The organism is Streptomyces sp. NBC_01463, assembly GCA_036227345.1.
In the GTDB taxonomy this organism is placed as follows: Bacteria; Actinomycetota; Actinomycetes; order Streptomycetales; family Streptomycetaceae; genus Streptomyces.
The window spans coordinates 1,839,163-1,954,505 of the sequence record CP109468.1 but is presented as its reverse complement, the minus strand read 5'-3'; the positions used below and the strand labels follow the sequence as shown (position 1 = coordinate 1,954,505).

General features: G+C 72.2%; 95 protein-coding genes and 3 pseudogenes (2 of these 98 only partly in view). 59 read left to right on the top strand and 39 right to left on the bottom strand.

What is annotated here, in order from left to right:
- The 4 genes from OG521_08525 to OG521_08510 form a co-directional block, all read right to left on the bottom strand.
- A protein-coding gene (locus OG521_08525) for a nitrite/sulfite reductase (protein WUW20830.1) crosses the window boundary here: on the bottom strand, window positions 1–1,531 show its 5' portion. The gene continues 167 nt to the left of window position 1, outside the view; 1,531 of the gene's 1,698 nt are visible here — the first part of the coding sequence; it begins with the start codon at window positions 1,529–1,531; its stop codon lies off the left edge, out of view.
- A 368-nt stretch (window positions 1,532–1,899) separates the two neighbouring features.
- On the bottom strand, window positions 1,900–2,508 hold the full coding sequence (locus OG521_08520) for a GNAT family N-acetyltransferase (protein WUW20829.1): 609 nt from the start codon (window positions 2,506–2,508) through the stop codon (window positions 1,900–1,902).
- A 102-nt stretch (window positions 2,509–2,610) separates the two neighbouring features.
- Window positions 2,611–3,867 (bottom strand): GAF domain-containing protein, encoded by a 1,257-nt coding sequence (locus OG521_08515; GenBank protein ID WUW26615.1) that lies wholly within the window; start codon window positions 3,865–3,867, stop codon window positions 2,611–2,613.
- 286 nt (window positions 3,868–4,153) lie between these two features.
- On the bottom strand, window positions 4,154–5,791 hold the full coding sequence (locus OG521_08510; GenBank protein ID WUW20828.1) for an acyl-CoA dehydrogenase family protein: 1,638 nt from the start codon (window positions 5,789–5,791) through the stop codon (window positions 4,154–4,156).
- 74 nt (window positions 5,792–5,865) lie between these two features.
- On the opposite strand from OG521_08510, the gene OG521_08505 reads away from it, so the two are divergent.
- Window positions 5,866–6,969 carry a YihY/virulence factor BrkB family protein gene (locus OG521_08505; GenBank protein ID WUW26614.1) on the top strand — a complete coding sequence of 368 codons (1,104 nt, stop codon included), beginning with the start codon at window positions 5,866–5,868 and terminating at the stop codon, window positions 6,967–6,969.
- Between the two features lie 55 nt (window positions 6,970–7,024).
- A pseudogene (locus OG521_08500) lies at window positions 7,025–7,714 on the top strand (helix-turn-helix domain-containing protein).
- A gap of 20 nt (window positions 7,715–7,734) precedes the next feature.
- Here OG521_08500 and OG521_08495 read toward each other — a convergent pair.
- From OG521_08495 to OG521_08480, 4 genes are all read right to left on the bottom strand, one after another.
- Window positions 7,735–8,127, bottom strand: a complete 393-nt coding sequence (locus OG521_08495) for a VOC family protein (protein ID WUW20827.1) — start codon at window positions 8,125–8,127, stop codon at window positions 7,735–7,737.
- A 66-nt stretch (window positions 8,128–8,193) separates the two neighbouring features.
- Complete coding sequence (locus tag OG521_08490) at window positions 8,194–9,762, bottom strand: 3-hydroxyacyl-CoA dehydrogenase (GenBank protein ID WUW20826.1); 1,569 nt, start codon at window positions 9,760–9,762, stop codon at window positions 8,194–8,196.
- Between the two features lie 91 nt (window positions 9,763–9,853).
- On the bottom strand, window positions 9,854–10,630 hold the full coding sequence (locus OG521_08485; GenBank protein ID WUW20825.1) for a 3-oxoadipate--succinyl-CoA transferase subunit B: 777 nt from the start codon (window positions 10,628–10,630) through the stop codon (window positions 9,854–9,856).
- Between the two features lie 56 nt (window positions 10,631–10,686).
- Window positions 10,687–11,604 carry a CoA transferase subunit A gene (locus OG521_08480; protein WUW26613.1) on the bottom strand — a complete coding sequence of 306 codons (918 nt, stop codon included), beginning with the start codon at window positions 11,602–11,604 and terminating at the stop codon, window positions 10,687–10,689.
- Between the two features lie 192 nt (window positions 11,605–11,796).
- Here OG521_08480 and OG521_08475 point away from each other — a divergent pair, with 192 nt between their 5' ends.
- The 4 genes from OG521_08475 to OG521_08460 all read left to right on the top strand — a co-directional run bounded on the left by OG521_08475 (window position 11,797) and on the right by OG521_08460 (window position 16,151).
- The gene (locus OG521_08475; GenBank protein WUW20824.1) at window positions 11,797–12,699 is read left to right on the top strand and encodes a LysR family transcriptional regulator; all 903 of its coding nucleotides are present in this window, start codon (window positions 11,797–11,799) and stop codon (window positions 12,697–12,699) included.
- Window positions 12,700–12,813: 114 nt separating this feature from the next.
- On the top strand, window positions 12,814–14,040 hold the full coding sequence (locus OG521_08470; protein WUW20823.1) for an acetyl-CoA C-acetyltransferase: 1,227 nt from the start codon (window positions 12,814–12,816) through the stop codon (window positions 14,038–14,040).
- Between the two features lie 271 nt (window positions 14,041–14,311).
- A complete protein-coding gene (locus OG521_08465; protein ID WUW20822.1) occupies window positions 14,312–15,655 on the top strand; it encodes an MFS transporter in 1,344 nt (447 codons plus the stop codon).
- A gap of 37 nt (window positions 15,656–15,692) precedes the next feature.
- The gene (locus OG521_08460) at window positions 15,693–16,151 is read left to right on the top strand and encodes a MaoC family dehydratase (GenBank protein ID WUW20821.1); all 459 of its coding nucleotides are present in this window, start codon (window positions 15,693–15,695) and stop codon (window positions 16,149–16,151) included.
- Here OG521_08460 and OG521_08455 read toward each other — a convergent pair.
- The 5 genes from OG521_08455 to OG521_08435 form a co-directional block, all read right to left on the bottom strand.
- Entirely contained in the window at window positions 16,142–16,906 is a 765-nt protein-coding gene (locus OG521_08455) for a class I SAM-dependent methyltransferase (protein WUW20820.1), read from the bottom strand. The genes OG521_08460 and OG521_08455 overlap by 10 nt on opposite strands.
- A 40-nt stretch (window positions 16,907–16,946) precedes the next feature.
- Entirely contained in the window at window positions 16,947–18,401 is a 1,455-nt protein-coding gene (locus OG521_08450) for a sialate:H+ symport family MFS transporter (GenBank protein WUW20819.1), read from the bottom strand.
- 63 nt (window positions 18,402–18,464) lie between these two features.
- Window positions 18,465–19,145 carry an N-acetylmannosamine-6-phosphate 2-epimerase gene (locus OG521_08445; protein WUW20818.1) on the bottom strand — a complete coding sequence of 227 codons (681 nt, stop codon included), beginning with the start codon at window positions 19,143–19,145 and terminating at the stop codon, window positions 18,465–18,467.
- Complete coding sequence (locus tag OG521_08440; GenBank protein WUW20817.1) at window positions 19,142–20,107, bottom strand: ROK family protein; 966 nt, start codon at window positions 20,105–20,107, stop codon at window positions 19,142–19,144. The genes OG521_08445 and OG521_08440 overlap by 4 nt, the downstream gene beginning before the upstream one ends.
- Window positions 20,104–21,063, bottom strand: a complete 960-nt coding sequence (locus OG521_08435; GenBank protein WUW20816.1) for a dihydrodipicolinate synthase family protein — start codon at window positions 21,061–21,063, stop codon at window positions 20,104–20,106. The genes OG521_08440 and OG521_08435 overlap by 4 nt, the downstream gene beginning before the upstream one ends.
- 152 nt (window positions 21,064–21,215) lie before the next feature.
- On the opposite strand from OG521_08435, the gene OG521_08430 reads away from it, so the two are divergent.
- Window positions 21,216–21,923 carry a FadR family transcriptional regulator gene (locus OG521_08430; GenBank protein WUW20815.1) on the top strand — a complete coding sequence of 236 codons (708 nt, stop codon included), beginning with the start codon at window positions 21,216–21,218 and terminating at the stop codon, window positions 21,921–21,923.
- Window positions 21,924–21,939: 16 nt separating this feature from the next.
- Here the strand turns inward: OG521_08430 and OG521_08425 are convergent, their stop codons facing one another.
- The 5 genes from OG521_08425 to OG521_08405 all read right to left on the bottom strand — a co-directional run bounded on the left by OG521_08425 (window position 21,940) and on the right by OG521_08405 (window position 27,986).
- On the bottom strand, window positions 21,940–23,091 hold the full coding sequence (locus OG521_08425) for an FAD-dependent monooxygenase (GenBank protein WUW26612.1): 1,152 nt from the start codon (window positions 23,089–23,091) through the stop codon (window positions 21,940–21,942).
- Window positions 23,092–23,228: 137 nt separating this feature from the next.
- Window positions 23,229–24,668 (bottom strand): exo-alpha-sialidase, encoded by a 1,440-nt coding sequence (locus tag OG521_08420; GenBank protein WUW20814.1) that lies wholly within the window; start codon window positions 24,666–24,668, stop codon window positions 23,229–23,231.
- A gap of 70 nt (window positions 24,669–24,738) precedes the next feature.
- The gene (locus tag OG521_08415) at window positions 24,739–26,022 is read right to left on the bottom strand and encodes a GDSL-type esterase/lipase family protein (GenBank protein ID WUW20813.1); all 1,284 of its coding nucleotides are present in this window, start codon (window positions 26,020–26,022) and stop codon (window positions 24,739–24,741) included.
- Between the two features lie 30 nt (window positions 26,023–26,052).
- Window positions 26,053–27,054 carry an acetylxylan esterase gene (locus tag OG521_08410; protein WUW20812.1) on the bottom strand — a complete coding sequence of 334 codons (1,002 nt, stop codon included), beginning with the start codon at window positions 27,052–27,054 and terminating at the stop codon, window positions 26,053–26,055.
- A 212-nt stretch (window positions 27,055–27,266) separates the two neighbouring features.
- On the bottom strand, window positions 27,267–27,986 hold the full coding sequence (locus tag OG521_08405; protein WUW20811.1) for a GntR family transcriptional regulator: 720 nt from the start codon (window positions 27,984–27,986) through the stop codon (window positions 27,267–27,269).
- A gap of 169 nt (window positions 27,987–28,155) precedes the next feature.
- On the opposite strand from OG521_08405, the gene OG521_08400 reads away from it, so the two are divergent.
- From OG521_08400 to OG521_08380, 5 genes are all read left to right on the top strand, one after another.
- Window positions 28,156–29,751, top strand: coding sequence for an ABC transporter substrate-binding protein (locus tag OG521_08400; protein ID WUW20810.1), 1,596 nt, complete (start codon window positions 28,156–28,158; stop codon window positions 29,749–29,751).
- A 168-nt stretch (window positions 29,752–29,919) separates the two neighbouring features.
- A complete protein-coding gene (locus OG521_08395) occupies window positions 29,920–30,870 on the top strand; it encodes an ABC transporter permease (GenBank protein ID WUW20809.1) in 951 nt (316 codons plus the stop codon).
- Between the two features lies 1 nt (window position 30,871).
- The gene (locus OG521_08390; protein ID WUW20808.1) at window positions 30,872–32,845 is read left to right on the top strand and encodes a dipeptide/oligopeptide/nickel ABC transporter permease/ATP-binding protein; all 1,974 of its coding nucleotides are present in this window, start codon (window positions 30,872–30,874) and stop codon (window positions 32,843–32,845) included.
- Window positions 32,842–33,849 carry an ABC transporter ATP-binding protein gene (locus OG521_08385; protein WUW20807.1) on the top strand — a complete coding sequence of 336 codons (1,008 nt, stop codon included), beginning with the start codon at window positions 32,842–32,844 and terminating at the stop codon, window positions 33,847–33,849. The genes OG521_08390 and OG521_08385 overlap by 4 nt, the downstream gene beginning before the upstream one ends.
- Complete coding sequence (locus OG521_08380) at window positions 33,846–34,781, top strand: dihydrodipicolinate synthase family protein (GenBank protein ID WUW20806.1); 936 nt, start codon at window positions 33,846–33,848, stop codon at window positions 34,779–34,781. The genes OG521_08385 and OG521_08380 overlap by 4 nt, the downstream gene beginning before the upstream one ends.
- A gap of 514 nt (window positions 34,782–35,295) precedes the next feature.
- Here OG521_08380 and OG521_08375 read toward each other — a convergent pair.
- Window positions 35,296–35,448, bottom strand: a pseudogene (locus tag OG521_08375) (chaplin).
- A 33-nt stretch (window positions 35,449–35,481) separates the two neighbouring features.
- A pseudogene (locus OG521_08370) lies at window positions 35,482–35,688 on the bottom strand (chaplin).
- A gap of 392 nt (window positions 35,689–36,080) precedes the next feature.
- Here OG521_08370 and OG521_08365 point away from each other — a divergent pair.
- The 6 genes from OG521_08365 to OG521_08340 all read left to right on the top strand — a co-directional run bounded on the left by OG521_08365 (window position 36,081) and on the right by OG521_08340 (window position 39,237).
- Window positions 36,081–36,482 carry a rodlin gene (locus OG521_08365; protein ID WUW20805.1) on the top strand — a complete coding sequence of 134 codons (402 nt, stop codon included), beginning with the start codon at window positions 36,081–36,083 and terminating at the stop codon, window positions 36,480–36,482.
- A gap of 298 nt (window positions 36,483–36,780) precedes the next feature.
- Window positions 36,781–36,972, top strand: a complete 192-nt coding sequence (locus OG521_08360; protein WUW26611.1) for a chaplin — start codon at window positions 36,781–36,783, stop codon at window positions 36,970–36,972.
- A gap of 451 nt (window positions 36,973–37,423) precedes the next feature.
- Complete coding sequence (locus OG521_08355) at window positions 37,424–37,714, top strand: hypothetical protein (GenBank protein WUW20804.1); 291 nt, start codon at window positions 37,424–37,426, stop codon at window positions 37,712–37,714.
- A 189-nt stretch (window positions 37,715–37,903) separates the two neighbouring features.
- Entirely contained in the window at window positions 37,904–38,314 is a 411-nt protein-coding gene (locus OG521_08350; GenBank protein ID WUW20803.1) for a rodlin, read from the top strand.
- Window positions 38,315–38,515: 201 nt separating this feature from the next.
- Window positions 38,516–38,707: a hypothetical protein gene (locus tag OG521_08345; protein WUW20802.1), complete on the top strand. Its 192-nt coding sequence runs from the start codon at window positions 38,516–38,518 to the stop codon at window positions 38,705–38,707.
- 116 nt (window positions 38,708–38,823) lie between these two features.
- Window positions 38,824–39,237 (top strand): rodlin, encoded by a 414-nt coding sequence (locus tag OG521_08340; GenBank protein WUW20801.1) that lies wholly within the window; start codon window positions 38,824–38,826, stop codon window positions 39,235–39,237.
- A gap of 142 nt (window positions 39,238–39,379) precedes the next feature.
- On the opposite strand, the gene OG521_08335 is transcribed toward OG521_08340, so the two are convergent.
- Complete coding sequence (locus tag OG521_08335) at window positions 39,380–39,880, bottom strand: DUF5949 family protein (GenBank protein WUW20800.1); 501 nt, start codon at window positions 39,878–39,880, stop codon at window positions 39,380–39,382.
- A 383-nt stretch (window positions 39,881–40,263) separates the two neighbouring features.
- Here OG521_08335 and rsgA point away from each other — a divergent pair, with 383 nt between their 5' ends.
- Both rsgA and OG521_08325 read left to right on the top strand, forming a co-directional pair.
- Window positions 40,264–41,448: a ribosome small subunit-dependent GTPase A gene (rsgA, locus tag OG521_08330; GenBank protein ID WUW20799.1), complete on the top strand. Its 1,185-nt coding sequence runs from the start codon at window positions 40,264–40,266 to the stop codon at window positions 41,446–41,448.
- A gap of 72 nt (window positions 41,449–41,520) precedes the next feature.
- On the top strand, window positions 41,521–42,888 hold the full coding sequence (locus OG521_08325; protein ID WUW26610.1) for a helix-turn-helix domain-containing protein: 1,368 nt from the start codon (window positions 41,521–41,523) through the stop codon (window positions 42,886–42,888).
- 3 nt (window positions 42,889–42,891) lie between these two features.
- On the opposite strand, the gene OG521_08320 is transcribed toward OG521_08325, so the two are convergent.
- The 3 genes from OG521_08320 to OG521_08310 all read right to left on the bottom strand — a co-directional run bounded on the left by OG521_08320 (window position 42,892) and on the right by OG521_08310 (window position 47,008).
- Complete coding sequence (locus tag OG521_08320; GenBank protein WUW20798.1) at window positions 42,892–45,267, bottom strand: Tat pathway signal sequence domain protein; 2,376 nt, start codon at window positions 45,265–45,267, stop codon at window positions 42,892–42,894.
- A gap of 165 nt (window positions 45,268–45,432) precedes the next feature.
- Window positions 45,433–45,915: a DUF456 domain-containing protein gene (locus tag OG521_08315; GenBank protein WUW20797.1), complete on the bottom strand. Its 483-nt coding sequence runs from the start codon at window positions 45,913–45,915 to the stop codon at window positions 45,433–45,435.
- 103 nt (window positions 45,916–46,018) lie between these two features.
- Window positions 46,019–47,008 (bottom strand): helix-turn-helix transcriptional regulator, encoded by a 990-nt coding sequence (locus tag OG521_08310; GenBank protein ID WUW20796.1) that lies wholly within the window; start codon window positions 47,006–47,008, stop codon window positions 46,019–46,021.
- 209 nt (window positions 47,009–47,217) lie between these two features.
- On the opposite strand from OG521_08310, the gene OG521_08305 reads away from it, so the two are divergent.
- The 3 genes from OG521_08305 (at window position 47,218) to OG521_08295 (ending at window position 54,571) form a co-directional block, all read left to right on the top strand.
- Window positions 47,218–50,985, top strand: a complete 3,768-nt coding sequence (locus tag OG521_08305) for a S8 family serine peptidase (GenBank protein ID WUW20795.1) — start codon at window positions 47,218–47,220, stop codon at window positions 50,983–50,985.
- 140 nt (window positions 50,986–51,125) lie between these two features.
- Entirely contained in the window at window positions 51,126–52,715 is a 1,590-nt protein-coding gene (locus OG521_08300; protein WUW20794.1) for a protein phosphatase 2C domain-containing protein, read from the top strand.
- 113 nt (window positions 52,716–52,828) lie between these two features.
- Window positions 52,829–54,571, top strand: a complete 1,743-nt coding sequence (locus tag OG521_08295) for a pyruvate dehydrogenase (protein ID WUW20793.1) — start codon at window positions 52,829–52,831, stop codon at window positions 54,569–54,571.
- A gap of 46 nt (window positions 54,572–54,617) precedes the next feature.
- On the opposite strand, the gene OG521_08290 is transcribed toward OG521_08295, so the two are convergent.
- Window positions 54,618–57,731 (bottom strand): glycosyl hydrolase-related protein, encoded by a 3,114-nt coding sequence (locus OG521_08290; protein ID WUW20792.1) that lies wholly within the window; start codon window positions 57,729–57,731, stop codon window positions 54,618–54,620.
- 195 nt (window positions 57,732–57,926) lie between these two features.
- Here OG521_08290 and OG521_08285 point away from each other — a divergent pair, with 195 nt between their 5' ends.
- The 7 genes from OG521_08285 (at window position 57,927) to OG521_08255 (ending at window position 66,476) form a co-directional block, all read left to right on the top strand.
- Window positions 57,927–59,129 carry an FAD-binding oxidoreductase gene (locus OG521_08285; protein ID WUW20791.1) on the top strand — a complete coding sequence of 401 codons (1,203 nt, stop codon included), beginning with the start codon at window positions 57,927–57,929 and terminating at the stop codon, window positions 59,127–59,129.
- A gap of 12 nt (window positions 59,130–59,141) precedes the next feature.
- Entirely contained in the window at window positions 59,142–59,480 is a 339-nt protein-coding gene (locus OG521_08280; protein ID WUW20790.1) for a (2Fe-2S)-binding protein, read from the top strand.
- On the top strand, window positions 59,461–60,990 hold the full coding sequence (locus OG521_08275) for an NAD(P)/FAD-dependent oxidoreductase (protein ID WUW20789.1): 1,530 nt from the start codon (window positions 59,461–59,463) through the stop codon (window positions 60,988–60,990). The genes OG521_08280 and OG521_08275 overlap by 20 nt, the downstream gene beginning before the upstream one ends.
- A 73-nt stretch (window positions 60,991–61,063) precedes the next feature.
- Complete coding sequence (locus OG521_08270) at window positions 61,064–61,975, top strand: dihydrodipicolinate synthase family protein (GenBank protein WUW20788.1); 912 nt, start codon at window positions 61,064–61,066, stop codon at window positions 61,973–61,975.
- 99 nt (window positions 61,976–62,074) lie between these two features.
- Window positions 62,075–63,076 (top strand): proline racemase family protein, encoded by a 1,002-nt coding sequence (locus OG521_08265; GenBank protein WUW20787.1) that lies wholly within the window; start codon window positions 62,075–62,077, stop codon window positions 63,074–63,076.
- A gap of 69 nt (window positions 63,077–63,145) precedes the next feature.
- Window positions 63,146–63,811 (top strand): GntR family transcriptional regulator, encoded by a 666-nt coding sequence (locus OG521_08260; protein WUW20786.1) that lies wholly within the window; start codon window positions 63,146–63,148, stop codon window positions 63,809–63,811.
- A gap of 292 nt (window positions 63,812–64,103) precedes the next feature.
- Entirely contained in the window at window positions 64,104–66,476 is a 2,373-nt protein-coding gene (locus OG521_08255) for a M9 family metallopeptidase (GenBank protein WUW20785.1), read from the top strand.
- A 42-nt stretch (window positions 66,477–66,518) separates the two neighbouring features.
- Here OG521_08255 and OG521_08250 read toward each other — a convergent pair whose 3' ends face one another.
- Both OG521_08250 and OG521_08245 read right to left on the bottom strand, forming a co-directional pair.
- Window positions 66,519–66,908: a barstar family protein gene (locus tag OG521_08250; protein WUW20784.1), complete on the bottom strand. Its 390-nt coding sequence runs from the start codon at window positions 66,906–66,908 to the stop codon at window positions 66,519–66,521.
- Between the two features lie 80 nt (window positions 66,909–66,988).
- On the bottom strand, window positions 66,989–67,381 hold the full coding sequence (locus tag OG521_08245; GenBank protein WUW20783.1) for a ribonuclease: 393 nt from the start codon (window positions 67,379–67,381) through the stop codon (window positions 66,989–66,991).
- A 235-nt stretch (window positions 67,382–67,616) separates the two neighbouring features.
- Here OG521_08245 and OG521_08240 point away from each other — a divergent pair, with 235 nt between their 5' ends.
- On the top strand, window positions 67,617–68,015 hold the full coding sequence (locus OG521_08240) for an ATP-binding protein (protein ID WUW20782.1): 399 nt from the start codon (window positions 67,617–67,619) through the stop codon (window positions 68,013–68,015).
- Window positions 68,016–68,066: 51 nt separating this feature from the next.
- Here the strand turns inward: OG521_08240 and OG521_08235 are convergent, their stop codons facing one another.
- Window positions 68,067–69,149, bottom strand: a complete 1,083-nt coding sequence (locus tag OG521_08235) for a DUF2637 domain-containing protein (GenBank protein WUW20781.1) — start codon at window positions 69,147–69,149, stop codon at window positions 68,067–68,069.
- A 252-nt stretch (window positions 69,150–69,401) separates the two neighbouring features.
- The gene (locus OG521_08230) at window positions 69,402–70,250 is read right to left on the bottom strand and encodes a (2Fe-2S)-binding protein (GenBank protein WUW20780.1); all 849 of its coding nucleotides are present in this window, start codon (window positions 70,248–70,250) and stop codon (window positions 69,402–69,404) included.
- Window positions 70,251–70,396: 146 nt separating this feature from the next.
- Between OG521_08230 and OG521_08225 the strand changes: the two genes are divergently transcribed.
- On the top strand, window positions 70,397–71,158 hold the full coding sequence (locus OG521_08225) for a GntR family transcriptional regulator (protein ID WUW20779.1): 762 nt from the start codon (window positions 70,397–70,399) through the stop codon (window positions 71,156–71,158).
- A 46-nt stretch (window positions 71,159–71,204) separates the two neighbouring features.
- Here the strand turns inward: OG521_08225 and OG521_08220 are convergent, their stop codons facing one another.
- Both OG521_08220 and OG521_08215 read right to left on the bottom strand, forming a co-directional pair.
- Window positions 71,205–71,990 (bottom strand): hypothetical protein, encoded by a 786-nt coding sequence (locus OG521_08220; GenBank protein ID WUW20778.1) that lies wholly within the window; start codon window positions 71,988–71,990, stop codon window positions 71,205–71,207.
- 197 nt (window positions 71,991–72,187) lie between these two features.
- Window positions 72,188–73,912 (bottom strand): PucR family transcriptional regulator ligand-binding domain-containing protein, encoded by a 1,725-nt coding sequence (locus OG521_08215; GenBank protein ID WUW20777.1) that lies wholly within the window; start codon window positions 73,910–73,912, stop codon window positions 72,188–72,190.
- A 260-nt stretch (window positions 73,913–74,172) separates the two neighbouring features.
- On the opposite strand from OG521_08215, the gene OG521_08210 reads away from it, so the two are divergent.
- The 12 genes from OG521_08210 (at window position 74,173) to OG521_08155 (ending at window position 89,626) form a co-directional block, all read left to right on the top strand.
- Entirely contained in the window at window positions 74,173–75,063 is an 891-nt protein-coding gene (locus OG521_08210; protein WUW20776.1) for an FAD binding domain-containing protein, read from the top strand.
- A 2-nt stretch (window positions 75,064–75,065) separates the two neighbouring features.
- Window positions 75,066–75,659: a (2Fe-2S)-binding protein gene (locus tag OG521_08205; protein WUW20775.1), complete on the top strand. Its 594-nt coding sequence runs from the start codon at window positions 75,066–75,068 to the stop codon at window positions 75,657–75,659.
- Window positions 75,660–75,662: 3 nt separating this feature from the next.
- On the top strand, window positions 75,663–78,047 hold the full coding sequence (locus OG521_08200) for a molybdopterin-dependent oxidoreductase (protein WUW20774.1): 2,385 nt from the start codon (window positions 75,663–75,665) through the stop codon (window positions 78,045–78,047).
- A 261-nt stretch (window positions 78,048–78,308) separates the two neighbouring features.
- Entirely contained in the window at window positions 78,309–79,766 is a 1,458-nt protein-coding gene (locus OG521_08195) for an NCS2 family permease (protein ID WUW20773.1), read from the top strand.
- Window positions 79,767–79,804: 38 nt separating this feature from the next.
- Entirely contained in the window at window positions 79,805–80,956 is a 1,152-nt protein-coding gene (locus OG521_08190; GenBank protein WUW20772.1) for an XdhC family protein, read from the top strand.
- A 199-nt stretch (window positions 80,957–81,155) separates the two neighbouring features.
- Window positions 81,156–84,908, top strand: a complete 3,753-nt coding sequence (locus OG521_08185) for a S8 family serine peptidase (GenBank protein WUW20771.1) — start codon at window positions 81,156–81,158, stop codon at window positions 84,906–84,908.
- 252 nt (window positions 84,909–85,160) lie between these two features.
- On the top strand, window positions 85,161–85,463 hold the full coding sequence (locus OG521_08180; protein ID WUW20770.1) for an urease subunit gamma: 303 nt from the start codon (window positions 85,161–85,163) through the stop codon (window positions 85,461–85,463).
- Window positions 85,460–85,789: an urease subunit beta gene (gene ureB, locus OG521_08175; GenBank protein ID WUW20769.1), complete on the top strand. Its 330-nt coding sequence runs from the start codon at window positions 85,460–85,462 to the stop codon at window positions 85,787–85,789. Before OG521_08180 ends, ureB begins: the two co-directional genes overlap by 4 nt.
- Window position 85,790: 1 nt before the next feature.
- Window positions 85,791–87,494 (top strand): urease subunit alpha, encoded by a 1,704-nt coding sequence (locus OG521_08170; GenBank protein WUW20768.1) that lies wholly within the window; start codon window positions 85,791–85,793, stop codon window positions 87,492–87,494.
- On the top strand, window positions 87,494–88,159 hold the full coding sequence (locus OG521_08165) for an urease accessory protein (protein ID WUW20767.1): 666 nt from the start codon (window positions 87,494–87,496) through the stop codon (window positions 88,157–88,159). Before OG521_08170 ends, OG521_08165 begins: the two co-directional genes overlap by 1 nt.
- A 97-nt stretch (window positions 88,160–88,256) precedes the next feature.
- Window positions 88,257–88,913, top strand: a complete 657-nt coding sequence (ureG, locus tag OG521_08160; GenBank protein ID WUW26609.1) for an urease accessory protein UreG — start codon at window positions 88,257–88,259, stop codon at window positions 88,911–88,913.
- Window positions 88,910–89,626: an urease accessory protein UreD gene (locus OG521_08155; protein ID WUW20766.1), complete on the top strand. Its 717-nt coding sequence runs from the start codon at window positions 88,910–88,912 to the stop codon at window positions 89,624–89,626. The genes ureG and OG521_08155 overlap by 4 nt, the downstream gene beginning before the upstream one ends.
- Window positions 89,627–89,651: 25 nt before the next feature.
- Here the strand turns inward: OG521_08155 and OG521_08150 are convergent, their stop codons facing one another.
- Entirely contained in the window at window positions 89,652–90,923 is a 1,272-nt protein-coding gene (locus OG521_08150) for an MFS transporter (GenBank protein ID WUW20765.1), read from the bottom strand.
- 135 nt (window positions 90,924–91,058) lie between these two features.
- Window positions 91,059–92,129 (bottom strand): hypothetical protein, encoded by a 1,071-nt coding sequence (locus tag OG521_08145; protein WUW20764.1) that lies wholly within the window; start codon window positions 92,127–92,129, stop codon window positions 91,059–91,061.
- A gap of 181 nt (window positions 92,130–92,310) precedes the next feature.
- On the opposite strand from OG521_08145, the gene OG521_08140 reads away from it, so the two are divergent.
- Complete coding sequence (locus OG521_08140) at window positions 92,311–92,889, top strand: dihydrofolate reductase family protein (GenBank protein ID WUW20763.1); 579 nt, start codon at window positions 92,311–92,313, stop codon at window positions 92,887–92,889.
- Between the two features lie 49 nt (window positions 92,890–92,938).
- Entirely contained in the window at window positions 92,939–93,343 is a 405-nt protein-coding gene (locus OG521_08135; protein WUW20762.1) for a nuclear transport factor 2 family protein, read from the top strand.
- Between the two features lie 46 nt (window positions 93,344–93,389).
- Here the strand turns inward: OG521_08135 and OG521_08130 are convergent, their stop codons facing one another.
- The 3 genes from OG521_08130 to OG521_08120 form a co-directional block, all read right to left on the bottom strand.
- Window positions 93,390–94,943, bottom strand: coding sequence for an amidase (locus tag OG521_08130; protein WUW20761.1), 1,554 nt, complete (start codon window positions 94,941–94,943; stop codon window positions 93,390–93,392).
- Window positions 94,944–95,163: 220 nt separating this feature from the next.
- Window positions 95,164–95,892, bottom strand: coding sequence for a nitroreductase family protein (locus OG521_08125; protein WUW20760.1), 729 nt, complete (start codon window positions 95,890–95,892; stop codon window positions 95,164–95,166).
- A 47-nt stretch (window positions 95,893–95,939) separates the two neighbouring features.
- Entirely contained in the window at window positions 95,940–96,401 is a 462-nt protein-coding gene (locus OG521_08120) for a nitroreductase family deazaflavin-dependent oxidoreductase (GenBank protein ID WUW20759.1), read from the bottom strand.
- Window positions 96,402–96,627: 226 nt separating this feature from the next.
- Between OG521_08120 and OG521_08115 the strand changes: the two genes are divergently transcribed.
- The 3 genes from OG521_08115 to OG521_08105 are packed head-to-tail and all read left to right on the top strand — an operon-like array spanning window position 96,628 to window position 99,053.
- Window positions 96,628–96,861 carry an acyl carrier protein gene (locus tag OG521_08115; protein WUW20758.1) on the top strand — a complete coding sequence of 78 codons (234 nt, stop codon included), beginning with the start codon at window positions 96,628–96,630 and terminating at the stop codon, window positions 96,859–96,861.
- Window positions 96,858–98,105, top strand: coding sequence for a beta-ketoacyl-[acyl-carrier-protein] synthase family protein (locus tag OG521_08110; protein WUW20757.1), 1,248 nt, complete (start codon window positions 96,858–96,860; stop codon window positions 98,103–98,105). The genes OG521_08115 and OG521_08110 overlap by 4 nt, the downstream gene beginning before the upstream one ends.
- Before the next feature lie 27 nt (window positions 98,106–98,132).
- On the top strand, window positions 98,133–99,053 hold the full coding sequence (locus OG521_08105; GenBank protein ID WUW20756.1) for an alpha/beta hydrolase: 921 nt from the start codon (window positions 98,133–98,135) through the stop codon (window positions 99,051–99,053).
- A gap of 34 nt (window positions 99,054–99,087) precedes the next feature.
- On the opposite strand, the gene OG521_08100 is transcribed toward OG521_08105, so the two are convergent.
- Complete coding sequence (locus OG521_08100; GenBank protein WUW20755.1) at window positions 99,088–101,496, bottom strand: lamin tail domain-containing protein; 2,409 nt, start codon at window positions 101,494–101,496, stop codon at window positions 99,088–99,090.
- Between the two features lie 562 nt (window positions 101,497–102,058).
- Here OG521_08100 and OG521_08095 point away from each other — a divergent pair.
- From OG521_08095 to OG521_08060, 8 genes are all read left to right on the top strand, one after another.
- Window positions 102,059–103,375, top strand: a complete 1,317-nt coding sequence (locus OG521_08095; protein WUW20754.1) for an ROK family protein — start codon at window positions 102,059–102,061, stop codon at window positions 103,373–103,375.
- A gap of 297 nt (window positions 103,376–103,672) precedes the next feature.
- Window positions 103,673–104,194 (top strand): flavin reductase family protein, encoded by a 522-nt coding sequence (locus OG521_08090; GenBank protein ID WUW26608.1) that lies wholly within the window; start codon window positions 103,673–103,675, stop codon window positions 104,192–104,194.
- A 39-nt stretch (window positions 104,195–104,233) separates the two neighbouring features.
- The gene (locus OG521_08085; GenBank protein WUW20753.1) at window positions 104,234–105,301 is read left to right on the top strand and encodes an ABC transporter substrate-binding protein; all 1,068 of its coding nucleotides are present in this window, start codon (window positions 104,234–104,236) and stop codon (window positions 105,299–105,301) included.
- Entirely contained in the window at window positions 105,298–106,200 is a 903-nt protein-coding gene (locus OG521_08080) for an ABC transporter permease (GenBank protein ID WUW20752.1), read from the top strand. Before OG521_08085 ends, OG521_08080 begins: the two co-directional genes overlap by 4 nt.
- Entirely contained in the window at window positions 106,176–106,982 is an 807-nt protein-coding gene (locus tag OG521_08075) for an ABC transporter ATP-binding protein (GenBank protein ID WUW20751.1), read from the top strand. Before OG521_08080 ends, OG521_08075 begins: the two co-directional genes overlap by 25 nt.
- Window positions 106,966–108,351, top strand: coding sequence for an LLM class flavin-dependent oxidoreductase (locus OG521_08070; protein WUW20750.1), 1,386 nt, complete (start codon window positions 106,966–106,968; stop codon window positions 108,349–108,351). The genes OG521_08075 and OG521_08070 overlap by 17 nt, the downstream gene beginning before the upstream one ends.
- Window positions 108,348–112,181 (top strand): ABC transporter ATP-binding protein/permease, encoded by a 3,834-nt coding sequence (locus OG521_08065; GenBank protein ID WUW20749.1) that lies wholly within the window; start codon window positions 108,348–108,350, stop codon window positions 112,179–112,181. The genes OG521_08070 and OG521_08065 overlap by 4 nt, the downstream gene beginning before the upstream one ends.
- A complete protein-coding gene (locus tag OG521_08060; protein ID WUW20748.1) occupies window positions 112,178–113,218 on the top strand; it encodes an aldo/keto reductase in 1,041 nt (346 codons plus the stop codon). Before OG521_08065 ends, OG521_08060 begins: the two co-directional genes overlap by 4 nt.
- A 1-nt stretch (window position 113,219) precedes the next feature.
- Here the strand turns inward: OG521_08060 and OG521_08055 are convergent, their stop codons facing one another.
- Entirely contained in the window at window positions 113,220–113,591 is a 372-nt protein-coding gene (locus OG521_08055; GenBank protein ID WUW20747.1) for a nuclear transport factor 2 family protein, read from the bottom strand.
- A gap of 123 nt (window positions 113,592–113,714) precedes the next feature.
- Complete coding sequence (locus OG521_08050) at window positions 113,715–114,167, bottom strand: DUF5709 domain-containing protein (GenBank protein WUW20746.1); 453 nt, start codon at window positions 114,165–114,167, stop codon at window positions 113,715–113,717.
- A gap of 274 nt (window positions 114,168–114,441) precedes the next feature.
- Here OG521_08050 and OG521_08045 point away from each other — a divergent pair, with 274 nt between their 5' ends.
- Window positions 114,442–114,672, top strand: a complete 231-nt coding sequence (locus tag OG521_08045; GenBank protein ID WUW20745.1) for a DUF6296 family protein — start codon at window positions 114,442–114,444, stop codon at window positions 114,670–114,672.
- A gap of 222 nt (window positions 114,673–114,894) precedes the next feature.
- Window positions 114,895–115,343, top strand: the 5' portion of a protein-coding gene (locus OG521_08040; protein WUW20744.1) for a TerD family protein. It continues 136 nt past the right edge of the window; the window shows 449 of its 585 coding nt (coding positions 1–449); the start codon lies at window positions 114,895–114,897; the stop codon falls past the right edge of the window.

The window sequence follows — 115,343 nt, the reverse complement described above, 5'->3', positions numbered from 1 at the left end:
GCGCGCCGCCCAGGTGCACCTGGTAGCCCTCCACCTGGTTGCCCTCGCCGTCCAGCATGAGCTGGCCCTTGAGGCCGATGTCGGCGGTCTGGATACGGGCACAGGCGTTGGGGCAGCCGTTGATGTTGATGGTGAGCGGCTCGTCGAACTCCGGCATGCGGCGCTCCAGTTCGTCGATGAGCGAGGCGCCGCGCGCCTTGGTCTCGACGATCGCCAGCTTGCAGTACTCGATGCCGGTGCAGGCCATCGTGCCGCGGCGGAACGGGGACGGCTTCACCTGGAAGCCGAGCTCCTCGAGGCCGGCCACCAGGGAGTCGACCTGGTCCGGCTCCACGTCGAGGATCAGCATCTTCTGCTCGACGGTGGTGCGCAGCCGGTCCGATCCGTGCGCGGCTGCCAGATCGGCGATCTTGGTCAGGGTAGGGCCGTCGACCCGGCCGACGCGGGGCGCGAAGCCGACGTAGAGGCGGCCGTCCTGCTGCTCGTGGACGCCCACGTGGTCGCGCCAGCGGCTGCTGGGCTGCTCGGGTGCGGGGCCGTCGAGCAGCGGGCGCTTGAGGTACTCGTCCTCCAGCACCTGGCGGAACTTGGCGGGGCCCCAGTCGGCCATCAGGAACTTCAGCCGGGCACGGGTGCGCAGCCGCCGGTAGCCGTAGTCCCGGAAGATCCCGACCACGCCGGCCCAGACATCGGAGACCTCGTGCAACGGGACCCAGGCGCCGAGGCGTTCGGCGAGCCGCGGGTTGGTCGAGAGGCCGCCGCCGACCCAGAGGTCGAAGCCGGGGCCGTGCTCGGGGTGGACGACGCCGACGAAGGCGATGTCGTTGATCTCGTGGACCACGTCCTGCACGGGCGAGCCGGAGATCGCGGTCTTGAACTTGCGCGGCAGGTTGGAGAACTCCTTGCTGCCGATGTAACGGTCGTGGATCTCGTCGACCGCCGGGGTCCCGTCGATGATCTCGTCGGCGGCGATCCCCGCCACCGGGGAGCCGATGATCACTCGGGGGCAGTCGCCGCAGGCCTCCGTCGTGGACAGGCCGACGGCCTCCAGCTTCTGCCAGATGGCCGGGACGTCCTCGATGCGGATCCAGTGCAGCTGGATGTTCTGGCGGTCGGTGACGTCGGCGGTGCCCCGCGCGTAGTCCCGGGAGACCTCACCGATCGCCCGCAGCTGCGCGGCGGTCAGCCGGCCGCCGTCGATCCGGACCCGCAGCATGAAGTAGCGGTCGTCCAGCTCCTCCGGCTCCAGCACGGCGGTCTTGCCGCCGTCGATGCCGGGCTTGCGCTGGGTGTACAGCCCCCACCAGCGCATGCGTCCGCGAAGGTCGTTGGGGTCGATCGAGTCGAAGCCGCGCTTCGAGTAGATCGTCTCAATGCGCGTCCGCACGTTGAGACTGTCGTCGTCCTTCTTGAACTGCTCATTGCCGTTGAGTGGGGTGTAGTGCCCCAGGGCCCACTGACCTTCGCCACGGTGGCGTCCTGCCTTGCGGCGGGGCGTGGCGGGCGCAGGCTGTTCCGGGGTAGCGGCCATGACAGTACGTCCTTCGGGACTGCAGGAGGGCGGCTCTGAACTGCACACTCGCGTCGAGGCGCGGCGGTGCGCAGGATTTGCAGAGAAAGGGGGATCGCGGCGGTGCTGGAACTCTCAGCTCGCCGGACAGATGGCGCTGGACATGCGGCCGAGGTCGACGTGGCGTCGACTCACCAAGGCAATTCCAGTTCCAGACATGACGGAAGCGTGTCACGCGGATCTCGGGGCAGTCCACCACTATCCATGATGTGGACGAGACTGTCCCGACAGGTGAGACGATGTGGCACCCGTCACGTCGTCGACGGGTGCCGGGTTCCCCGGAAAACCGGACAACCACGTGCATTTCCAGCGCGGGATGTCCCGGATGCCTACGGAAGGAGCGTGCGTCCTGATCCGGGCCACGGACCCGGGGTGGCGACCTCGGACTCCAGCTCCGTGCGGGTGTCGAAGAGCCGGAAGCCGCGGCGCAGATAGTTGTCCATGGCGTGCGGCCCGTCCTTGGAGCAGGTGTGCACCCACACCCGCTTCGTCTCGGGCCGTTCCGGCCACCGCTCCGCCAGGTCCCAGGCGCGGGCCGTCCCGTGGGAGAGGAGATGTCCGCCGATCCGCTGTCCCCGGAAGGCCGGGATGAGGCCGAAGTACATGATCTCGACGACGCCGTCGTCCTGCGGGTCCAGCTCGATGTAGCCGGCCGGCGTCCCGTTCGCGTACGCCACCCAGGTCTCCGCACCCGGCCGGTCCAGCGCCTCCTGCCACTGCGCGTACGTCATCGGCAGCCGGTCCGTCCACTGGATGTCGCCGCCGACGGCCGTGTAGAGGAACCGGCTGAACTCGGGCAGCGGCACCTCCGACCGGACGATCCGTACGTCCCGGTCCGGTACGGCCGAGGGGCGCAGCTCGTCGGGGGAGGTCTGCTCCAGGGACCAGACGGTCACCTCGGCGGCGGTCGGGTCGGCGGGGCGCTCGGGGTTGCTCATGGCTGCCAGAAAACCATGCCCCGCTGCCCCGGCCCAACCCGGGACCGCCGAGCCGACGCCCAGGACCTGCGGGAACACCGCGGGGGAGGCGCTCCACACCGCTCAGGAGGCGTTGCGCGCCGCCACCACCACCGGGGCCTTCGACCGCGGCAGCAGATCGCCCGGGTGCTCGGGCCGGATGACCTCCACCTCGACGCCGTCGCCGAAGCGGTACGGGCGGTGCGCCAGCACCTCGGCGAGATGGCGCCGCAGCCGCGAGATCTCGGCCCGGACCGTCACCGTCCTGGTCGGGTCGCCGAACAGGTCCTCCGCCAGCTCGGACGCCGTGCGCCCCTCGCGGTGCAGGGCCAGCGCGTACAACAGCTCGGCGTGGCGGGGCGAGAGGCGCTGCGTCCACGTGCCCACCGGGCTGACCACGTTCACCGCGAGGCCGCGCGGCAGGCTCAGATCGAGCACCACCCGGCGCGGCGGGCTGTCCAGCGCACCGTCGGCCACCTGCACCAGCCAGCCGCCCGGCAGCGGCTCCACCCGGCACATCCCGAGCGAGGGCAGCCAGATCCGGCCCGGCTGCACGGACTTCGGCAGCGGCAGCCGGTCCACCGGCGGCATCCCGGTGACGGCGGCCAGCCAGCCGTTGCCGTCCACGGCCAGCGCGCGGCCGCCCAGCCTGCACAGCATCGGCGCCGCCACCGAGCGCAGCCGGTCGATGGACTGCAGATGCCGGTTGCGGATCTCGCTCTCCGCCAGCCGGGCCACCGACCCGACCAGGGCGAGCGTCGTCGGATGGAACGTGTTCGCCGGACCGCTGATGTCGACGATCCCCATCAGCCGGCCGTCCCGCGGATCGCGCACCGGGGCCGCCGCGCACGTCCAGCCGTGGAGGCTGCGCACGAAGTGCTCCGCGGAGTGGACCTGCACCGCGGCCCGGGAGGCGAGCGCCGTACCGATCGCGTTGGTGCCGGTGATCTCCTCCGACCAGGCGGCGCCCTCGGAGAGACAGATGTCGTCGGCCCTGCGCAGCACGCCCGTGTTGCCCTGGCGCCACAGCACCCGGCCGTCCACATCGGTGACGACCATGATCTGCTGCGAGGCGTCCGCGATGCTCACCAGACCGTCGCTGAGCAGCGGCATGATCTCGCCCAGCGTGGAACTCCGGCGCCGGTGCTCGATCTCCTCCAGCTCCAGCAGCACGCTCTCGGTGGACTGCTCGGGATCGATGCCGCGGCGCAGCACCCGGTCCCACGAGGCCCCGATCTCGGCCCGCGGCCTGACCGGCATCCGGTCGCCGGCCATCCTCGCCTCCCGGGCCCGGTGGAGGCGGCGCGCGGCCCGCTCGGACCCCTGGTCCGACAGCCGCATCACATCGACAGGACTTGTCTCCACGCCGGATTCCCCCTAGATGCCAGTGCCGGGCCCGTGCCAAGGGTCACCGGACCCATCCTGCCGCCGCCGAAGCCGCGGCACCGCAACTCCACACAATGGTTGCAACCCTCTGCAACTCTGGCGACAGCCCCCCGACCGTACAAGAGTGGCGCTACACCGCACGGCGGGGTTTCGGCCCCGAAGTCCGGTGTGTACAGCATGGGGGGTGGTGCCGTGTCGGCGCAGCACCACCCCCTGTTGCTGTTTCCCCCGCCGCTGCCGGTCAGCGCTCCACGGGCCGGGCCCGTGCCACGACCGATGCCAGGTCCAGGGTGTGCGGCAGCGTCCCGAAGGCCGAACCCCAGTCCCCGCCCAGCCGTGACGCGCAGAACGCGTCGGCCACCTCCGGCGGCGCCCAGCGCACCAGCAGCGAACCCTGGAGCACCAGCGCCATCCGCTCCACGAGCCGGCGGGCCCGTGCCTCGATCCCCTCCAGATCGGCGAGCTCGGTGAGCAGGTCCCTGATCGCCCGGTCGAGCCGGTGGTCGGCGCCGCGCGCCCGGCCCACCTCCTGGAGGAACGCGTTGAGCGCGAGCGGCTCGCGCTGCAGCGCCCGCAGTACGTCGAGCGCCTGGACGTTCCCCGAGCCCTCCCAGATCGAGTTGAGCGGCGCCTCGCGCAGCAGCCGCGGCATGCCCGACTCCTCCACGTAGCCGTTGCCGCCCAGGCATTCGAGCGCCTCGCCCACCAGCGGCGTGCACCGCTTCGTCACCCAGTACTTCGCCGTGGGCACCGCGATGCGCAGGAACGCCGCCTCGTTCTCGGTCCCGGCGTCGTACGCCGCCGCGAGCCGCATCGCCAGCACCGTCGCCGCCTCCGACTCCAGCGCCAGATCGGCCAGCACGTTGCGCATCAGCGGCTTGTCGGCCAGCACCCCGCCGAACGCGCTGCGGTACGTGGCGTGGTGGACCGCCTGGGCCACCGCCTGCCGCATCAGCGCCGCCGAGCCCGTCACACAGTCCAGCCGGGTCGCCGCCACCATGCCGATGACGGTGCGCACCCCGCGCCCCTCCTCACCGATGCGCCGCACCCACGTACCGTCGAACTCGACCTCGGCCGAGGCGTTGGACCGGTTGCCCAGCTTGTCCTTGAGCCGCTGGATCGCGAACACGTTGCGCGTGCCGTCCGGCAGCACCCGGGGCAGCAGGAAGCACGTCAGCCCGCCGGGGGCCTGCGCCAGCACCAGGAACCCGTCGGACATCGGCGCCGAGCAGAACCACTTGTGCCCGGTGAGCAGGTACTCGCCCTCGGCGGCCAGCGGTTCGGCCCGTGTCGTGCCGGCCCGCAGGTCCGATCCGCCCTGCTTCTCCGTCATGCCCATCCCGAGAAGGGCCCCGGCCTTCTCCGCGACCGGCCGCAGCCCCTCCTCGTACGCGTGCGAGGTCAGCAGCGGCTCCCACTCGGCGGCCACGGCCGGATCGGTGCGCAGCGCGGGCACCGCCGCGTGGGTCATCGAGAGCGGGCAGCCGTGGCCCGCCTCGGCCTGCGTCCACACCAGGAAACCGGCGGCCCGGCGCACATGGCCGCCCGGCCGGTCCCAGGCGTCGGTCAGCCCCGCGGTGACCCCGTGGCCGAGCAGCCGGTGCCAGGCCGGATGGAACTCCACCTCGTCGACGCGGTTCCCGTAGCGGTCGTGGCTGCGCAGCTTCGGCGGATTCCCGTCGGCCTGCGCCGCCCACTGGGCGGCCTGGGCGGAACCGGCGGACCGGCCGAGCTCGCCGAGCCCGTCCCGCGCCTCGTCGAGGAGGTCCGCCGGGAGGTGTCTCGCCACGGCTTCGGTGAGCACCGCGTCCGCTGCGAACACGTCGTAGCCGAGGAGCGGAGGGGCCTGGTTGGACACGGTGTGGGTGCTGGCTGCCATGCCGATACGGTAAGGACGTGCAGGCAGCAAATGAAACACCCGAGCGGCCACCGGGCCGGCTCCACCGGGCCCGAGTGCTCTACCGCAACGTGTCCAAGCGGCAGCTGGCCTGGCAGTTGCTGAAGGACACCGTCAACTCGTGCATGGAGTACCGCATTCTGGGACTCGCCGCCGAGGCGGCGTTCTTCACCCTGCTGTCCCTGCCGCCGCTCCTGCTCGGACTGATCGGCCTGCTCGGGTACGTCGACGAGTGGACCAGCACCACCACGGTCGCCTCCATCGAGCGCAACATCCTCAGCGCCGCGCAGACGGTGCTCTCCGAGCGGGGCGTCAACGACTTCGCCAAACCGCTCCTGGCGGACGTGACCACCGGGGCCCGGCCCGACGTCATCTCCATCGGTTTCGCGATCGCCCTCTGGTCCGGCTCGCGCGCGGTGAACGTCTTCATCGACACGATCACCGTGATGTACGGGCTCGACGGCCACCGCGGCATCGTGAAGACCAGGATGCTCGCGTTCCTCCTGTACGTGGTGGCGCTGCTGCTGGGTGCGGTCGTGCTGCCGCTGCTGGTCGTCGGCCCCGACCGGGTGGTGGAGTTCATCCCGTGGGGCACCGAGGTCATAAGCGTTCTGTACTGGCCGCTGGTGATCGTGCTGTCGATCGCCTTCCTGACGACGCTCTACCACGTGTCCGTCCCCGTCCGCTCGCCCTGGATCGAGGACATGCCGGGCGCGCTGATGGCGATCGCGATATGGGTGCTCGGCAGTTTCCTGCTGCGGATCTACCTCACCAGTACGGTCGAGGGGCCCACGATCTACGGATCACTGGCCGCCCCCATCGCGGTGCTGCTGTGGATCGGCATCTCCGCGTTCGCGGTGCTGGTGGGCGCCGCGGTCAACGCCGCCATCGACCGGGTGTGGCCCTCGGTGGCGACGGCCGCGGCGCGTGCGGCCACCGACCGGGTGCGCGCGGTCCAGGCGGCCGAGTTCGTGGCCCGCACCCAGGCGGAGGGCCGGTACGACGGTCCGGACGACGACATGGACGAGGGGGACAGCCCCTACATGCCGTCCGAGTTCCCGGAGCGTTGGTCGCGCTTCCTGCCGCCCGACGACGTGAAGTCCCGGCTCCAGCCGAGCCGCGAGAAGGAGACGGACAGGACGCAGCCGCCCCCCGAGTGAGGACGGCCGCCGGGTGAGGACGGCAGCGCCTTCGGCCGTCGGCGAGACTGGTGTCATGGGCGACAGGTACGAGGAGCGCACCTCACGGATCGACGGTGCGAAGGTCTGGTCCCTGACCGTGGACCCGGGGTCGGTCCACCCGGTGCTGCCCGACGGCTGCATGGATCTGCTCTGGATCGGCGGCAGGCTGCTCGTCGCGGGCCCGGACACCCACGCGGAACCCCCGTCCGGACCGGGCGGCGGCGGTACGTACACGGGCATCCGCTTCGCCCCCGGCACGGCGCCCGCCCTGCTGGGCGTACCGGCGCACGAGCTGCGGGACCGCCGGGTCGCCCTGGCCGATCTGTGGCCGGCTCCGCTGGTCCGGGAGCTCACCGAACGCGTCGCCGGGTCCGCCGACCCTGGCGCGGCGCTGGAGGACATCGCCGCGCGCCGGGCCGCGGACGCGGAACCGCCCGACCAGGCGATGCGGGCCGTCGCCGCCCAGCTGGACAGCGGCCGCTCCGTCGAGCGGACCGCGCACACGGTCGGCCTCGGCGCACGCCAGCTGCACCGCCGCTCGCTGGCCGCCTTCGGCTACGGCCCCAAGACGCTCGCCCGGGTGCTGCGGCTCCAGCGGGCGCTGGCGCTCGTCCGGTCAGGGATGCCGTACGCCGAGGCGGCGCTCGCGGCGGGCTGCGCCGACCAGGCACATCTCGCGCGCGAGATGCGGGACCTGGCGGGCACCACCCTGACCGCGTACTTCGCCGCCCCCTGAGAGCGGCCTCAGCCGGCCGGTGCGAACAGCGAGACCGCGCAGCCGTCCGGGTCGACGACCACGGCGTACCGCTGCCCCCACACCGCGTCCCACGGCTTCAGGTGGCCCCGGTACCCGGCGCCGGTCAGCTCGTCGTAGACGGCGTCGACCTCCGCCGGGCCGTCGCAGAGGAAGGCCAGCCCGAGCCGCTCCCCGCCGTTCGCCGGGGTCCACTCCGGGTCGAAGGAGCGGACGACGGCCTCGGTGTCCCAGAGCAGGCGCTGCCCGCCGGGGAGCGCCACCTCCACATGGGGGGCGGACTCCGCACCCTCGGGGATGTCGAGGCCGAGCCGCCGGTAGAAGGCGAGCGAGGCGGGCAGATCCGCCGTCGTGATCGAGATTGCGTCCATGCGTGGAGTCATGTCACGACCGTAGGCCGGGGGCGGGCCGCCGGTCTTGAACGAATCGGTCGTGTCACCCGGCGCCGCTCACACCGCGCCGTCCCCGTCACCGTCCAGGCAGTCCCCCGGCGACGTGCCCGGGTCCGTCAGGGCCAGGCCGAGGGCGGCACGCTCGGTGACCCAGCGGGTCGGGCGGTGGCGCGGGTCGCCCGTCGTGGCGTGCAGCGCCCGCTGCAGCTCCAGCATCCGGGCCGCACCGATCCGGTCGCCCCAGGCCAGTGGGCCGACCGGATAGCCGAGCCCGGTCGTGACCGCCAGGTCGATGTCGGCCGTGGCCGCCAGTCCGTGTTCCGCGATCGACGCCGAGACCGACACGATCGACGCGAGCAGCCGCTGGGCGACCGAGCCCGCGGTGTCGCGCACCACCGACACCGCGAACGGCTCACCGCCGTCCGCCGCCCTGGCCAGCACGGCGCGGGCGTCCCGCGCCGCCGCCGGCTCCGCGGCCGGGGTCACGGCCAGCACCCCGCGGCGCCCGGCCGCCGGCAACGGGTCCACCCCGAAGGTGCGCCCGGCGGGCAGCCCGTGAGCGGCGACCGCAGAGGCGACCGTGGTGCCCCAGACCGGAACCAGCACCAGAGCCCCGGCCGACGGCCGCGCCCCGGCCTCGACCGTGGCGCCCGCCGCCGTCAGCGCCTCCCGCAGCGCGGCGGCGTCGTCGTTCCCGGCCGGGGTCGCGGCGAGGACGTGCACCGGCCGGTCCGGGTCGCCGGTGACCGGGGCCTCCGGCGCGGGGCCTGCCGCCTCGGGGCCGTACCCGAACCAGCCGCGTCCCGTCTTGCGCCCGTGCAGCCCGGCGGCCACCCGGTTCGGTGTCAGGTAGGAGGGGCGGAGCCGCTCCTCGTGGCGGAAGCCCGTCCAGATCGAGTCGATGACCGCGGCGGTCACATCGAGCCCGGTGAGGTCCATCAGCTCGAACGGGCCCATGCGCAGGCCCAGTACGTCCCGGGCGATCCGGTCGATGTCCGCCGGGTCGCCGACCGTCTCCTCCAGCAGGGCGAGCGCCTCCGTCACCAGTCCGCGCCCGGCGTGGTTGACGAGGAAGCCGGGGGTGTCGGCGACCGTGACCGCGCGGTGCCCGCAGCTCTCCACGAGCGCGGTCAGCAGCGGCGGGATCTCCGGGCGGGTGGCCGCGCCGGGCACCACCTCGACGATCCGCATCAGCGGGACCGGGTTGAAGAAGTGCAGCCCGGCCAGGCGCGTCGGGTCCTTCAGCCCGGCGGCGATCCGGGTCACCGACAGCGAGGAGGTGTTGGTCGCGAAGACGGCGGTGGCGGGCAGCGCGGCCTCCAGCCGGCCGAAGACCTCCGTCTTGGTGCCGAGGTCCTCGCGCACGGCCTCGACGACCAGCTCCACGTCCGGGCCCTCGGCCCACGGGTCGTCCAGCGCGATCAGCCGGTCCCCGGCGGCGGCCGCGTCGCCGGCGGACATCCGGCCCTTCTGCACGGCCCGCTCCAGCATGGAGCGTACGAAGCCGGCCGCCTCCGTCACCGCTTCCGTCCGTACGTCGCCGAGCTCGACGGTGTGTCCGGCGGCGGCCGCCCACTGGGCGATGCCGCGGCCCATGGCTCCGGCTCCGACGATCCTGATACGCATGGCAGTTACGGCCCTTTCGAGGTGGTGGACGGACGGGTCCGGCGGACCCCGCGGACCCGGCGGACCCTGTGGTCCGTACGGATCGTGCGGGTCAGCGGAGGTACACGCGGTCCGGGTCGACATCCTCGCGCAGCAGCCGCAGTTCGTCCTCCGTCGGCGGCGGCACCTCGTCGACCGTGCCGGCGACCCGCAGGTCCCAGCCGGTGGCGGCCCGCACCTGATCGACGGTGACGCCGGGCTGGACGGCGACCAGGCGCAGCTCCTCGCCGACGCCCGCGCGGGCCATGATGCCGAGTTCGGTGATGACCCGGGTGACTCCGGCGCCCAGCGGGCGGATTCCCTCGGCGAGCGCACGGTCGGGGCCCGGGGTGGTGCAGAAGTCGAGCTCGGCGGTGAAGGAGCGCGGGTTGTGCCGGCGCATCACCACGAAGACCTCGCGGGAGTTGGCCATCACCTCGACGCCGCCGCCCGAACCGGGCAGCCGCACCGCCGGACTGTCCCAGTCACCGATGACCGAGGTGTTGAGGTTGCCCCAGCGGTCGATCTGCGCGGCGCCGAGGAAGCCGACGTCGATGTGACCGCCCTGGAGCACACAGCCGAAGAGCATCGGCATCGGGATCACCGCCTCCGCACCCGTGATCAGGACCGCGTCGGCGATGGTCTCGGGCAGCTGCGAGGGATGGGCACCGCAGACCCCGGACTCGTAGACCACCTCGATGTCGGGGGCGACCGTCAGATGGGCCAGTTCGGTGGCGAGCGTCGGCAGCCCGATCCCGGCGAACACGGTCCGGCGTGCGGCGAGTTCGCGCGAGGCGACGACGGAGAGCAGTTCGGACGAGGTGATCGTGCCCGGTGCGGTGAGGGTCATGAACCGTTCCTTCTCGTGTCCCGTGTGCGGATCGGCCGTGCGGAGCGGGGCGGAGCTCACAGCCGCCGCCCGTAGTTCACCGGCTCGCTGAGCGCCTCGCCGACGGCGAGCCCCGCCCAGAACTCCTCGCCGAGCCTGTCGACGTACTCCGCGTGGTCCGCCGTCCCCCGCACCCACTCGTCCAGCCAGTCCTGGAGCCGCTGAGGATCCTTGCTGATGTGCGACCAGGCCCGGTAGAAGGCGTTGTCCCGGTCGTAGTACCCCTGGGCGAAGGACGGATGCGCCCCGCGCGGGCAGCAGACGACCGCGTCGACCGCGTGGGCGGGGACGAGCGTGCGGTTGGGGTCGGAGCGGACCACCTCGTCGTCGACGATCTCCTCCACGACGACGACCGCTTTCTCGGCCGCGTACACCGCCTCGGCCTGGACGCCGGTCAGCCCCCACATCTGGGTGTTGCCGCTGCGGTCGGCACGCTGCGCGTGGATGATCGTCACGTCCGGATTGACGGGCGGTACGACGTAGATCTGCTCCGGTTCGCCGTCCGGGCCCGGATACGGCGAAGTGACCTTGCGCAGGTCGCTGTTGACGGACGGCAGATCGCTTCCGCCGTAGGAGCGCAGCGGGTAGAAGGGCAGCCGCTGCGAACCGGCGAGATAGCGGCAGATCATCCCGTAGTGGCTGTACTCCTCGAAGGCCAGGGGCGCGGGGTCGGCGTTCTCCACCCGGCGGCGGAGCTCCCCGAGCGAACCGGCCGATGAGTTGCCGACGAAGGAGGACACCAGCCGCGTCACACAGCCCGCGGCGATCATCTGGTCCACGACGATGTCCGCGGTCATGCGGACGACCGTGAGGTCGCGGCGGCCCTGGCGGATGATCTCGTGGCCGGCGGCGGTCGGGATGAGATGGGTGAAGCCCTCGAGGCAGACGGTGGCGCCGTCGTGGACGAAGGCGGCGATCGCCGCCTTCATCGACATCGTCTTGTCTTTCCGGTTGTCGTTCCGGTCCGTCGTGGCCACGGTGCTCCTCTGCGTGTGCGTGCGCGTCGCCCCACCGTGCCAGCGGCCATTGATTGCTGTCCAATACCAAATTAAGGTCGGATCGAGACGTCTGATTAATCAATGCTGTGACGGTGCCGTTGAAGTGCCGTTGAGAGAGAGGGGACGGGCGTGGAGCTGCGTCATCTGTCCGCGTTCGTCGCCGTGGCCGAGGAGCTGCACTTCGGCCGGGCCGCCAAGCGGCTGCAGATGGCCCAGCCGCCGCTGAGCCAGCAGATCCGCCAGCTGGAGAAGGAGCTGGGGGTCCAGCTCTTCGAACGCAACACCCGCTCGGTGCGGATGACCAGTGCGGGGGAGTCGTTCCTCCAGCCGGTCAGGACCGTGCTCGACGACCTGGACACCGCCGTGCGCGCCGCGAAGGCGGCCGGCCGCGGTGAGTACGGGCGGGTCAGCATCGGCTTCGCGGGTGCCTCCAGCCACGAGACACTGCCCCTGCTCACCCGGGCGGTGCGCGCCGCCCACCCCGCGATCGAGCTCGTCATGACGGGCCAGACCTACGCGAACGTCGCGCTCGCCCGGGTCGCGGACGGTTCGATGGACCTCGGGTTCGTCCGGCTGCCCGTGACGCAGCCGGGCGTGAGCCACCGGGTGATCGACGAGGAGGAGCTGGTGTGCGCGCTGCCCTCCGACCATCCGCTCGCCACCCGGGAGAGCGTCCCGATCGAGGTGCTGGCGGGGGAGCCGTTCGTCTCCTTTCCCGCGAACACCGGCTCCACCGTGCGGGACGCGATGGTCGGCGCCTGCGAGGCGGCCGGGTTCAATCCGCGGGTGGTGCAGGAGGCGCCCGACTCGTACACCATCCTGGCGCTGGTCGCCGCGGGTGTCGGGGTGACGCTGACCGTCACCTCCGTCCAGCACATCCAGCAGAACGGCCTCGTCTACCGGCCCCTCGTCGGACCGCCGATCAGACGGCAGGCGGCGCTCGCCTGGCGCGCCGACAACCCCTCGGCCGCCCTGCGCGCGGTCCTCGCCGTGGCGGAGGACGCGCTGCCGACGCCCCGTCCGAGGGATTGAGACGCACCACGTCTTGAATCAGGGAGAACTGGATATTGGACCGACTCAGTCGGCGGGTGCGAGGGTCGACCCACACCCTTGTCCCCTTCTGCCCTCTCCCGGAAAGGCCCCGCCGTGCCCGACCAGAACGATGTCGTGATCTGCGAACCGCTGCGCACCCCCATCGGCCGCTTCGGCGGAGCGCTCGCCGGGCAGACGCCGGCCTCCCTCGCCGCCCGCGTCATCGCCGAGATCGTCGCCCGCACGGGAATCGAGCCGGACCGGGTGGACGAGGTGATCCTCGGGCAGGCCTACCCCTCCTCCGACGCCCCCGCCATCGGCCGGGTCGCCGCGCTGGACGCCGGGCTCCCGCAGTCCGTCACCGGTGCCCAGATCGACCGCCGCTGCGGCTCCGGACTCCAGGCCGTCCTCGACGCGGCGATGCAGATCAGGGCCGGGTTCAGCGAGGTCGTGATCGCCGGCGGTGTCGACGTGATGAGCGCCGCCCCCTACTACACGCACGAGGGCCGCTGGGGCATCAAGGGCCCGGGCCTCCAGCTCCACGACTCGCTCGCCCGGGGCCGCGTCACCGCCGGCGGCGTCAACCACCCGGTCCCCGGCGGCATGATCGAGACCGCCGAGAACCTCCGCCGCGAGTACGGCATCAGCCGCGCCGACCAGGACGCCCTGGCCCTGCGCTCGCAGCAGCGCGCCGGCCGGGCGATCGCCGAGGGGCGGTACGAGGCCGAGACCGTCCCCGTCACCGTGCGCACCCGCAAGGGCGAGACGGTGGTCACCGCGGACGAGCACCCCCGTCCCGACACCACCGCCGAACAACTCGCCGCGCTCCGCCCGGTCATGGGCAAGTCCGATCCGGACGCCACGGTCACCGCGGGCAACGCCAGCGGCCAGAACGACGCGGCCGCCGCCTGCCTGGTGACCAGCGCCGCCACCGCCGAGCGCCTCGGTCTCACCCCGCTGGTCCGCCTCGTCTCCTTCGCCCGCGCCGGCGTGCCCGCCGCCACCATGGGCATCGGCCCCGTCCCCGCCACCCGTGCCGCGCTCGCCCGCGCCGGGCTGACGCTCGCCGACCTCGACCTGATCGAGCTCAACGAGGCCTTCGCCGCCCAGGTGCTGGCCTGCACCCGCGAACTGGGTCTCGGCGAGAAGGACCACGAGGAGCGGATCAACGTGAACGGCTCCGGCGTCTCCCTCGGCCACCCGGTCGGCGCCACCGGCGCCCGTATCCTCGCCTCCCTCACCAGGGAACTGCACCGCCGCGAGGCCCGCTACGGCCTGGAGACCATGTGCATCGGCGGCGGTCAGGGCCTCGCCGCCGTCTTCGAGCGCATCGCTCCCTGAGCACGTCCCTCCCATTCGCCCGGAACTCCAGCGGCGCCGCCACAGGGCGGCGCCGCCATGGGCGTATCCGGCCGCATCCTCGCCCATTGAGACGCAGAGCCTCTCACTGCACCAGTAATTCAGTATTGGACCGTTCAAGGTTCCGGCTGGCACCGTAACGCCATCAGCACCGCCGCCGTCCCCCTTCCCCACGCGGCGTGCCGGGCGTCCCGGGCGACGCCCCTCGCAGTTCCTGCCATCCGCCTGATCAACGACGTTCACGGGAGCCACCATGAGTGCGTCCACCGCCACCGCACGAGAGCGCACCAAAGCCGCCAACCGGGCCGGATTCGGAGCCTTCATCGGCTCGACGATCGAGTGGTTCGACTTCTACATCTACGGCACCGCGGCCGCGCTCGTCTTCGACAAGGTGTTCTTCCCGGAACTCGAAGGCCCCGTGGGCACCCTGGTCGCGTTCGCGACGTTCTGGGTCGGCTTCCTCGCCCGCCCCATCGGCGGCATCATCTTCGGTCACTACGGCGACCGCCTCGGCCGCAAGAAGACCCTCGTCATCACGCTGCTGATGATGGGCATCTCCACCACGGCGATCGGTCTGCTGCCGAGCTACGCCTCCATCGGGATCGCCGCCCCGATCCTGCTGGTCGCGATCCGCATGGTGCAGGGCATCGGCCTCGGCGGCGAGTGGGGCGGATCGGTCCTGATCGCCTCCGAGCACGCCCCCAAGGGCAAGTCGGTGCTGTACGGGGCGTTCGCCCAGCAGGGCTCGCCCGTCGGCAACACCCTGTCCACCCTGAGCTTCCTCGCCATCAGCCAGCTGCCCGACGCCGCGTTCGTCTCCTGGGGCTGGCGGCTGCCGTTCCTCTTCTCGGCCGCCCTCGTCATCGTCGGCCTCATCGTCCGGCTCAAGGTCGCCGAGTCCCCGGCCATGGCCGCCCTGATCAGCAAGAAGAAGGTCGTCAAGCTCCCGCTGACCGAGGTCCTGCGCACCCAGCCGATGCTCATCGTCCTCGGCATCGGCGCCTGCACCATCGGCCTGTCGGCCACCTACTTCAAGTCGACGTTCGCCCTGTCCTGGGCCACGTCCGCGCTGAGTTTCGACCGCAGTTCGTTCCTGACGATCATTCTGGTCGCCAACATCACCCAGATCGTCGTCCAGCCCTTCGGCGCCCTCATCGCCACCAGGATGAAGAGCTGGTCCCGCGCGGTCACCGTGATGCTGCTGCCGGAACTGATCCTGATGCCGGCGATGTTCCTGCTGATCCGCACCGAGAACTACGGCCTCGCGATGGTCGGCGTCGCCGTCGCGACCATCCCGCACTGCCTCTACTACGCGGCCCTCGCCGGCATGCTCGCCAGCCGCTTCCCGGCCCACCTGCGCTACACCGGCATCTCGCTGTGCTACCAGCTCTGCGGCACGCTCCTGGGCGGTACGACCCCGATCATCGGCCAGTTCCTGCTGAACCGGACCGGCTCCATCACCGCTGTCATCGCCTACGCGATCTTCCAGGTCGTCCTGACCCTGGGCTGCATGCTGCTCCTGCTCCGCCGGCCCGACCACGACGAGCAGGCGGCCGGACCGGTCGCCGCACCCCGTACCGCCCCCGTCACCGCCTGACACGTTCCCGCACACCACGACAGAAGGGCCGGCCCCCATGCCGCTGACCGTGCACGGCATCCCGGAGATCCTCGCGCTGAACGGGCGCGACCTGGGGCACTCCGACTGGAAGGAGATCACCCAGGAACTCATCGACGCGTACGCCGCCGTCTCCGGGGACCACCAGTGGATCCACACCGACGTGGAGCGCGCCGCCGCCGGCCCGTACGGACGCACCATCGCGCACGGCTACATGGTGCTGAGCTGGGGCATCCCGATGTTCGGTGAGCTGCTCCAGGTGCGCGGCGTGGGCCGGGCCCTCAACTACGGCGTCAACCGGGTCCGCTACCCGGCGCCCGTCCCCGTCGGCAGCCGGGTCCGGCTGCACGCCTCCGTCACCGGAGTCACCGGGGTCGCCCACGGCGGGGTACGGATGGACCGGTCCTTCACCTTCGAGCTGGAGGGGTCGCCGAAGCCCGCCTGCGTGGCCGAGTCGCTGACCCACTTCTACCCGTGACCCGGGGGTCGGCGCCGCATCAGGGCGAACACACCCCAGCCCAGGTACTCGCGCTGGTAGCGCACGTGCCGTGCCGGCCCTTCGGTCAGCTCCGCCCGCAGCTCGCCGGCCAGTTCGTCGCCGGGGTTCGCGTCCAGCCAGCGCCGGATGTTCAGCCACTGCGCGGCGACGTACCGGTCCCAGCCCCGCTGGTCGGCGAGCACCATCTCGACCACGTCCCAGCCCAGCCCCCCGAAGTGTTCGAGCAGTTCGGGCAGGGCGAAGTAGTCGTCCCGCGCGGTCGCGTGACAGGCCTCGACGGTCGTGAGGTCCGGCGGCTCGCGGCGCCAGTACGGCTCACCGACCAGCAGCAGGCCGCCGGGCCGCACGGAGCGCTCCAGCAGCTCGACCGTGCCCGCCACACCGCCGCCGATCCAGGTGGCGCCGACGCACGCGGCGACGTCGACGGGTGCGCCGGCGACATGACCGGACGCGTCGCCGTGCACGAAGCCGACCCGGTCCGCCACCCCCAGCTCCGCCGCCCGCTCCCGGGCGGCCGCGAGGAAGACGGTGCTGATGTCGACGCCGGTCCCGGTCGTGCCGTGATCGCGCGCCCAGGTGCAGAGCAGCTCACCGCTGCCGCAGGCCAGATCGAGGATCCGGGACCCCGGAGCCAGGCGCAGCGCCCGGCCCAGGGTGGCCAGATCCTCCTCGGTGAACGGGTTGTGCACACGGTGGCCGCTCTCGCGGACGGTGAAGTTTCGGGGAAGGTCCACGCCGGGAAGCTAGGCCGCCCGGACCCGCCCGTCCACCGGATTAACGCTCCACGGCGACGCGCTCGCCGGGCGGCGGCGCCGCCAGGTGGTCGAGCTCGCCGTCCGGGTCCGTCAGCCGGTTCAGCCGCGCCGGTACGTCGAAGCCGACCAGCAGCACCACGATCACCGTGCCCGCGAACGTCAGCACGGCGAGCGCCCGGCCCAGGTCCATCCCGGAGGCGAGATGCGCCCCGAGCACCGGGGCGACCGCCCCGCCGAGCGCGCCCACGTTGTACGTGAAGCCGAGCGCCGCACCCCGGCTCGCGGTCGGGAAGTGCCCGCCGATGTAGCGGGGGAGCAGTCCGGAGATGCCGAAGCTCGTCGCCTGGAGGAGGAAGAGCAGGATGCCCAGCAGCATCAGGTTGTTCCGCACGGCGAAGACCGGATAGACGAAGGCGAGCGAGGCCAGCAGCGTCAGCGCGTACGCCTTCTTCGTGCCGATCCGGTCGCCGAGGAACCCGGCGGTCCAGCAGCCCACCATGGTGCCGAAGCCCGCGAAGTACAGGACGTCGGTGACCTGGCCGGTGCTGTAGCCCAGCTCCGTCTTCAGATACGTGGGCAGCAGGGCCTGGATCGGCCACGAGTACAGGAACGCGAAGAACAGCGTCACGATCATCGACAGGTACAGCACCCAGCCGCGCTTCCCGCCCAGCTGCACGGCGAACGCGGCCAGCGTGAGACCGGCGATCACCGAGAGCACCGGCACCATGCCGGCGCCGCCCGGGGTGAAGACCAGGAACAGCGAGACGGTGGCGACCACGACGAGGACCGTGTTGACGGTGGCCCGGGCGGGGGTGAGGAACAGCGGCCGGAACGGATTGGGCCTGGCGCCCTTGTCCGCCACGGACTCCGTCCACTCCTCGGCCTCCGGCAGCGCGCGCCGCATCCACAGCGCGATGGCGATGGGGATGAGGCCCAGGTAGAACATCCAGCGCCAGCCGAGCGAGGGCACCACCCAGTCGTAGACCTGCGCGGCGAGCACCGAGCCGACCGAGAAGCCGGAGATCAGGAAGCCGCTGGCCCGGTTGCGCAGACCGGCGGGCCAGCTCTCCATCACGTACGTGGAACTGGCGCTGTACTCGCCGGCCATGCCCATTCCGATGGCCAGCCGGGCGGCGAACAGGCTGTGGTAGTCCCATGCGAAACCGCAGGCGAACGTACCCGCGGAGTACAGCAGGATGCTCAGCACCATGGAGAGCTTGCGGCCGTACCGGTCGCCGATGGCGCCGAGCACGGCCCCGCCCAGCCAGCGGGTGATGAACGCGCCGGAGATCAGGCTGGCCGCCTGCACCGTGCTGAGCCCGAAGTCGTCACTGATCTCGGTCAGCACGAGGGTGATCAGCACGAAGTCGAAGCCGTCGAGGACATAGCCGATCCAGGCGGCGAAGAACGACTTCCACTGGGTGCGGCTCACCTGGCGGTACCAGGGGAGCGTGGGGGGTGTTGTGGTCTGCACGGTGACTCCAGGATGCGGGACGGCGCTCGTCCTTGAACAGCCGTCCCGCGTGGTGGGGGCAGGTCAGGTCCGGGTGATGCGCGCGACGAACCGGGCGGTCAGGGCCGTGGGGGCGGTGATGGCGGTGCCGACGACGACGCTGTGGGCGCCGCGGGCCAGGGCCTCGGCCGCTTCCTCGGGGGTGTTGATACGGCCTTCGGCGACCACCGGCACGTCGATCGCGGCGGCGAGTTCCGAGACCAGACCGAGATCGGGGCCGGTCTGCTCCGGTGTGCCGGGAACGTAGCCGGACAGCGTCGTGGAGACGAAGTCCGCCCCGAGCCCGGCCGCCGTGACGCCCTCGGCGAGGGTGGAGACGTCGGCCATGACGAGGGCGCCGGCCGCGTGGACCGCCTCGACGAGCTCGGCGAACGTCGAGCCGTCGGGGCGCGGCCGGTCGGTGGCGTCCGCGGCGACGACCGCGGCGCCCGCCGCGGCCACGGCCAGGGCGTGCCGGACGGTCGGCGTGATGTAGACCCCGGTGTCGCCGTCCTTCCACAGCCCGATGACCGGCAGGCCGACGGCGGCGGTGATCGCGGCGACGACCTCGGGCTCGTTGGCCCGGATCGCGGCGCCGCCCCCGGCGACCGCCGAGAGCGCGAGCCGGACCAGCGTGGACGTCTCGCGCATCGGATCACCCGGAGGTGCCTGACAGGACACGATCAGCTTGCCCTGGAGTGCGGTGGCCAGTTCCTGCGCGCTCATCGGAGAGCTCCCGGGTGGTGGAGGGGAAGGGTGGTGGTGAGGGCGGCCGCGCCGAGCACGGCCGCGTCGTGGCCGAGCAGCGGCGGCCGGGGGACGAGCCCGCGCAGCGGACCCATCAGTTCGGCGGCGAAGGCGGCCCGCAGGGCGTCCTCGTACAGCGTGCCGATGCGCGGGACCCCGCCGCCGACGACGACCCGGTCCGGGCCGAGCGCGTTGGCGAGCCCGCCGAGTACGTGCCCGGCGGCGGCCGCGCCCGTGGTGATGGCGGTGACGGCGTGGGAGTCGCCCTGCGCGGCGCGCGCGGCGACGGTCTCCAGCCGGTCCACGGGGGCTCCGGTCAGCCGTTCGTAGTGGGCGGCGATCCCGGGCCCGGACGCGATGACCTCCAGATGGCCGGTGGACCCGCAGGTGCAGGGCAGCCCGGCCGCCTCGGGGCTGGGCACATGGCCCAGGTGCCCGGCGATCCCTGCCGAGCCGTGCAGCATCCGTCCGTCGGCGGCGAGCGCGCCGCCGACTCCGGTGCCGATGGCCGCGAAGAGCAGCGAGCCGTGGCCGCCGGTCGACGCGTTCAGTGCGGCCAGTTCCGGTCCGGCGGTGGCGCGGACGTCGTTGTCGCAGGCCACCGCGTATCCGGTCCGGTCGGCGAGGCCGGCGCCCAGCCGGGTGCCCGCCCAGCCGCTGAGGGAGTCGGTGGCGCTGGTGACCATGCCGCTGCGGGGGTCGATCACCCCGGCCGCCGCGATGCCGAGCAGGGCGGCGGCGCGGTCCGGGTCGACCGCGGCGGCGGCCGCGGCGAGCGCGTCGAGGACCGCCGCCGCGCCCTCCCGGGCCGGTGTGGGACGGCTGTGCCGCGCCAGGACCGTACCGTCCGCCGCGAGCAGGGCGGCGGCGATCTTCGTGCCGCCGAGGTCGAGGCCGACGACGGGCCGCCCGGCCGGCGCCGGCGTTGCCGCGGTGGTCATCGGACCGGCGGCAGACCGGCGTCGCGCAGCCGTCCGGAGACGAGCGCGACGGATTCGGCGGAGAGCTGGATCTGCGGGAACGCGGTGTCGCCGCATTCGATGACGCCGAGCAGCCGGAGCGCCGCCTTGAACGAGCCGAGCGCCGATGAGCTGCGGCCCATGTCCGCCTCCGGGCCGGCGTCGACCATGGCGAACAGCTCGATGAGCCGCTCCTGCTCCTTCGCGGCGAGGGTCCAGTCGCCGGCGCGCGCGGCCTCGTAGAGCCGGACGTAGGCGGCCGGGTCCACGTTGCCGATGCCGGGGACGACACCGTCGGCGCCGGCCAGCAGGGCCGCGTCCACGGTCAGTTCGGAGCCGGTGAGGATGCTGAAGTCCGGGACCGGACCGTGCGCGCGGCCCTCGCGGCCGCCGAGCTCGACGACGAGCCGGCGCAGCCCGCCCTCGTCGCCGCTGCTGTCCTTGAGCCCGGCCAGGGTGCCGTCCTCGGCGAGCTCGCGGACCAGGGCGCCGGAGAGCTTGCTGTGCACGGCGACCGGGATGTCGTACGCGAACAGCGGCAGCTCCACCTCGGCGCGCAGCCGGCGGAAGTGCCCGGCGATCTCCCTGGCGTGGGTGCGGGTGTAGAACGGCGCGGTCGCGACCAGCGCGTCGGCGCCCAGCTCGGCGGCCGACCTGGCGTGCTCGACGACCCGGGCCGTGGTGGTGTCGATGACACCGGCCAGGACGGGGACGCGGCCGTCGGTCGCGTTGACGACGGTCTCCAGGACCGTGGCGCGCTGCTCGTCGGTGAGGTAGGCGACCTCACTGGTGGACCCGAGCGCGAAGAGCCCGTGCACGCCCCCGCCGATGAGGTGCTCGACGAGCCGGACGAGGGACGCGGTGTCGACCTCGCCGCGCGGGTCGAGCGGAGTGCAGACCGGCGGGACGACGCCGTGCAGGGGTGCGGTCAGAGACATGGTGAAGGGCTCCAGCTGATCGGGACACCGATCCGTGGCCTGAGCGGCTACCCGGATCGAGACGTGAGACGTAAGATGTCCTATGTCTGGCTTCACCTTAAACAGATGCTCCTGCGAACGGTCAAGGGGCAACGGCACCTCAGGAGGACGTTGTGGCGCGGCCCACCATGGCTCAGGACATCGAGCGCCGGATCAAGGAACTGATCCTGGAACGACGGCTGGCACCGGGCGACGCCCTGCCCACCGAGACCGAGCTGATGGACCTCTTCGAGTCCGGCCGGGTGTCGGTCCGCGAGGCCCTCAAATCGCTCCAGGCGGTCAACGTCGTCGAGATCCGCCGGGGGTACGGCACCTTCGTCGGCTCGCTTTCGCTGTCACCGTTCGCCGAGGGCCTCGCCTTCCGCGCGGCCGTCCGCCACCGCCAGGGCCTGCCCGGGCTCGCGGAGCTGATGAAGGTGCGGGAGGCGCTGGAGGCGGGGCTCGTCGGTGCCGTCGTGGCCGGCGTCCCGGACGAGGACCTCGACGTGCTGCACGCCCTGGTCGCCACGATGGAGGAGGAGGCCGGGACCGGCCGGGTGGCCCGCGCCACCGACCGGGCCTTCCACCTCGCGCTCTACGCCTCGCTCGACAACCACCTGCTCAGCGAGGTGCTCGACGCGTTCTGGGCCGCCATGGACCGGGTGCGCGAGGACTTCGACGACGGCCACCAGGACCCGGCCGTCACCTGCGCCCAGCACCGCGAGATCGTCGAGGCGGTCGCGGCGGGGGACGGCGAGCGCGCGGTACGGGCGATGCGCACCCACTTCGACGGCATCCGCACCCGGCTGGCCCAGGAGGGCTCCGCCGCGTACGCCCACTGACCCGCGGCCGGGCCCGTCAGCGCCGCGTGCCCCCGTACAGATAACTGGCGGCGCCGTCCAGGGTGGCCCGGCACCAGGACTCCACCTCCGGGGCGTCCATCGCCGCCCAGTCCGGGGTCCGCTCCACCATGGCGTGCCCCAGCCGGCGGCCCAGGGCGACCAGCCGGGTGCCCTCGGCCGACCGTTCGTCGGCGTACCGGCCGAGCGCCTCGTCCGCGGACGACGACGCGCGCAGCACCCGCTCCAGACAGAGCGCGTCCTGCAAGGCCTTCGTCGCGCCGCTCGCGGTGTGCGGACGGGTGATGCTCGCCGCGTCGCCCGCCAGCAGGAACGGCGGCTCCGCGACCCGGGGCACCTGGACGTCGGCGACGTCGTGGCAGGCCAGGGAGGTGTGCTCGCCCCGGCCGACGATGCCGGCCCAGTCCGCCGGGAAGTGCTCATCGGCGATGCGCCGCACGTACTCCTCGCGCGGGCCGGTCCACGACGCCGGGGGCGGCGGAGCGTAGACGGCGTAGGCCAGCAGCCGGGACCCCGGCGCCGCCCCCGGAATCAGGTAGAACACCCCGTGCCCGCCCCGGAACCCCAGCGTGATCCAGGAGGAGCGCACCAGTTCCAGCTGGTGCGGGCTGCCCGCGAACGCGTCGAGCGGGAGGGTGCCGCGCCACACCGCGTATCCCGCCGGAACCGGCAGCGCCCCCGGCGCGACGGCCGCCCTGGTGACCGAGCGCGGGCCGTCCGCCCCGACGACGATGTCGTACCGCTCCTGCGAGTCCGCCGTACGGATCACCGCGCCGCCCTCCGGATGGCGCAGCACCTCGGTGACGGGCCGCCCCCGGTGATAGCGCGCGGCGCCGGCGTTGGCCCGCAGCGTGCGCCACAGCAGACCCCAGTGACAGGGCGTCACCGCGCTCTCCTGCCGCGCCAGTTCCCGCGCCCGGTGCTGCCCGGGCCGGCGGGTGAGCCAGACCCGCGAGGACACCGGGGCCGTCTCCATGCCGGCGTCCAGATAGCCGGCCGCGACCAGTTCCCGGTGCAGGGGCGGCGGGATGACGATGCCGAACCCCCGGTCCTCCAGCGCCGCTTCGCTCCGCTCGTGGACCGTGACCTCGGCCCCGGCCCTGATTCCGGCGATCGCCATGGCGCAGCCGGCGACACTCCCGCCGACCACCCCGATGCGTAAGCCCGCTCCCGCCACGTCCGCCCCCGCCCTCGCCAAGCCCAGTGTGCGTCGCCCCATTGAACGGTCGCGCGACGGCGTACGTCCAACCGCCGGGCGGCGGTTGGACGCAACACCCCTCGAACCGGTTACGGGGTGACGGTCACCGTCGTGCTGCCCGATGCCTGTTTGCCGTCCGCCCGGTAGACGGCGGTGAGCGCGGCGCTCCCCGACGCGCCCGCGGGCACGGTGACCGGGACCCTGACGTTGGCGCCCTCACCGGGCTTCATCGCGGGGATCGCGGTCCGCGTGGCCGTCCAGCCGCTCGGCACGGTGAGATCGACGGTGCCCGCGCTGCGGCGCACGTCCATCCGGTTGACGACCCGGACGGTGACCTCGGCGCTCGTCCCCGCCCTGAGCGTCGCGGGCGGGGTGAGGGTGACGTCGGCGCAGGTGCCGCCGAGCCACTTCAAGTCGAACGAGGAGTACGTGATGTGCGTGTAGTCGGCGCGCTCGTACAGCAGGCCGAGCCGGCCGTCCGGCAGCCGGGTGAGCGTCGAGTAGGCCGCGGCGCCCGCGTCCACGACCTTCCTGATCGGCCAGGTCCTCCCGTTGTCGCAGGACATCTTGACGGTGAGGTTGCGGCGTGACGCGGTGTCCTCGGTGTTGCTGAACAGCAGCCAGGAGGACTGCGGGTTCGAGGCCGGGGCGTCCGGGGCGTAGCGCATGACCGAGGCGTTGTTCGCCGGGTCGGGCAGCTCGGTGTCCTGGACGAACGGGGTGTAGGTGACCCCGCCGTCCGTGGAGTACGCGATCGTCCGGTACGGCGCCGAGCGGTTGTTGAGCATGACCGTGCCGTCGTTCAGCTCCACGGTCTTGTTCTCGTCGCCGCCGGGTCCGACCGGTGTGCCCGTCTTCCAGGTCGCGCCGTGGTCGTCGCTGTAGGCGCTGACCGCGTAGTTCGCCCCGTTGTCGCGGATGGCGTACTGCTGGATCAGCCGGCCCTTGTGCGCCCCGTTGCGCAGCTGGATGCCCTCACCGGACGCCGCGAACATGCCGCCCCAGGCGGGGTTCTTGATCTGCTTCGTGATCCGGCGGTGGGTCCAGGTCAGCCCGTCGTCGTCGGAGTAGCTGTAGTCGGCCTGAAGGACGTTCGGGTCGGACTCGTCGTTGCCGGTGGCCGAGCCGAAGAAGCCCTGGTTCACCCCGGCCGCGTAGAACAGGAAGATCCGGCCGGTCGTCCGGTCGACGAGCAGGCTCGGGTCGCCGTACCCCTGCGGCGCGGAGTCCTTGCGGACCACCTGCTGCGCCTGCCAGGTCGTACCGCCGTCGGTGCTGCGGCGCAGCACGATGCCGATGTTGGAGGGCAGGTCGGCCAGGGTGGGGCGGGCGTCGTAGGCGGCCAGCACGGTGCCCCTGACCGAGGTGGTCAGGGCCGGGATGCGGTAGTGCGGGGAGCCGGCCCCGTCGACCGTCAGGTCCTGGGAGGTGAGCGTGCCGGGGGTGGGTGCCGCCGCCTGTGCGGTGCCGGTGGTGGCGACCACCAGCAGGGCGGCGCCGAGCAGGGCGACAGGGACTGTTCGCTGCATGGACGATCTCTCTTCTCGGAAGGGGGTGGGTGCTTCGCGAAGGGTGGGAGACAGGGGGGAGGGGCCGGGGCTACGGGATGCGCAGGGAGCAGACCCGGCTGCTCGCGTCGAAGATCCGCAGATCCTTGATCATTCTGAGGACGATGCGGTGATGCCCGTGCTGGTCGGGGTGGAGCCCGTCGCTGAGCAGGGTCAGCGGGACCTGGCCGCCGTTTCCGGCCAGCCAGTCGTTGTAGTGGTCGACGAAGACGGCGTTCTCCTGCGCCGCGACCTCGCCCATGACCCGCGCGTACTGCGAGAGGTTGACCCGGCCCGGCCACTTCGCCGGGTCGACCGGATTGGGTGACTGGAGCACCGGCACGGGGGAGCCGGGCAGGGCCCGTACCGAGCGCACGAGGGAGACCAGGTTGGCGCGGTAGACGTCGGGGCCGAGGCCGGACGTCGCGATGTCGTTCGTACCGATCATGAGCGAGACGACGTCCGGCGAGAACGCGGTGACGCGCTCGCCGAACCGCGCGACGAGTTCGGCGCTGGTCGCACCGCTCACCCCGGAATCGACCACGAAATCGCGGTTCTTCGGCTTGCCCAGCTCCCAGCGGACCCGCTCCGTCCAGTGCTCCGGGTAGCTGCGCCAGCCGTTGGTGTGCAGGGCGCCGTGCGTGATGCTGTCGCCGGTGACGACCCAGGTCGCCGGAGTGCCGCTGTTCAGGACCGTGGAGATCCGGCCCAGGTCGGCGAGGTCGGGGCGGGGGCTCTGCGCGACCAGTTCGGCCTCGCTCAGCACCCGGTCCCAGACCGCGGCCCGCTCGATGGTGCCGGTGCAGAACCACTCACCCCCCGGATGGTCGCTGTCGGTGTTGCGCCCCAGGGCGAGGGCGGCCGGCCTGGAGACACTGCCGAAGAAGGCGTGCTGCGCCGTCTCGAAGACCGTGCGCCCGCCGGCGTGCAGCCTGGTCCCCGAGGCGTCGACGGTGACGGCGACGGTGTGCCGCAGCCCGTCGTCGTAGCGTGTCCGGGTCATGACATTGATGAGGACCGCGCCGTTCTCCCGTACGGAGAACTGAAGGGCGCCGCCGCTCAGGTTCAGGGTGATGTTGGAGGAGGGGACGGCGGGGTCCGAGGCGCTGATCAGCGTCATCGCCTCGTTGTGACTGGTGGTGCGGAAGGTGACGACGATGGTTCCCGCGGTGAGCGGGGCGAGTAGGCCGGCCCGGTCCGACAGGTCGACGTACTCGGTGCCGTCCAGGTCCACGGGGGTGTCGTGGTCCAGGACGGGGCCGCTTCCCGGTGCGGCTGCGAAGGCGGGGCCGCCGAGCCGGGTGCTCAGCGCTGCCGCGCCTGCGGCAAGAAGCATGGATCGTCTGCGCACGGAAGGTGCCTCCGGTCAGGAGTGGCCGGCCTGCCCCGACGGCAGGCCTGCGAACAGGGAGTGCACCCAGGCCAGTTGCTCCCGCTGCTGGTACTCGGCGCCGCCCTCGTGCCCGTTGAACGCGTAGACCGTGACGTCCTTGGGCCCGGCGTAGCCGTTGTAGGCGGTGAAGCAGGTGGAGGGCGGGCAGATGTCGTCCATCATCGCGATGGAGAACAGTGCGGGAGCCGTGGCCCGGGTGGCGTGCAGCGCCGCGTCGAAGTACGCCAGCGTGGCGAAAACGGACTCCGTGCGGTCGCGGTGGAGGTTGAGGTACGCGGCGATCTCGGTGAACGGCGGACGGCCCGAGATCTCGGCCCCGCGGCGGAAGTTGCAGAGGAACGGCACATCCGGCATCACGCCGGCCAGCCCGGGGACCAGCCCCGAGACCGCCAGCGCGATCCCGCCGCCCTGGCTGACACCGGTCACCACGATCCGGTCCGGATCGATCTCCGGGTGGCTGCGCGCGGCGTCGACGCACCGCACCGCGTCGGTGAACAGCCGCCGGTAGTAGTACGTTTCGGGGCTCTCGATGCCCCGGGTGAGGAAGCCCGGTACGACTCCGGGCGCGCCGCCGTCCGGATCGGCGGTGTCGCCGCCGGCCGCCGACCAGCCCTGCCCGCGGGTGTCCATCAGCAGGTGCGCGTACCCGGCCGACGCCCAGAGCAGGTTCTCGTGCGCCAGACCCCGGCCGCGGCCGTACCCCAGGAACTCCACGACACAGCCGAGCGGCCGGTCCGCCCCGGCCGGCATCCGCAGCCAGCCGCGCACCGGCTGCCCGCCGAAGCCGGGAACCGTCACGTCGTACGTACGGATCCGGGCGAGCCCGTTCTCCACCGCGGTGAACACGGGCTTGTCCGACGCGCAGGACCGGGCCTCGTCCAGGGTCCGCGACCAGAACACGTCGAAGTCCGCGGGAACGGGCAGCGTCGGCCGGTAGTCGCGGCAGTCCGCGAGCGAGAGGTCCGTCAACGGCATGGAGGTGCCCTCCTGGGGGCGCGGCGGGAAGTGCCGGGTGCGAGGTGACGCACCGGTCAGCGGGATGCACCGGGCATCGAGGTGATGCACCGGTCATCAGACGGATGACGTCAGATGTCCTGTCGGCACACGGACCCTAGGCACCCCTGGCGGGGGCCGTCAAGGGTCCGCCGGGCCGGTTCCGCCGCTCCCGGGCGGCCGGGGCGGGAGGTTCAGCCCCGGGCGCGGGCCTCGGAGATCCGCCGCCTGACCGGGGCGTAGTGCTCGCCGAGCGCCTTGATGAACCCGGCGATGTCGTCGGCCCGGGCGGCGTCCACGATGTTCTGGTGGGCCGCGATCGTCGCCGTCTCGTCGGCGTGCGTGAATCCGTCCAGGTGCGGCGCGACGATCGCGTACACGTCCCAGAACGCCATCGACAGCTGGCCGATGAGGTCGTTGCCGAGCGGGGCGACGAGCAGGGCGTGGAAGGCGCGGTCCGCGTCGACGAAACCGTGGCCCTCCTGGGCCCCGGTCTCGCGCATGGTGGCCACCAGGCCGTCCAGGGCGTCCAGCTGGTCCGGGGTGAGCGTCGAGACGATCCGGTCGGCCATCCCGCGCTCGAAGAGCTCGCGCACGTCGACCAGGTCGGCCATCACCTGGAAGTCGTCGTCGGGGGAGAGCAGTCCGCGGAAGGTGAGGCTCTCCACCAGTGCGGACAGGCTCAGCCGGCCCACGTAGGTGCCGTGTCCGTGACGGACCTCGACGATGTCCAGCGCGTTGAGGATCTTGACGGCCTCGCGGACGCTGGAACGGCTGGCGCCCAGTGCCTCGCACAGGGCGGGCTCGGTGGGCAGCGGGTCACCGGGACGAAGCCGTTCTTCGAGGATGTACCGCTTGATGCCGTCGACGACTTCCTGCCGGAGCAGCTGCCGGCCGGGCCTCGTTCCGGACATATGTGAACTCCCCACCTCTTGACCCCTCTCGATTGTCAAGCTACGTTCCCACGCTATCAAGGCATCAGACATCTGACGTCTGATGCTTCAGGTTCCGCGGTCCCCGTGAATCTGAGCCAAACCCCCCGGCTTTACCCACGACGCCCCACCTCAAGTCCCTGGAGGACCCGTGCCCGAGCTGAGATCAGCCGGTGTCGAGCGCCGCACCTTCCTGCGTTACACCAGTGCCGTCGGTGCAGCGGCCGCCATCACCGCGGGCCTCTCCGCGTGCGGCGGACCGTCCTCGACCACCAACGGCTCGACGGACAAGGGCGGCGACAGCGGTCTCATCGAGGCCGGCCTGTCCTACCCGCTGTCGACCGGCTTCGACCCGATGATCACCTCGGGCGCGACCCCGTACGCCGCCAATATGCACATCTTCGAGGGGCTGGTGGATCTCGATCCGGCAACACTCGTGGCGCGGCCCGCGCTCGCCACCGGGATGCCGGAGAAGATCAACGCCACGACGTACCGTGCCACGCTGCGCAAGGGCGCGACCTTCCACGACGGATCCGCCGTCACCGCCGACGACGTCGTGTTCAGCTTCGAACGCATCCTGGACCCTGAGAACGCCTCCCTGATGGCACAGTTCGTGCCCTTCATCGACACCGTGAAGGCCGTCGACGCCGGCACGGTGGAGTTCAAGCTCAAGTACCCCTTCGCGCTCTTCCCGTCCCGCATCGCCGTGGCCCGGATCGTGCCGAAGAAGATCGTCGAGGCGGACGTCAAGGGATTCGACGCCAGGCCCGTCGGCTCCGGACCGTACAAGTTCGTCTCCGCGACCCGCGAGGACAAGATCGTCTTCGAGAAGTGGGACAAGTACAACGGCGCGCACCCCGCCAAGGCCAAGCAGATGATCTGGCGCCTGATATCCGACCAGTCGGCCCGCGTCAGCGCCATGCAGTCCGGCCGCGTCCAGGCCATCGAGGACGTCCCGTACATCGATGTGAAGGGGCTCTCCGGCACGGCGAAGACCGAGTCCGTGCAGTCCTTCGGCCTGCTCTTCCTGATGTTCAACACCGCCGACAAGCGGTTCGCCGACAAGCGGGTCCGCCAGGCGCTGCACTACGCGCTGGACACCGAGAAGATCATCAAGACCGCCATGGTCGGGAACGCGACGGCCGCCACCGGTTACGTCCCCCCGACGCACCCCGACTACCACAAGGCCGCCACCGTCTACACCCACGACGTGGCCAAGGCGAAGCAGCTGCTCGCCGAAGCGGGCGTGCGGAACCTCAGGTTCACCGTACTGACCACCGACACCGGCTGGGTCAAGGACATCGCCCCGCTCATCAAGGAGAGCTGGGCCGCCGCCGGCATCGAGGCCACCCTCGGCATCGCCCAGTCCGCCGCCCAGTACGCCAAGGTCGACAGCGGGGACTTCGAGGTCCTCGTCGCCCCCGGCGACCCCTCCGTCTTCGGCAACGACGTGGACCTGCTGATGCGCTGGTTCTACTACGGCTTCTGGCCGGAGAAGCGCTACGGCTGGTCCGGGTCCGCCGAGTACAAGCAGGTCAAGCAGCTGCTCGACAAGGCAGCCCGGGCCGGCGACGAGGCGGCCCGCAAGGAACTGTGGGGACGGATCACCGACCTCGTCGCCGACGAGGTCCCGCTCTACCCGATCCTCCACCGCAAGCTGCCCACCGCCTGGAACGAGAAGGGCCTGACCGGCTTCAAGCCGCTGCCCACCACCGGCCTGTCCTTCCTCGACGTCAGCCGCGCCTGACCGGACCGTGGGCAGCCGCCCGCACCGGCCGCCCACGGCCAGGCCGCGACCCGGCCGCCCCGGTCCCCGCACCGGAGCCCCCGCCGCGCGCCCGACAACCCGGTCCGGGACACCGCACACCCCGGGTGCCCCGGACCGGACGACCGCCCAACCGCAAGGAACCCGACGATGGTTGCTTTTCTCCGGCTCGCGCTGCGCCGCGTCGCGATGATGCCGGTGATGATCCTCGGTATCGCGCTGCTCGTCTTCGTGGTGCTGCAGTTCTCGCCGGTCGACCCGGCCTTCAACGCGCTCGGGGACAGCGCGACACCTGAAGCACGGGAGGCCTTCGCGGAGGCCAACGGGCTCAACGACCCGCTGCCCGTCCGCTACTTCCACTTCCTCGGCCGGCTGCTCCACTTCGATCTCGGGTCGACCGTGCCGCCGAGCCAGCCCGTGACCGACCGGATCACCGCCGCCTTCCCGCTCACCCTTCAGCTCACCGTCCTCGGGCTCGTCATCGCCATCGTCCTCGCCGTCATCGGCGGCGTCCTCGGCGCGATGTACCGCGACCGCTGGCCCGACCAGCTCTTCCGGGTGCTCTCCATGGCCGGGGTCGCCGTCCCATCGTTCTGGCTCGGCGTCCTGCTCATCCAGCAGTTCGCACTGAACACCCAGCTCTTCCCGACCGGCGGCTACACCAACATCGCCGACTCGTTCAGCGGCTGGCTCCGCACGATGATCCTGCCCGCGGTGTCCCTCGCGGTGCCCGTCGCCGCGTCACTCGCCCGCCTCATCCGCACCGCGATGGTCACCGAACTCGACCGGGACTACGTCCGCACCGCCCAGGGCAACGGCCTGCCCGTCCTCCTGGTCATCCGCTCGGTACTGCGCAACGCACTCGTCACCCCGCTCACCGTGCTCGGGGTCAAGGTCGGCTACCTGCTCAGCGGCGCCGTCGTCATCGAAGCGATCTTCGACCTGCCCGGCATGGGCAAGCTCATCCTCGAAGGTGTCACCGGAGGCGACGTCGCCCTGGTCCAGGGCACCGTACTGACCATCGCCATCGCGTTCCTGGTGGTCAACGTCATCGTCGACCTGCTCTACCTGCTGGTCAACCCGCGCATCAGGACGGTGTGACATGTTCGCCACGGGCCGTCTGGCCACCAAACTCTCCCGACCGGGCGTCGCCTTCCGCGCCCTCCCGGCAACCTCCCGCGTCGCCCTCGGCGTCCTGATCGTCGTCGTCCTCGGCGCCGTACTCGCCCCGCTGCTCACCCAGGACCCGCTCGCCACCGGCAACCCCGTACAGGCCCCGAGCGGCGCGCACTGGTTCGGCACCGACCGCGCGGGCCGCGACGTGTTCGCCCGCGTCGTGCACGGCTCGCGCTACTCTCTGGTCATCGGCCTCGGCGCCACCGCCTGCGCCCTGGTCGCCGGGTCCCTGCTCGGCTCGCTCGCCGCCACCTCGCGCAAACTCGGCGACGAGTCCGTCATGCGCACCCTCGACGTCGTCATGTCGTTCCCGCCGATCGCGCTCGCGGCCGTCCTCGTCGCCGTGTTCGGCACCAGCCTCCCGGTGATCATCTTCACCATCGCCTTCGTGTACACCCCCTCGCTGGCCCGCGTCGTGCGCGCCAACGTGCTCTCGCAGTACGGAGAGGACTACGTCGCCGCCGAGAAGGTCATCGGCGCGCGGCGCGGCTACATCGTGCTCCGGCACGTCGCCGTCAACTGCATGGCCCCGGTCATGGTCTTCGCGACCGTCATGGTCGCCGAGGCCATCATCTTCGAGGCCAGCCTCTCCTTCATCGGCGCCGGCGTGCAGGACCCCGACCCCAGCTGGGGCAGCGTGCTCGCCTACGGCCGGCAGATCCTCCTGGCGGGCGGCTGGTGGGCGACCTTCTTCCCCGGTCTCGCCCTGCTGATCACGGTCCTCGCGCTCAACATCCTCTCCGAAGGCCTCACCGACGCCTCCGCTGCGCCCAGGAACCCCCGAGCCGCGGCCGGTCCCGCGACCGCCACCGCACCGGACCCGGTCGAGGCCGCCGCCACCGTCGACATCGACGCGGCCCTCTCCCGGCTCGCCGCGCACATCAACGCCACCGAGCCCGCCATCACCCCGGTCCGCGCCGACGCCGGCGAACTCCTCGTCGTCCGCGACCTGGCCATCCGCTTCCCCGACCGCTACGGCGACATCCCCGTCGTGGACCGGCTGAACCTCACCGTCCGCGAGGGCGAGACCCTCGGCCTGGTCGGCGAGTCCGGCTGCGGCAAGTCCATCACCAGCCTTGCCGTCATGGGCCTCCTCGCCCGCAACGCCGAGGTCAGCGGCGAGATCCTCTACCGCGGCCGGGACCTGCTGAAGCTGCCGCCCAAGGAACGCCGCGCCCTGATGGGCCCCGAGATCGCGATGGTCTACCAGGACGCGCTCTCCTCCCTCAACCCCTCCGTGCTCGTCGGCACCCAGCTCAGGCAGCTCACCTCGCGCGGCGGTACGAAGACGCCGGCCGAACTCCTGGAACTGGTCGGCCTCGCACCCGAACGCACCCTGCGCAGCTACCCGCACGAGCTCTCCGGCGGCCAGCGCCAGCGCGTGCTCATCGCGATGGCCCTGTCCCGCAGCCCCCGCCTGCTCATCGCGGACGAGCCGACCACCGCACTCGACGTCACCGTCCAGGCCCAGGTCGTCGAACTCCTCATCGGGCTCCGCGACGAACTCGGCTTCGCCATGGTGCTGGTCTCGCACGACCTCGCCCTGGTCGGCGACCTCTCGCACCGGGTCGCCGTCATGTACGCGGGACGGCTCGCCGAGGCCGGCGACACCCGGGAGGTCCTCACCGACCCCGCCCACCACTACAGCCGCGGACTCCTCGGCTCCGTCGTCTCCCTGGAGGCCGGCGCCCAGCGGCTCCACCAGATCCGCGGCGTCGTCCCCGCTCCCCAGGGCTTCGGCGCCGGATGCCGGTTCGCGGGCCGCTGCGGCGCGGCGACCGAGCTCTGCCGCACCACCACCCCCGCACTCACCGGGCGCGGCAGCGCGTTGGATCACGGCTTCGCCTGCCACCACCCGGCCGGTGCCGCCGCGAAGAAGCTGGAAGGGAGCGCCCTGTGATCAGGCTCAACGGCGTGCACGTACGCCACAAGGCACGCAGCGGAGGCCTGTTCAGGCGCGACGCCGTCCACGCGCTCACCGACGCCACGCTGGAGGTCGGGCGCGGCGAGATCGTCGGTCTGGTCGGCGAGTCGGGCTGCGGCAAGTCGACCCTGGCCCGGGTGCTGACCGGACTGCAGAAGCCCACCGAGGGCGAGGTCCTCTTCCACGGGCGCGACCTGTGGGGGATGACGGGTGCCGAGCGGCGCGGCGGCTTCGGCTCCGCCGTCGGCGTCGTCTTCCAGGACCCGTCCACCGCGCTCAACCCGAGGCTCACGGTCCGCCAGATCCTGCGCGACCCGCTCGACGTGCACCGCCGCGGCACCCGGGAGGAGCGCGAGGCCCGGGTCGAGGAACTCCTCGACCTGGTCGGCCTCCCCGGCCACACCCTGGCCGCACTGCCCGGACAGCTCTCCGGCGGCCAGCGCCAGCGCGTCGCCATCGCCCGTGCCCTGGCCCTCGAACCGGAGCTGATCGTCGCCGACGAACCCACCTCCGCGCTCGACGTCTCGGTCCGCGCCCAGGTGCTGAACCTCCTCGTCGACCTGCGCGAACGCCTCGGCCTCGGGATGGTGTTCATCTCGCACGACATCCAGACCGTGCGCTATCTCGCCGACCGCATCGCCGTCCTCTACCTCGGCCGCATCGTCGAGGAAGGGCGCGCGGCCGACGTCGCGGGCGCCCCCTCGCACCCGTACACCGAGGCACTGCTCTCCGCGACGCCCAGCCTGATGGAGACGACCCGGCGCATCGTGCTCACCGGCCCGGTGCCCTCCGCCACCGAGCCGCCGCCCGGCTGCCCGTTCAGCACCCGCTGCTGGAAGGCCGACGCCGAGTGCTCCACGGTCTTCCCCGCGGAGACCATCGGGTCCGGCGAGCACCGCTGGCACTGCGTCCACCCCCAGACCACCGCGTCCCCCTCCGGGGACCCGACCCCCGTACCGTCCGCAAGGAGCACCGCATGACCGCCCGAACCCCCCGCTACTCGGGAGTGATCCCGCCCGTCGTCACTCCGCTCACCGCGGACGGCGAGCTCGACCGCCCGTCCCTGGAGCGGGTCGTGGGGCATCTCCTCGACGGCGGTGTCAGCGGGCTCTTCGCCCTAGGCAGCTCCGGCGAGACCGCCTATCTGACGCCGGGACAGCAGGACGACGTCATCGAGGTCATCACGGCCGCGGCCGCCGGCCAGGTGCCGGTCCTCGTCGGCGCGATCGAGACCACCACCAACCGGGCCGTCGAGCGCGCGAACCGGGCCGCCGAACTCGGCGCGGACGCCGTCGTCGTCACGGCGCCCTTCTACACCCGCACCCACGACCTGGAGATCGACCGGCACTTCAGGGACATCGCCGCCGCCGTGGACCTGCCGCTGCTGGCGTACGACGTGCCGGTCTGCGTGCACAGCAAGCTCGACCCGGAACTGCTGCTGCCGCTCGCCGCCGACGGTGTGCTGGCCGGTGTGAAGGACTCCAGCGGCGACGACGGATCGTTCCGCCGGCTGGTCATCGGCGCCCGGGAGCTGCCGGACTTCTCCGTCCTCACCGGCCATGAGCTGGTCGTCGACGCGATGATGCTGGGCGGCGCCGACGGATCGGTCCCGGGTCTCGGGAACGTCGACCCGCACGGGTACGTACGCCTGCACGAGGCGGCGGTGCGCGGTGACTGGGCGGCGGCCAGGGCCGAACAGGACCGTCTCGTCGCGCTCTTCGACATCATCCGCGCCGCCCGCCCCGGCACCGCGTCCGCCACTGCGGCCGGACTCGGCGCGTTCAAGACCGCGCTGATGCTGCGCGGGATCATCACCACCAACGTGATGAGCCCGCCGATGCGCCGGCTGGACGCGGCGGAGACCGCGGCCGTCGCCGGCTGCCTGGAGCGCGCCGGTCTCTCCACCGTCTGAGCGGCGCGGACACCGCGCAACGAGAAGGTCCGGCCGACAGCCTGGGGCTGTCCGGCCGGACCTTCCTGCGCGTGGGGGAGCGTCAGCTCTGGGAGGCGCGGCTGCGGCGCATGAGCAGACCGCCACCGAGGACCAGGGCGGCGCTGGCGCCACCGGCGATGCCGAGGTTGTCATTGGCGCCGGTGTGCGCCATCTGCGGCGGCTTGTGGTGCTTCGACGGCGTGTGGTGCCAGGTGTGCGTCGGCGGGTTGTGCGGGTGCCAGGTGTGCGTCGGCGGGTTGTGCGTGGGCGGGTTGTGGGTCGGGGGGTTGTGGGTGGGCGGGTTGTGGTGGTGGCTGGGCGGGCAGTTGTGGTCGTGGTGGTGCTTCGGGGGCTTCGGCGGCTTCGGCGGGTTGTGGTGGTGCCCGGGCGGGCACGCGCACTCGTGCTCGTGCTCGTGGTGGTGCTTCGGCGGCTTGTGCGTCTTCGGCGGCTTGTGGTGGTGCGGGGGCTTCGGGGTGTCGCCACCACCCGACTCGTTCTCGCACTCGTTGCCGAACGCCGGGTTCAGCGCACCGACCACGTTGACCGTGTTGCCACAGACGTTGACCGGGACGTCGACCGGCGCCTGGATCAGGTTGCCCGACAGCACGCCGGGGGAGTTGGCGGCGACACCGTCGGCGTCCGCGCCCTGGGCGTCGCCGGCCGCGGCGTCACCGCCCTCGTTCTCGCACTCGTTGCCGAACGCCGGGTTCAGCGCACCGATCACGTTGACCGTGTTGCCGCACAGGTTGACGGGAATGTGCACCGGGACCTGGACGGCGTTGCCCGAACCCACCCCGGGCGAACCGACAGCTGCACCGTCGGCCGAGGCGTCGGCGAACGCGTAACCGCCGGAGGCGGTCAGGATGCCTGACGCCGCCGCCATGACGAGCACGCTTTTACTCAAGGCTTTTCGCATGGGTTGCCCTTTCCTAGGACATTTCGCGCGGGCGGTGTTGACCCGCAGTTCATTCATCAGGCGGTGCAGTAACCGGCGGGTCTGCCGGCGCATGTGGCGGCGTCCCGTCGGGGCGAGCTTGACGAACCCATAACGACGCCCGCGTGGGAGGGAAACGTGAAACCAGTGAATTTCCTGTGACCACCCGGACGGACTACGCAAATGCGTTCGCCCGGTGCCTCCGTACGGTATTCCGCGGCCTCTTTCGCACGGCTGTCCGCGCATCCGCGGCATTCGGGTGAATGGAGATAACCAAACGTCCGGAAGCGAGTTGGTCAGTGCGCTCCGGTACGGGGCATCCAGTACGAGAAGGGTTCATCGTGATCAAGAAGGTCCTGGCTACGGGTGCCGTTGCCGCCTCCATCCTCGGTCTCGGCGCCACGCAGGCGATGGCCATCGGCAACGACGGCGGCACGACCTCCGTCAACGGCAACGGTGCTTCGCAGTCGTTCGGCAACGCCGAGACGCACGGCGACGGCAGCCCGCAGTTCGGTCTGGTCCAGGGTTCGCTGAACAAGCCCTGCATCGGCCTGCCGGCCAAGGCCAACGTCGGTTCGCTGATCGGTCTCATCCCGATCGCGGTCCAGGACGTCAACGTCCTGTCCTCCCCGCAGAACCAGCAGTGCACCGAGAACTCCACCCAGGCCAAGGGTGACGAGCCGCTGTCGCACATCCTGGACGGCATTCCGGTTCTCTCCGGTAACGGTGCCGGCAACAGCTGATCCAGCTGTCACCAGGCCCGGGCCGCCGGCGTTCCTCCTCCGTGCGGCCCGGGCCTGCTGCTGTCCTCGGCAGTGACGCCGGGTGACCCGAACTGCATCATTCGGGCGGATTCCCGGAAATCTCTTCATTGAAGAGTTTCGCTTACCGCCCGAAATCGTTACGAATTACAGCGGCGGAGTTACGAGTGATCAGGACCGCGCTCGTGCGGCACGAAAGTCGTGGCCGCTCCGGACTCCGTCGAAGAAAGGGTTGAAAGTGAAGTACACCAAGATCGCCGCCGTCGCCGCCGGAACCCTCATGGCGATGGGTGCCGCTGTCCCGGCCTTCGCCGACTCCGGCGCCGAGGGCGCTGCCCTGAACTCCCCGGGCGTGCTGTCCGGCAACCTCGTCCAGGTCCCGGTCCACGTTCCGGTCAACGTCTGCGGCAACACCGTGAACGTCATCGGCCTGCTGAACCCGGCCTTCGGCAACACCTGCGTCAACGCCTGATTCGCGCGCGCCGAATCCGTTCGGCACTGGTCTGCCCCGGATCGCTTCATGCGATCCGGGGCTTTCCTCTTTCCTGTGTTCCGTTCCGGGAGTTCGCAGCCCTCCTCGATGCGGCGGAGCGTGGAGACGCATTCCACCGGCCCGGGGCGCGGTGCGCCGGCGGCTGGGGGCAGACATCCGGGCGGGCGCGCGGAACGGAGTAACGACAGTGCACCACCGAATGACGCCCGCTGTCCCCCCTCTTACCCGAACCAGTGATTAGTCATGCAATCTTCCGTAGTCACGGGAAGTGGCCGGGGCAGGCGGTCCCGAGAAAAGCGGACCGGCGCAGTTGCCCGGCCGCAATCGGCTCGTTGTCCAAGGTGAAAGCGGCAGAAGTCACAGCTAAAGAAGGCTGGTGCGGCGCGGGGACGCGACCGAAACGGATGCCGCTGCAGAAGGGAACCCGAAAGTGAAGTACGCGAAGACAGCTGCGTTTGTCGCCGGTTCCGTGGTTGCTCTCGGAACGGCTGCTCCCGCCTTCGCCGTTACCAACGCCACGGCCCCCAGCTTCAGCCTCGACGGCGGTGTCAACCAGGTGGTTGCCGCGGCCCCGCAGGCCGTCGACCCGGTCGTCGACACCGTGGGCGGTGCCGCCGAATCGCTGCAGAAGGACGGCACCGTCACCAAGGTCGCCGGTCAGGCGACCGGTGCGGCCAAGGGTGCGGCCCCGCTCGTGGGCGGCCTTCCGCTCGGCGGCTGATCCGGCCGCCACGGCGGTTCCCGTCCCTCCCCGGGACATGCGCATTTCTCCGGTGCCGCGTCATTCCGTAAGCGCACGGATTGCGAAAGCACCGTTCGAGTGAAGCGCCACAACCATTTCCGTCACCGAGAGTTGATCAGGTCGCTCCGGACAGGCGGGCATACAGAAATCCCCAGAAGGGCTTTTTTCATGATCAAGAAGATTATGGCCTCGGCGGCCGTCGCCGCTTCCCTCGTCGGCGTCTCCGCCGCTGTCGCCCCCGCGGCCATGGCGATCGGGAACGACCAGGGCACCACCTCGGTCAACGGCAACGGCGCCGTGCAGTCCTACGGCAACTCCGCCACCCACGGCGACTGGAGCCCGCAGTTCGCGCTCATCCAGGGCTCGCTCAACAAGCCCTGCATCGCCCTGCCGGCCAAGGCCAACATCGGTTCGCTGATCGGTGCCGTCCCGATCGCGGTCCAGGACATCAACGTCCTGTCGTCGCCGCAGAACCAGCAGTGCACCGAGAACTCCACCCAGGCCAAGGGCGACGAGGCCCTCTCGCACATCCTGGACGACATCCCGGTCCTGTCCGGCAACGGTGTCGCCAACGACTAGTCGTACCCGTAGCCCGCAGTTCCTGGATCGCCCGTGGGGCCGACCCGTCCTCGTGGCAGCCGGATTTCCGGCCGCCCGGACGCGTCGGCCCCGCGTCGTGTCCGGGGACGCGACCGGTGGCTCCCCCGGACGGGCGGCCCCGTTGCGCCGGTTGCCGTAGTGGCGGCAGGGGCTTCCACCCGCACCGGGTAAGGGCTTCTCATGGACCAGTACGACAGTCAGCGACGGCGGGACCCGCACCGGCACCCGCAGGACGGCACACCGATCTACGACCGGCTCCTCGCGGAGTGGCGGGCGGCCCGCGACGACGCCGTACCGGACGAGCCCGCGCCGCCCGCCGCCGGCGGACTCGTCCCCGGAGCGCGCACCTCGGGCGAGAGCGGCCGGGGTTGACGGCGAGACGTCGAACTTACGCCGGATCGAACCCATTTGAGTGGAACCGCGGAACCGAAGCCTCGGTATGAGGTTGATCAGTACGTTCCAGAACGGAACGCTCCGAAAGGTGAAGCGTGATGAAGAAGATGATGGCCGGCGCGGCATTTGCCGTGTCCCTGGTCGGCCTGTCCGCCGCCGCGGCCCCCTCGGCCATGGCGATCGGCAACGACGAGGGAACCACGTCGGTCAACGGCAACGGTGCCGTGGACTCGTTCGGCAACAGCGTGACCCGGGGCGACGGCAGCCCGCAGGTGCAGCTCGTCCAGGGCTCGCTGAACAAGCTCTGCGTCGGCGCCCCGGTCAAGGCCAACGCCGGTTCGCTCGTGGGCATCCTGGTGCCCGTCGCGGTCCAGGACATCAACGTCCTGCACTCGCCGCAGAACCAGCAGTGCGCCGACAACTCCACCCAGGCCAAGGGCGACGAGGCCCTCTCGCACCTGGTCGAGGACATCCCGGTCCTCTCCGGGAACGGCATCGGCAACAACTGAACCGGCGCACACGCCGAGTCAGCACACACCGCGGGCGGTCCGGGAAGTCCCGGGCCGCCCGCGGCGCGTGGCCGGGGCGGCCGGACGCACGGATGCCCACCGCTCCGCGGGGGAGCGGTGGGCATCCGTGCGCCGTGGCTCCTCAGCCCAGGCTGCGTACCGGAAGGACGCAGTGGGCGGAGGTCGCGATGACGTCCGGGTCGCCCGCGAACGCCCGCAGGGTGTCCTCGTCGACCGGGAGCCCCGGGGCGCCCTGCGGCCACGGGCGGGTGGCGAACATGACGTGCACCTCGCCCTGCGCGGTGGCGGCGGCCAGCCACTCGGGGGGCACGGGGTACTGCGCCGAGAAGTGAGGGACGGTCAGCACGGCCTGGCCTGCCTGGACGAGGAGCTTCACCGGCAGACCCGGCGTCTCGTCGGCGCGCACCGGGCCGCCGCTGACGGGGAGTCCGCAGCGCTCCAGGGCGATGTGCATGGCGCTCTCGCCGGTCGCCGGTCCTTCCGAGCCGTCGCCCAGTGAGTAGACGAGCAGGAAGGCGACGTCCTCCCCGTTGTGGGGGTGTTCGCCGCTCCAGCCGATGAGGGTGAGCGTGCCCAACTGGGCCCGGGTGTACGTGCCGGAGGCTGTCTGGGGGGAGGTCATGTCCGGCACCCTAACCGTCCGCGACCGGTCGATCTCCATGCGTATCACCCGATCGGGGGAGACTCGTGATATCCCGGGCCCATGAGCGGGCCGATGCCCGGCCCACATCCCTGCGCCGCACCGGAACGGACGGCCGGAATTAATCGGTTGACGCCACCGGGCCACCGCGAGCTATCGTGTGCGGCGAGACGGACGGCGGAACAGACCGCCGGTGCCGGACCGTGCGTGAACCCGGAGGTGAGGACATTGATGACTGTCGCCGCGATGGGCGCTGCCCACAAGCCGAAGAGCATCGATTCCACCCCCGTGGCCGCCGGCTGACCGACCTCAGTACCTCCGCGCCGCAGTGCGCACTGCCGGGGCCACCCTGTGAAGGGTTTCCCTTGTCTGTCCCGTCCTCCTCTTCCTCCACTTCTCTCTCCACCACTCTTCAGGGCTCCTCGACGTCGCACCCCCTGTCCGCCTACGGCTGGGACGACGCCTGGGCCGCCGAGTTCGCCCCGTACGCCGAGCAGGGGCTGCTGCCGGGACGTGTGGTGCGCGTCGACCGCGGACAGTGCGACATCGTCACCCCGCACGGCACGGTCCGCGCGGACACCGCGTTCGTCGTGCCCCGTGACCCGATGCGGATCGTCTGCACCGGCGACTGGGCGGCCGTCGACCCCGACGGCGACCCGCAGTTCGTCCGTACGCTGCTGCCGCGGCGCACGGCCTTCGTCCGCTCCACCTCGTCCAAGCGCTCCGAGGGCCAGGTACTCGCCACCAACGTCGACCACATCGCTATTTGTGTCTCCCTGGCGGTCGAACTCGACCTGGGGCGGGTGGAGCGCTTCCTGGCGCTGGCCATGTCCAGCACCGGCGGTGACGCGCTGCTCCGCGACGGGGCGGCGGACGGTGACGGGGCCGCAGAGACCCTCGTCGTCCTGACCAAGGCCGACCTGGTCCCTGACCCCGCCACCCTCGCCCACCTCGTCGAGGACATCGAACGGCTCGCGCCCGGTGTGCAGGTGCTGCCCGTCAGCTCCGCCACCGGCGAGGGAGTCGACGTGTTCGCCGCCATCGTCTCCGGCGGTACGAGCGTGCTCCTCGGCGCGTCCGGCGCGGGCAAGTCCACCCTCGCCAACACCCTTCTCGGCCACGACGCGATGGAGGTGCAGGCCGCCCGTGACGTCGACGGGAAGGGCCGGCACACCACCACGACCCGCAACCTCCTCGTCCTGCCGTCCGGCGGGGTCCTCATCGACACCCCGGGACTGCGCGGGGTCGGCCTGTGGGACGCGGAGACGGGCGTGGGCCAGGTCTTCTCGGAGATCGAGGAACTGGCCGGCCGGTGCCGGTTCCACGACTGTGCCCACGAGGCCGAACCGGGCTGCGCGGTCCTCGCCGCGATCGAGGACGGATCGCTGCCCGAGCGGCGCTTCGACAGCTACCGCAAGCTGCTGCGCGAGAACCAGCGCATCGTCGCCAAGACCGATGCCCGGGTCCGCTCGGAGATTCTCCGCGACTGGAAGCGCAAGGGCGCCGAGGGCCGGGCCGCCATGGACGCGAAGCGCGGCCGGGCCCGGTAGCCGCGGACCCCGTGGTCGGCGTCCGAAAACCGCGAGTCCCGCGGTGCGCGAAGGCGCACACTGGACGATGTGATGGACGAAGAGACCAGGTACGAGGCGGTGAGCAGCCGCGACGCGCGTTTCGACGGGGAGTTCTTCTTCGCCGTCGAGACGACCGGCATCTACTGCCGGCCGAGCTGCCCCGCCGTCACCCCCAAGCGGAAGAACGTCCGCTTCTACCCGACCGCGGCCGCCGCCCAGGGCAACGGCTTCCGGGCGTGCCGACGCTGCCGCCCGGACGCCGTGCCCGGCTCCGCGGACTGGAACATCCGGGCCGACGTCGTCGGCCGCGCCATGCGCATGATCGGCGACGGGGTGGTGGACCGGGAAGGCGTCCCCGGCCTCGCCCACCGGCTCGGCTACAGCACACGGCAGGTCCAGCGGCAGCTCAACGCCGAGCTGGGCGCCGGACCCGTCGCCCTGGCCCGCGCCCAGCGCGCGCACACGGCACGGGTCCTGCTCCAGACCACCGCGCTGCCCGTCACCGAAATTGCCTTCGCGGCCGGATTCGCCAGCCTCAGGCAGTTCAACGACACGGTGCGCCAGATCTACGCCCGCACCCCGAGCGCGCTGCGGACCGAGGCGGGTACCGGGCTCGGCGCGGCGGTCCGGGAGGCGCGCACCACGGGCATCCCGCTCCGGCTCGCGCACCGGGGGCCGTACGCCGCCCGCGAGGTCTTCGACCTGCTGGCGGCCGAGACGGTCGACCGGATCGAGGAGGTCAGCGGGGAGCCCGGCGGCCGGACCTACCGCCGCACCCTGCGCCTGCCGCACGGCACCGGCATCGCCGCGGTGGACGAGCGCTCCGCCGGCGCCTGGCTGGAGGCCCGTATCCACCTCACCGACCTGCGCGATCTGACGACCGCGGTGCAACGGCTGCGCCGGCTGTTCGACCTGGACGCCGATCCGTACGCCGTGGACGAGCTGCTGGCGGCCGATCCGCTGCTCGCACCCGGCGTCGCCGCCCGCCCCGGGCTGCGCTCGCCCGGCACGGCCGACCCCGAGGAGTTCGCCGTCCGGGCGCTGCTGGGCCCGGTGGCGGCCGGCGAGCTGGTCGAGGAGTACGGGAAGGTGCTCGACGTGCCCTGCGGCGGGCTCACCCATGTGTTCCCCGAGCCGGGCGTCCTGGCCGGTGCGGTGTCGGACCCCCCGCTGCGGGCCCTCGCCGCCGCGCTCGCCGACGGTGCCGTACGGCTGGACGCGGGCGCCGACCGGGACGAGGCCGGACAGGCGCTGCTGCGGCTGCCCGGCCTCGCCCCCGCCACGGCGGCGCTGATCCGGATGCGGGCCCTGGGCGACCCCGATGTGGACCCGTACGGCACGCCCGGGTCGGACCGGTGGCGGCCCTGGCGCTCCTACGGTGTGCGCCGTGCGGAGCTCCTGGGCAAGGCGTCGGTCTGAGCCTCAGGCGGGCAGGCCCCAGCTCGGCGCGGGCGCGTTCGCGGCGACCGGGCGGACGGTGAGGTCGGGGCGGTCGCCCGCCGCGGTGATCAGCGCCGATTCGCCCTTGCGCAGCCGGATGCGTACCGCACCGCCGGTCAGCTCCTCGTGCGCGAGGGGACGGCCGCGGCCGTCCCGCACCTCGACGCGGCCCTCGATGCCGTGCCGTACGACGCAGGGCGCGCCCGCCTCGCTGCGCAGCCGCACCCAGCGGGTCCGGCCGCCTTCCCGCACCGCGCTCAGCAGGAAGGCTCCCTGGGTCCTGAAGTCGTGGACGGTCAGGTCCTGCCAGGCGGCGGGCAGTGCCGGGAAGACCCTGATGGTGTCGCCCCAGGACTGGCAGACCATGTCGTGGAGCGACTGGGCGGCCGACAGCGGGGTCTCGATGACCGGGCCGGACTCCTTGTACATGGTGTTGGCCTGGATGAACCGGCTCATCAGCTGTCCCAGGTACCCGAGCGCGTCCTCGCCCTTGCCGAGGAGCGCGGACATCGAGGCGGCGCCCGTGAAGGTGTAGCCCTGCAGTGCGCCCTCGAAGCCGACCCAGTGGGCGAGGGACTTCTCGATCAGGGCGCGTTCGGTGTCCGTCGCGCCGGTGACCTCGTACAGCGGGTAGACGGCGAGCATGTGCGAGTAGTGGCGGTGGGACTGCGCGAACGGCACCCCGGCACCGATCATGTAGCCGTTCTCGTCGACCGGGTAGGGGGCCAGCCGGGCCAGCACCTCCTGCCAGCGGGCGGTCAGCGGGTCGTGGACGCCCAGTTCCGCGGCCGATTCGAGCAGCGTGCGGCAGCCCCAGCGCAGCAGCATCAGGTCGTAGTTGCAGTCGCGGGCGTTGACGCCGTACTCGGGCGAGAAGGTCGCCGGGAGGTGCAGCTTTCCGTCGGCGCCCGGGGCGAGGAAGTGCAGGTAGTAGTTGACGGCCTTGCGCAGCAGCGGGAACAGCGTGTCGCGCAGGACGGACCGGTCCATCGTGTGGCGGTAGGAGAGCCAGACGTTGTGCAGGGCCCAGGTCAGGTTGCCGACCTCGGGGGTGGGCGGGTCCTGGCCGGGGATGCCGACGCCGTAGCCGCCGTCGGCGACCGCGGCGCCGTTGACCAGCTGCGGGTCGGTGGTGCGGGGGATGCCCGCGGAGTCGGCCCGGTAGGGGGCGGCGACCTCGCGGGAGAGCTGGTCGCGGAACTCGCTCAGGGCCCGGGTGACGGCGTCGAGCTCCAGGTGGTTGGAGCCGTGGATCAGCCAGTACTCCAGCTGCACGTTGAGGTTCCACCAGGTGTTGGGCCACGGGGTGGGCTCCAGCCAGGGGCCCGACGTGGCCATCACGGGGGCGTCCTTGCGCGCCGCCGAAGCGGTCTTGTAGAGCTGGATCCAGTAGAAGCGCTGCAGCCGGGCGTCGGGCAGCGACAGGAAGCTCTTGCGGTAGAAGCGGTCCCACCAGGCGCGGTGCGGGGCGGCCAGCAGCGTGTACGGGAGGGCCGAGGCGGCGGTGACCGTACGCAGGGCGCGGTCGCGGGCGGTGTTCTTCGGGTGGGAGTGCGCGACCGTCACGTACAGGGTGCGGGCGGCGCCCCGTGACCGTTCGCGCCAGGCGGTGACGTGCTGCCCGCCGCCCAGCAGCGACTGCACGGCCGCGGACGTGCCGCCGTGCTCCTCGACGGCGGCCGGGGGATTGCCCGTGTAGCCGTCCGGCAGCGGCTTGAAGGCGGCCCGGGGGCTGATCGCCTCCGCCGGATGGAAGACCCAGCGGGCGTCCTTCTCGCCGGCGCTCGGGGTCACCTCGACGGCGAGCACGTCGCCGGTGGACTGCACGAACGCGCGGAGCGCGAGGGTGCCCGCGGTGGTGGTGACGGTGCCCGTCAGCTCGGCGGTGTGCAGCCGCATCCGCCAGTCGACGCCGGTGATCGTCCCGGCCGGTTCGAGGGTGAAGTGGCCGATCGGGAGCCGGGCGAGGCCGAAGAGGGAGCCGTACTCGGGGCGGTGGTCCTGGACCTCGGAGTGCTGGACGTTGAAGCGGATCGCGCTGGTCTCGGCGCCGGGCTCCGCGTAGATCCCGGAGCCGAGCCGGCCGTTGCCCAGATAGGGGCCCTCGTACCAGGTCCTCGGCAGCTTCTGCCAGTGCAGGTCGGCGTCGTCGAGGACGGTGTTCCAGCTGTCCGCGGGGGTGTGCACGGCCACGGGGGCGGTGGCGGGCGCGGCGGCCGCCTGGGCGGGGACCGCCGCGCCGCCCGCCACGAGGGCGCCGCCGATGGCGGTCCCGGTGGCGAGAACGGTTCTGCGGGAAGGGGCGGGCGACGAGGGATCGGTCCGGGGTGAGGAGAGGGGATCCGGTGCTGTGGGCAAGGAAACTCCTGGCGACTCGTACGCAAGCGGGCGCATTGATTCATCCGAGCTATCTCCTCACGGAACGTAGACTTGAGCCTTCTGTGCGTCAATAGACCGTGAGAGATCCGATGTGTTTCCCGCTATGTGATCGGGCTCCGCCCATGTGACAGCTGCGGGGCGGTGTCAGCCCCAGATCACGGCGCCCAGCCACGCCCCCGTCACCAGCAGACAGGCGAACAGTTCGACGAGCACGGAGTAACCGGTCGCCCGCATCACCGAGCGGACGGACGCCCAGCCCGCCCCGCGGCTCCCCAGCCGCAGCCGCTCCGCCCCGTAGATCACGCCCACGTACCCGGCGATCGCGCCGACCACCGGAACCACGAAGAACCCCGCGATCGCGCCGGCCCCGCCGAGCATCAGCGTCCGCCGTGGCGCCCCGGACTCACGCGGCCGGCGCGGCGGCAGGAGCGGTTTCAGTGCCTGGTTCAGGAGCAGCAGCGCCGTCGAGCCGATGAGGACGCCCCAGGCGGCCGGTGTCATGTCCGTCAGCGCCCACCACAGGACGGCCGCCCAGACGATCGCCTGTCCGGGCACACCGGGCACCAGCACACCGATCAGGCCGAGCAGCATGACCAGTCCGACGGCGACGAGCTGCCACACACTCATCTGACCAGCCTGCCGGAGTCCGGCCGGTCCCGCCCGTCGTCACCCCTCACCACCGGAGCCGTCGGCGCAGCTCAGGGGCGTGACGGAGGCGATGCGGGACCGCTCAGGGGCGCGCCTGGCGGGACACCCAGCCCCGTTCGTACGCATGCCAGCCCAGCTGGAGCCGGGTCGACACCCCGGTGAGCTCCATCAGGCCCTTCACGCGGCGCTGCACCGTCCGCAGCCCGAGCTCCAGCTGCTTCGCCACACTGGCGTCGGTCAGCCCGGCCAGCAGCAGGGAGAGGATCTCCAGATCCGTCGGGTCGGGCCCGGTCGTCTCCTCCTGCACCCAGCCGCTCTCGCCGAGCCGCAGCGGCATCGCCTCCCGCCACACCGCCTCGAAGAGGCCCATCAGCGACTCCAGCAGCCCCGACGCGTGCACCACCAGCGCCGCCGGCTCGGCGCCGCGGCCGGTCAGCGGCACCATCGCCAGCGCTCCGTCGGCGACGACCAGCTTCGTCGGGACGCGGTCCACGACCCGGCACTGCTCGTTGCGGCTCAGTGCGGCCGACAGCTCCAGAATCCCCGACGGCAGGCCCAGCACCTCGCGCTCGACCACCACCCGGAACAGCACCCCGCGGGTCGCGGCCTGCTCCTCCGACTCGTTGTCCAGCCCGCTCACCGCGATCGGCTTCCCGGTGACCAGGGCGCACACCTCGCTCGTCGCGCCCAGCTGCAGCTGATGGAAACGGTGCGCCACGGCGCTCGCCCCGGTGACCACCTCGACCAGATCGTGCACGGCGGGCTCGTCGGCGTCGACGCGGTACTCCTCGGCCAGCAGTACCGCCGCCAGCTCCGCCTGCTCCAGCTCGTGGCGCTGCTGCGTCAGCAGCGCCCCCAGCGCGACACCCGGCGGGGCCGCCACCCACCGCCCCGTACGCGCCGACGACTGGGCGGCGAGCCCGTGCTGCTCCAGCCGTCGCAGCGCCCGCTCGGTGTCGCGTTCGGGAAGCGCCAGCCGGTGCGCGAGGTCGGAGACCTCCGCGGCTCCCAGCGCCACGAGCGCGCGGTAGGCCGCCTCCTGTCTCTCGTCGAGACCTATGGCTCCCAGCATCCCCGGACCCCTCCCGGACGCAGTGCTTCGCTGTCCTGCCCCATGGCGTGGCGACCGGCCGTGGCGGAAAGCGGCCACGGCGTAAACCCGCCGTGGCCCATCATCCCTGTACCGCCCGTCACTCTGCCAATGTGGCGCCACCGCAGCACCAACAACCTCCGGAATACGGGCCTTTGCGCCTGTCCATCCGGTTTTACTTGGGGAGAGCGATGCGTCCGATATCGCGTACGGCACTGGGGGCGGCCACCGCCGCCGTCCTCGCCGTCACGGTGATCGCACCGTCCGTGGCAGCGCCACAGGGCGACACGACCGCGAAGAGACCGCTGACCGGCAGCGCGGCAGCCGCCGCCGGGGCGAACAAGCCGGTCACCGTCACCCTGGTCACCGGCGACAAGGTCCTGGTGAGCACCGACGGTTCGGGGAACGCCTCGGCCACCGCGGCGGCGCGCGAGGACGGCCAAGTGCCCCTCGTGCAGACCCGCCGCTCGGGCAAGGACCTGTACGTCTACCCGGACACCGCCGTGGAGGCGCTCGCCGCGGGCACCGTCGACGAGGAGCTCTTCAACGTCACGGGACTGATCCGCCAGGGCTACGACGACGCGCACACGGACTCCGTCCCGCTGATCGCGACCTACGCCGAGGACACCGCACGCAGCGCGCCCGTCACCCCGCGCGGCGCCGAGCGCGGACTCGCGCTCCCGGCCATCGACGGTGTGGCGCTCAAGGCCGACAAGAAGCGGACCGCCGGTTTCTGGTCCGACGTCACCGGCCCCCGGTCCCGCTCCGCCGCCGGACTGAAGAAGCTCTGGCTGGACCGCAAGGTCGAGGCCAGCCTCGACCGGTCCACCAAGCAGATCGGCGCCGACCTCGCCTGGGCCGCCGGCTACGACGGCAAGGGCACCAAGGTCGCCGTCCTGGACACCGGCGCCGACGCCGAACACCCCGACCTCAAGGGCCGGATCACCGAGTCGGAGAACTTCACCGACTCCGACACCACCGACGACCGCCAGGGTCACGGCACCCACACGCTCTCCACCGTGGGCGGCTCGGGCGCGGCGAGCGACGGGAAGAAGAAGGGCGTCGCCCCCGGCGCCGACCTGCTCGTCGGCAAGGTGCTCAACGACAGCGGCTCCGGCGACTCCTCCTGGATCATCGCGGGCATGCAGTGGGCCGTCGACCGGAAGGCCGACGTCGTCTCCATGAGCCTCGGCAGCCAGACCCCCACCGACTGCACCGACCCCATGAGCCTTGCAGCCGAGGAGCTCGGCAAGAGCAAGGACACCCTGTTCGTCATCGCGGCCGGCAACTCGGGCCCGACGCTCAACACCGTCTCCTCGCCCGGCTGCGCGCCCAGCGTGCTGACCGTCGGCGCCGTCGACCGCGACGACTCCACCGCCCAGTTCTCCAGCCGCGGTCCGGCGATCGGGGCGCACACCCTCAAGCCCGAGATCGCGGCCCCCGGCGTCAACATCTCCGCCGCCGCGGCAGGCGGCCGAGGCGTTTACGCCTACCAGTCGATGTCCGGTACGTCGATGGCCACCCCGCACGTCGCGGGCGCCGCCGCCATCGTCAAGGAACGCCACCCCGACTGGACGGCCCAGCAGGTCAAGGCGGCCCTCGTGTCGTCCGCGAAGAGCGACATCCCCGGGGACGTACGCGAGACCGGCGGCGGCCGGCTCGACGTCAAGGCCGCCATCGACACCAAGGTGACCGGCGCGCCCGCCGTCCAGGGCGGCACCTTCAACTGGCCGCAGGACAAGTCGGACCGCACCACCGTGCAGATCCCGTACACCAACACCGGCGACAAGGCCGTGAAGCTGTCGCTCAAGGTCCAGGGCGTCACCGGCAACAACGGCTCGGCCGTCGGCTCCTCCGTCGCCGCCCTCGGGTCGAAGAGCGTCACCGTGCCGGCCGGCGCGACCGTCCAGGTCCCGCTGAGGATCGACCCGACCGCGCACCTCGAGGCGGCCCAGTACGGCGACGTCACCGGCCGGGTCCTCGCGACCGCGCCCGGCGGTGTCAAGGTCTCCACCCCGTTCTCGCTGTACGTCGGGGCCGAGACCGTCACCCTGCGGGTCAAGCTGATCGACGGCAACGGCAGGCCCGCCGCGGGCTCGTCCTCGCTCGACGTCATCGGCACCGACACCGCCACCGGCGAGCGCCGCTTCAACGACGGCTCGGCCGACCAGGTCTACGAGGTGCGCCCCGGCGCCTACTTCGTCTCCAGCTTCGTCGTCTCGGCCGACCCCGAGGACGCCACCGGCACCCTCGCCGAGTCGGTCGGCTACCTGGCCAGGCCACAGCTGAACGTCACCAAGGACACCGTCCTGGTGCTCGACGCACGCAAGGCACACCGGATCAAGCTCAAGACCGAGGACCGGGTCAGCGAGACCCGCAGCGCCACCCTCGCCTTCGGACGCACCTGGGACGGCAACTGGCTGCACTCGGGGTCCATCGCCGGTGGCACCGTCATCAAGGACTACCTGGTCGACATCCGGGGCAAGGCCGGTGACGGCGACTTCGAGTTCGACAGCTTCTGGCGTGCGTACGCCCCGCAGATCGAGAAGCTCTCGGTCGTCGGTGGCGCCACCCTCCACCCCACGCCCGCGTCCAACGGCTCCGTCAACCTCGACGGCACCGGCAGGGCCGCACTCGTCGACGCCGGCAGCGGCAGCCCCGAGGAGCTGAAGGCCGCCGGAGTCTCCGGCAGGATCGCCTTGGTCGCGGTTCCGGACACCGGCACCGTCGTCACCCAGGCGCGTGACGCCAAGGCCGCCGGAGCCGTGGCGATCATCACGCACCGCCCGTCCGCCGGCCCGTGGAAGCCGTCCGTCGGATACGGCTCGGCGCCCCTGCCCGCGCTCGGCATCCAGGCCGACGAGGCGAAGGCCCTGACCGCGGCACTGGCCGCCGGACCGGTGAAGCTGAGCTGGAAGGCCACCGCCGTCAGCCCGTTCGTCTACAACCTGGCCTTCTCCGAGACGGGCGACGTCACCTCGGACCGCACCTACCAGGTCAGGGACAAGGCGCTCGGCGCGGTCGAGTCCACCTACGAGTCGATGGGCGTCAGGACCGACTTCGTCGACACGCTGCTCGTGACCCGCCCCTACGGCGCCACCTTCGGCATCGGCGGGTTCGACACCGTCGCCGCACCGGGCAAGCGCACCGAGTACTACTCGGCGGGCGACACCGCCTGGCAGCAGGCGCTCTCCTCCAGCTTCCCCTGGGGCGAGTTCATGATCGACAAGTACCGTTCCTACAAGCCGGGTTCGAAGCGCACCTCGGAGTGGTACCGGGGCGTCGTCGTCCCGTCCGCACCCCGCGACGACGACGGTGTGGAGCAGCTCGCCGCCGAACGGCAGGACAACCTGATCGGCGTCGCCCCGGGCTTCTGGAGCGACAGCGAACACGGGGGCATCCAGGGTTCCTTCGGCGACATGGGCAACATGCGGCTCACCAGCGGTGGCACGGTGCTCGGTGAGTCCGGCTGGCCGTCCGGGGTGTTCACGGTCCCGGCCGGGGACGCCGCCTACGAACTCACCATGATGACGATGAAGTCGGGGCAGCCGGCGGCCGTGTGGAAGCGGTCCACCATGACCGAGACCACCTGGAAGTTCCGTTCGCACCGGGACGAGAACGTCTACTCGCAGGGCATCCCGCTGCTCTTCCCGGGCTACGACCTGCCGTCGGACGGCATGAAGACCCTCGCGGCCAAGGACGGTCAGCGGATCGGACTGAGCGTCACGGGCCACGCCGGCTACACGCCCGGCAAGGTGACCGCCGCGAAGGTCTCCTACTCGTACGACGGCGGCAAGAGCTGGACCGACGCCACCACCGCACAGCGGGGCGGCCGTTGGACCGCGACCGTGAACCACGCGGACGCGGCCGGCAAGCCGGTCACCCTGCGCACCGAACTGACGGACTCCAACGGCAACTCCGTCGTCCAGACCGTGACCGACGCCTACGCCGTGCGCTGACGCCGGATCACCCGACCGGTCCGCCGGGCGTCCTTCCCGTGGGGGGTGGGGCCGCCCGGCGGACCCATTCCGTGACGGGCCTCGGCCACTATTTCCGGATGCCCCGTTTTCGCACGCCCTTCGCGGTGGACAATAAGGGCATGAGTCAGCAGGGGGAGAGGCCCGCCGCCCACGAGGACGACTGGTGGCGCAGGCTGTACGACGAATCCGCCCCGGACGCCGGGGCGAGCCAGGCGGCCGACAGTCTCGACGACCGCTTCGACTCGGCGTCGGGAGCCGTGGGGGCCGGTGGCGGTGAGGCGTACGAGGCCGCCGCAGCGGTGCCCGAACCAAGGGTGGCGACGTCCGCCGTCACCCGGACGGCGGACACCCCGCCGGACGTGCTGCCCGAGGTGAGCACGCGCGCCCCGTGGGAGCCACCGTCCGGCCCACCACGCCCCCGCACCTTCACGACCCCGACGCCGGCATCCACCCCTACGCCGGCACCTGCGCCTCTGCCGCCTGCGCCGCCCGCACCGGTCGTGCCGCCCGAACCCGTCCTGCCGCCCGAGCCGCCGGCGCCCCCGCGCCCCGGCACCGATCCCCGCATCGCCCAGAGCCTCCCGCCCGCACCGGACGGCGTGGTGCCGCCGCTGCCCCGGCGGCCGGTCGTCGAGCGGCCGCAGGCCGAGCCCTCCGATGACGGCGTTCCCGACGGTCAGGTGCCCGCCGCCGACCCACCGCCCGCCGCCGGGGAGGCCGCGCCGCGTCCCCCCGTCGGCCATGTGGGCGCCCGGCCGCCCACGTACGACGCCGAACCCACCGCGCTGCCCGCGTGCGACCCGTACGCACTGGACGGCCTCGCCGCCGACACCGTGCTCGACGGCGCCCGGTACGGCACGTACACCCTGCGGGCCGCGTCCGTGCGCGGCGACTCCGCCCGGTTCCGGGGCGAGCCGCGGCGCGACGCGCTGCTCACCGTCCGGTTCGGGACCGGGGAGAGCGCCCTCGTCCTGGTCGCCGTCGCCGGTGGCGCCCGGTCGTCCGAGAGCGCGCACCTGGCCGCGGCCGACGCCTGCCGCTGGATCGGCGAAGCCGTCGGACGCAGCCACGCGCGCCTCTCCGACGACATAAGGGCGGGCCGCCGCGGCGACCTCAAATCGGGGCTGCACCGGCTCGCCGACCGCAGCTACGGCAAGCTGCGCGCCCGCGCCGCCGAACTCGGTCTGGAACCCCACGCGTACACGGCGGGGCTGCGCTGCCTCCTGCTGTCCGCCGACCCCGCCTGCCGCACCCGGGTCTTCTTCGGAGTGGGCGGCGGCGGGCTCTTCCGGCTGCGCGACGGCCACTGGCAGGACCTCGAACCGCTGCTGCCGCAGACCGACGCGCTCACCGGTGAACCCGTGGTCGGCTTCGGTTCCTCCGTACCCGAGAGCGGGCCGGACGACGAGCGGCTGACCATGGACCTGGGGATCACCACCGCCCCGGCCCCGTACATCGAGGCTCCCGTCCCGCCGCCCGCCGAGCCGTTCCGCTTCCGGGCCTCGGTCGCCCGGCCGGGCGACACCCTGCTGCTGTGCAGCACGGGTCTGGCCGAGCCGCTGCGCGGCGAGCCGGCGCTCGCCGGGGAGCTGGCCGAGCGCTGGGCACCCGCCGAGGCACCCGGCCTCGGCGCGTTCCTCGCCGACACCCAGCTCAGGGTGGCCGGATACGCCGACGACCGGACGGCGGTCGGCGTCTGGGAGGCGTAACCCCGCGCGCCATGGGTTGATGGACTCCGGAGAACCCGTCCGGCCGGGGTTTCGCGCCCCGGCATCGGGACAGCCGGACGTGCACGGAGCACAGGCAGAGGGAGCGCGCACCCATGGCCAAGCAGAACGTGTCGGAGCAGTTCGTCGACATCCTCGCCCGGGCGGGCGTCAAACGCCTGTACGGGGTAGTCGGCGACAGCCTCAACCCGGTGGTCGACGCCATCCGGCGCAACCCGGACGTCGACTGGATCCAGGTCAGACACGAGGAGACGGCCGCGTTCGCCGCCGGAGCCGAGGCACAGGTCACCGGCGAGCTGGCGGCCTGCGCCGGCTCGTGCGGCCCCGGCAATCTGCACCTCATCAACGGCCTCTACGACGCGCACCGGTCCATGGCCCCCGTGCTGGCCCTCGCCTCGCACATCCCGTCGAGCGAGATCGGCCTCGGCTACTTCCAGGAGACCCATCCGGAGCTGCTCTTCCAGGAGTGCAGCCACTACAACGAGATGATCTCCAACCCGCAGCAGATGCCGCGGCTGCTCCAGACGGCCATTCAGCACGCGATCGGCCGGGGCGGGGTCGCGGTCGTCTCGATGCCCGGCGACGTGGCCTCGCAGCCCGCACCGGAGAAGTCCGTCGAGCACGCCCTGGTCACCTCGCGGCCCTCGGTGCGGCCCGGTGACGCGGAGATCGAGAAGCTCTGCCGGATGGTCGACGAGGCCAAACGGGTGACGCTGTTCTGCGGCAGCGGCACGGCCGGCGCGCACGCCGAGGTCATGGAGTTCGCCGAGCGGGTGAAGGCCCCCGTCGGCCACGCGCTGCGCGGCAAGGAGTGGATCCAGTACGACAACCCGTACGACGTCGGCATGAGCGGGCTGCTCGGCTACGGCGCCGCGTACGAGGCCACCAACGAGTGCGATCTGCTGATCCTGCTCGGCACGGACTTCCCGTACAACGCCTTCCTGCCCACCGATGTGAAGATCGTCCAGGTCGATGTGCGCCCCGAACACCTGGGCCGCCGCTCCAAGCTCGATCTGGCGGTCTGGGGCGATGTCCGCGAGACCCTGCGCTGTCTCACCCCGCGGGTGAAGGCCAAGAGCGACCGCAAGTTCCTCGACCGGATGCTGAAGAAGCACGCGGACGCGCTGGAGGGTGTGATCAGCGCGTACACCCGCAAGGTCGACAAGCACGTCCCGATCCACCCGGAGTACGTGGCGTCGGTCCTGGACGACATCGCGGACGACGACGCGGTGTTCACCGTCGACACCGGCATGTGCAACGTGTGGGCGGCCCGCTATCTGACACCGAACGGCAAACGCCGGGTGATCGGTTCGTTCAGCCACGGCTCGATGGCGAACGCGCTGCCGCAGGCCATCGGCGCCCAGTTCACCGACCGGAACCGGCAGGTCGTGTCGATGTCCGGGGACGGCGGATTCACCATGCTGATGGGGGACTTCCTGACCCTCGTCCAGTACGACCTGCCGGTGAAGGTCGTCCTGTTCAACAACTCCTCGCTGGGCATGGTCGAGCTGGAGATGCTGGTGGCGGGGCTGCCCTCGTTCGGGACGACCAACAAGAACCCGGACTTCGCCGCCGTCGCGCGGGCCTCGGGGGCGTACGGCGTGCGGGTCGAGAAGCCCAAGCAGCTGGAGAGCGCACTGAAGGATGCCTTCAAGCACAAGGGTCCGGCCCTCGTCGACATCGTCACCGACCCGAACGCGCTCTCCATCCCGCCGCGGATCAGCGCGGACATGGTGACCGGCTTCGCGCTCTCCGCCAGCAAGATCGTGCTGGACGGCGGCGTGGGCCGGATGGTGCAGATGGCCCGGTCCAACCTGCGCAACGTGCCCCGCCCGTAGGGCCTTTGCCTGCTCCGGGCGGGGCGGGGCGGGGCGCGGTGCCCGCCTAGGCCGGGGTGAGCCGCAGCGTCAGGATCTGGAACGGCCGCAGCGTCAGGACGAGTCCGTGCGCATCGGTCGTCGCCGCGTGCAGCGGCCGTTCCAGCAGGTCGGTGATCTGCGCCGCCACGACGGGGAACGAGACCCGGAGCGTCGTGTCCGCGCGGCCGCCCGCCGACTCGTAGAGCCGGACGATCACATCGCCGCCGCCGTCCTCGGCCAGCTTCACCGACTCCACGGTGACCGCCGGATGCCCCGTCGCCACCAGTGACGGAACCACGGGGGCGACCGCCGCCCGCAGCGGCAGATTGAGCGCCAGGCCCTCGCGCACCGCATCGGTGATCTCCGCGCCGGGCGCGAGCGCGTAGCTGAAGCGGTGCGTGCCGAGGTCCGTCTCCGGGTCCGGGCTGTGCGGGGCGCGCAGCAGCGTCAGCCGTACGGTGGTGCCGAGTCCGGCCTCGTGCGGGGTACGGGTCACCTCGTGCCCGTACGTCGAGTCGTTCAGCAGTGCGACGCCGTACCCCGGCTCCGCGACCCGCAGCCAGCGGTGTGCGCAGATCTCGAAACGGGCCGCGTCCCAGCCGGTGTTGTCATGGGTGGCCCGGTGGACGTGGCCGAACTGGATCTCGGCCGTGGACCGTTCGGCGTGGACATCGAGCGGGAATGCCGCCTTCAGGACCTTCTCCGACTCCTGCCAGTCCACCTCGGTCTCGATGTCGACCTGCCGGCTGCCCGCCGCCAGCCGGATCTCCTGCACGATCCGGGACGAGCCGAACACCCGCACCACCCGCACGGCCGCGCGCAGCGGCCCGTCCTCCACCGTCTCGACCGACTCCGCCGCCGTCAGGTCGGTCCGGGAGCGGCGGTAGTGGCGGTCGATGTCCCAGGCGTCCCAGTTGTTGGGGTGGTCCGGGTGCAGCTGGAGGAGGTTGGCCCGGTGCCCGGGGGCCAGCACCTCGCGGCCGGCCGTCAGATCGCGGACCGAGCCGATCAGCCCGTCCCGGTCGACGGTGACGCGCAGCAGGCCGTTGTCGAGCACGGCCCCGCCGTCCCCCGCCCCGTCGACGGTCACCTCCCGCTCCGGAGCCGCCGCACCGTCCAGCAGTCCCGCGCCGAGCCCCGGCGACACCGCCAGCACCGCCGTGCGTCCCTCGCCCAGCTGCTGCACCCGCGCCCCGGACGGCAGCACGCCGCTCGCCTCCGCGTCCAGTTCGATCACCTGACTGCGGTCGTACGGCGCCGAGTTGAGGGCGACCAGACCCTGTGCGGCGCCCAGTGCCGTGACCGCGTCCGCCACCAGATCGGCGAGCTCCGCACGGACCTGCTCGTAGGTGTCGCGGGCCTCGCGGTGGACCCAGGCGATCGACGAACCCGGCAGGATGTCGTGGAACTGGTGGAGCAGCACCGTCTTCCAGATCCGGTCCAGCGCCTCGTACGGATAGCGGTAGCCGGGCGCCCTGAGGGCGGCCGTCGTCGCCCACAACTCCGCCTCGCGGAGCAGGTGTTCACTGCGCCGGTTGCCCTGCTTCGTCTTGGCCTGGGTGGTGTACGTGGCCCGGTGCAGCTCCAGGTAGAGCTCACCCGACCAGACCGGTGCCTGGGATCCGTACTCCTCCTCGGCCGCGGCGAAGAACGCGGACGGCCTCTCGATCTCGACCCGCGGCGACCCCTCCAGGTCGGCCAGCCTGCGGGCCTTCTCCAGCATCTCCCGGGTCGGCCCCCCGCCGCCGTCGCCCCAGCCGAACGGCACCAGGGAGCGGGTGGCCCGCCCCTTGTCGCGGAAGTTCCGTTCCGCATGGGCGAGTTCACGGGCGTGGAAGTGTGCGTTGTAGGTGTCGACGGGCGGGAAGTGGGTGAAGACGCGGGTGCCGTCGATCCCCTCCCACCAGAAGGTGTGGTGCGGCATCTCGTTCGTCTGGTTCCACGACAGCTTCTGCGTCAGGAACCACCGGATGCCCGCCAGCCGTGCCAGCTGGGGGAACGCGGCGGTGTAGCCGAAGGAGTCCGGCAGCCAGATCTCCTCGGTCTCCACCCCCAGCTCCTGCTCGAAGAACCGCTTCCCGTGCACGATCTGCCGGGCCAGCGCCTCGCCGCCCGGCATGTTGGCATCGGACTCCACCCACATCGAGCCCACGGGCTCCCACTGGCCGTCCGCCACCGCCCGCACGATCCGCTCCCAGATATGCGGCTGGTGCTCCTTCACCCAGGCGTACTGCTGGGCCTGCGAACAGGCGAAGACCAGCTCCGGGTAGTCGCGGGCCAGCGCGGTCACGTTGGCGAAGGTGCGCGAGGCCTTGCGCACCGTCTCGCGCAGCGGCCACAGCCACGCCGAATCGATGTGGGCGTGCCCGGCGGCCGAGATCCGGTGCGCGCTCGCCGACGCCGGGCGCGACAGGGCTTCGGCCAGCTCGGCCCGGCCGGCGGCCGCGGTGCCGGACACGTCGTGCAGGTCCAGGGCGTCGAGCATGCGCTCCAGCGCCCGCAGGATCTCGTGGCGCCGCGACCGGTCGGCGGGCAGCTCCCGCATCAGCTCGGACAGCACCTCGATGTCCAGGACCAGGTGCCACACCTCCTCGTCCAGCACCGCGAGGTCCGCGGACGCGAACCGGTACAGCGGTGCGTCGCCCGCCGTGAGGACGTCCCCGAGCGGCGTCGGCACGAAGCCGTGTTCCAGGACGGCGGGGTTGGCCGCCGCCTCCAGCAGCAGGGCGACGGGCTCGCCGCCCGCGGCAGGAGCGCCGACCGTCAGGTGCCGGTTGCGCGGGTGGATCCCCTTGAGCGGCACGCCCTCGGCGTCGTACAGCATCCCCTCCGCCTGGAAGCCGGGCGCCTGACCGGAGAAGCCGGGGTCGACGACCACCTCGACCCGGCGGCCCGCCCACTCGCCGGGCACCGTCCCCTCCAGCCGGAACCAGCTGGTGGACCACGGACCTCCCCACTCCGTGCCCGCGGTGAACGGCTCGTACCGCGCGGCCAGCGCCACCGTCACCGGAACAGGCTCGCCCGGCGCGTGCCAGACGGTCAGGGCGAGCGGGGTCCGCGCCGCGTACTCGGCGGGGCGGATGAACTGGCGCAGGGCCCGCTCCAGCCGGCCCTCCACCAGTGCGCTGTCGTCGTGCATCGCTGCTCCTCGGGTCGGCACTTGCGCATGGTCAAGGGCTTGCCTTCCCCAGCGGTCCGCGTCCACCCCTCACCGACCGCCGACGACAACCCCGTCGGCCCTGTTCGAAGCGTTGGCGGTGGACGTGACGCATCGTCATATCAATGGTCCGGACGACCTCTTGGCGCCATCAGAGCCATGTGACATATTACTGACGTGTTCACGAAACAGCCTTGGGACGTGGTCGTCGTCGGGGCCGGGGTGGTCGGCGCGGCCTGTGCCCATGACGCCGCCCGGTCCGGACTCTCGGTCGCGGTGGTGGACCGGGGACCGGTCGCCGGCGGCACCACGGGGGCGGGGGAGGGGAACCTCCTGGTCTCCGACAAGCTGCCGGGACCGGAGCTCGACCTGGCTCTCCTCTCCGCCGCGCTCTGGCGCGAGCTGGCCGAACTGCTCCCGACAGCAGTGGAGTTCGAGCAGAAGGGTGGCCTGGTCGTCGCGGCCGGACCCGAGTCGCTGGCCGGACTGACCGCGACCGCGGCCCGTCAGGCGGCGGCAGGGGTGCAGGCCTCGGCGGTCGCTCCGCACGAGCTGCCCGCACTCGAACCGCATCTGGCTCCCGGACTGGCCGGCGGCTTCCTCTACCCGCAGGACGCCCAGGTCCAGCCGGCCCTGGCTGCGGCGCACCTGCTCCGCGCGGCCCGCGACGCCGGCGCGAGCCTGCACCTGGGCAATGCGGTCACCGCCGTGCTGACGGGGCCGAACGGGGCGGTGCGCGGGGTGCGGACCGGCGCGGGCGACCTGCTCGCCCCGGCCGTGGTCAACGCGACGGGCGTCAGGGGCGGGGAACTGGCCGCACTGGCGGGCGTGGAGCTGCCGGTCCTGCCCCGGCGCGGCTTCGTCCTGGTCACCGAGCCGCTGCCGCCCCTGATCAGGCACAAGGTGTACGCCGCGGAGTACGTGGCCGATGTGTCGAGCGCGTCCGCCGCCCTGCAGACCTCGCCCGTGGTGGAGGGCACGCCGTCCGGCCCGGTCCTCATCGGCGCCAGCCGCGAACGGGTCGGATTCGACCGCACGGTGTCCGTCCCGGTGATCAGCCGGCTCGCCGCGGCGGCGGCCGCGCTCTTCCCGGTCCTCGCGGACACCAGCGTCCTGCGGGCGTACCACGGCTTCCGCCCCTATCTGCCCGACCACCTCCCCGCGATCGGCCCCGACCGCCGGGTGCCGGGCCTCTTCCACGCGTGCGGCCACGAGGGCGCGGGGATCGGGCTCGCACCGGCGACGGCGGCGCTGATCACCGCGGCGATCCGCGGGGAGAAGCCCGAGGTCGACCCCGAACCCTTCCGGCCGGACCGCTTCGACGCGGATTTCCGCTCGTCCCCCCGCCCGCAGCCTCCGAACCCTCCGACCGCCGACTGAGCAGGAGTTCCGGTGAGACGTCTCCGCACCCGTACCACCGCACGCACCCCGGCCGGCCTGGCCGGCGCCGAGCCCGGCCCCGGTTTCGAGATCACCTTCGACGGCCGTCCCGTCCGCGCCCTCCCGGGCCAGAGCATCGCGGCCGCACTCTGGGCCGCCTCCATCCTGACCTGGCGCACCACCCGCGTGAACGGGCGGCCGCGCGGCGCCTTCTGCGGGATCGGGTCCTGCTTCGACTGCCTGGCCACGGTCAACGGACGCCCCGGTCAGCGCGCCTGCCTGCTGCCGGCCCGTCCCGGGGACGCCGTCACGACGCAGGAGGGGGACGGGCATGCCGGACTCCACCGCTGAGACACCCGAGACAGCCAGGACAGCCGGGGTATCCGGAGCAGGTGAGATCGCCGAGGCCGCAGAGGCTGTTGGCGCGGCCGCCCCACACCCCGTCGCCGGGCTCGCCGTGGTGGGAGCCGGCCCCGCCGGGCTGGCAGCGGCCGTCACCGCAGCCGACGCCGGACTCGACGTGCTCCTCCTCGATGCGGCGGACGCACCCGGCGGTCAGTACTACCGCGCTCCCGCCGCCGGCCTCGGCGCCACCCGGCCCGAGGCGCTGCACCACGGCTGGGCCGCGTTCGCCGGACTCACCGCCCGGCTCGGCCGGCACCGCGCGACAGGCCGGATCCGCCACCTCGCCGGACACCAGGTCTGGACCGTCGTACGGACCGGAACGGACTGGACCCTGCACGCCGTCACCGGTACCGAAGGGCGGACAGGGGCCGCACTCCGTGCGCGCCGGCTGCTGATCGCGACCGGTGCCACCGAACGCCAGCTCCCCTTCCCCGGCTGGACCCTGCCGGGAGTCGTCGGGGCGGCCGGGGCGCAGGCCATGCTGAAGTCGGGGCTGGTGCTGCCGGGCCGGCGCGTCGTCGTCGCGGGCAGCGGACCGCTGCTGCAGGCGGTCGCGGTCTCCCTGGCCAGGGCGGGCGCCCGGGTGCCCGCCCTGGTGGAGGCTTCCGGCTATCCGGCCTACGCACGCGCACCCCTGGTGCTCGCCGCCAACCCCGGGCGGCTCCGGGAAGGGCTGCGGCACGGTGCGGCGCTGGCCAGGCACCGGGTGCGGCCGCTGACCCACCGGGCGGTCACCGCCGTCCACGGCACCGACCGGGTGGAAGGTGTCACGGTCAGCCGGCTCGACCGCGACTGGCGTCCGCTGCCGGGGACCGGTCGCCGCATCGACTGCGACACCCTGGCCGTGGGCCACGGCCTGGTGCCCCAGCTCGACCTCGCCGTCGGTCTCGGCTGCGCGACCCGCGGCGGTGCTGACGGCTCGCCCGCGCTGGAGCTCGACGCGGAACTGCGCACCACCGTGCCCGGCGTCTGGGCGGCAGGTGAGACCGGCGGCATCGGAGGGGTTCATCTCGCGCTGATCGAGGGTGAGTTGGCCGCCCTCTCGGTGATCGAGGAGGTCCGGGGTATCCGTGGCGGCCGGGGTGCGGACCGTACGGGCGCGTTGCGCCGGTCCCGGCGCCGGATGCGTGCGTTCGCCGAGCTGATGGGGGCGGTGCACCGGCCGGGACCCGGCTGGACCGCCTGGGCGGACGCGGACACCGAGGTCTGCCGCTGCGAGGAGGTCACCGCCGGTGCGATCCGCACGGCGGTCGGTGAGCTGGGCGCCGGGGACCACCGCACCGTCAAGCTCCTCACCCGCGCCGGGATGGGCTGGTGCCAGGGCCGGACGTGCGGCTTCGCCGTACGGGAACTCGCAGGCGGCGGGAGCGGGTCCGACACCCCGGACCGCCGCGCGCTCGCCTGCCCGGTCCCCCTGTCCGTACTCGCCCGGGCCGCGGACCCCGAGAACACCTGAACACACCCGCCACGTCCCTTTCCACCAGCCCTTTTCTGCTTCCCCTTCCCCTGCCATATCCGAAGGAGCCCTCATGACGACGACGAACGACGCGGTACGCATCAGCCCCTGGCGGGGCGTCATGGTCGCCACCCCGCTGACCCTGCGCGAGGACCGGACGATCGACTTCGACGCGTACGCCGCCCATGTGCGCGACCTGATCGCGGCGGGCTGCGACGGGGTGGTGCCCAACGGCTCGCTGGGGGAGTACCAGACCCTCACGGACCAGGAGCGCGACCAGATCGTACGGGTGGCCGTCGAGGCGGCCGGGGGCGGTGCCAGGGTGATGCCCGGCGTCTCCTCGTACGACAGCGCGCAGTCGCGGCGCCGCGCCGAGCAGGCCGCCGAGGCCGGCGCCGGGTCCGTCCTGCTGCTGCCGCCCAACGGATACCCCTGCGAGGACGAGGCGGTTCGCGCGCACTACGCCGAGGTCGCCTCGGTGGGGCTGCCGGTCGTCGCGTACAACAACCCCTTCGACACCAAGGTCGACCTGACGCCGCGGCTGCTGGCCCGGCTCCACGCCGACGGTTCCGTGGTCGCCGTCAAGGAGTTCAGCGGTGACGTCCGCAGGGCCTACGAGATCGCCGAGGAGGCGCCGGGCCTCGACCTGCTCGTCGGGGCCGACGACGTCCTGCTGGAGCTTGCCCTGGCCGGGGCCGTCGGCTGGATCGCCGGCTGCCCCAACATGCTGCCCGCCGGCTGCGTCGCGCTCTACCGGGCCGCCGTGTCCGGCGACATGGACACGGCCCTGCCGCTGTACCGGCGGCTGCACCCGCTGCTGCGCTGGGACTCCAGGCCCGAGTTCGTCCAGGCCATCAAGGCGTCGATGGACATCGTCGGCCGGCACGGCGGGCCCACCCGGCCGCCCCGTCTGCCGCTCGGCGCGGACGCCCTGGCCGCCGTGCGCGCCGCCACCGAGAAGGCGCTCGCCGAAGGACTGGACTGAACCGCCTGCCGTACCGGCCCTGCCCTTGGGCCCTGACCGCACCAGAGACCCGCCGGACGGGATGTCGTCCCGTACCGGCAGGACGACCGAGGGGGACACTTGCGCACGCGTCACATCTTCCACGCCGTCGACTCGCACACCGAGGGCATGCCCACCCGGGTGATCACCGGCGGCATCGGCACGCTCCCCGGGGCCACCATGGCCGAGCGCCGCACGTACTTCATGGCGCACCGGGACGCGGTGCGCACCCTGCTGATGTACGAGCCGCGCGGCCACTCCGCGATGAGCGGGGCCGTCCTGCAGCCGCCCACCCGCCCCGACGCCGACTTCGGGGTCCTGTTCATGGAGGTCTCCGGCTGCCTGCCGATGTGCGGGCACGGCACCATCGGGGTGGCCACCGTCCTGGTGGAGACCGGCATGGTGGAGGTCACCGAACCCGTCACCACGGTGCGGCTGGACACCCCGGCCGGACTGGTGAGCGTCGACGTCCGGGTCGAGGACGGCGCCGCCACCTCCGTCACCCTCACCAACGTCCCCGCATTCAGCGCCGGACTCGGCCTCACGGCGAAGGTTCCCGGCCACGGCCTCGTGCCGTACGACCTCGCGTACGGCGGCAACTTCTACGCGATGGTCCAACTGGACGATCTGGGGCTGCCGTTCGACCGGTCCCGCAAGGACGAGCTGCTGGCCGCCGGGCTCGCGCTGATGGACGCCGTCAACGCCACCGACCGCCCGGTCCACCCGCTCGACCCCGCGATCCACGGGCTCAAGCACGTCCAGCTGATCGCCCCCGGCTCCGACGCGGTCCGCTCCCGGCACGCCATGGCCATCCACCCCGGCTGGTTCGACCGCTCCCCGTGCGGCACCGGCACCTCCGCGCGCATGGCACAGCTCCACGCCCGGGGCGAACTCGCCCTGGACACCGACTTCGTCAACGAGTCCTTCATCGGCACGGAGTTCACCGGCCGGCTGGTCGCCGAGACCACCGTGGGGCCGCTGCCCGCCGTCGTCCCCACCGTCACCGGCCGCGCCTGGATCACCGGGACCGCACAGTACTTCCTCGACCCGGCGGACCCGTTCCCCGAGGGATTCCTGCTGTGACCCGGGGCCTGCGTCACGGGCAACGTCACATTGTATTCTTGGGCTCCGCACGGTCCTGGAGGAACAGACATGGCCCGCCTGACGTCCCTCAACGTGATCTCGGCGCAGGAGCATCTGCGTGACCAGGTGGCGCACGCGCTGCGGGCCGCACTGATCTCCGGCGAGCTGAAGCCCGGGACCGTCTACTCCGCACCGGCGCTGGCCTCCGAGTTCGGTGTCTCCGCGACACCCGTCCGCGAGGCCATGCTCGACCTGGCCCGGGAGGGCCTGGTCGAGGCGGTCCGCAACAAGGGCTTCCGGATCACCGAGCTGACCGAACAGGACCTCGACGACTTCACCGAACTCCGCGCCATGATCGAGGTCCCCACTGTCGGCAGGATCGCGCGGATGGGCCTCACCCACGAGCTGGAGGCGCTGCGGCCCGTGGCGCTCGAGATCGTCGAGGCGGCGCGCCGGCAGGACATCCTGGGCTATCTGGAGGCGGACCGCCGCTTCCACCTCGCCCTGCTGGCGCTGGCCGGCAACCGCAGGCTGGTCGAGGAGGTCGGCGAACTGCGCAAGCGCTCCCGGTTGTTCGGCCTGAACAGGCTGGCCGAGTCGGGGCAGTTGGTCGCCTCGGCGCAGGAGCACGTACAGCTGCTGGATCTGGTGGTGGCCGGTGACGCCCCCGGGGCAGAGGCCTGCATGCTGGGCCACATGTCCCACGTCCGGTCCCTGTGGGCCGACCGCGCCTGAGACCGGCAGCCGCACAACGGCGCAGGCCGCCGCCCCGCTCGGGGTGGCGGCCTGCGCCGTTGTGACGTCATGTCATCCAGCCGTTGTGGCGTCACCCCATCCGCACCGAAACCTGAATGTGCGCACAGCGCCTTCCTAAGGACATGTGACATGTGCCATTGTACTGACGGTCGCGATTGAGGTCGTGCTCATGTCATGAGCGGTACGCGGATCACCCCGCCCGCCTGCCTCGGCCGCGCCATCCCCCACGCCGCGCAACGTCGCGCGGCACCACACCGCTGGGAGGCGGCACGTGAAGAACCGATCGGTTCGACAGAGATTCACCGGGCTATCCACCGTGGTCCTGGCGGCCTGCCTGGGCTTCGGCCTACTCGCCGCACCGGCCGGGGCCGCCGAACCCCGGCCCACCGCACCGGCGAGCGCATCCGCAAATGCCGAAGCCAGTAAGTCCGTTGACACAGGAGGGCCCGCCGCACAGGCCCTCACCGCACCCGTCCAGGACGCCCAGCACATAGGCGGCGCGTCCCGGGACCCCGCCGACCGGGCGCCGCGCACCGCGTCGAAGGACGCGCTGAAGCGCGACTACGACGACCCGGCCTCCGCCGCACCGAGCCACCCGGCCCCCTCGATGAAGGCCAAGGCCCGCTCGGCAGCGAAGGCCGCCGGAATCGCCCCGGCCGCCGCCTGCTCCGTCGCCGACTTCACCAGCCGCACCGGCAGCGCCCTGGTCCAGCAGATCAAGTCCTCGACGACGGACTGCGTCAACACCCTCTTCACGGTCAAGGGCAACGACGGCTACCTCGCCTTCCGCGAGGCCCAGATGGTCTCCGTCGCCGACGCCCTGCGTGCGGGATCGGCCGCGTACCCGGGTGACAGCAGCACCGGAATGCCGCAACTGGTGCTGTTCCTCCGGGCCGGCTACTACGTGCAGTACTACGACCCCGCCACCGTCGGCGACTACGGCGACGCACTCCGCACCGCCATCCAGGGCGGGCTCGACGCCTTCTTCGCCTCCGCTCACGCCTACGACGTCACGGACGCCAACGGGGAAACCCTCTCCGAAGCCGTCATCCTCATCGACAGCGCCGTGCAGAACGCCCGCTACCTGAACGTCGTCAAGCGCCTGCTCGCCGACTACGACTCCTCGTACGACAGCTCCTGGTACATGCTCAACGCCGTCAACAGCGTCTACACGGTGACCTTCCGGGGCCATCAGGTGCCCGAGTTCATCAGCGCAGTCGAGGCCGACCCGAGCCTGCTCGACGCGCTCGCCGGCTTCGCCCGCGACCACCTCGGCCTGCTGGGCACGGACCGTTCCTACCTCGCCTCCAACGCCGGACGCGAACTCGGACGCTTCCTCCAGGAGGAGTCGCTGCGGCCCCACGCCCGCCCGCTCGTCGTCGACCTCCTCGGCCGGAGCTCACTGACCGGACCGACCGCACCGCTCTGGGTCGGGCTCGCGGAGATGGCCGACTACTACGACCGGGCCGACTGTGCCACGTACGGCACCTGCGACCTCGCCGCGCGGATCAAGAGCGCCGTGCTGCCCGTCACGTACACCTGCAGTGACAGCATCCGCATCCTCGCCCAGCAGATGTCGTCGTCCGACCTCGCGGCGGCCTGCACCAGCCTGAAGGGCCAGGACGCCTACTTCCACGAGGTGGCCCGGGACGGCGGACCCGTCGCCGACGACCACAACACCACCATCGAGGTGGTCGTCTTCGACTCCAGCACCGACTACCAGACGTACGCCGGAGCCATCTACGGCATCGACACCAACAACGGCGGCATGTACCTGGAGGGGGACCCCTCGGCGGCCGGCAACCAGCCGCGGTTCATCGCCTACGAGGCCGAGTGGGTGCGCCCCGAGTTCCAGATCTGGAACCTCAACCACGAGTACACGCACTACCTCGACGGCCGGTTCGACATGGCGGGCGATTTCGAGGACGGCCTCACCACACCGACCATCTGGTGGGTCGAGGGCTTCGCGGAGTTCGTCTCCTACTCCTACCGGGACGTCACCTACGACGACGCCGTCACCCAGGCCGCCGCGCACACCTACACCCTGAGCTCCCTGTTCGACACCACCTACGAGAACGCCGACCAGACCCGCATCTACAACTGGGGCTATCTGGCCGTCCGTTACATGCTCCAGTCGCACCGCGCCGATGTGGACACCCTGCTGGGTCTCTACCGCTCGGGCGACTGGAACGGTGCCCGCACCCTGCTCACCTCGACGATCGGCAGCCGCTACGACGCCGACTGGAACACCTGGCTGACCGCGTGCGCGGCCGGCAGCTGCGGCACCACCACCACCGAGCCGACCGAGCCGTCCGCGGAGTGCACCGCCGCCGACATCCGTGAACTCGGCCAGGACTGCGCCCGCAGCGGACGGACGGCCACCCGGGGCAACTACTCCTACCTGTACATCGACGTCCCCGCCGGAACCGCCCGGCTCACCATCACCACCAGCGGCGGCACGGGCGACGCCGACCTCTACTACAACGCCGACAGCTGGGCCACCACCGGCTCCTACACCGCCAGGGCCACGGGTGGCGGAACCGCCCACACGCTCACGATCGACAACCCGGCGGCAGGGTTCCACTACATCAGTCTGTACGCCGTGCAGGACTTCGGCGGCGCGAAGGTCTCCGTCCGGTACTGACCGGAAGCGGGCCACGGATGCGGCCGACCGCGTCCGTGGCCCTCACAGCAGGCGCAGCGTGCCCGGGTCGGTCTCCTCCCGGACGATCTCCAGCAGCCGGTCGAAGAGCGTCGGCCCCCGGCCCTCCTCCGCCCGGGCCAGCTCCTCGCGGAGCCGCGGCAGACTGCTGACATGGGCACGGGGGAACAGGCCGCGGAGGTAGCGCGCGGTCTCCTCGTGTCCGAGTGCCCGCGCCGACATCTCGTGGTCGCGCCACTCGATGACGAAGTCGTCGTCGTCCGGCGTGCCCATTCCGCCCCGCAGACAGTCCGCGAAGGCGTCGAGCCCCCGGCCGAAGTAGCCGCCGGGCCCGTTCACCGCCTCGCCGATCACGACCCAGAAACTGTCCAGGCCGGTGACCCCGGAGCCGTCGATCACATAGGTCACGGTCATGGGGCGAGCGTACAAGCCGCCGGTCCGGTGATCCGCGCCGCAGGTGGGGGGCTGCGGCGCGGACCGGACCGGGGGGCGGTTCAGCAGCCGTGGTCGACGAGGTCGAACGTCTCGTAGTGGTCGGCGGTGTAGTAGTCCTCCTGGCTCTCCTCACCCGTGACGATGCGCCGCGCACCACGGGTCGGGGAGCCGGGGGTGATCACGGTGTACTCGTGGTAGTAGCCGGTGCTCTGCCCCGGCAGCACACCTTCACGGTTCTGGAAGACGGTGCCGTCCTGGTCGTACGGGAACGGCCCGCCGGCCTCGATGAGATCGAGGGTGTCGTGCGCCTGGGACGGCAGCGCGGAGTAACAGATGCTGCCGACCGAGGTGGTGGCGGCGGTCGCGGTCGCCGCGACGGGGCCGCCGACGAAGAGGACGGACAGGAGGGCGGCGATGCCGCCGAGCGTGGTGATCCGTGGGGGGATTCGCATGCCCACCATGATGACGCGCGTAGATGCGGCCCCGTCAACGCCAAGTCGGAGGAATTTTCGTGAAGTTCACCGGATCGGCGCAGTGCCCGGGTCCCGTGTGGCGGAACGGCCCCCATAGGGGAGGTTTCGCGCTTATTGATGTGTCCGCAAGCGTGACGGGCTGTGGGGTGGGGCATGCATTGCGTGAGGAAGTCCGAGCAGAAGGGGGCGATTCACTGTGTGGGCGGGGGAGACGATGGAGCGTCAGGAACTGGCCAGACTGCATCGCAGACTCGGCCGTGCCGATCTGGCGGCGGTCGCCGAAGTGCGATGTGCGATGCGGGAGTTACTCCGGTACCGATGGAAGGAGGAGCCCGCACAGGTGGCCGAGCTGCTGCTCAGTGAGCTGGTGACCAACGCGCTGGTGCACACGGACGACGGCGCGGTCGTCGCCGTGAGCGTGGCCCCGCGCAGGCTGCGGGTGGAGGTGCGGGACTTCGTCCCGGGTATGCCCGTGTCGCACGTACCGAACGCCGACGACGGTACGCACGGCCGGGGGCTGATCCTGGTGGAGAGCCTCGCGGACTCCTGGGGGGTCAGCGCGCACGGTCTGGGCAAGGTGGTCTGGTTCGAGCTGGACGGCGAACGGCCCTGACGGTCGGTCTGACCGTCAGGGCCGTTTCCCACAGGATCGTGTGACGATCCATCAGCCGAACTGCTGCTCCAGGTCCTTCAGCTTCTGCTCCAGCGAGTCGAGCCGGGGCAGTGCCTGGGTGTCGTCGTCGGGAGTGAGGTCGACCGCTCTCGGATCAGTCGAGCCCAGCTCCGGAACGTCCCTGGATTTCGGGCCGTTCACGGCTTGCAGGGATGGCCGGGGTCGCAGGGGCAGCTGACCCGGCTCGGATATGGCGGGCTCCGCGACGGACTGTGCGGAGCCCGTCGCGGGGGAGATGGCCTGGACGTCCACCTGGGCGCCGCCCCGGCCGACGCGTCCCCAGGCCCGGTTCTGCCGGTTCAGGGCCTTGATGTGCGCCCGGTCCAGCTTCTCCTGGTCCTTCCTGCGGAGACGGTTCTGCTCCTTCTCCCGGCGGTCCTCGCGAACCTCGTCGACCGCCTCGTCCAGCGTGCGTACGCCTTCCAGGAGCATCAGCGACCAGGCGCCGAAGGTCTCCCGGGGTGCGCGCAGCCACCGCACGATCCGGATCTGCGGCAACGGACGGGGCACCAGGCCCTGTTCGCGCAGCGCGGCCACCCGGGTCTGCTTCAGGGCCCGGTCGAAGAGCACGGCCGCCGAGAGCGACATCCCCGCGAAGAAGTGCGGAGCGCCCGCGTGGTTGAGGCCGCGCGGTGCGTGCACCCAGTTGAACCAGGCGGCGGCCCCGGCGAAGGTCCACACCAGCAGGCGTGAGCCGAGCGCCGCGTCCCCGTGGCTGGCCTCCCGCACCGCCAGGACGGAGCAGAACATCGCGGCCCCGTCGAGGCCGAACGGCACCAGATACTCCCAGCCGTTGGAGAGGCCGAGATTCTGCTGCCCGAAGCCGACGAGCCCGTGGAAGGAGAGGGCGGCGGCGACCGCGGCACAGCAGAACAGCAGAATGTACGAAGCGGTGGCGTAGAGCCCTTCCTTGCGTCTACGCCGTTCCTCGCTGCGTTCCCAGGAGTCGTCGGCTGCCGCGGATGTGTCAGCAGCGCGCTTGCCGCGTGCGACCACCGCCACCGCCGCCATGACCCCCGCGAGCAGCACGGCGGCCGGAAGCAGCCAGTCAAGCGATATGTCGGTCAGTCTCATGCGCGGTCCCTTGCGTCGCGATAGGGCGTTTCGGCCGCCATCGTGCCGGGAATCGGAACACGTCCAGGCCGTTTCGGGGCAAGAGAACGCCAATGGGGTGGCAGAGCCGCCGGATAACCGCGATCTGGTCGAATGCCCGTATGCCGCAGGGGAGTTGTGTTCGATTCGCGCCACTCGTGCGAGCGGCCTCGGTTCTGCGCCGGAGCCAGGGCTGTCCCGCCAGGAATCGCGGGACAGCCCGCAGGGTGCGGGCTACGGCGCGGGCGTCAGCTTCCGGACCCGGTCCGCGTCGCAGGTGCGCGGGCAGGTGACACAGGTGTCCTCGGGCCGCAGCGTGTAGAACATGCAGCAGCTCGCACGGTCGCGGGTGGGCAGTGACTCGCCGTCCGGGCCGGTCAGCTCCCGGAAGCCCGCCGTGCCGACGTACGGCTTCGTGGTGCCCGGCAGGAGCGCCTCCAGCTCCGCCATCGCGCGCCTCTCCTCACCGAGGAGATGGGCGACGTACCAGAGGCCCTCGACGATCTCGTCCGTCGCCATGCCCCACAGGGCCCGCTTGCCGCGCCGCATGCGCGGGCGGAAGCCGTCGAGCACCGGGCCGAGGTGTTCGGCCACGGACGCGAGCACCTCGGCGCGCAGCGCGGCCTCGTCGGCCACCACCCGCGCGCCCGGCAGCCCGGCCGCCGGATCGTCCGGCAGGCAGGCGAATTCCCGCACCCGCACGGTCAGATGGCCCAGTGCCCGCTGGAACGCGACGTCCTCGACCGGGATCCGGGGCACCCGCCGGTGCAGGAACCACGGCACGGTCACCAGCAGGCAGGCCGGCCAGGCGTAGCGGTGCAGTCCGAAGCCGGCGATCACATCGGGCCTGGCCTGCTGCCCGTAGTCCCGGAGCACCTGCGCCTCGTCCCAGGAGAGGAAGGTGTCCAGCGCGCTGCCGCCGGCCGCGAGCTCGTGCGCGCCCACCCAGCCGGAGCCGTCGGGGGAGGGCTCGCCGTCGTCGAGCACCTCGGCGCGCAGGCCGGGAAAGACCTCGGCGAGGCGCGCGTACGCGTCCGTGACCGCCGAGGTCGTGGCGCCGGGAAGCAGTGTGGGCAGGGTCATGCAGGGACCACCGAATCGCGATCGTTTGCAGGTAAGCCTTACCTTACCCGAACGGATCGATGTTTGAACTGCAGCCCTGTCCGCCTATCGTGCACACGGGGCGCGGTACTCGCGAGCCGCGCCCGCGACCGGTCGAGGAGGTATCCGTGGAGCAGGGCAGAGCGCGTGAGAGCGCGTGGGCACCGTACGGGCCCGCCGCATCCGTGACCCCCTCCTCGTCCGTCCGGGTGCCCGAACAGGCCCGTGGGGAGCACACCCACAGCGAGCCGCCCGCCCCCCGGGCCCCGGTGCAGCGGCACTCCGTGCGCGGCCAGATCCTGGACGCCCTGCGCGCCGCCCTCGTCGACGGCGAGCTGGTTCCCGGACAGGTCTACTCCGCACCGGCGCTCGGCGCCCGCTTCGGCGTCTCGGCCACCCCGGTGCGCGAGGCGATGCAGCAGCTGGCCGTCGAGGGGGCCGTGGAGGTCGTGCCGAACCGCGGTTTCCGGGTCGCCGAGCGCGGCGCCGGTGAACTGGCGGAGCTGGCCGAGGTGCGGGCACTGATCGAGGTCCCCGTCATGCTGCGGCTCGCCCGCACCGTCCCGCCGGCCGGCTGGTGCGCCCTGCGCCCGCTGGCCGACGCCACCGTCGCCGCGGCCGCCGTGGGGGACCGGGCGAGCTACGCCGAGGCCGACCGGGCCTTCCACGGTGCGGTGCTGGCCCTCGCCGGCAACGCCCAGCTGGTGCTGGTCGCCGACGAGCTGCACCGCCGCTCCCAGTGGCCGCTGGAGGGCAACCCCGTCACCCGGCGCGCCGACCTGCTGGCGGACGCCTCCGAGCACACGGCACTGCTGGACGCGCTGATCGCCCAGGACGTCACCGTCGTCCAGTCACTCGTCCGGGAGCACTTCGCCGGTTCCGGGGGCTGACACCCGGCCCGGGGCCGCCCCCAGGCGCCCCCAGGCCGTCGCCGTCTCAGTTCGCCTCGGCCGTCTCCGGACCCGGCGGGTCCAGGTGCGGTGCCAGCCAGGTCGGCACACCGCCGAGCAGCCGGAACAGCCGGCCCGCCTCGGCCCGCAGCCGGGTCGCCGCCTCCGGCTCGGGCTCCGCGTCGGCCAGGGCGATGAGCGCCGGGGCCGTACCCACCAGGTAGCCGAGCTCCTCCCTTATCCGCAGGGACTCCGCGAAGCCGTGCCGGGCCTCGGCGAGCTCGCCCTCGCGCAGCGCGATCAGGGCCAGGTGGCGCCAGGTGGAGGAGAGCAGGAGCGCGTCGCCCTGGGCGGTCGCGCCCGCGTGGGCCCTGCGGTACGCGGCCCGGGCGGCCTGCGGCGAGTCGGCGATGTTCTGCGCGATCAGGCCCCGCCGGAAGTCCAGCAGCGGACGGCCCGCCGCGGCCGGGGAGAGGAGGGCCGCGGCCCGGCTCAGCGCCACCCGGGCCTCGTCGGCCCGGTCCCGTACCCCGAGCAGCGTCGACGCGTAGGCCAGATAGCCGCGCTCGCAGGCGGCGGCCCCGCGCTCGGCGTCGTCGTGGGCCATGGCCTCGGCGGTGCGCAGCGCGTCCTCCGCCTCCGTCCAGCCCTGTCCGGTGTAGAGACAGCGCTCCGTCAGCAGGGCCGTCCGCTGGAGCGCGGCGGCCGGATCGGTGGCGGCGTCGTGTTCGAGCAGAGCCGCGGCGTCCGTCCAGCAGGCGCGTGAGCGCAACCGCCATACGGCTGTCTGGAGCGGCGGATCGTCATCTGCTGTCGTTCCGGAACCAGACATGGCGGTATACGCCACATTGCCCTCCCCGAGCGCGCCATCGAGCTGTGGAGAGTGTCCGGCCGTCGAGAGGGCGGACGCTCTGAGTCTGGCCGCATCACAGCACGGAATGGCACGCCGGGCCAAGAGGTCGAGACAATGTCAGGTGAAACTTTTCACAATCGACCGGGACCCGCGGGGACGGCCGGGACCCCCGGGAGTCAGCTCATCCGCAGGGCGAGGAAGAAGTCGAGCTTGTCCTCGAGCCGCGAAAGGTCACGCCCCGTCAACTGCTCGATTCGCCCGACCCGGTAGCGCAGCGTGTTGACGTGGAGATGCAGCCGGGCCGCGCAGCGGGTCCAGGAACCGTCGCAGTCCAGGAACGACTCCAGGGTCGGGATCAGCTCCGCGCGGTGCCGCCGGTCGTAGTCCCGCAGCGGGTCGAGCAGGCGTGCGGTGAACGCGCGGCGCACGTCGTCGGGGACGAACGGCAGCAGCAGGACGTGCGAGGCCAGTTCGTGGTGACCGGCCGCGCAGACCCTCCCCGGCCGGGCCGCAGCCACCCGCCGGGCGTGCCGGGCCTCCTCCAGGGCGCCGCGCAGCCCCTCGGGCGAATGCACCGAAGCACTGACACCCAGTGTCAGGCGGCCGTCGTCGGCGAGACCCGCGGAGAGCGGGGTGCGGACTGCGGCCAGCAGGGCGTCGGCGTGCAGCGCGGGATCGTCGGCCCCGGCGTCGTCGGCGGCGCCGTCGTCCGCGTCCGCCGGCGGCGCCGGCGCGGCGGGCAGCGGCACGAGCGCGATGGCCTCGTCACCCGTATGGGCGACCGCGATCCGGTCGGCCGAATCCGGCCCGGTCACGGCCGGGTCGACCAGGATCTCCTCCAGCAGCGCCTGGGCGACCGGGCCGCCCGCGATCCCGGAACCGCTGCCGCCGGGCGCGCCGTCCTCGTCCCACTCGACCCGGGCCACCACGACCTGCCAGTGCGGAGCGGTGCCGAGACCCGGCAGCAGCACCGGGGCGGCGACCCGCAGCCGGGCGGCGATCTCGGCGGGCGGGGCACCGGCCTGGACCAGCTCCAGGACCTCCTGGGCGAGCCTGCGGCGCACCGTACGGGCCGCGTCGCGCCGGTCCCGCTCGACCGCGATCAGCTGGGTGACCCCCTGGAGGAGGTCGAGCCGGGCCGCCGGCCAGTCGCCCGCGTCGGCCTCGACGGCCAGCAGCCAGTCGGAGAGCACCGACTCCCGGACATCACGGGAGGCCGGCACGGCTCCCCGGCCGTTGTTCCGGATCGGGAAGAGCGAATACGTCACCCCGCCGATCGTCGCCCGGTGCGGGGCGCGGCGGCCGGAGCGGACCGCGGCCAGGTGCAGCCCGGCCAGTTCCGCACCCAGCGGGCCGGGCAGCGGCGCGCCGGCGCCCGCGATCTGCCGGCCGGTGGGCGAGAGCACCCAGGCGTGCAGGTCCAGGTCGGAGCCGAGCAGATCGAGGACTACTTCCGGCCCGCCGCCCGCCGGGCCCGAGGTCATCAGCCTGCGGTGCCGGTCGACGACCGCCGCCAGGTCACCGGCCCGCTCGCCGGACACCTGCCGCACCACATGCTCGGTGATCGTTGCGAACGCGACGGTCTCATGGACGGCGAAGAGCGGCAGCCGGTGGTGGCGGCACGCCTCCACCAGATCGTCCGGAATGGCACCGAGCTCCGCCTCGCCCGCCGCGAGCCCGGCCACCCCGGCGCCGGAGAGGATCCGTACGAACGGCTCCGAGTCCGTCGCGTCCCGGTGCCAGGCCAGGCCGGTCAGGACCAGCTCACCGCCCGTGAGGTAGCGGCTGGGGTCCCGCAGGTCGGTGGTCATCACGCCACGGACCGTCCGGTCCAGCTCCTCGTCGTCGCCGAGCAGCCGCAGGCCCAGCGCGTCGGTCTCCAGCAGTGCGCGCAGCCGCATCTCGTCGCCGCCGTTCTCTTTCGTTGGTGCGGGGGAAAACTGGGTATTGCGGCGAGGTAACCGTTCCCCGCCATTCGTTCGAATCTACAAGACGAGGGCGAAGACCAGCCAACTCCTTCATGGTTTCGGTGACTGCACCAGGTGGAGCAGGGCTTGTGTACTGGGCCACACACCGCGTTAACAACACATGAACGACCAGTCGAGGGCCGGCCGTCTCCAGCCCCCAGTGAACGACCCGATTGAGAAGAAGAGAGCCACTCATGGACTTCCTTCGCCCCGCCAGCTGGGAGGAGGCGCTCGCCGCCAAGGCCGAGCACCCTACGGCTGTGCCCATCGCGGGCGGCACCGATGTGATGGTCGAGATCAATTTCGACCACCGGCGGCCCGAGTACCTCCTGGACCTGAACCGCATCGGTGACCTGTCCGAGTGGGAGGTGGGCCAGGAGAGCGTACGGCTCGGCGCCTCTGTCCCGTACAGCGCCATCATGGAGCACCTGCGCACCGAGCTGCCCGGACTGGCGCTCGCCTCGCACACCGTCGCCTCGCCGCAGATCCGCAACCGCGGCGGCGTCGGCGGCAACCTCGGCACCGCGTCACCCGCCGGTGACGCCCACCCGGCCCTGCTCGCCGCGGGCGCCGAGGTCGAGGCCGAGTCCGTCCGCGGCATCCGGATGATCCCCATCGACGCCTTCTACACCGGCGTCAAGCGCAACGCCCTGGAGCCGGACGAGCTGATCCGGGCCGTGCACATCAAGAAGGCCGACGGGCCGCAGCAGTACTCCAAGGTCGGCACCCGCAACGCGATGGTCATCGCCGTCTGCGCCTTCGGCCTGGCACTGCACCCGGAGACCCGCACCGTCCGCACCGGCATCGGATCCGCCGCCCCGACACCCGTACGGGCGAAGGAGGCGGAGGAGTTCCTGAACGCCGCGCTGGAAGAGGGCGGGTTCTGGGACAGCCGCACGATCATCACGCCGTCCGTCGCCAAGCAGTTCGCCACGCTCGCCGCGGCCGCCTGCAACCCGATCGACGACGTGCGCGGCACCGCGAGCTACCGCCGGCACGCGGTCGGGATCATGGCCCGCCGGACCCTCGGCTGGACCTGGGAGTCGTACCGCGGCAACGGCCGCAGCACCGAAGGAGCTGCCTGATCATGCGCGTCAATTTCACGGTCAACGGCCGACGTCACGAGGCCGACGACGTCTGGGAGGGCGAGTCCCTCCTGTACGTCCTGCGTGAGCGGATGGGCCTGCCCGGCTCCAAGAACGCCTGCGAGCAGGGCGAGTGCGGCTCCTGCACGGTCCGCCTCGACGGGGTCCCGGTCTGTTCCTGTCTGGTCGCGGCCGGCCAGGTCGAGGGCCGCGACGTCGTCACGGTCGAAGGCCTCGCCGACTTCGCCGCCCACCGCACCGAGGCCCACCCCGGCACCGGCTGCGCGTCGGGCGCCTGCGGCACCACGGTCGACAAGGCACAGCGGTGGAAGGCCAAGCCGTCCGCCGAGGAGACCCGCGACACCGGTGAACTCTCCCCGATCCAGCAGGCGTTCATCGACGCCGGAGCCGTCCAGTGCGGCTTCTGCACCCCCGGACTGCTGGTCGCCGCCGACGAGCTGCTCGAGCGCACCCCGGAGCCGTCCGACGCGGACATCCGCGAGGCGCTCTCCGGCAACCTCTGCCGCTGCACCGGCTACGAGAAGATCCTCGACGCGGTCCGCCTCGCGGCCGCCCGCGCGGAAGAAACGGTCTAGACGATGGGCGTTACCGGTTCCCCCACCAATATCAACCAGGGCACCCGCACCAAGGGCGGCATCGGCGAGTCCACGCTGCGCCCGGACGGAATCCTGAAGGTCACCGGCGAGTTCGCGTACTCCTCGGACATGTGGCACGAGGACATGCTCTGGGGCCACACCCTGCGCTCCACCGTCGCGCACGCCGAGATCGCCTCGATCGACACCTCCGAGGCGCTCGCCACCTCGGGCGTCTACGCCGTGCTCACCTACGACGACCTGCCGACCGCGGTGAAGAACTACGGCCTGGAGTACCAGGACACCCCCGTCCTCGCCAACGGCAGGGTCCGCCACCACGGCGAGCCGGTGGCGATCGTCGCCGCCGACCACCCGGAGACGGCCCGCCGGGCCGCGGCGAAGATCAGGATCGACTACCGCGAGCTCCCGGTCATCACCGACGAGGCCTCCGCGACCGCCCCCGACGCGATCGTCCTCCACGAGGGCCGCGACGACCACCACGCCGGCGAGGTGCCGCACCCCAACATCGTGCACCGGCAGCCGATCGTCCGCGGCGACGCGGAGGCCGCGAAGGCCCGCGCCGACGTCGTGGTCAGCGGCGAGTACGTCTTCGGCATGCAGGACCAGGCCTTCCTCGGCCCCGAGTCCGGTCTCGCCGTGCCCTCCGAGGACGGCGGCGTCGACCTGTACGTCGCCACCCAGTGGCTGCACTCCGACCTCCGCCAGATCGCCCCCGTCCTCGGCCTGCCCGAGGACAAGGTCCGCATGACGCTCTCCGGCGTCGGCGGTGCCTTCGGCGGCCGCGAGGACCTGTCGATGCAGATCCACGCCTGCCTGCTGGCGCTGCGCACCGGCAAGCCGGTCAAGATCGTCTACAACCGTTTCGAGTCCTTCTTCGGGCACGTCCACCGCCACCCCGCCAAGCTCTGGTACGAGCACGGCGCCACCCGTGACGGCAAGCTCACCCACATGAAGTGCCGCATCGTGCTGGACGGCGGGGCCTACGCCTCCGCCTCCCCGGCCGTCGTCGGCAACGCCTCCTCGCTGGCGGTCGGCCCGTACGTCATCGAGGACGTCGACATCGAGGCGCTCGCGCTCTACACCAACAACCCGCCGTGCGGGGCGATGCGTGGCTTCGGCGCCGTCCAGGCCTGCTTCGCCTACGAGGCGCAGATGGACAAGGTCGCCGCCGAACTCGGCATGGACCCCGTCGAGTTCAGGCAGCTCAACGCCATGGAGCAGGGCACCCTGCTGCCGACCGGCCAGGTGGTCGACTCGCCCGCCCCGGTCGCCGAGCTGCTGCGCCGGGTCAAGGCCAGGCCGCTGCCGCCCGAGCGCCAGTGGGAGACCGCCGGCGAGCACGCCGACGTCCGCGCGCTGCCCGGCGGACTCTCCAACACCACCCACGGCGAGGGCGTCGTGCGCGGTGTCGGCTACGCGGTCGGGCTGAAGAACGTCGGCTTCTCCGAGGGCTTCGACGACTACTCCACCGCCCGGGTGCGCATGGAGGTCATCGGCGGCGAACCCGTCGCGACCGTGCACACCGCGATGGCGGAGGTCGGCCAGGGCGGCGTCACCGTGCACGCCCAGATCGCCCGGACCGAACTCGGCGTCTCCCAGGTCACCATCCACCCGGCCGACACCCGCGTCGGCTCGGCGGGCTCCACCTCGGCCTCCCGGCAGACGTACGTCACCGGCGGCGCCGTGAAGAACTCCTGCGAGGCCGTCCGGGAACAGGTCCTGGAGATCGGCCGCCGCAAGTTCGGTACGTACCACCCCGCCTGGGCCACCGCCGAACTCCTCCTGGAGGGCGGCAAGGTCGTCACCGACGGCGGCGAGGTGCTGGCCGATCTGGTCGACGTACTGGAGGAGGAGGCGGTCGACGTCGAGCTGGAGTGGCGCCACCGGCCCACCGAGGCCTTCGACCTGCGCACCGGACAGGGCAACGGCCACGTCCAGTACTCCTTCGCCGCGCACCGCGCGGTCGTCGAGGTCGACACCGAACTCGGCCTGGTCAAGGTCATCGAACTGGCCTGCGCCCAGGACGTCGGGAAGGCGCTCAACCCGCTCTCCGTCCTCGGCCAGATCCAGGGCGGCACCCTCCAGGGCATGGGCGTCGCCGTGATGGAGGAGATCATCGTCGACCCGAAGACCGCGAAGGTGCGCAACCCGTCCTTCACGGACTACCTGCTGCCCACCATCCTCGACACCCCGACCATCCCGGTCGACGTGCTCGAACTCGCCGACGAACACGCCCCGTACGGGCTCCGTGGCATCGGCGAGGCCCCCACCCTGTCGTCCACCCCGGCCGTCCTCGCGGCGATCCGGAACGCGACGGGACTGGAGCTCAACAGGACGCCGGTACGACCCGAGCACCTCACCGGCACCTGACCGGAGCTCCTCCACAGCTCTCCGGGCGGTGCGCGCCTCCAGGGAACGTCACACTTCCTCCGCCCGCACCGCCCGGAGAACCCAAGTTCCGCACCGCTCGCGGCCCTTGAACAGTCCCACCGCAGTACCCGTTCTCTCCACTCCGCATGAACAGTTCGTCTCGGGCCGTCCCCCGGGTCGTGCCGCCAGCGCAGTCATCCCAAATCCCGCATTTCGATTCTCCATCGCGGGTGCCCCTGTGAACCTTGGGAGTCAGGCATCATGACCCAGCAGTCAGTGGAACCGAAGACCGGCGCGGAGGACGCGGGCCCCGGCTCACGCGTCCCCGCCGGAAGATCTTGGCTCGACCGGTACTTTCACATATCCGAGCGCGGATCCACCGTCGCGACCGAAGTGCGCGGCGGCGTCACGACCTTCATGGCCATGGCGTACATCCTCCTGCTCAACCCGCTGATCCTCGGCGGCAAGGACGTCGACGGCAACCTCCTCAGCCAGCCCGGGCTGATCACCGCCACCGCGCTCGCGGCCGCGGCGACCACCCTGCTGATGGGATTCGTCGGCAAGGTCCCCCTCGCGCTCGCCGCGGGACTCAGCGTCTCCGGCGTCCTGTCCTCACAGGTCGCCCCGGAGATGTCCTGGCCGCAGGCCATGGGCATGTGCGTGATGTACGGCCTGGTGATCTGCCTCCTGGTGGTCACCGGTCTGCGTGAGCTGATCATGAACGCGATCCCGCTCCCGCTGAAGCACGGCATCACCATGGGCATCGGGCTCTTCATCGCCCTGATCGGCCTCTACAAGGCCGGGTTCGTGGGGAAGGGTACCGCCACTCCGGTGTCCCTCGGCCCCACCGGTGAGCTGGCCGGCTGGCCCGTTCTCGTCTTCGCGGTGACCCTGCTGCTGATCTTCATGCTGCAGGCCCGCAACATCCCCGGCGCGATCCTCATCGGCATCGTGGTCGGCACCGTCGTCGCCGTGGTGATCAACAAGGTCGCCGACGTCGACCCGAAGATCTGGAGCAGCGGCCCGCCCGAGCTCAGCGGCTCGGCGGTCTCGTCACCCGACTTCTCGCTCTTCGGGGACGTCGAGTTCGGCGGCTGGGGCGACGTCGGCGCGATGACCGTCGGCTTCATCGTCTTCACCCTGGTGCTGGCCGGCTTCTTCGACGCGATGGCCACCATCATCGGTGTCGGTACGGAGGCCAAGCTGGCCGACGACAAGGGCCGCATGCCCGGCCTGTCCAAGGCGCTGTTCATCGACGGCGCGGGCGGTGCGATCGGCGGTGTCGCCGGCGGCTCCGGCCAGACGGTCTTCGTCGAGTCCGCGACCGGCGTCGGGGAGGGGGCCCGTACCGGGCTCGCCTCCGTCGTCACCGGGCTCTTCTTCGCCGCCTGTCTCTTCTTCACCCCGCTCACGGCGATCGTGCCGGCCGAGGTGGCCTCCGCCGCCCTGGTCGTCATCGGCGCCATGATGATGCAGAACGCCCGGCACGTGGACTGGAGCGACCGCGCGGTCGCCATCCCGGTCTTCCTGACCGTGGTCCTGATGCCGTTCACCTACACCATCACCACCGGTGTGGCGGCAGGTGTCATCTCCTGGGTCGCGATCAAGGTCGCCCAGGGCCGGGCCCGCGAGGTCGGGGCCTTCATGTGGGGGCTGACGGTGATCTTCGTCGTCTACTTCGCCCTCCACCCGATCGAGAGCTGGCTGGGCGTCAGCTGACGCACACCCCTCCACACACATCCGTCAAGGAGACCGAGATGCTGGACATCGCCGAGGAGCTCGACCGATGGGCCGGGCAGGGACGCGACTTCGCCGTGGCCACCGTCGTCGCCGTCGGCGGCAGCGCGCCCCGGCAGCCGGGTGCCGCGCTGGCCGTCGACCGTGACGGAACGGCGATCGGCTCGGTCTCCGGCGGGTGTGTGGAGGGCGCGGTGTACGAGCTGTGCCAACAGGCCCTCGAAGACGGCACGACCGTACGGGAGCGGTTCGGCTACAGCGACGAGACGGCCTTCGCGGTCGGTCTCACCTGCGGCGGCGTCATCGACATCCTGGTGACGCCGGTCCGGGCGGACGACCCCGCCCGCCCGGTGTTCGCCGCCGCGCTCGCCGCCGCGGCGCGGGGGGAGGCGGCGGCGGTCGCCCGGATCACGGAGGGTCCCGCCGACCTCCTCGGCCGGCCCCTGCTGGTCCGTCCCGACGGCAGTCACGAGGGCGGGCTCGGCGGGCACCCGGAGCTGGACCGCACCGCGGCGGCCGAGACCCGCGCGATGCTCGACGCGGGCCGCACCGGCACCCTCACCATCGGCGCGGACGGCTCGCAGTGCGGACAGCCGCTCACCCTGCTCGTCGAGTCCAGCGTCCCGCCGCCCCGGATGATCGTGTTCGGGGCCATCGACTTCGCCGCCGCGCTGGTACGGGCCGGGAAGTTCCTCGGCTACCACGTCACGGTGTGCGACGCCCGGCCCGTCTTCGCCACGAGGACGCGGTTCCCGGAAGCCGACGAACTCGTCGTCGACTGGCCGCACCGCTACCTGGCCGGGGCCGAGGTCGACGCCCGCAGCGTCCTGTGCGTCCTCACGCACGACGCCAAGTTCGACGTCCCCCTGCTGGAGGCGGCGCTGAAGCTGCCCGTCGCCTACGTCGGCGCGATGGGCTCGCGCCGCACGCACCTGGAGCGCAACGACCGGCTGCGCGAAGCCGGCGTCACCGAACTCGAACTGGCCAGGCTGCACTCGCCGATCGGCCTCGACCTCGGAGCCCGTACCCCCGAGGAGACGGCCCTGTCGATCGCCGCCGAGATAGTCGCCGACCGACGCGGCGGCAGCGGGGTCCCGCTGACCGGCGCACACACCCCGATCCACCCCAGCCGCGCCCTGGAACCGGCCGGGCGGATCGGCTCCGTGGCCTGAACCGGGGCCGCGGGCTCCGGCGGGGAAAGGGCGGTCCCGCACCCTCCGACAAGAGGGTGCGGGACCGCCCTTTCCCCGCCCCCGGGCGCTGTGGCGCAGGACGTCATCCGCCCTGATCAGACGGCGGTTCTCCGCCGCGGCGGCTTTCCGCCACCGATAGTCCATGACGAACCGGTGCGTTAACCGGTAGATCAGCTGCATGACATCCACACCCTCCACCGCCGCACGCCGGGCGAGACCCGCCCGCGCGCGGCGCCGAGCCCTCCTCATAGCGACCTCCGTCGCCCTGGTGAGCGGCGCGCTGCTGCCCGTCACGGGTTCCGCCACCGCCGCCGAGGGGCCCGCCCCGGCCGGGGGCCGGAGCAATCCGGTCCACCAGTACGACATCACCCTGGTCACCGGGGACGTGGTCCACTACGCCGACGGCGCCGGCAACCAGGACACCGTCACGGTGGACCGCCCCGACGGTGCGACGGGCGGGGTCCACGTCCAGCAGGCCGGGGACGACATCTACGTCCTGCCCGACGAGGCCGGCAGCCTGATCGCCGCCGGCAGGCTGGACCGCCGCCTGTTCAACATCTCCGCGCTCGCGAAGATGGGGTACGACGACGCGAAGTCCGCCGGCATCCCGCTGATCGCCACCTATCCGGCGGGCAAGGCCCGTTCGCTGCCCGCGGCCCCGCGCGGCAGCCGGACCGTCCGCGCGCTGGAGTCCATCCACGGCGTGGCGCTGAAGGCGGACAAGGACACCGCGCGGGCGTTCTGGGACGACATCGCGAAGACGCCCGCCGCCCGTTCGCTGGACGACGGCATCGCGAAGCTGTGGCTCGACGGCCGGGTCGAGGCGGCGCTCAAGGACTCCGTCCCGCAGATCAACGCCCCGCAGGCCTGGGCCGACGGCTTCGACGGCAAGGGCACCAAGGTCGCCGTCCTGGACACCGGCATCGACGCCGACCACCCGGACGTCAAGGACCGCGTCCTGGAGTCCAGGAGCTTCGTGCCGGGCCAGGAGGTCGACGACAAGAACGGCCACGGCACGCACGTCGCGTCCACCATCGCGGGCTCCGGTGCCGCGTCGGACGGCGTCAACAAGGGCGTCGCCCCGGCCGCGGACCTGATCATCGGCAAGGTCCTCAGCGACGAGGGCTCCGGCGCGGACTCGGGCATCATCGAGGCGATGGAGTGGGCGAAGGCGGAGGGCGCCGACGTCGTCTCCATGAGCCTCGGCTCCAGCATCCCGGACGACGGTTCCGATCCGATGGCCCAGGCCGTCGACGCCCTTTCGGCGGACGGCGGTCCGCTCTTCGTGATCGCCGCGGGCAACGCGTACGGCGCCGGCACGATCGGCTCGCCCGGCTCCGCCGACAAGGCGCTCACGATCGCCGCCGTCGACAAGCAGGACGGCCGGGCCGACTTCTCCTCCATGGGCCCGCTGACCCGCTCGTACGGCCTGAAGCCGGACCTCTCCGCCCCGGGCGTCGACATCAACGCCGCCGCATCGCAGTCGGTCCCCGGCATCGAGGGCATGTACCAGTCGATGTCGGGTACGTCGATGGCGACCCCGCACGTCGCGGGTGCCGCTGCCATCCTGAAGGAGCGTCACCCCGACTGGTCCGGTCAGCGCATCAAGGACGCGCTGATGACCTCGTCGAAGGTGCTCCCCGCCTACACCCCGTACGAGCAGGGCACCGGCCGGGTCGACGTGAAGGCCGCCATCGACACGAAGATCGAGGCCACGGGCTCCGTCGCGGTCGCTTCGTACGACTGGCCGCACAGCGCGTCCGATCCGGTGGCCGAGCGGACGATCACGTACCGCAACACCGGTACCGAGGACGTGACGCTGGATCTGGCGACGGACAGCGACGCGGACGCGTACACGCTGTCGGCGAAGCAGCTGACCGTGCCGGCCGGTTCGACCGCCGAAGCCGTCCTCTCGCTCGACCCGTCGAAGGTCCCGGTCAACACCACGTTCTCCGGGCAGGTGATCGCCAAGGACGCCTCGGGCGCCACCGTCGCGCACACCGGGTTCGCGCTGAACAAGGAGCAGGAGCTCTACGACCTGAAGCTCCAGCTGCGCGGCCGTGACGGGAAGCCGATGGACGGCCAGGTCGTCATCGCCGCCCTCGGCGACGAGAACCTGGGCGTCGTCGGCGTGGCCGGCGACACCACCCTGCGGCTGCCCCCGGGCAACTACACCGCCTGGGCCGCCGCCGACATCAAGGGCGACACGGCCGACTCCAGGGCCCTCGCCTTCCTGGCCGCACCGGAGATCATCCTCGACAGGCCGAAGACCGTGTCGCTCGACGCCTCCGAGGCCCACAAGGTCGCCGTGAAGACGCCGCAGGAGACGGAGACCCGTCAGCTGCGCTACGACATGGCACGCACAGCGCCGGACGGCACCGTCCAGCGCGACGCCTACCAGATCCCGCTGACGTACGACCAGTTGTGGGCCAGTCCCACGAAGAAGGTCACCCAGGGCAGCTTCTCCTTCCTGACCCGCTGGCGGCAGGGCGAGAAGCTGGTCGACCTGACGGCCGACGGCCGCGACGTGCCGGTCACCGTGCAGGGCGGTTCGCCCGTCGCAGAGGACAGCCGGAAGCGGCTCGACACGGTCTTCGCGGGCAACGGTGCCACCGCCGACTACCGGGGCCTGAACGCCAGGGGCAAGGCGGTCGTGATCCGCAGCAGTGACACGGTGGCACCCGCCGACCGGGCCGCTGCCGCGATCGCCGCCGGCGCCAAGGCGCTGTTCGTCGTCAACAGCGGCGACGGCGTGCTGATGGAGTCCTACGCCGACTACGGCACCACGCTCCCCATCCCGGTCGCCTCCGTCCGGCGCCTCGCCGGCGAGGATCTCGTCAGGGCCGCCCGGCGCGGCAGCAAGGTGACCGTCGAGGAGCGGAAGTTCACGCGGTACGTGTACGACCTGGTCGACCGTCACGACGGCACCATCCCGGACCGTTCGCTGGCCTTCGCCCCGTCCACCCGTCAGCTGGCGAAGGTGGAGAACACCTTCTACGGCGACCGGGCCCGGCTCGGCGGCGGCTACCGCTACGACATCCCCGACTACGGCTTCGGCATCGGCTTCGCCGAGTACGAGAAGTACCCCGCCGTCCGCACCGAGTGGGTCAACCCGCTGCCGGGCGACTCGTTCTGGTACGAGGACCACTCGGTGTACAACGAGGCCGGTACGGACACCTCGCTGGAGCAGCGCGGCACCGACATGGACTACCGGGCCGGCAGCACCACCAGGGCGGACTGGTTCGCGCCGGTCAGCCGGCCGCGTCTGGGCACCGGCTACTGGGGCCCGTTCCGGTCGGCGTACGGCGACATCCAGTACAACCTCACGCCGTGGACGGACGCGGGCGCCGGTCACTCCGGCTCCATGCCGGACAAGGAGTACGACACCGGCACGGTCGCCGTCTACCAGGGCGACACGCTGATCGACGAGGGACCGGGCCGGGCGGGTTACGTGGGGGACCTCGCACCCGAGAAGCTTCCGTACCGACTGGTCCTCGACGCCTCGCGCGACGCGGAGACCTGGAAGTCCTCGGTCCGGACGCACACCGAGTGGAACTTCGTCTCGGGCGCCCTCGACCCGGAAGGGCCGGCGCAGGCCGATATCCCGCTCCTCCAGCTGGACTACGCGGTCGACACCGACCTGGCCGGTGACGTGAAGGCCGGGAAGTGGACCGAGATCGGTCTCTCGTCCGCCACGCAGGAGTGGCTGGCGGGCGCCGTGAAGGCGTCGAAGGCCTCGCTGTCGGTCAGCTACGACGACGGGAAGTCCTGGAGCGCGGTCCAGCTGAAGAAGGACTCGGCCGGTTCGTGGACCGCCCGGTTCAAGACCCCGGAGAGGGGCGCCACGGCCGTGTCGCTCAAGGCGCACACGGAGGCCGGTGGCGGTCTCGCCGTGGACCAGGAGATCATCAGGGCCTTCGGTCTGAAGTGACCTGCTGAGCGTCGCGACCCAGGCGGCCGCGCACCCCGTTCCCGGGGTGCGCGGCCGCTTTCGCGTGTCCGCCGCGTCCTTCTTCGATCATCAAAATTTGTCTGCTTTGCCCGTATATGGCAGGTGATAACGGCAGAAAGGGACTTTTTGCGGTGCGACGGAAGTTGCCACGGCGCCGCCCGGAGGTTTATAAGAGGAACGTGGCCGAGGCGATTCCGGGAATTCCGGGGACTGCCGCCATGGAGGTTTCCCATGTTTCTGACTCCGTCCGACACGGAGAAATTGCTGCTGAGTGTTGCCGGAATGGTTGCCCGTGACCGCCGGGCGCGGGGCGTCCGCCTCAACTACCCGGAGGCCGTCGCGCTGCTCGCCTGCTGGGCGATGGAACGGGCCCGCGAAGGCGCCCGCGTCGCCGATCTCATGACCGCGGGCCGATCCGTCCTCACCCGTGCTGACGTGCTGGAAGGCGTCCCCGAGATGCTGCACGACGTCCAGGTCGAGGCCACCTTCCCCGACGGGCGCAAGCTCGTCACGATCACCGCGCCGATCCCGTGATCCCCGGCGAGGTGCGGACCGGATCCGGCATCGTGGACATCAATTCCGGCCGCCCGAAGATTCAGCTCACGGTGGTGAACGACGGGGACCGGCCCATTCAGATCGGCTCCCATTTCCATTTCTCCGACGTGAATCCCTCGCTTTCCTTCGACCGCCCGTCGGCAAAGGGATTCCGGCTCGATATTCCCTCCGGTACGTCGCTGCGCTTCGAGCCCGGCGTCGGCGCGGAGATCACCCTCGTCGCACTCGGCGGACGCGGAACGGTGCCCGGCATCGTCGTCCCCGCCGCGCCGGGGACCGGCACCGGCGCAGAGGAGGCCGACTGACATGGCACAACTGACCCGCGCCGCGTATGCGGCGCTCTACGGACCCACCACCGGCGACCGCATCAGGCTCGCCGACACCGACCTCTGGATCGAGGTCGAGGAGGACCGCTGCTTCGGCGGCGAGGAGGCCGTCTTCGGCGGCGGCAAGTCGATCCGCGAATCCATGGGCCAGGCCACCGCCTCGCGGGCCGAGGGCGCCCTCGACCTCGTCATCACCAACGTGGTGGTCCTCGACCACTGGGGCGTCGTCAAGACGGACATCGGCATCCGGGCCGGCCGGATCGTCGCCCTCGGCCGCTCAGGCAACCCCGACATCGCCGACGGCGTCCACCCGGACCTCGTCATCGGGCCCGGCACCGACGTCGTCTCCGGCGAGGGCCGCGTCCTCACCGCCGGGGCCGTCGACACCCACGTCCACTTCCTCATGCCGGAGACCCTCCACGAGGCGCTGGCCACCGGCACCACGACCGTCATCGGCGGCGGCACCGGAGCCACCGAGGGATCCAAGGCCACCACGGTCACCCCCGGCGCCTGGAACCTCGCGATGATGCACCGGTCCCTGGACCACGTCCCCCTCAACATCATGCTGTTCGGCAAGGGCTCCACCGTCGGCGAGGAGGGGCTGCGCGAGGCCGCGCTCGGCGGCGCCGGCGGCTACAAGGTCCACGAGGACTGGGGCGCCACGCCCGCCGCCATCGACGCAGCCCTGAAGGCGGCCGACGCCTACGGACTCCAGGTCGCCCTGCACGGCGACAGCCTCAACGAGGCCGGCTACGTCGAGGGGACCCTCGACGCCATCGCCGGACGCGGCATCCACGTCTTCCACGCCGAAGGCGCCGGCGGCGGCCACGCACCCGACATCATCACCGTCGCCTCCCACCCCCACATCCTTCCGGCGTCCACCAACCCGACGCTCCCGCACACCGTCAACACCGTCGACGAACACCTCGACATGCTGATGGTCTGTCACCACCTCAACCCGCGCGTCCCCGAGGACCTGGCCTTCGCCGAGTCCCGCATCCGCGCCACCACCATCGCGGCCGAGGACGTCCTCCACGACATCGGCGCCCTCTCCATCACCTCGTCCGACGCCCAGGCGATGGGCCGGATCGGTGAGGTCGTCTGCCGCACCTGGCAGGTCGCCCACGTCATGAAGCAGCGCTTCGGGGACCGCGGCAGCGCCCTGCCCGCCGACAACGAACGGGCCCGCCGCTACGTCGCCAAGTACACGATCTGCCCCGCCGTCGCCCACGGCATCGACCACGTCGTCGGCTCCGTCGAGCCGGGCAAGCTCGCCGACCTGGTGCTCTGGGACCCCGCGTTCTTCGGCATCCGCCCCGCAGCCGTCATCAAGGGCGGCATGGTCGTGTACGCACCCCTCGGCGACGCCAACGCCGCGATCCCCACCACCCAGCCCGTGCTGCTGCGCCCCACCGCCGCCGCCGGAGCCGCCCCGCACCTCTCCGTCAGCTTCGTCGCCCCGGCCGCCCTCGCCGACGGTCTCGCCGAACGCCTCGGACTCGTACGCGAACTGGTCGCCGTGCGCCCCACCCGCCACCTGACCAAGGCCGATCTGCCGAACAACACCGCGCTCCCGGCCATCGACGTCGACCCGGAGACCTTCGCCATCCGCATCGACGGGGAGCTCGTCGAGCCGTCGCCCGCCACCGAACTGCCGCTGACCCAGCGGTACTCCATGTTCTGATGGCGTCCCTGGCCTCGCTCCTGCTCGGCGACGGACGGCTCCCGGTCGGCGCGTACACCTACAGCGCGGGCCTGGAGCCGGCCGTCGCCGCGGGCCTCACCCGCGACCGGATCCCCGCGCTCCTCAGGTCCCGGCTGCACACCACCGCCGTCACCGAGGCGGCCGCCGCCGTCCTCGCCCTGCGGGCCGCCGGGCGGGACCCGGCCGACTACCGGCCCGTGCAGGACGCGCTCGCCGCCCGGACGCCCGCCGCCCCGCAGCGGGAGGCGTCGGCGACGCTCGGCCGGGGCGTGCGGCGGCTCGCCCGGCGGCTGGCCCCGGACCATCCGGCGGTCGCCGCACTCGCGGCCCTGGACTCCCGTCCCCTGCGGCCGGTCGCACTCGGCGCCCTCGGAGCCGTACTCCGGGTCACCGATGAGGAACTGGCGCACGCCGTCGTCTACGACGAGCTCCAGACCATCGCGTCGGCCGCACTGAAACTCCTGCCCGGCGACCCGCTCGACTCGGCCGCCTGGATCCTCGCCGCCGCACCCGACGCGGCCCGGGCGGTGACCACCGCCCTCGCCGTACGGAGCCCGGACCGGCTGCCCGCCCGTACGGCCCCGCTCACCGAACAGTGGGCGCTCGAACACGCACGACGCGAACGGAGACTCTTCCTTGCCTGACAACTCCCTGCCCCACAACTCCTCGCCCGACAACGGCACCACCCCCGCCCCGCAGCCCAACCCCCACTTCCACGAGCCGCTCAACCAGCCCCGCGCCCTGCGCCTCGGTGTCGCGGGACCGGTCGGCACCGGCAAGAGCTCCATCCTGGCCACCCTGTGCCGCGAACTCGCCGGCGAACTGTCCATGGCCGTCGTCACCAACGACATCTACACCGACGAGGACGCCCGCTTCCTGCGCTCGGCGGGCGTCCTGCCCACCGAACGCATCCGCGCGGTCGAGACCGGCGCCTGCCCGCACACCGCGATCCGCGACGACGTCAGCGCCAACCTGGACGCCGTCGAGGACCTGGAGGAGGCGTACGGGCCGCTGGACCTGGTCCTCGTCGAGAGCGGCGGCGACAACCTCACCGCCACCTTCAGCCCCGCCCTCGCCGACGCGCAGCTGTTCTGCATCGACGTCGCGGGCGGCGGCGACGTCGCCCGCAAGGGCGGACCCGGCATCGCCCGCGCCGACCTCCTGATCATCAACAAGACGGACCTCGCGCCCTATGTGGAGGTGGACGTGGCCGCCATGGTCGCCGACGCCGGGGCGGCCCGCGGCGGGCTCCCCGTCCTCGCCCTGTCCAGGAAGGACCCGGCCTCCGTCGCCGAACTCGCCGACTGGGTGCGGGCCCTGCTCGCCCGCCACCGTTCGGGCAGCCATGTCCCCACCGATCCCGGCCCGATGGCGCCCCACAGCCACAGCCACTCGTGAACGAACCGGTGGCCGTCGGCGTCGAGCGCGACGCCACGGGCCGTCATCTGGCGCGCGAACTGCGGCCCGGTGCCTTCCTCGCCCCGCGCCCGCTGCTGCCGGCGGCCGACCGGATCCGGATCGCCCTCGTCGGCACCCGGGCCGGACTGCTCGCGGGCGACGAGCTCGGGCTGCGGATCTCGGTCGGCCCCGGCGCCCGCCTGGAGCTCGTCGAACCGGCCGGGCTCGTCGCCTACGACCACCGGGGCGGCAGCTCCCGCTGGCAGGCCCGGGTGGATGTCGCCGAGGGTGGCGAACTCCTGTGGTGCGGACTGCCGTTCGTGGTCTCCGCCGGGGCGGACGTCGAGCGCGACATGGACGTCCGGCTCGCCGCCGGCGCCCGGATGCTGTGGCGCGACACCCTGGTGCTCGGCCGCTCCGGCGAACGCGGCGGAAGCGTGCGGGCGACGACCCGGGTGACGTACGACGGCCGGGAACTCCTCGTCGAGGACCTCGACCTGACCGACCCGGAACTGCGCGAACTGCCCGGCGTTCTCGGCCCCCACCGCGTCATCGGCGCCGTCACCGCACTCGGCAGGACCCCGCCGGGGCCGCCGCACCCCTACCGCACCGGCCTGGCGGGCCCCGGCGCACAGGTCCGGCTGCTGGACACGGTCGCCCCGGCCGTGGACGCGGAACTGACCGCGGTCTGGGAGTCCTGGGCCGGCGGCTGAGACGCGGAGCCCCGGCGCGGCCCGGTCAGACTCCGCCCACCGCGTCCGGGGCCTTTGATCCCGAGGGCTTCGCGGTCCGGCGGCGGCGGGCACCGCCCCGGGCCACCGCCGCCGCGCACAGCAGTGCCGGAGCCGCCGCCAGGGCGAAGCACAGGGCGAGCGGCAGCCGGTCGACCAGCAGACCGACCGCGGCGGTGCCGCCCGCCGACCCGGCGTTGAACGCGGTGTTCACCCAGGCGCCCGCCTGGGTGCGCCGGGCCGCGTCCACCGACTCGTCGGCGATCAGATACGCGGTCGTGAGCGCGGGCGCGACGAAGAGCCCGGCAACCGCGACCAGCGCGGCCAGCACGTACAGATGCGGTGACATCCCGGCCGCCAGCAGCGCCGCGCCCAGCGCGGCGGCCACCACCGGCAGCCGTGCCCGGCTCGACGACCGCCACCGGACCGCCCCGTAGGCCAGCCCGCCGACGGCGCTTCCGGCCGAGAGCGCGGCCAGCACCCAGGACACGGCCGCCGCCTGGTGGAGCCGCTCGGTGAACGCCACCACCAGCAGATCGAGCGCGCCGAGGCAGAGCCCCACGCCGGCCGTCACCAGCACCGCGTTCCGAAGGTCGGCGATGCCGTGCAGGCGCAGCCGGGGCGCGCCGGGTGCGCCGGCCCGGGGCTGTCCGGTGCGCGCACGGGGCACCGCCGGGGACGTCGCCAGCCCCGCCGCGCCCACGAACACGAGCACCGCGCCGGCCAGCACCCCGGCCGCCGGCACGGTGAACGTCACCACGATCCCCACCAGCAACGGGGCGGTGACGTACATCAGTTCCTCGGCGACCCCGTCCAGGCTGTACGCGCGCTGCAACAGCTCCCGGTCGGGGACGAGGCTGCTCCACAGCGCCCGCATGACCGGACCGAGCGGCGGGGTGCAGGCGCCCGCCGCCGTGCTGAGCCCGCCCAGGAGGAGCGCCGGGGCGCCGGGATTCCAGGTGGCCAGGGCGATCACGGCGAGCAGCGCCGCGTACAGCCCCGCCATGGGCGGCAGGACCCGGCGCGGCCCGTACCGGTCGATCAGGGCCGCACGGGCGGGCGAGAGGGAGACGCTCGCGACGCCGAACAGGGCCATGGCGCCGCCGGCCACGGAGTACGAACCCGTGGCGGCCTTGAGCGCGAGCAGAAGGGAGAGAGGGGCGATGCCGTACGACAGCCGCCCCAGCAGGGCGGCGGCGAAGGGGCGCGCGGCGTGGGGGGTTCGGAGCACGGCGGCGTACGAGGGCGCGCGCGAAGGCGCGGGAGAAGACGTGAGCACGATGACATTCCTCGTGAGGGCAGCGCGGAGAACCTGCGCTGCGGGCATGCGGGGACACCGGAGTGCCGCACCCGTGGCAACGGGTGCGGTCAGCGCGGGGTCCTACGCACGAGGAGATGACATGCGGGCAAATTATCAGAGCGGGAGCCGCGGCGGCAGTGGGCGCTGTCCGGCGATGTCCGGGTTGGCCGCCAGAACGTTCTCCACGGCCTCGTCCAGCCGAGGCAGGAACCGGAGGACCTCGTCGCGCCGCTCCAGCAGACCGGCGGTACCGGTGATCCCGGTCAGGTCGGCCACCGCCGCCCGGAACGCCGGGAGCCGTTCGGCGTGCAGCGCGGGGTCGTCCACGGCCAGCACCGTGTGGCAGCGGGCGAGGGTCGCGACGATCCAGAAGACGGCCTCGCGGTGCTCGCCCCGGCCGATCAGCTCCAGACTGCCGTCGACCGCGATGGGCCGGGCCTGCTCGGTGAGGTCGCTGCTGAAGAAGAACGGCGTGCGCGCCACCGGGACCGTGGCGTCGAACGTCCGGGTCAGCTCGCCCGCATGGTGCCGCACCAGCTCCGCGGACACGTCGGCGCAGCCGAGCAGCTCCAGCAGTTCCCGGTACAGGTGAGGCTGCCCGTACGCGGTGAGGACGTCGCGCGCGGCCCGGTACCGCAGCCGGACGGTGGGGTTGCGCAACGCCGCGACCAGCAGGACGTGGGTGGTGACCCCGGTGGGGAACATCCAGGCCGGCACCTGCTCGTGAAAGGGGACGGTCCCGTCGAACGCGGCGAGGCGGCCCTCGACGCGCCGGCGGGCGTCCAGGCAGCGCCGCCGGACCCAGTCCGGCTCGGCGAACCGGGGCGCGACGGCCGCGTACAGGGCACGCAGCCCGCCGGTGGGGTCGTCGATGACGGTGTCGACCCGGAAACTGCCCGCCAGATGGTACGAGGAGAGCACCGTCCCGGCGTCGCGCAGCTCCGCCCACGGCACGTAGGTGATCTCCAGCAGGGCGCCCTCGTAACGGAGTTTGCCGGGCTTCGCGGGCGGGTCGTCCTCCTCCGTGACGACCACGACGTCGACGTCCGACGACGGCGCCAGCCGGGCGTCGTCCGCCCGGCCGACCGTCGACCCGCTGAAGTACGCCCCGCGGTATCCGGGGGCCGAGCGGGCGTGGCCGGCCACCCAGCGCACCGCGGCGGCGCGTGCCGCTCCGACTCTCACGTGCGCAACTCCTCGGGGACGGTGGCGGGCGGCTCCGGGCACCGCGCCTTCCCCGACTCCTACGGGGTGCGCCCGCCGTTCGTCAAGGCCTTCCCCGAGTTCCCGTGTCCGTGCGCCGCTGCCGGGTATGGTCGGTTTCGTTCCGCAGACCCGTCCCTGACGCTCCATGGTGAGGTTCGCGATGAGGAAGATCATCTACTCCATGTCCATGTCCCTCGACGGCTTCATCGAGGGTCCGGACCGGGACATCAGCTGGCACCTGGTCGACGAGGAACTGCACCGCTACTTCAACGAACGGATCGCCGCGATGGGCGGGTTCCTGGACGGCCGGGTCGTCCACGAACTGATGGCGGACTTCTGGCCCACCGCCGACCAGGACCCCGCCAACGCCGGGCCGATGGCCGATTTCGCCGTCATCTGGCGGAACATGCCGAAGTACGTCTACTCCCGGACACTGGAGCGGGCGGACTGGAACACCACGGTCGTCCACGAGGTCGTGCGCGAAGAGGTCATGGCGCTGAAGGAACAGCCCGGCGGAGACCTGTCGGTCGGCGGCGCCGGCCTCGCCGCGTCCTTCGCGGAGCTCGACCTGATCGACGAGTACTGGGTCTACGTCCACCCGGTCCTCATCGGCCGCGGCAAGCCCATGTTCCCCTCGGCGGACACCCTGACCGCGCTGCGGCTCACGGGGACCCGGACCTTCGGCAACGGGGTCGTGGAGCTGCGGTACGAACGCGCCGGAACGCCGTCGCGGGACTGAGCGCCGCGGGCGTACCGTCGGGGCCGTCCGTACCGGCGAAGGGAAGCGCATGGCACTGGAGACCGATGACCGCCTGGCGGTCATGGAACTGATCGCCCTGCACGGGCACCTGGTCGACGACGGTGAACTCCACCGGCTGGAGGAGCTGTTCACCGACGACGTCGTCTACGACATCACGGACCTCGGGCACGGTTCACTGATCGGCGTGGACGCCTTCCGGGACGCGGCGCTCGCCATGGGCGCGCTCAACCCGGTCGGGCACCACGTCACGAACATCGTGCTCACCGACCTCGGCGACGGCCGGGTGGCCGCCCGCTCCAAGGGCATCGGCGTCAACGCCGACGGCACCAGCGGCAGCGTCACCTACGAGGACCTGGTCGTGCGGGGCGAGCGCGGCTGGCGCATCAGCTACCGCAAGGTCATCGCCCGGCGCACGCCGCTCAGCGCCTCGTGAGGCGCCCGCCGGACGGCGGGGCGCCTCACGAGGCGCGTTCAGGCCGTCAGCGGCCCGCCTGAAGCGCCGCCCAGGTGTCCGGCCCCGCGATCCCGTCGGCCGTCAGCCCCCGCCCCGTCTGGTAGCCGCGCAGCGCGGTCGCCGTCGCGGGTCCGAAGCTCCCGTCCACGCCGACCGTCGAGCCGAGCGCCGCGGTCAGCGCCCGCTGGAGCCGCTTCACACCGTCGCCCGACGCGCCCTCGGCGAGGGTGGAGGTGTCTCCGGCCGACAGCAGCGCGGTCCAGGTCCTGGCGCCCACGACGCCGTCGGACTCCAGCCCGTGCGCCGCCTGGAACGCCGTCACCGCCGCCTGGGTGGCGGGGCCGAAGCTGCCGTCCGCCTCGCCCGCCGGGTAGCCCTGCGCGTTCAGAAGCGTCTGGACGGCCGTGACCTGGGTGTTCGTCGAACCGCTGCGCTGGGTGGCGTACGCGGCGAAGCTCAGCCCGTCCGCGCCGGGGGAGCCGCCGGTGCTCCCGGCGACCAGCTCCATGTAGCGGGTCCAGTCCCAGTACGGGCCGGGGTCGGTGTGGTCGTTGCCCGGCGCCTCGCTGTGCCCGATGATGTGCGCCCGGTCCTTCGGGATGCCGTACCGCCCGCACAGGTACGCGGTCAGGGCGGCCGAGGACCGGTACATCGAGTCGGTGAACCAGGACGGGTCGTCGATGAACCCCTCGTGCTCGATGCCGAGCGCCGAGGCGTTGGCGCTCCGCGCGTGGTACGCGGTGTCGCTGTCGCGCACCATCTGGGTGATCTGGCCGTCCGACGAGCGCACCACGTAGTGGGAGCTGACCTCGGACGCCGGGTCCTGGAACCAGCTGATCGAGCCCGCGTACGAGCCCTGCGTGACATGGATGACCACCTTGTCGATGGCCGCCGTGCGCCCCGTGGCGAAGTTGTTCGGATCGGCCGGGACCCACAGGGCCGAGGGGTAGTCGGCGCTCCGGGTGCTCGTGTCCGCCGCGGTGAGCGCGCCCTTGTGCGGGGACACCGGACGTCCCGTCACCGAGACGTGCTCGCCGTCCGGGGTGACGGCGTCGAGCCCGTCCGCCAGGAAGGTGTAGACGGTGTCGGCGTAGAGGGCGGCGGCCGGTCCCTCGCTGCCGCCGTACCGGGCGACGGCCGGGTACCAGGCGCCGAGGTCGTCGCGGTCCCGGGCGTCGAGCCCGAGCTTGTCCGCGTAACCGCGCAGCACCGCGGCCCCGCCCAGGATGTTGGCCGCGGTGTCGGTGCGGAGCGCGGCAAGGGGTTCGCCGGTGAGGCCGGCGGCCCGCTCCAGCGTGCGGTTCTCGGGGTTGCTGACCAGGTGCATCACGCCGAAGCCGTTGGCCTGGCTGGGGCGCCCGGAGTGGCCGTCGAGCCGGGTCTCGCCGTAGCCGACGGCGGCGAGCAGATCGCGCGGCACGTCGTACTGCGCGGCGGCCCGTTCGAACGCCCGGTTCATCGGGTGCCCGGGGTCCGTCGAGGCGAGGGCCGGGGTGCCGGTCGCGGCCAGGACGGTGGCGGTGAGGGCCGCCAGCACGGAGGCGCGGGCCTTGGTGTGGGCGGCGGCGCGTGTGGGCATACCTGCTCCTGCTCTGTGGGGGAGAAGAACGGCCCCCGGGCCCGGGTGGGGTGGGCGCAGGGGTCGCGAAGCCCGCTCAGGGTAACCATCTGTTCGGGGCATGACAACGAACGCCCCGCGTGTCGAACTCCCTTTCACTCCAATGGAGTTGAGCTCGGAACGGGAGAGGTGTCGGACCGTCCGGACCCCGCCGCGCCGGGCGGGGTCCGGACGGCGGGTGCTACCAGCGGTCGCGGTGGATGACCTCGGCCACCGGGCGGCGGCGGATCGGTCCGAAGTTGCCCTGCGGCCATCCGACGGGAATCGCGGCGAAGGTCTCCATGTCCTCGGGGATGCCCAGCGCCTCCTTCCACTCCTGCTCCAGCATCAGGTGCCAGATGGTGACGTTCGCCGCGAGGCCCAGCGCGCGGGCGGCGAGCAGGATGTTCTGGACACCGGGATACACGCAGGAGCCCTCGGCGAGCGCCTGGAAGCGGGTCTGCGTGGTCATCATGTGCTCGACACCCGCAGGACCGAGCGCCTGCGCGTACGCGGCCAGGCCCTCCTCCTCCATCCGGGGCTCAGGGAACCGGTAGCAGGGCACGATCAGCGCCGGCGTGTCGGCGAAGTGGTCGCGCTGGTACTCGATGGCGGCGACCATCCGGCCGTACGCCGCATCGTCCATGCCCTTCGGCGCGTACTTTCCGGTCGTCGCCAGATAGGCGTCCACGCACCGCTTCCACAGCGGCGCCAGACGCGCCATCACCTCGCGGTCGGTCACCACCACGTACTCGTAACACTGCATGTTGCCGCCGCTGGGACCCCAGACGGCGGCCTGTATCAGCTGCTCGATCGTCTCGTCCGGCACGGGCTCCGGCTTGAGGCGGCGCATCGCGCGCATCGTGGACATGGTGGAGAACAGGGCCTCGGCCTCGGCGGTCATGCCGGCCTGAGTCGTTTCGATCGTCATGATCTTGGAGTTTACGGGCGGACCGGCGCCGTGGGGAGGCCCGTTGATCAGCTCTCGGCCGACGGGGTCCGGCGCAGCCGGACCACCGGGATGTCGCGGTCGGTGCCGGCCCGGTACTGCGCGTACCGGGGGAAGACCTCGACCAGATGCGGCCACACCCGCTCCTTCTCGTCGGAGGTCAGCGTCTGTGCGACCGCCGGGAACCGTTCGGTGCCGACCCGCAGTTCGACCGAAGGGTTCGCGAGCAGGTTCAGATACCAGAGCGGGTGACTGTCCGAGCCCCCGTTCGAGCCCACGATCAGGTAGTCGTCGCCGTCGCGGCCGTACATCAGCACCGTGCGCCGCAGCGCGCCGCTGCGCCGGCCGACGTAGTCCAGCAGCAGGCAGGGGACCCCGAGCTGCGTGGTGCCCTTGGTGCCGCCCGACGACTCGTACAGCTCGGCCTGCTTCGCCACCCAGGCGCTCGGGCTGACCTGCGCGGGTCCCTCGTTGCCGTTTTCCACTGCCATCCCGGATTCTCCCTCTCTCGTACCGTGCGCCCCATCGTCGCACCCCGGCGTGCGCACCAGCGGATTCGCACACCTGGACAACCCCCCACCGCACGGGGGAACGCGGACCGGACCCGCGGCCGGCAGGGCGTATAAAAGGTTCCTCCGGACCAGCCGGCGTCCCCCGACGGCACTCACACCTTCACGCGGCAAGGCGTCACCGCGTACGACAGCGGAGGAGTGCCCCATGAGCACGGCAGACGAGATCAGCACCTTGCTGGTGGTGAACTTCGGGACCGATCCGGTGGCGATCCGCCCCGAGGCGTCGCTCCGTCAGCTCCGGCTCGATTCCCTGGCCCTGGAGGAACTGCGGCTCCTCATCGAGGACCGCATGGGCGTCGACCTCGAAGACGTCCAGCTGACCTCGCGCGACACCGTCGGGCAGCTGGTCGACGCCGTGCACCGCAAGGCCGCGGCATGACGGCCCGGTACCGCCCCGAGCCGTTCGCCGCCGCCGTCACCGGGATCGGGCTCGTCACCGCGGCGGGCGTGGGCACCGCCGCCACCTGGCGCGGGGTGTCCGAGGCCGCCGACGCGCCCTCCGTCCCGCACCGGCCCGAACTCCAGGGCCTGCCCTGCGACTTCATGTACACCGTCACCGGCCTCGACACGCGGACCGTGCTCGGGGTCGCCACCCAGCGGCTCATGGACCGCTTCTCGCAGCTCGCCGTCATCGCCGCCCGCGAGGCCGTCGCCGACGCCGGGCTCGACCCCGCCGTCTGGGACAGCGGCCGCGTCGCCGTCGTCATCGGCTCCGCCCACGGCGGACTGCCCTTCTACGACGAGCAGCACACCGCCCTCACCGAGCGCGGCGCCCGCCGGGTCTCCCCGAAGCTCGCCCCGCTCACCGTCGTCAACGGCGCCGCCAGCAGCGTCGCCACGGACCTCGGCGCGCACGGCCCCAGCCAGGCCGTCTCCACCGCCTGCTCCTCCGGCACCGTCGCCATCGGCACCGCTCACCAGATGCTGCGCACCGGCGCCTGTGACATCGTCGTCGCGGGCGGCGCCGAGTCCGTCTGCTCCCGGCTGCTGATCGCCAGCGCCTGCCAGCTGAAGGCCGTCTCCACCCGGTGCGACGACCCCGAGGCGGCCTGCCGCCCGTTCGACACCCACCGCGACGGCTTCGTCGTCGGCGAGGGAGCCGGACTCCTCGTCATGGAACGCCCCGAACACGCGGCGGCCCGCGGCGCCACCGTCCGCGCCCACGTCGCCGGCTACGGCGCCTCCAGCGACGCGTACTCCGCCGTCGCCCCGGACCCCGACGGGCGCGGCATCGAACGGGCCCTGCGCACCGCCCTCGCCGACGCCGGGGTGTCCGCGGCCGACATCGGCCACGTCAACGCCCACGGCACCTCGACCGTGTCCAACGACCTGATCGAGGCGACGATGCTCCGCCGCGTCCTGGGCGACCACCCCCTCGTCACCTCGACGAAGGCCATGACCGGGCACACGCTCGGCGCCGCGGGCGGCATCGAGACCGCGCTGACCGTGCTCGCCCTCCAACACCAGCTCGTCCCGCCCACCGTCAACCTCGACGCCCCCGACCCGGAGATCCCGGTCGACGTGGTGAGCAAGGAGGCCCGGCCGGGCGTGTTCGACGCGGCCGTCAAGACCTCGCTCGGCTTCGGCGGGCACAACGCCGCCCTCGTCCTCACCCGGGCCTGACCGCAGCGGACACAAGGACCGATGACCATGCCCGACGAGATCGTCCGGAACCTGACGGTGCAGGGACTGCGCTACAGCTACCGCCTCCTGCCGCAGCCGGCGCCCCGCACCGAACCGGTCGTCGTCATCGGCGGCGCGCTCCAGGGGATGTACGGCTGGCCGCAGATGGACGAGCACCTGGGCCCGCACGCCCAGGTCGTCACCGCCGACCTGCCCGGCATGGGCGGCGCCGACCCGCTGCCGCCCGGCACCGGCGACGAGGTCCTGCACACCGCCGTCACCCGGATCATCGACGACCTCGGCGCGGACCGGGTCAACCTCTTCGGGTTCTCCTACGGCACGGCGATCGCGTTCGGCTGCGCCCGCCGGAACCCCGGCCGGATCGCCCGGCTGGTCCTCGGGGGCGTGCCGGCGCACATCAGTGAGGCCCAGCGCACCCAGTGGGGCGGCGCGGTCGACCGGCTGGGGACCGGCGACATGGAGGGACTCGCCACCATCACCGCCGAGGCGCTGCTGTGCCTGGACCCGCGGCGCCGGGTCCACCGCAGGGAGCTCGCCCGCCGCTACGTCCGGCGGTCGTTCGTCCACGCGCTCACCCATTCCCCGCACGCGGCGCAGTCGCTGCGCCGGGCACTGGGCCACCGGCCGGACTTCTCCGGCGGGCTGAGCGGGGTGCCCGCGCTCGTCTTCGCGGGCGAGCACGACACCGTGACCTCGCCGGAACGGCAGCGCGCCTTCGCGGCGACGATCGAGGGCAGCCGGTTCCTGACGATCGGGGACTCCGACCACTGGGTGGTGCTGGAGCGGCCCGACGACGTGGCGGACCTGGTCGCCCGCTTCTTCACCGACCGCCCCCTGGAGGCCGCGCCCGCCCTGCGGCCGCTCGCCTCGCTGCCGCGCCCGCGGGCGGGCGCGGCAGGTCCGGTCCTGCCACGGCCGGGCAGCTGAGACCCCTCGAAGGAGCGCTGCCCGGCCGGCCGGATCAGTGCCGGCCGTCGACCCGGACCCGCACGATCTGCGGGTCGTGGTCGCTCGCCTGGTCGGCGAACTCGGCGTTGATGTGCACCACGTCGTAGTCGAACCGGCGGATGCCGGGGCTCGTCAGGATGTGGTCCAGCGTCTGCGAGTTGCCCTCGTACACATAGCTGTACTGCTCGTTCGCCGGCAGGGTGGTGATGAGCGGCTTGAGCGCCTTCCCCGCGGTCAGCGCGGACATCGTCGGCGAGAACGCGAAGTCGTTGAGGTCGCCGAGCGTGACCACCCGCGCCGACTTGTCCGCCGCCAGCAGCGACTTGACGAAGGTGTTGACCTCCGCCGCCTGCTGGATCCGCTTCGTCTCCGAACTGCGCGTCGGCTCCTGGTAGCGGCCGTGCAGCGGCTGGTCGCCGCCCTTGGACGCGAAGTGGTTGCCGATGACGAACACCGGCTTCCCGTGGAAGCGGAACTCGCCGACCAGCGGCTTGCGGCTGTCCGACCAGGCCTCACTGGCCGGGTCGATCCGGCCGGGAGACACCGACAGGGTGACACCCTTGCGCGTCGGCACCGCCGTCACCGCGGTCGTCGCGTCGCCGCCCGCCCGGTCCACGAAGGAGACCCGGTGCGGGTTGAACAGGAAGACGTTGCGGATGTTGCCGCCGGGCTCGCCGCCGTCCTTGCCGTCCTGCGGGGCGACATAGCGCCACGCGTACCGGGGGCCGCCCGCCGCGACGATCGCGTCGGTGAACCGCTTCAGCGTCGCCTCGGAACCGACCGTGCCGTCGCTGACCGCGCCGTTGTCGTCCTGGATCTCCTCCAGCGAGACGATGTCGGGGGAGGAGAGGCTGACCGCGACACCCTTGGCGAGCGTGTCGAACTTGGCCTGCTCGTCCAGCGCGTCGAGGTTCTCCACGTTGTACGTGGCGACGGCGAGTTCGCCGCCCTTCTGCCTCCTGGTGACCTCACGCTTCAGGTGCCGGTCGGTGAGCGTGCCGAGCCGGGTGGCCTGGAGGCTGTAGCCGCCGAAGGAGTCGTAGTCCAGCACGCCGGTGGTGGTGCCGGACAGCACGTCGCCGACGTCTGCCACCGGGACGGGACGGGTGGTGTCGAGCGACATCACCTTGATCCGGCCGGTGTTCTGGTCCCGGTAGGAGGAGTACAGGGTGCCGCCGCGGCGCGTCGGGTTCTGCTTCGGCTCGACGGTCACCCAGACCTCGCCGTACGAGGTCGTGGCACCGGTGACCCGGGTGTCGGACGTCTGGACCCGGGTGCCTTCGAGCGACTCGTAGAGGTCGAGCGCGTACCTCGCCGGCTCCAGGGGCAGCGGGTCGATCGATCCGCCGTCCGCCGAGGGGAGGTAGCCGCGGGGCACCGAGGCCGCGTCGACCGTCACCGGCGCGGGCAGCGCGTTGCCCGACGAGAGGACCGTGATCCTGGGGGCGGTGATCTCGGTGACCGACTGCGTGGTGGCCGACGGGTAGTACTCGTCCACCGTGCCGCTCACCAGCACCGAGTCGCCGACCGCGACCGTCGGGGCGGTGGAGCCGGTGTACACGAGGACGCCTTCGGACGTCCGGGGGTCCGCGTCCGGCGAGGGGTCCTGGATCCAGAAGCCGCGCGAACCCGTGGTGCGGACCGCGGTGACGATGCCGGGTACCCCGGTCACCGCCTTGCCGTCCAGCGGGGAGACCCGGGTGGTGCCCTGGATGTCGTGCACGCGCACGGTGCCGGGCTCGGTCGGGTTGCCCGGGTCGCCGGGGTCCTCGCCGCCGCCGGACGTCTCGCCGGCCGCGTTGACCGGGGTGGCGGCCGCGGCGGTGAGGTCCGCGGCGTTGTCGTCGGTGTCGGCGAGGGAGGCCGCGCGCGCCACGGAGGCGGTGGCGGAGGCGCCCGTGGCCGGTCCGGTGCCTTCCCGGACGACCGCGGAGCCGTAACCCACCAGGTCCACGATGCGGGTGTCGGCGGCGCAGTCCGCCGCCGTCCTGCAGGTCAGCGGCGTGGTGCCGGAGACGAGGGCGACGGTGCCGCTCGCGGCGGACATGGCGACGGTGCCGGTGGCGTCCGGGGCGGGCAGCGCCACGGTGCCGCCGGTGCCCGCGGCCTGGGCGACCAGATAGCGGCCGCCGGGCGCGACGGAGCCGGTCAGCGCCGAGACCTGCCACAGCGACCCCGCGGACGGGGCCCCGGGAAGGTACTGGACGCTGAATCCGGACAGGTCGTACGCGGCGGAGCCGGCGTTCGCCAGCTCGATGAAGTCGCGGGTGAGCGTCGCTCCCGAGTTCCCGCCGCCCCCGTACACCTCGGAGATCACTGCGGTCGACGACGGGACGGCGAAGGCGGCGGGCAGCGCGGTCGCCGAGAGGGTCACGGCGACCGCGCCGGCCAGCAGGACGGAACGGGGTCTGGATATGCGCACGGAGACTGCCCCTCAGAGTGTGGTGAGGGAGCACAAGCTATGCGCGTAGAACCGGCGATGACAAGGCATCAGAGGTTAATTCCAGAAAACGCCCGGCCGTCCGGGGAGGGTCCCGCCGCCGGCCCCGCCCGTGCCCGCCGCGCCGCCCGGCCCCCGGCCCCTGTTCACATGCCCGCCGTACGCCCGCCATGCCGCCGCAATACGGGGGCAACACCCGTACCGCACAAGGGTGTCCATGATGCGGCAATGGTTTGACCGGCTTGCGCCGGTCCGGCTACGTTGCGCGGCATGCAGCGATCCGCACACCTGACGACGCGAGGTCATATCGACCTGAAGCGCGTGTGCTCCGCCGTGTGTCACCGGGCCTGAGAGCACCACGCCCGCGCCGACCCGGCCGCAGGGGCCGCACCCGCCCCGCACCACCGTCCCGGTTCCTCGCAGGGTGTCTCTCCACGGGAGAGGCAGCGCCGCTTCGGCCGTACGCCGGCGGCGGTCTGCCCCGCGCTCCGCACCCGGAGCACGCACCGCGTCAACCGCTGCCACCGAGGACCTGGAAGACACTGTGAAGAGTCTGTCCGCACCCGTCCGCCGCCCGTCCGGGCCCCACCCCACCCCGCTGCGCCGCTCCGACATCCCCGCCGCCAGGCCGGGCCGCCGGCCCGCGGGCACCGGCGCCGTCTTCGGGGCGATCCTCGACCACGGTCCGGTGGCCCGCTCCACCGTCGCCCGCCTCACCGGCCTCTCGCCCGCCTCCGTGAGCGGACACGTCGGCCAGCTGCTCGCCCGCGGTCTCGTCCGGGAGAGCGCGGAGACGGCGGGGCCCAAGGGGCTCGGCCGGCCGCACATCCCCGTCGAGATCGACACCGGCCGCTTCCTCGTGGCCGGGGCGCACATCGCCGTCGCCCACTCCACCGTCTCCCTGATGGATCTGCGCGGCCGGATCATCGCCGAGGACCGGCAGCCGCACCGCACCACCGAACCCCGCCGGATGCTCACCGAACTCGCCGGCCGGCTGCCCCGGCTGGTGGCCGCGCACGCGGGCGGGCGGACCGTGCTCGCCCTGGGCCTGGCCACCGGACACCGGGTCGACCCCGACACCGGTGTGGTCGTGGCCCACCCGCACCTCGGCTGGCGGGACGTGCCGGCCCGCGACATCCTCTCCGCCGCGACCGGACTGCCGGTCCACGTGGACAGCCACTCCCGGGCGCTGGCCCGGGCGGAGCAACTGTTCGGCGAGGAGTCGACCCGCAGCAGCACCGTCCTGCTGTTCGTCGGCGCCGTCGTGGACGCGGCGTTCGCCACCGAGGGGGCCATGCACCGGGGCCCGCGCTCCGGCGCCGGCAGCGTGGCGCACCTCCCGCTCGGCGCCGGCGGCACGGGTGGGGCGGAACCCTGTTCCTGCGGACGGACCGGCTGCCTCCAGTCGGAGGTGTCCGAGCGCGCCATGGTGCGGCGTGCCGCCGCGCAGGGGCTGGTCGTCGGCTCGTTCCCGGAACTCCTGGAACAGGCGCTGGCCGGGGAGGTGCGGGCGGTGGCGCTGTTCCGCCGGCGGGCCCGGCTGGTCGGCCGGGCCGCCGCCCTGCTGCTGGACATGTTCGACCCCGAGGTGCTCGTGGTCGTCGAGCCGGGGGCGGGCCGGATTCCGGAGTGTCTGGCCGATCTGCGTGCGGAGGTGGCGGAGCGCTCCTGGGTCTGCGACGACCCGGAGCGGGCCGTGGTGCCGAGCAGCTTCACCGGCTCGGTGCTGGCCACCGCGGGGGGTGCGGTGGCGCTCGGTGCGCTGTACGTGGACCCGACGGCCCTTGGGCCCCTGGCCGGCGCTGCCCGCGGTCTCCTGACGCCCTTTCGGCACCCGTCCCCATCCCCGTACCGGACTTAATTCAGGCAGTTGCATTGTTGACCGGGCGCGAAGCGGAACGGGATGATGGATTCATGACCAGCCGACAGCGGAATTCAGGGAGCGCGTCCTCGGCGACGCGCACCTTCCGCGCGGCCGCGCCGGTCCGCGATTTCGCCCGGCGCCTGTGTTGTCGCCCCTGTCCGGGCTGCCGGTAAACACCCGCTGAATTCCGGCGAGAGCTCCGCTCCGCCGTGCGCCCCGCCCTGCCCGCGTGCGCACCCGCCGCATTTCCCTTTTCCCCTGCCCTTTTTCCGACTTTCCATCATGGGAGAGACGTTGACCGTCACCGTGCCCTCATACCCGGCGCAGGCCGCGCCCGCCGCCGGAGGCATAGCCCCGGACCGCTTCAGGCAGGCGTTCCGCCGCCACCCCGCCGGAGTCGTCGTCGTCACCGCCGACGCGGGCCACGGCCCGATCGGCTTCACCGCGACCTCGCTCAGCTCCCTCTCCCTCGACCCGCCGCTGGTCTCGTTCGGCATCGGGACCGGCACCTCGTCCTGGCCGCACATCGAACGGGCCGGTTCGGCCGTCGTGAACTTCCTCGGCGCCGGACAGCGGGACGTGGCCACCACCTTCGCCACCAGCGGCATCGACCGGTTCGCCGCCCCCACCCGCTGGCGCCGCCTGCCGGAGGGCGAGCCGGTGCTCGACGGCGTGGCCGGCTGGCTGCGGCTGGAGACCGAGCAGATCGTCCCGGCCGGCGACCACCGCATTGTCATCGCCCGAGTGGTGGACGCCCGGCTCGACGAGGGACACCGCCCGCTGCTCTTCCACAACGGCGCCTACCACACCCTCTGAGCGCCGCCCCTCCCCATGACTACGGATCAGGAACCCACCATGGCACGCCACGACACGTACCGGACCGTCGGCCGCAGGTCCTTCCTCGCCCTCGCGGGCGGAACGCTCATCGGCACGCTCGCCGCCTGCTCGCCCCAGGCGAAGACCGCGGCGAGCGCCGAGCCCGCCGGTAAACTCCCCTCGGGAGCGCCGCCGCCGGGGACGAAACTCTCCATAGCCGTCCGCACCACCCGGCTCCAGCTGAAACCCGCGGGACTGGAGAAGGGCCTTTCCTTCGACGTTTCGCAATGGCCCAACCTGAACGCGGGTCCCGATATAATCCAGGGATTCCGGGCCCATTCCATCGATCTCGCGGTCAATGCCGGAATTCCGCCGATCCAGGCCCACGCCATCGGCGTCGGAGCGAAGATCGTCGCCGTGCAGGTGCGGAACCATCCCTCGTACGTCTTCGCCACCGCGCCCGGCTCCGACATCAGGTCCGTGGCCGACTTCCGCGGCAAGAAGATCGGCTTCTCCCAGGGGCAGGCCCAGGGCGTCGTCGTCCTGCGCGCCCTGAAGCAGGCCGGCCTCGCCAACGACGACGTCGAACTGGTCGCCCTGCCCAGCACCCAGTTCCTCACCGCCCTGCAGTCCAAGCAGGTCGACGTAGCACCGCTGGGCGAACCGACCGTCACCAAGTACCTCACCCAGTACGGCAAGGACGGGGCGCGCGGGCTGAAGACGGACGTCGTGGACCTGCTCTCCGTCCTCTGGGCGCCCAACGAGGTGCTCAACGACCCGGCCAAGGCCGCCGCCGTCCGCAGCTTCATCCCGCTCTGGGCCCGCGGTCTGACCTGGGCCTGGGAGAACACCGACGAGTGGATCGACACGTACTACGTCAAGGACCAGGGCGTCTCCGCCGAGGACGGCAAGCGCATCGTCGCCTCGCTCCACAAGCCGCAGTTCCCGGCCAACTGGGACAAGGCGATCGCATGGGAGCAGGAGACCGCGGACCTGATGGCCGAGGGCGGCTTCGTACCGAAGCAGGACGTCTCCGGCCTGTTCGACCGCCGATTCGAGGGGCTCGCCGCCAAGGCCGTGGCCGCTCAGTACCGGGAGACGTCATGACCGAGCTGCTGACGAACACCCGCACCCCGGGCCGGCCGAAGACGGCCGTCGCGCCCGGCGGGAGCGGCGAACCGGCGGACGGGGCGTCGCCGGCCACCGAGCCCGCCGCACCCCGTACCACCCGCAGGCGGCTCGGCCCCGGCCGCGCCCTGCCCTTCGGACGGCTGATCGGCCCGGTGCTGGTCATCGCCCTGTGGTGGTTCGCCTCCGCCATCGGCTACCTCGACCCGCGGATCCTGTCCGGACCCGGCACGGTCCTGTCCACCGCGTCCGACCTCGTCGCCAGCGGCCGGCTCCAGGACAACGTCCTCATCTCGCTCCAGCGCGCCGGACTCGGCCTGTTCTTCGGCGTGACCTCCGGGGTCCTCCTCGCCATCGCCGCCGGGCTCAGCCGCACCGGCGAATACCTCCTGGACGGGCCGCTCCAGATCAAGCGCGCCATCCCCTCCCTGGCCATGCTCCCGCTGCTGATCCTCTGGCTCGGCATCGGCGAACAGATGAAGGTCACCGTCATCGCGCTCGGCGTCGCGGTGAACATGTACATCAACACGTACGCCTCGCTCACCGGCATCGACAGCCGCTACGTCGAGCTGGCCGAGGGACTCGACCTGAGCCGGGCGCAGTTCGTCCGCAAGGTCGTCGTCCCCGGTTCGCTGCCCGGTTTCTTCGTCGGACTGCGCCTGGGCGTCACCGCCTCCTGGCTCGGCCTGATCGTCGTCGAGCAGATCAACGCCACCAGCGGCATCGGCTACATGATGTTCCAGGCCCAGCAGTACGCCCAGTCCGACGTGATCATCGTGGGCCTGGTGGCCTACGGGATCTTCGGCTTCGCATCGGACGCGGCGGTCCGCGCCGTCGAGAGGAAGGTCCTGTCATGGCGACGCACTCTGGCGGGCTGAACCCCGCCCACCGGCCCGGCACGACGGCCGTGGCGGAACGCCCCGCCATCCGCACCCGGAAACTGGTCCGGCGCTTCGGCGACCGGGACGTGCTCAAGGAACTCGATCTCACCGTCGCACCCGGCGAGTTCACCGCACTGCTCGGCCGCAGCGGCTCCGGCAAGTCCACCCTGCTGCGGGCCGTCGCCCGCCTCGACCACACCGTCGACGGTTCCGGTGAACTCACCGTCCCCGACCGGGTGTCGCTCTCCTTCCAGGACTCCCGGCTGCTGCCCTGGCTCCGGATCATCGACAACGTGATCCTCGGCCTGCGCGGCCCGGGTGCCCGCGAACGCGGCCTCACCGCACTGGCCGAGGTCGGCCTGGAGGGCCGCGACCGGTCCTGGCCGCACGAGCTGTCCGGCGGTGAGCAGCAGCGCGCCGCCCTGGCCCGCGCACTGGTCCGCGACCCCGAACTGCTCCTCGCCGACGAACCGTTCGGCGCCCTGGACGCCCTCACCCGGATCAAGATGCACGGCCTGCTGCGCGAGCTCTACGAGCGCCACCGCCCCGCGGTCCTGCTCGTCACCCACGACGTCGACGAGGCCGTCGAACTCGCCGACCGGGTGCTCGTCCTGGAGGACGGCCGGATCTCCGTCGACCTCACCGTCGACCTGCCCACCCCGCGCTCCCGCCGCGACCCCCGCTTCCAGGAGTACCGCGACACGCTGCTCACCGCGCTCGGCGTGGCGCAGACCCCGCCCCCCTCCCAGCAGAAGGAAACCCATGTCCCGCACGCCTGACCGCAAGCAGCTCCACCTCAACGCCTTCCTCATGTCCACCGGTCACCACGAGGCGTCCTGGCGGCTGCCCGGCAGCCCGGCCGAGGCCAACTCCGACATCGAGCACTACAAGAACCTGGCCCGGATAGCGGAGCGCGGCCGGCTGGACTCGCTGTTCCTCGCGGACAGCCCCGTCCTGATGGGCGACCCCGGCCGGCGGCCCGCCGCCAAGCTGGAGCCCACCGTCCTGCTCACCGCGCTCGCCGGGGCCACCCACCACATCGGCCTGATCGCCACCGCGTCGACCAGCTACAACGAGCCGTACAACCTGGCCCGCAGGTTCGCCTCGCTCGACCATGTCTCGGGCGGCCGGGCGGGCTGGAACATCGTCACCACCGCGGGCGCCGACGCGGCCCGCAACTTCGGCCTCGACGACACCCCGCTGCACCACGAGCGCTACCGGCGCGCCGGTGAGTTCGTCGAGGTGTCCACCAAGCTCTGGGACAGCTGGGCGGACGACGCGGTGATCGCCGACAAGGAGCGCGGCGTCCACGCCCTGGCCGAACGCGTACGCAGGATCGGGCACGACGGCGAGTTCTTCCGCGTCGACGGGCCGCTGAACGTACAACGCCCGCCGCAGGGGTATCCCTTGCTCGTACAGGCCGGGTCGAGCGAGGACGGCAAGGACTTCGCCGCCCGGTACGCGGAGGCGGTGTTCACCGCCCAGCAGACCCTGGAGGAGGGCATCGCCTTCTACAAGGACGTCAAGCAGCGCGCGGAGGCCCTCGGACGCAACCCCGACGGCATCAAGATCCTGCCCGGCATCGTGCCCGTCATCGGCGACACCGAGGCCGAGGCGCTGGCCCTGGACGCCGAACTGGAGAGCCTCATCGTCCCCGAGTACGCCAAGCGGCAGCTCGCCCAGCGGCTGAGGATCGCCCCCGACGACCTGGACCTCGACGCCCAGCTCCCCGAGGACATCCCGACCGAGGACGAGATCGAGGGCGCCAAGAGCCGCTACACCCTCATCGTGGAGCTCGCCAGGCGGGAGAAGCTGACCGTGCGCCAGCTCATCGGGCGGCTCGGCGGCGGACGCGGCCACCGCACCTTCGCCGGCACCGCCGAGCAGGTCGCCGACACCATCGAGCACTGGTACGACAGCGGGGCCGCCGACGGCTTCAACATCATGCCCGCCGTCCTGCCCTCCGGACTGGAGGTCTTCGTGGACCGGGTGGTGCCGATCCTCCAGGAACGCGGCCTGTTCCGCACCGAGTACACCGCGCGCACCCTGCGCGGGCACTACGGTCTGCCGCGCCCCGCCAACCGGCTCTTCGAGGAAGTCGACCGCAGCGAGGGCCACTTCGGCATCGGTCTGGCGGAGGCCCGGTGACGGACTGTCCGAACCCGGAAACCGGTACGCCCCGGCAGCCGCCGCCCGGATGGGCGCGGCGGCTGCTGGGCTACTGCCTGCGGCACCGCACCGACCTGCTCATGGCCTTCGGTGCCGCCGTGGTCGCCGCCGTCGCCACCGCCACCCTGCCGCTCGTGCTGCGGCACGTGGTGGACGGGGTGGCGGCCGGTACCACCGCGTCGCTCGCCCCCTGGACCGTCCTGCTCGCCGCGCTCGGCGCCGTCCGCTTCGGCGCGAGCTTCACCCGGCGCTACCGCTCGGGCCGGCTCTCCCTCGGGGTCCAGTACGACCTGCGCAACGACGCCTTCGCCGCCCTGCTCCGGCTCGGCGGCGCCCAGCAGGACGACCTGCGCACCGGACAGGTGGTGAGCCGGTCCATCTCCGACATCACCCTCATCCAGACCCTGCTGCAGTTCCTGCCCAACCTCACCGGCAACGCGCTGATGTTCCTGTTCTCGCTGGTCTTCATGGCGGTGCTGTCACCCCTGCTGACCGTCGTGGCCCTGGTCGTCGGCCCGCTGCTCTGGCTGATCGCGCTGCGCAGCCGCCGCGACCTCTTCCCCGCCAACTGGCACGCCCAGCAGGAGGCCGCCGAGGTCGCCTCCACCGTCGAGGCGACCGTCACCGGGGTCCGCGTGGTCAAGGGCTTCGGCCAGGAGCAGCGGGAGCTGGCCGGACTCGAACAGCGCGCCCGCCACCTCTTCGCCTCCCGGCTGCGCGTCGTCCGCTTCACCAGCCGCTACAACCCGGCGCTCCAGGCCGTCCCCGCACTCGGCCAGGTCGCCGTCCTCGCCCTCGGCGGCTGGATGGCCCTGCACGGCCGGATCTCGCTCGGCACCTTCCTCGCCTTCACCACCTACCTCGGCTCGTTCGTCACCCCGGTCCGCCAGGTGGCGACCCTGCTCACCGTCTGGCAGCAGGCCCGGGCCGGCGCCGAACGCGTCCTGGAGGTCGTGGACGAGGCCCCGGTGATCACGGACGCGCCCGGGGCCCGCGCACTGCCGGACGAGCCCCCGGCGATCGGCTGGCACGACGTCAGCTTCGGGTACGGCGACGGCGCACCCCTCCTGAACGGCTTCACCCTCGACATCCGCCCCGGCGAGACCCTCGCCCTGATCGGCCCGGCCGGCTCCGGCAAGTCCACCGCCGCGGCCCTGCTGCCCCGGTTCTACGACGTACCGTCCGGCTCGGTCCGGGTGGGCGGCAGCGACGTCCGCGACCTCACCCTCGCCTCCCTGCGCTCCCGCATCGGCTACGTCTTCGAGGAGAGCCTGCTGCTCTCCGACACCGTGCGCGCCAACATCGCCTACGGGGTACCGGACGCCACCGACGAACAGGTCCGGGCGGCCGCCCGCATCGCCCGTGCCGACGAGTTCATCGAACGGCTCCCGCAGGGGTACGACACCGTCGTCGGCGAACAGGGACTCACCCTCTCCGGCGGCCAGCGCCAGCGCATGGCCCTGGCCCGCGCCCTGATCGGCGACCCGGCCGTGCTCGTCCTGGACGACGCCACCTCGGCCATCGACGCCCGGGTGGAGGCGGAGATCCACCACCGGCTCCGGGAGGACGACCGCCGCCGCACCACACTGATCGTCGCCCACCGCAGATCGACGCTGGAACTCGCCGACCGCGTCGCGATCCTCGACGGCGGCCGGATCACGGACACCGGGACCCCCGCCGAACTCGGCGCCAGGTCAGCCCTGTTCCGCAGCCTCCTGTCGGCGGAACAGGACGCCGCCCCGGGCGTCACGACCGGCCCGGACCCCGCCACGGCCGCCGGCTGCCCCACCCCGCACCTGTGGCTGCGCCCCGAAGGAAGCGACGACGAACAACTGGAGGGCACCGCCGTGCGGGCCGCCCAGGCGCTCGCCGAGGCGGCCGCCACCTCGGGACCCGGCCGCGCGGGCCCCGGCGGCGGGGTGCTCGGCTCCGCCCCGCCCAGTCCCGAACTCATCGCCGCACTGGCCCGGATCCCGCTGCCCGCCGCCGACCCCGAGGTGCCCACCGGCCAGGCCGTCGCCGCCGAGGCGGACTTCGGACTCGCCGCCCTGCTGCGGCCCTTCCGGCTGCCGCTCCTCCTCGGTCTGCTGCTCGTCGCCCTCGACGCCGCCGCCCAGATCACCGTCCCGGTGCTGGTCCGGCAGGGCGTGGACCAAGGGGTGGCCCACCACGCCGGGCACGTCCTGCTCGCCGCGGCGGCCGCCGCCGCGCTGGTGGTCGCCGCGAACTGGCTGATCGGCGTCGCCCAGGTCCGCACCACCGGACGCACCGGCGAACGCCTCCTCTACACCCTGCGCGTGAAAACGTTCGCCCAGCTCCAGCGCCTCGGCCTCGACTACTACGAACGCGAGCTCGGCGGCCGGATCATGACCCGGATGACCACCGACGTCGACGCCCTGTCGAACTTCCTGCAGACCGGCCTGATCACCGCCGTGGTGAGCCTGCTGACGGTCCTCGGCGTCCTGGTCAGCCTGCTGGTGATCGACGCGGAACTGGCCCTGGTGCTCCTCGCCGCCCTTCCGCTGCTGGTCGTGGCCACCGCCGTGTTCCGTCACTACTCCGTGCCCGCGTACCGCGAGGCCCGGGAACGGATCAGCGCCGTCAACGCCTGCCTCCAGGAGAACGTCACCGCGATCCGGGTCACCCAGGCCTTCCGCCGGGAGTCCCGCAACGCCGCCGACTTCGCGGAACTGGCCTGGTCCTTCCGGGACTCCCGGCTGCGCGCCCAGCGCTACATGGGCACGTTCTTCCCGTTCGTCGAGTTCCTCGGCACGCTCTCCTCGGCGGCCGTGCTCACCGTCGGCGCCGGACAGGTCCGCTCGGGCGAGCTGAGTGCGGGAACGCTCATCGCGTTCCTCCTCTACGTCGAGCTGTTCTTCTCGCCGATCCAGCAGCTCTCCCAGGTCTTCGACGGCTATCAGCAGGCCGTCGTCGGCCTCGGCCGGCTCCGCGGCCTGATGCGCACCCCCACGGGCACCCCGCCCGCGAAGGACGCCCGCCCGGTCCCCGCCCTGCGCGGCGAGGTCGAGTTCGACTCGGTCTCCTTCGGCTACGCGGGAGGCGGCGGCCAGGAGGTCCTGCACGGGGTCTCCCTGCGCATCGCGCCGGGCGAGACCGTCGCCCTGGTCGGCGCGACCGGGGCGGGCAAGTCGACCGTCGTGAAACTCCTCGCCCGCTTCTACGACCCGTCCGCGGGCGCGGTCCGGGTGGACGGGCACGATCTGCGCGAGCTCGACCTGCCCGGATTCCGCCGCAGACTGGGCGTGGTCCCGCAGGAGGCCCATCTGTTCAGCGGTACGGTCCGCGACGCCATCGCCTACGGCCGCCCCGACGCCACCGACGCCGAGGTGGAGCAGGCCGCCCGCGCCGTCGGGGCGCACGAGATGGTCGCCGGGCTGCGGCTCGGCTACCTCCAGCCGGTGGGGGAGCGGGGCCGCAACCTCTCCGCCGGACAGCGCCAGCTGCTCGCCCTGGCCCGCGCCGAACTCGTCGACCCGGACGTGCTGCTGCTCGACGAGGCCACCGCGTCCCTGGACCTCGCGACCGAACGCCGGGTGGCCGCGGCGACCGAGGTGCTCGCCCGAAGGCGTACGACCGTCGTCGTCGCCCACCGGCTCACCACGGCCGTCCGCGCCGACCGGGTGGTGGTGCTCGACGCGGGAACCGTCGTCGAGACCGGCACCCACACCGAACTGCTCGCCGCCCACGGCCCCTACCGCCGGCTGTGGGACGCCTTCCGGGAGACCGGCCATGCCGCGCCGGTCGACCATCTGCACGCAAGTGAACTCGTCAAGGAGACCGCAGGATGACGGAGTACCGCGATTTCGGCCGCACGGGCGTCAAGGTCAGCCCCTTGTGCCTCGGCACCATGATGTTCGGCGCCCGGGGCAACCCGGACCACGACGACAGCATCCGGATCATCCACCACGCCCTGGACGCGGGCATCAACTTCGTCGACACCGCCGACGTCTACTCCGCCGGCGAGTCCGAGACCATCGTCGGCAAGGCGCTGGCCGGCGGGCGCCGCGACGACGTCGTGCTCGCCACCAAGTTCCACGGAAGCCTCGGCAGCGACCCCAACGAGCAGGGCAACTCCCGCCGTTGGATCATCCGGGAGGTGGAGAACAGCCTGCGCCGCCTCGGCACCGACTGGATCGACCTCTACCAGGTGCACCGCCCCGAACCCGGCACCGACTTCGACGAGACCCTCGGCGCGCTCTCCGACCTGGTGCACCAGGGCAAGATCCGCTACATCGGCACGTCGACGTTCGAACCGTCGGCCATCGTCGAGGGCCAGTGGACCGCGGAGCGCCGCGGCCGCGAACGCGTCGTCGCCGAGCAGCCCCCGTACTCGATCCTCGCCCGCGGCATCGAGCGCGAGGTCCTGCCCACGGCCCGGCGGTACGGACTCGGGGTCCTTTCCTGGAGCCCGCTGGCCGGCGGCTGGCTGTCCGGCCGCTACCGCAAGGGAGCCGATCAGCCCGCCTCCAGCCGTGCCGAGCGGCAGGCCGAGCGGTTCGACATCGGAGCCGCCGAGAACGCCGCCAAGCTCGACGCCGCCGAGGCGCTCGCCCAGCTCGCCGACGAGGCCGGGCTGACCCTCGTCCAACTGGCCCTGGCCTTCGTGCTGGAGCACCCGGCGGTCACGTCCGCGATCATCGGGCCGCGGACCCTCGAACAGCTGACGAGCCAGCTCGGCGCGGACCGGGTGCGGCTGAGCCAGGACGTGCTGGACCGGATCGACAAGATCGTCCCGCCGGGCACCAACCTCTCGTCCCGGGACGCCGGTTACCAGCCGCCGTCGCTCACCGACCCCGCGCTGCGCCGCCGTTCGCAGCCCGCGTAGATCAGGACGACGCCGGTACGCGGTCCAGGAAACCGCTGACCGAGCTGATCCGGCCGTCGCCGGCGAGGGCGATCACGTCCGAACCGGCGACGGGCGCCGATCCGTCGGCCGCGGCGACCAGTTCCCAGCCGAACCGGGCGAGGGAGTGGTGCCCGTCCACCGCCCCGGCCGGCCGGAAGGCGAATCCGGGGAACTGCTGCTGCGCACCACTGATCGCGGCGGCCAGCGCCTCGTGCCCCCGTACGTCGGCCAGCGGGTCGGTGTACGTGGCGTCCTCGGTGAACGCCGCGGCGACGGCCTCGGCCAGCTCCTCGGGAGTGGCGGCGTTCCAGGCGGCGAAGTAGCGCTGGACGGCCTCGTCGTATGCGGTCATCGTGCGGTCCTCTCGTAGGCTCCGGCCGGTGGGCCGGGAGCGCTGTGCTCGTGAGGAACACGATGTCCGACGCGGCGGAAGGCGTCGATTACCTCCGGGGTAAGGACGCGATCACCCGGGGCCTCACCCCTGGGCGTCGGGAATGACGTGCATGGCCGCTTCCTCGGCGGACGCCGCCGCGCCGTCGATGCCGACGTCCTCGCCCGCCATGCTGTCCGGCTCGTTCAGATCCAGCTCCCGGGTCAGCCGGCCGGCCCGGACGTCCCCGACCTCCCCGTCCAGGGGCTCGCCGTCCCCGTCCGACACGTCACCCACGCCGTCGCCGGGCGGACCGGCGTGCTCGGGCAGCTCCCGGGCCAGCCTGCCGTCCAGCGTCTCCCCGCTCAGCTGCTCGGACGCGGTGGTGCCCCGGTCCTCCACGGCCCACGGCCGCTCGGGAGGGGAGTACCCCTCGTCGAGTACGTCGGTGAGATCCCGGTCGTCGAGGGTGTCCGCCGTGTCGAGCTGTTCGACAGGATCGGACGCCTCCGGCTGCTGGGGCTGGTAGACATCGTCGCCCCGGTCGGCACCTTCCATGACGATTCCCTTCCGGTGTCGGGGATCCCGGTCATGCCTGCCGTACGACGCGGGAGCGAGGGGCTCGGCGGCCCGGTCGCCTTCGGACTTCCCGTACCCCTTCAGGATAGGCGGCAGGGGCCGGGGGCCGCACCGTGCGGGCCTGCGACGGGCGGGGACGGCCCGGCTGCGAGACGATGGAGGGTGCAGGCCGGAACGGGTGCGCCCCGCACCCGAGCGCTCGCGGAGACCGGCCCGCGCAGGCCGTAGGGAAGGCCGTCGTGGAGAGGCCGTCATGGATTATCCGGAGAGCTACCAGCTGGTGTTTCAGTCGTCCGCCGTGGAGGACGACACGGTGACCGTCCGGCGGACCGCACGGTCCGGGGCGGGCGGATACCCGGTCTACGAGGACGAGACCGGGATCGTCCGCGCGGAGATCAGCGAACGCGGAGAGGTGCGCATGCTCGCCAGCGGCGGGCACCAGCTCCTCGGGACGCCGCTGGTCGTACCGGAGCCGGCCGGCTGAGGAACCGTGGGCCGGCACGCCGGCCGCCCGCCCCGCTCCCGTGGTCACCACCGCGGGAGCTTTTCCGTATCACGGGGCCGGCACCTTCGCCATCCTGCCGGCGCAGGACAATTCGGTCCGAGCCGTCAAACACTTGGTCGAAATTTTGCCCCTGACGGGCTGCACGGGGAGGACACCAGGCACACTCAACCTGTAGGAATCTCGCCACGAAGAGGATCACGCATGATCACGTTGAAGAAGGAAGACGGCCCGGCGGATCTGGACGGGGTCACCCACCTGTCCATCGGGGTGTCCTGGGACCCCACGGTCGGCGCCAGTGGCGGGCTGATGGGGAAGCTCCGTCAGAAGAAGGGCACCGACCTCGACCTCATCGCCATCGCGATGCAGGGTGCGGAGCCGGTGCGGCTGGCCGGCCTGGACTCCCTGGACCCGCTGGGCAACGGCTCGCTGCAGCACAGCGGCGACAACCAGACCGGGCACGGCGACGGTGACGACGAGACCGTGACCGTCGACTTCGCCCGGGTACCGGCCAACATCACCTCGATCGTCTTCATCGCCGCCGCGTACAAGAAGCACAGCTCCTTCCAGAGCGCGCGCAACATCAGCTTCAAGGTGTACGACGCGACGGGCGGCAGCAGCCAGCAGGTCGCCGACATCTGGCCGAGCCTGCT

Coding starts and splice junctions, on each gene's coding strand:
- OG521_08460 (WUW20821.1), top strand. CDS start 15,693: ATGCCGCTGACCGTGCACGGCATCCCGGAGATCCTCGCGCTGAACGGG.
- OG521_08325 (WUW26610.1), top strand. CDS start 41,521: ATGGACGAAGAGACCAGGTACGAGGCGGTGAGCAGCCGCGACGCGCGT.
- OG521_08310 (WUW20796.1), bottom strand. CDS start 47,008: ATGCTGGGAGCCATAGGTCTCGACGAGAGACAGGAGGCGGCCTACCGC.
- OG521_08410 (WUW20812.1), bottom strand. CDS start 27,054: ATGCCGTTGACGGACCTCTCGCTCGCGGACTGCCGCGACTACCGGCCG.
- OG521_08215 (WUW20777.1), bottom strand. CDS start 73,912: ATGCGGCTGCGCGCACTGCTGGAGACCGACGCGCTGGGCCTGCGGCTG.
- OG521_08380 (WUW20806.1), top strand. CDS start 33,846: ATGACCGCCCGAACCCCCCGCTACTCGGGAGTGATCCCGCCCGTCGTC.
- OG521_08360 (WUW26611.1), top strand. CDS start 36,781: ATGGCGATGGGTGCCGCTGTCCCGGCCTTCGCCGACTCCGGCGCCGAG.
- OG521_08220 (WUW20778.1), bottom strand. CDS start 71,990: ATGTCTGGTTCCGGAACGACAGCAGATGACGATCCGCCGCTCCAGACA.
- OG521_08045 (WUW20745.1), top strand. CDS start 114,442: ATGGATTATCCGGAGAGCTACCAGCTGGTGTTTCAGTCGTCCGCCGTG.
- OG521_08480 (WUW26613.1), bottom strand. CDS start 11,604: ATGTCGATGAAGGCGGCGATCGCCGCCTTCGTCCACGACGGCGCCACC.
- OG521_08060 (WUW20748.1), top strand. CDS start 112,178: ATGACGGAGTACCGCGATTTCGGCCGCACGGGCGTCAAGGTCAGCCCC.
- OG521_08235 (WUW20781.1), bottom strand. CDS start 69,149: ATGAGACTGACCGACATATCGCTTGACTGGCTGCTTCCGGCCGCCGTG.
- OG521_08135 (WUW20762.1), top strand. CDS start 92,939: ATGGCACTGGAGACCGATGACCGCCTGGCGGTCATGGAACTGATCGCC.
- OG521_08445 (WUW20818.1), bottom strand. CDS start 19,145: ATGAGCGCGCAGGAACTGGCCACCGCACTCCAGGGCAAGCTGATCGTG.
- OG521_08230 (WUW20780.1), bottom strand. CDS start 70,250: ATGACCCTGCCCACACTGCTTCCCGGCGCCACGACCTCGGCGGTCACG.
- OG521_08195 (WUW20773.1), top strand. CDS start 78,309: ATGACCCAGCAGTCAGTGGAACCGAAGACCGGCGCGGAGGACGCGGGC.
- OG521_08490 (WUW20826.1), bottom strand. CDS start 9,762: ATGCGTATCAGGATCGTCGGAGCCGGAGCCATGGGCCGCGGCATCGCC.
- OG521_08335 (WUW20800.1), bottom strand. CDS start 39,880: ATGACCTCCCCCCAGACAGCCTCCGGCACGTACACCCGGGCCCAGTTG.
- OG521_08275 (WUW20789.1), top strand. CDS start 59,461: ATGCCGGACTCCACCGCTGAGACACCCGAGACAGCCAGGACAGCCGGG.
- OG521_08180 (WUW20770.1), top strand. CDS start 85,161: ATGTTTCTGACTCCGTCCGACACGGAGAAATTGCTGCTGAGTGTTGCC.
- OG521_08260 (WUW20786.1), top strand. CDS start 63,146: ATGGCCCGCCTGACGTCCCTCAACGTGATCTCGGCGCAGGAGCATCTG.
- OG521_08295 (WUW20793.1), top strand. CDS start 52,829: ATGGCCAAGCAGAACGTGTCGGAGCAGTTCGTCGACATCCTCGCCCGG.
- OG521_08105 (WUW20756.1), top strand. CDS start 98,133: ATGCCCGACGAGATCGTCCGGAACCTGACGGTGCAGGGACTGCGCTAC.
- OG521_08075 (WUW20751.1), top strand. CDS start 106,176: ATGGCGACGCACTCTGGCGGGCTGAACCCCGCCCACCGGCCCGGCACG.
- OG521_08495 (WUW20827.1), bottom strand. CDS start 8,127: ATGACTCCACGCATGGACGCAATCTCGATCACGACGGCGGATCTGCCC.
- OG521_08300 (WUW20794.1), top strand. CDS start 51,126: ATGAGTCAGCAGGGGGAGAGGCCCGCCGCCCACGAGGACGACTGGTGG.
- OG521_08210 (WUW20776.1), top strand. CDS start 74,173: ATGGACTTCCTTCGCCCCGCCAGCTGGGAGGAGGCGCTCGCCGCCAAG.
- OG521_08120 (WUW20759.1), bottom strand. CDS start 96,401: ATGGCAGTGGAAAACGGCAACGAGGGACCCGCGCAGGTCAGCCCGAGC.
- OG521_08110 (WUW20757.1), top strand. CDS start 96,858: ATGACGGCCCGGTACCGCCCCGAGCCGTTCGCCGCCGCCGTCACCGGG.
- OG521_08350 (WUW20803.1), top strand. CDS start 37,904: ATGATCAAGAAGATTATGGCCTCGGCGGCCGTCGCCGCTTCCCTCGTC.
- OG521_08050 (WUW20746.1), bottom strand. CDS start 114,167: ATGGAAGGTGCCGACCGGGGCGACGATGTCTACCAGCCCCAGCAGCCG.
- OG521_08440 (WUW20817.1), bottom strand. CDS start 20,107: ATGACCACCGCGGCAACGCCGGCGCCGGCCGGGCGGCCCGTCGTCGGC.
- OG521_08405 (WUW20811.1), bottom strand. CDS start 27,986: ATGTCCGGAACGAGGCCCGGCCGGCAGCTGCTCCGGCAGGAAGTCGTC.
- OG521_08205 (WUW20775.1), top strand. CDS start 75,066: ATGCGCGTCAATTTCACGGTCAACGGCCGACGTCACGAGGCCGACGAC.
- OG521_08125 (WUW20760.1), bottom strand. CDS start 95,892: ATGACGATCGAAACGACTCAGGCCGGCATGACCGCCGAGGCCGAGGCC.
- OG521_08115 (WUW20758.1), top strand. CDS start 96,628: ATGAGCACGGCAGACGAGATCAGCACCTTGCTGGTGGTGAACTTCGGG.
- OG521_08250 (WUW20784.1), bottom strand. CDS start 66,908: ATGACCGTGACCTATGTGATCGACGGCTCCGGGGTCACCGGCCTGGAC.
- OG521_08420 (WUW20814.1), bottom strand. CDS start 24,668: ATGCAGCGAACAGTCCCTGTCGCCCTGCTCGGCGCCGCCCTGCTGGTG.
- OG521_08070 (WUW20750.1), top strand. CDS start 106,966: ATGTCCCGCACGCCTGACCGCAAGCAGCTCCACCTCAACGCCTTCCTC.
- OG521_08085 (WUW20753.1), top strand. CDS start 104,234: ATGGCACGCCACGACACGTACCGGACCGTCGGCCGCAGGTCCTTCCTC.
- OG521_08510 (WUW20828.1), bottom strand. CDS start 5,791: ATGGCAGCCAGCACCCACACCGTGTCCAACCAGGCCCCTCCGCTCCTC.
- OG521_08345 (WUW20802.1), top strand. CDS start 38,516: ATGGACCAGTACGACAGTCAGCGACGGCGGGACCCGCACCGGCACCCG.
- OG521_08305 (WUW20795.1), top strand. CDS start 47,218: ATGCGTCCGATATCGCGTACGGCACTGGGGGCGGCCACCGCCGCCGTC.
- OG521_08080 (WUW20752.1), top strand. CDS start 105,298: ATGACCGAGCTGCTGACGAACACCCGCACCCCGGGCCGGCCGAAGACG.
- OG521_08465 (WUW20822.1), top strand. CDS start 14,312: ATGAGTGCGTCCACCGCCACCGCACGAGAGCGCACCAAAGCCGCCAAC.
- OG521_08130 (WUW20761.1), bottom strand. CDS start 94,943: ATGCCCACACGCGCCGCCGCCCACACCAAGGCCCGCGCCTCCGTGCTG.
- OG521_08390 (WUW20808.1), top strand. CDS start 30,872: ATGTTCGCCACGGGCCGTCTGGCCACCAAACTCTCCCGACCGGGCGTC.
- OG521_08290 (WUW20792.1), bottom strand. CDS start 57,731: ATGCACGACGACAGCGCACTGGTGGAGGGCCGGCTGGAGCGGGCCCTG.
- OG521_08520 (WUW20829.1), bottom strand. CDS start 2,508: ATGAGCAACCCCGAGCGCCCCGCCGACCCGACCGCCGCCGAGGTGACC.
- OG521_08200 (WUW20774.1), top strand. CDS start 75,663: ATGGGCGTTACCGGTTCCCCCACCAATATCAACCAGGGCACCCGCACC.
- OG521_08395 (WUW20809.1), top strand. CDS start 29,920: ATGGTTGCTTTTCTCCGGCTCGCGCTGCGCCGCGTCGCGATGATGCCG.
- OG521_08245 (WUW20783.1), bottom strand. CDS start 67,381: ATGCGAATCCCCCCACGGATCACCACGCTCGGCGGCATCGCCGCCCTC.
- OG521_08240 (WUW20782.1), top strand. CDS start 67,617: ATGGAGCGTCAGGAACTGGCCAGACTGCATCGCAGACTCGGCCGTGCC.
- OG521_08055 (WUW20747.1), bottom strand. CDS start 113,591: ATGACCGCATACGACGAGGCCGTCCAGCGCTACTTCGCCGCCTGGAAC.
- OG521_08435 (WUW20816.1), bottom strand. CDS start 21,063: ATGTCTCTGACCGCACCCCTGCACGGCGTCGTCCCGCCGGTCTGCACT.
- OG521_08165 (WUW20767.1), top strand. CDS start 87,494: ATGGCGTCCCTGGCCTCGCTCCTGCTCGGCGACGGACGGCTCCCGGTC.
- OG521_08415 (WUW20813.1), bottom strand. CDS start 26,022: ATGCTTCTTGCCGCAGGCGCGGCAGCGCTGAGCACCCGGCTCGGCGGC.
- OG521_08270 (WUW20788.1), top strand. CDS start 61,064: ATGACGACGACGAACGACGCGGTACGCATCAGCCCCTGGCGGGGCGTC.
- OG521_08515 (WUW26615.1), bottom strand. CDS start 3,867: ATGCGGCTGTCGGACCAGGGGTCCGAGCGGGCCGCGCGCCGCCTCCAC.
- OG521_08140 (WUW20763.1), top strand. CDS start 92,311: ATGAGGAAGATCATCTACTCCATGTCCATGTCCCTCGACGGCTTCATC.
- OG521_08170 (WUW20768.1), top strand. CDS start 85,791: ATGGCACAACTGACCCGCGCCGCGTATGCGGCGCTCTACGGACCCACC.
- OG521_08485 (WUW20825.1), bottom strand. CDS start 10,630: ATGACCCTCACCGCACCGGGCACGATCACCTCGTCCGAACTGCTCTCC.
- OG521_08315 (WUW20797.1), bottom strand. CDS start 45,915: ATGAGTGTGTGGCAGCTCGTCGCCGTCGGACTGGTCATGCTGCTCGGC.
- OG521_08190 (WUW20772.1), top strand. CDS start 79,805: ATGCTGGACATCGCCGAGGAGCTCGACCGATGGGCCGGGCAGGGACGC.
- OG521_08185 (WUW20771.1), top strand. CDS start 81,156: ATGACATCCACACCCTCCACCGCCGCACGCCGGGCGAGACCCGCCCGC.